The sequence below is a fragment of the Photobacterium sp. AWH4_225 genome (genome assembly GCF_056158405.1).
Map to the genome: position 1 here is coordinate 519,043 of NZ_JBSWTF010000004.1, position 115,343 is coordinate 634,385.

At 44.5% G+C, this 115,343-nt stretch carries 93 protein-coding genes, 1 tRNA gene and 3 pseudogenes (1 of these 97 running past the window's edge); 41 read left to right on the forward strand and 56 right to left on the reverse strand.

Annotated features, from left to right (window positions below; all coding sequences use genetic code 11):
* Positions 1-308: the beginning of a DEAD/DEAH box helicase gene (locus ACXAD4_RS19775; RefSeq protein WP_475243606.1), read on the reverse strand. The gene continues 1,582 nt to the left of window position 1, outside the view; 308 of the gene's 1,890 nt are visible here — the first part of the coding sequence; the start codon lies at positions 306-308; the stop codon falls past the left edge of the window.
* 291 nt (positions 309-599) lie between these two features.
* Positions 600-2,360, reverse strand: a complete 1,761-nt coding sequence (locus tag ACXAD4_RS19780; RefSeq protein ID WP_475243608.1) for a sensor domain-containing diguanylate cyclase — start codon at positions 2,358-2,360, stop codon at positions 600-602.
* A 310-nt stretch (positions 2,361-2,670) separates the two neighbouring features.
* Between ACXAD4_RS19780 and ACXAD4_RS19785 the strand changes: the two genes are divergently transcribed.
* The 3 genes from ACXAD4_RS19785 (at position 2,671) to ACXAD4_RS19795 (ending at position 6,845) form a co-directional block, all read left to right on the forward strand.
* Complete coding sequence (locus ACXAD4_RS19785; RefSeq protein WP_475243609.1) at positions 2,671-4,674, forward strand: exoribonuclease II; 2,004 nt, start codon at positions 2,671-2,673, stop codon at positions 4,672-4,674.
* A 141-nt stretch (positions 4,675-4,815) separates the two neighbouring features.
* Complete coding sequence (locus tag ACXAD4_RS19790) at positions 4,816-5,370, forward strand: DUF1415 domain-containing protein (RefSeq protein WP_475243611.1); 555 nt, start codon at positions 4,816-4,818, stop codon at positions 5,368-5,370.
* 311 nt (positions 5,371-5,681) lie between these two features.
* Positions 5,682-6,845, forward strand: a complete 1,164-nt coding sequence (locus tag ACXAD4_RS19795) for a GGDEF domain-containing protein (protein WP_475243613.1) — start codon at positions 5,682-5,684, stop codon at positions 6,843-6,845.
* Between the two features lie 512 nt (positions 6,846-7,357).
* Here ACXAD4_RS19795 and ACXAD4_RS19800 read toward each other — a convergent pair.
* From ACXAD4_RS19800 to malE (ACXAD4_RS19815), 4 genes are all read right to left on the reverse strand, one after another.
* Positions 7,358-7,561 carry a hypothetical protein gene (locus tag ACXAD4_RS19800; protein ID WP_317523128.1) on the reverse strand — a complete coding sequence of 68 codons (204 nt, stop codon included), beginning with the start codon at positions 7,559-7,561 and terminating at the stop codon, positions 7,358-7,360.
* 233 nt (positions 7,562-7,794) lie between these two features.
* The gene (malG, locus tag ACXAD4_RS19805; protein ID WP_107297074.1) at positions 7,795-8,685 is read right to left on the reverse strand and encodes a maltose ABC transporter permease MalG; all 891 of its coding nucleotides are present in this window, start codon (positions 8,683-8,685) and stop codon (positions 7,795-7,797) included.
* An 11-nt stretch (positions 8,686-8,696) separates the two neighbouring features.
* Positions 8,697-10,280: a maltose ABC transporter permease MalF gene (gene malF / locus ACXAD4_RS19810; protein ID WP_475243615.1), complete on the reverse strand. Its 1,584-nt coding sequence runs from the start codon at positions 10,278-10,280 to the stop codon at positions 8,697-8,699.
* Positions 10,281-10,345: 65 nt separating this feature from the next.
* Positions 10,346-11,527, reverse strand: a complete 1,182-nt coding sequence (gene malE, locus ACXAD4_RS19815; protein ID WP_475243616.1) for a maltose/maltodextrin ABC transporter substrate-binding protein MalE — start codon at positions 11,525-11,527, stop codon at positions 10,346-10,348.
* A gap of 607 nt (positions 11,528-12,134) precedes the next feature.
* Between malE (ACXAD4_RS19815) and malK the strand changes: the two genes are divergently transcribed.
* From malK to ACXAD4_RS19830, 3 genes are all read left to right on the forward strand, one after another.
* Positions 12,135-13,244, forward strand: coding sequence for a maltose/maltodextrin ABC transporter ATP-binding protein MalK (gene malK, locus ACXAD4_RS19820; protein WP_475243617.1), 1,110 nt, complete (start codon positions 12,135-12,137; stop codon positions 13,242-13,244).
* Positions 13,245-13,356: 112 nt separating this feature from the next.
* Positions 13,357-14,220, forward strand: a complete 864-nt coding sequence (locus tag ACXAD4_RS19825) for an alpha/beta hydrolase (protein WP_475243618.1) — start codon at positions 13,357-13,359, stop codon at positions 14,218-14,220.
* 200 nt (positions 14,221-14,420) lie between these two features.
* Positions 14,421-14,603: a hypothetical protein gene (locus tag ACXAD4_RS19830; RefSeq protein WP_475243619.1), complete on the forward strand. Its 183-nt coding sequence runs from the start codon at positions 14,421-14,423 to the stop codon at positions 14,601-14,603.
* A 96-nt stretch (positions 14,604-14,699) separates the two neighbouring features.
* Here the strand turns inward: ACXAD4_RS19830 and ACXAD4_RS19835 are convergent, their stop codons facing one another.
* From ACXAD4_RS19835 to ACXAD4_RS19860, 6 genes are all read right to left on the reverse strand, one after another.
* A complete protein-coding gene (locus tag ACXAD4_RS19835; protein ID WP_475243620.1) occupies positions 14,700-17,519 on the reverse strand; it encodes an amylo-alpha-1,6-glucosidase in 2,820 nt (939 codons plus the stop codon).
* A gap of 110 nt (positions 17,520-17,629) precedes the next feature.
* Complete coding sequence (gene malE / locus ACXAD4_RS19840; protein WP_475243621.1) at positions 17,630-18,811, reverse strand: maltose/maltodextrin ABC transporter substrate-binding protein MalE; 1,182 nt, start codon at positions 18,809-18,811, stop codon at positions 17,630-17,632.
* A 254-nt stretch (positions 18,812-19,065) separates the two neighbouring features.
* On the reverse strand, positions 19,066-20,253 hold the full coding sequence (locus tag ACXAD4_RS19845; RefSeq protein WP_475243622.1) for a potassium/proton antiporter: 1,188 nt from the start codon (positions 20,251-20,253) through the stop codon (positions 19,066-19,068).
* Positions 20,254-20,498: 245 nt separating this feature from the next.
* Positions 20,499-22,319 carry an alpha-amylase family glycosyl hydrolase gene (locus ACXAD4_RS19850; RefSeq protein WP_475243623.1) on the reverse strand — a complete coding sequence of 607 codons (1,821 nt, stop codon included), beginning with the start codon at positions 22,317-22,319 and terminating at the stop codon, positions 20,499-20,501.
* Positions 22,320-22,467: 148 nt separating this feature from the next.
* Positions 22,468-23,391 (reverse strand): MalM family protein, encoded by a 924-nt coding sequence (locus ACXAD4_RS19855; protein ID WP_475243625.1) that lies wholly within the window; start codon positions 23,389-23,391, stop codon positions 22,468-22,470.
* Between the two features lie 148 nt (positions 23,392-23,539).
* Positions 23,540-24,862 carry a carbohydrate porin gene (locus ACXAD4_RS19860; RefSeq protein ID WP_475243626.1) on the reverse strand — a complete coding sequence of 441 codons (1,323 nt, stop codon included), beginning with the start codon at positions 24,860-24,862 and terminating at the stop codon, positions 23,540-23,542.
* 370 nt (positions 24,863-25,232) lie between these two features.
* Here ACXAD4_RS19860 and glgX point away from each other — a divergent pair, with 370 nt between their 5' ends.
* The gene (gene glgX / locus ACXAD4_RS19865) at positions 25,233-27,182 is read left to right on the forward strand and encodes a glycogen debranching protein GlgX (RefSeq protein ID WP_475243628.1); all 1,950 of its coding nucleotides are present in this window, start codon (positions 25,233-25,235) and stop codon (positions 27,180-27,182) included.
* A gap of 84 nt (positions 27,183-27,266) precedes the next feature.
* Here the strand turns inward: glgX and ACXAD4_RS19870 are convergent, their stop codons facing one another.
* Both ACXAD4_RS19870 and ACXAD4_RS19875 read right to left on the reverse strand, forming a co-directional pair.
* Positions 27,267-28,346, reverse strand: a complete 1,080-nt coding sequence (locus ACXAD4_RS19870) for a tyrosine-protein phosphatase (RefSeq protein WP_475243630.1) — start codon at positions 28,344-28,346, stop codon at positions 27,267-27,269.
* Positions 28,347-28,486: 140 nt separating this feature from the next.
* A complete protein-coding gene (locus ACXAD4_RS19875) occupies positions 28,487-30,130 on the reverse strand; it encodes a glycoside hydrolase family 13 protein (protein WP_475245596.1) in 1,644 nt (547 codons plus the stop codon).
* A gap of 261 nt (positions 30,131-30,391) precedes the next feature.
* On the opposite strand from ACXAD4_RS19875, the gene ACXAD4_RS19880 reads away from it, so the two are divergent.
* Together ACXAD4_RS19880 and ACXAD4_RS19885 are read left to right on the forward strand one after the other, a co-directional pair.
* Positions 30,392-31,291: a LysR family transcriptional regulator gene (locus ACXAD4_RS19880; RefSeq protein WP_475243631.1), complete on the forward strand. Its 900-nt coding sequence runs from the start codon at positions 30,392-30,394 to the stop codon at positions 31,289-31,291.
* A 171-nt stretch (positions 31,292-31,462) separates the two neighbouring features.
* Positions 31,463-32,719: a maltoporin gene (locus tag ACXAD4_RS19885; RefSeq protein WP_475243633.1), complete on the forward strand. Its 1,257-nt coding sequence runs from the start codon at positions 31,463-31,465 to the stop codon at positions 32,717-32,719.
* 137 nt (positions 32,720-32,856) lie between these two features.
* Here the strand turns inward: ACXAD4_RS19885 and ACXAD4_RS19890 are convergent, their stop codons facing one another.
* The 7 genes and pseudogenes from ACXAD4_RS19890 to ACXAD4_RS19920 all read right to left on the reverse strand — a co-directional run bounded on the left by ACXAD4_RS19890 (position 32,857) and on the right by ACXAD4_RS19920 (position 40,992).
* Positions 32,857-34,005, reverse strand: a complete 1,149-nt coding sequence (locus ACXAD4_RS19890; RefSeq protein WP_475243634.1) for a carbohydrate porin — start codon at positions 34,003-34,005, stop codon at positions 32,857-32,859.
* Positions 34,006-34,418: 413 nt separating this feature from the next.
* Positions 34,419-35,435 carry a LacI family DNA-binding transcriptional regulator gene (locus ACXAD4_RS19895; protein ID WP_475243635.1) on the reverse strand — a complete coding sequence of 339 codons (1,017 nt, stop codon included), beginning with the start codon at positions 35,433-35,435 and terminating at the stop codon, positions 34,419-34,421.
* A gap of 106 nt (positions 35,436-35,541) precedes the next feature.
* Complete coding sequence (locus ACXAD4_RS19900; RefSeq protein ID WP_475243636.1) at positions 35,542-36,072, reverse strand: MltR family transcriptional regulator; 531 nt, start codon at positions 36,070-36,072, stop codon at positions 35,542-35,544.
* 98 nt (positions 36,073-36,170) lie between these two features.
* A pseudogene (locus tag ACXAD4_RS19905) lies at positions 36,171-37,229 on the reverse strand (PTS mannitol transporter subunit IICBA); the annotation flags it as partial.
* 111 nt (positions 37,230-37,340) lie between these two features.
* Entirely contained in the window at positions 37,341-37,697 is a 357-nt protein-coding gene (locus ACXAD4_RS19910; protein ID WP_475243638.1) for a hypothetical protein, read from the reverse strand.
* Positions 37,698-37,780: 83 nt separating this feature from the next.
* Positions 37,781-38,926 carry a mannitol-1-phosphate 5-dehydrogenase gene (locus ACXAD4_RS19915; protein WP_475243639.1) on the reverse strand — a complete coding sequence of 382 codons (1,146 nt, stop codon included), beginning with the start codon at positions 38,924-38,926 and terminating at the stop codon, positions 37,781-37,783.
* A 98-nt stretch (positions 38,927-39,024) separates the two neighbouring features.
* Positions 39,025-40,992 carry a PTS mannitol transporter subunit IICBA gene (locus ACXAD4_RS19920; RefSeq protein ID WP_475243640.1) on the reverse strand — a complete coding sequence of 656 codons (1,968 nt, stop codon included), beginning with the start codon at positions 40,990-40,992 and terminating at the stop codon, positions 39,025-39,027.
* A 567-nt stretch (positions 40,993-41,559) separates the two neighbouring features.
* Here ACXAD4_RS19920 and ACXAD4_RS19925 point away from each other — a divergent pair.
* Positions 41,560-42,291: a GntR family transcriptional regulator gene (locus ACXAD4_RS19925; RefSeq protein ID WP_475243642.1), complete on the forward strand. Its 732-nt coding sequence runs from the start codon at positions 41,560-41,562 to the stop codon at positions 42,289-42,291.
* 121 nt (positions 42,292-42,412) lie between these two features.
* Here the strand turns inward: ACXAD4_RS19925 and ACXAD4_RS19930 are convergent, their stop codons facing one another.
* From ACXAD4_RS19930 to hppD, 3 genes are all read right to left on the reverse strand, one after another.
* Positions 42,413-43,870, reverse strand: a complete 1,458-nt coding sequence (locus ACXAD4_RS19930; protein ID WP_475243643.1) for a glycoside hydrolase family 32 protein — start codon at positions 43,868-43,870, stop codon at positions 42,413-42,415.
* The gene (locus ACXAD4_RS19935) at positions 43,870-45,357 is read right to left on the reverse strand and encodes a PTS transporter subunit EIIC (protein ID WP_475243644.1); all 1,488 of its coding nucleotides are present in this window, start codon (positions 45,355-45,357) and stop codon (positions 43,870-43,872) included. Before ACXAD4_RS19935 ends, ACXAD4_RS19930 begins: the two co-directional genes overlap by 1 nt.
* Positions 45,358-45,579: 222 nt before the next feature.
* Complete coding sequence (gene hppD, locus ACXAD4_RS19940) at positions 45,580-46,650, reverse strand: 4-hydroxyphenylpyruvate dioxygenase (protein ID WP_475245597.1); 1,071 nt, start codon at positions 46,648-46,650, stop codon at positions 45,580-45,582.
* Positions 46,651-46,936: 286 nt separating this feature from the next.
* On the opposite strand from hppD, the gene ACXAD4_RS19945 reads away from it, so the two are divergent.
* Positions 46,937-47,908, forward strand: a complete 972-nt coding sequence (locus ACXAD4_RS19945) for a CHAD domain-containing protein (protein WP_475243645.1) — start codon at positions 46,937-46,939, stop codon at positions 47,906-47,908.
* 60 nt (positions 47,909-47,968) lie between these two features.
* Here ACXAD4_RS19945 and ACXAD4_RS19950 read toward each other — a convergent pair whose 3' ends face one another.
* Positions 47,969-48,451: a glutathione peroxidase gene (locus tag ACXAD4_RS19950; RefSeq protein WP_475243646.1), complete on the reverse strand. Its 483-nt coding sequence runs from the start codon at positions 48,449-48,451 to the stop codon at positions 47,969-47,971.
* A 121-nt stretch (positions 48,452-48,572) separates the two neighbouring features.
* Between ACXAD4_RS19950 and ACXAD4_RS19955 the strand changes: the two genes are divergently transcribed.
* Positions 48,573-49,133, forward strand: a complete 561-nt coding sequence (locus ACXAD4_RS19955) for a hypothetical protein (RefSeq protein ID WP_475243647.1) — start codon at positions 48,573-48,575, stop codon at positions 49,131-49,133.
* A 290-nt stretch (positions 49,134-49,423) separates the two neighbouring features.
* Here the strand turns inward: ACXAD4_RS19955 and ACXAD4_RS19960 are convergent, their stop codons facing one another.
* The 5 genes from ACXAD4_RS19960 to ACXAD4_RS19980 all read right to left on the reverse strand — a co-directional run bounded on the left by ACXAD4_RS19960 (position 49,424) and on the right by ACXAD4_RS19980 (position 54,123).
* On the reverse strand, positions 49,424-50,443 hold the full coding sequence (locus ACXAD4_RS19960) for an adenosine deaminase (protein ID WP_475243648.1): 1,020 nt from the start codon (positions 50,441-50,443) through the stop codon (positions 49,424-49,426).
* Positions 50,444-50,549: 106 nt separating this feature from the next.
* Positions 50,550-50,828 (reverse strand): hypothetical protein, encoded by a 279-nt coding sequence (locus ACXAD4_RS19965; protein ID WP_475243650.1) that lies wholly within the window; start codon positions 50,826-50,828, stop codon positions 50,550-50,552.
* 259 nt (positions 50,829-51,087) lie between these two features.
* Positions 51,088-51,834, reverse strand: a complete 747-nt coding sequence (gene befA / locus ACXAD4_RS19970) for a beta cell expansion factor BefA (RefSeq protein WP_475245598.1) — start codon at positions 51,832-51,834, stop codon at positions 51,088-51,090.
* Between the two features lie 176 nt (positions 51,835-52,010).
* Positions 52,011-52,544 carry a molybdopterin adenylyltransferase gene (gene mog, locus ACXAD4_RS19975; RefSeq protein ID WP_475243651.1) on the reverse strand — a complete coding sequence of 178 codons (534 nt, stop codon included), beginning with the start codon at positions 52,542-52,544 and terminating at the stop codon, positions 52,011-52,013.
* Positions 52,545-52,674: 130 nt separating this feature from the next.
* A complete protein-coding gene (locus ACXAD4_RS19980; protein WP_475243652.1) occupies positions 52,675-54,123 on the reverse strand; it encodes an NAD-dependent succinate-semialdehyde dehydrogenase in 1,449 nt (482 codons plus the stop codon).
* Between the two features lie 250 nt (positions 54,124-54,373).
* Here ACXAD4_RS19980 and ACXAD4_RS19985 point away from each other — a divergent pair, with 250 nt between their 5' ends.
* The 4 genes from ACXAD4_RS19985 (at position 54,374) to ACXAD4_RS20000 (ending at position 60,519) form a co-directional block, all read left to right on the forward strand.
* Positions 54,374-55,297, forward strand: coding sequence for a M14 family metallopeptidase (locus ACXAD4_RS19985; protein WP_475243653.1), 924 nt, complete (start codon positions 54,374-54,376; stop codon positions 55,295-55,297).
* 229 nt (positions 55,298-55,526) lie between these two features.
* On the forward strand, positions 55,527-57,002 hold the full coding sequence (locus ACXAD4_RS19990; RefSeq protein ID WP_475243654.1) for a hypothetical protein: 1,476 nt from the start codon (positions 55,527-55,529) through the stop codon (positions 57,000-57,002).
* A 142-nt stretch (positions 57,003-57,144) separates the two neighbouring features.
* Positions 57,145-58,434 (forward strand): alpha/beta fold hydrolase, encoded by a 1,290-nt coding sequence (locus tag ACXAD4_RS19995; RefSeq protein WP_475243656.1) that lies wholly within the window; start codon positions 57,145-57,147, stop codon positions 58,432-58,434.
* Between the two features lie 216 nt (positions 58,435-58,650).
* The gene (locus ACXAD4_RS20000) at positions 58,651-60,519 is read left to right on the forward strand and encodes a putative ATP-dependent zinc protease (RefSeq protein ID WP_475243657.1); all 1,869 of its coding nucleotides are present in this window, start codon (positions 58,651-58,653) and stop codon (positions 60,517-60,519) included.
* Positions 60,520-60,589: 70 nt separating this feature from the next.
* On the opposite strand, the gene ACXAD4_RS20005 is transcribed toward ACXAD4_RS20000, so the two are convergent.
* Positions 60,590-61,855, reverse strand: coding sequence for a CHRD domain-containing protein (locus tag ACXAD4_RS20005; protein WP_475243658.1), 1,266 nt, complete (start codon positions 61,853-61,855; stop codon positions 60,590-60,592).
* Positions 61,856-62,314: 459 nt separating this feature from the next.
* Positions 62,315-62,905, reverse strand: coding sequence for a sugar O-acetyltransferase (locus tag ACXAD4_RS20010; protein WP_475243659.1), 591 nt, complete (start codon positions 62,903-62,905; stop codon positions 62,315-62,317).
* 679 nt (positions 62,906-63,584) lie between these two features.
* On the opposite strand from ACXAD4_RS20010, the gene ACXAD4_RS20015 reads away from it, so the two are divergent.
* Positions 63,585-64,910, forward strand: coding sequence for an SLC5/6 family protein (locus tag ACXAD4_RS20015; RefSeq protein ID WP_475243660.1), 1,326 nt, complete (start codon positions 63,585-63,587; stop codon positions 64,908-64,910).
* Positions 64,911-65,416: 506 nt separating this feature from the next.
* Positions 65,417-66,844: pseudogene (locus tag ACXAD4_RS20020) on the forward strand (chitinase); the annotation flags it as partial.
* Between the two features lie 128 nt (positions 66,845-66,972).
* Here the strand turns inward: ACXAD4_RS20020 and ACXAD4_RS20025 are convergent.
* Positions 66,973-67,350, reverse strand: a complete 378-nt coding sequence (locus ACXAD4_RS20025; RefSeq protein ID WP_107297117.1) for a RidA family protein — start codon at positions 67,348-67,350, stop codon at positions 66,973-66,975.
* Between the two features lie 213 nt (positions 67,351-67,563).
* On the reverse strand, positions 67,564-68,460 hold the full coding sequence (locus tag ACXAD4_RS20030; RefSeq protein ID WP_475243661.1) for a LysR substrate-binding domain-containing protein: 897 nt from the start codon (positions 68,458-68,460) through the stop codon (positions 67,564-67,566).
* Between the two features lie 185 nt (positions 68,461-68,645).
* Between ACXAD4_RS20030 and ACXAD4_RS20035 the strand changes: the two genes are divergently transcribed.
* Positions 68,646-69,560 (forward strand): DMT family transporter, encoded by a 915-nt coding sequence (locus ACXAD4_RS20035; protein ID WP_475243663.1) that lies wholly within the window; start codon positions 68,646-68,648, stop codon positions 69,558-69,560.
* Positions 69,561-69,655: 95 nt separating this feature from the next.
* On the opposite strand, the gene ACXAD4_RS20040 is transcribed toward ACXAD4_RS20035, so the two are convergent.
* Both ACXAD4_RS20040 and hisC read right to left on the reverse strand, forming a co-directional pair.
* The gene (locus ACXAD4_RS20040; protein ID WP_475245599.1) at positions 69,656-70,411 is read right to left on the reverse strand and encodes an ABC transporter substrate-binding protein; all 756 of its coding nucleotides are present in this window, start codon (positions 70,409-70,411) and stop codon (positions 69,656-69,658) included.
* Positions 70,412-70,453: 42 nt separating this feature from the next.
* Complete coding sequence (hisC, locus tag ACXAD4_RS20045; RefSeq protein WP_475243664.1) at positions 70,454-71,542, reverse strand: histidinol-phosphate transaminase; 1,089 nt, start codon at positions 71,540-71,542, stop codon at positions 70,454-70,456.
* 168 nt (positions 71,543-71,710) lie between these two features.
* Between hisC and ACXAD4_RS20050 the strand changes: the two genes are divergently transcribed.
* Entirely contained in the window at positions 71,711-72,583 is an 873-nt protein-coding gene (locus tag ACXAD4_RS20050; RefSeq protein ID WP_475243665.1) for a LysR substrate-binding domain-containing protein, read from the forward strand.
* A gap of 50 nt (positions 72,584-72,633) precedes the next feature.
* Here the strand turns inward: ACXAD4_RS20050 and ACXAD4_RS20055 are convergent, their stop codons facing one another.
* A complete protein-coding gene (locus tag ACXAD4_RS20055; protein ID WP_475243666.1) occupies positions 72,634-73,650 on the reverse strand; it encodes a bile acid:sodium symporter family protein in 1,017 nt (338 codons plus the stop codon).
* A 229-nt stretch (positions 73,651-73,879) separates the two neighbouring features.
* Between ACXAD4_RS20055 and ACXAD4_RS20060 the strand changes: the two genes are divergently transcribed.
* From ACXAD4_RS20060 to ACXAD4_RS20070, 3 genes are all read left to right on the forward strand, one after another.
* A complete protein-coding gene (locus ACXAD4_RS20060) occupies positions 73,880-74,704 on the forward strand; it encodes an AraC family transcriptional regulator (RefSeq protein WP_475243667.1) in 825 nt (274 codons plus the stop codon).
* Between the two features lie 78 nt (positions 74,705-74,782).
* Entirely contained in the window at positions 74,783-75,283 is a 501-nt protein-coding gene (locus tag ACXAD4_RS20065) for an SRPBCC domain-containing protein (RefSeq protein WP_475243668.1), read from the forward strand.
* Between the two features lie 198 nt (positions 75,284-75,481).
* Positions 75,482-76,135 carry a DsbA family oxidoreductase gene (locus tag ACXAD4_RS20070; RefSeq protein WP_475243669.1) on the forward strand — a complete coding sequence of 218 codons (654 nt, stop codon included), beginning with the start codon at positions 75,482-75,484 and terminating at the stop codon, positions 76,133-76,135.
* Between the two features lie 40 nt (positions 76,136-76,175).
* Here ACXAD4_RS20070 and ACXAD4_RS20075 read toward each other — a convergent pair whose 3' ends face one another.
* Positions 76,176-77,081, reverse strand: coding sequence for a LysR family transcriptional regulator (locus ACXAD4_RS20075; protein WP_475243670.1), 906 nt, complete (start codon positions 77,079-77,081; stop codon positions 76,176-76,178).
* A gap of 130 nt (positions 77,082-77,211) precedes the next feature.
* Here ACXAD4_RS20075 and ACXAD4_RS20080 point away from each other — a divergent pair, with 130 nt between their 5' ends.
* Positions 77,212-77,520, forward strand: coding sequence for a monooxygenase (locus ACXAD4_RS20080; RefSeq protein WP_475243671.1), 309 nt, complete (start codon positions 77,212-77,214; stop codon positions 77,518-77,520).
* 7 nt (positions 77,521-77,527) lie between these two features.
* Positions 77,528-77,899 (forward strand): hypothetical protein, encoded by a 372-nt coding sequence (locus ACXAD4_RS20085; protein WP_475243672.1) that lies wholly within the window; start codon positions 77,528-77,530, stop codon positions 77,897-77,899.
* A gap of 70 nt (positions 77,900-77,969) precedes the next feature.
* Here the strand turns inward: ACXAD4_RS20085 and yghU are convergent, their stop codons facing one another.
* The 3 genes from yghU to ACXAD4_RS20100 all read right to left on the reverse strand — a co-directional run bounded on the left by yghU (position 77,970) and on the right by ACXAD4_RS20100 (position 80,171).
* Positions 77,970-78,827, reverse strand: a complete 858-nt coding sequence (yghU, locus tag ACXAD4_RS20090) for a glutathione-dependent disulfide-bond oxidoreductase (protein WP_475243674.1) — start codon at positions 78,825-78,827, stop codon at positions 77,970-77,972.
* Between the two features lie 161 nt (positions 78,828-78,988).
* Positions 78,989-79,636, reverse strand: coding sequence for a DUF3379 family protein (locus ACXAD4_RS20095; RefSeq protein WP_475243676.1), 648 nt, complete (start codon positions 79,634-79,636; stop codon positions 78,989-78,991).
* Positions 79,626-80,171, reverse strand: coding sequence for a sigma-70 family RNA polymerase sigma factor (locus tag ACXAD4_RS20100; RefSeq protein ID WP_475243677.1), 546 nt, complete (start codon positions 80,169-80,171; stop codon positions 79,626-79,628). Before ACXAD4_RS20100 ends, ACXAD4_RS20095 begins: the two co-directional genes overlap by 11 nt.
* A 305-nt stretch (positions 80,172-80,476) precedes the next feature.
* Here ACXAD4_RS20100 and ACXAD4_RS20105 point away from each other — a divergent pair, with 305 nt between their 5' ends.
* From ACXAD4_RS20105 to ACXAD4_RS20120, 4 genes are all read left to right on the forward strand, one after another.
* Positions 80,477-80,773 carry a hypothetical protein gene (locus ACXAD4_RS20105; RefSeq protein WP_475243679.1) on the forward strand — a complete coding sequence of 99 codons (297 nt, stop codon included), beginning with the start codon at positions 80,477-80,479 and terminating at the stop codon, positions 80,771-80,773.
* Between the two features lie 44 nt (positions 80,774-80,817).
* Positions 80,818-81,243, forward strand: a complete 426-nt coding sequence (locus tag ACXAD4_RS20110; RefSeq protein ID WP_475243680.1) for a hypothetical protein — start codon at positions 80,818-80,820, stop codon at positions 81,241-81,243.
* A 279-nt stretch (positions 81,244-81,522) separates the two neighbouring features.
* Complete coding sequence (locus ACXAD4_RS20115; RefSeq protein ID WP_475243682.1) at positions 81,523-82,401, forward strand: 5'-methylthioadenosine/S-adenosylhomocysteine nucleosidase; 879 nt, start codon at positions 81,523-81,525, stop codon at positions 82,399-82,401.
* Between the two features lie 190 nt (positions 82,402-82,591).
* Entirely contained in the window at positions 82,592-84,799 is a 2,208-nt protein-coding gene (locus ACXAD4_RS20120) for a hypothetical protein (RefSeq protein ID WP_475243683.1), read from the forward strand.
* Between the two features lie 74 nt (positions 84,800-84,873).
* Here ACXAD4_RS20120 and manA read toward each other — a convergent pair whose 3' ends face one another.
* The 3 genes from manA to mngA all read right to left on the reverse strand — a co-directional run bounded on the left by manA (position 84,874) and on the right by mngA (position 90,887).
* Entirely contained in the window at positions 84,874-86,061 is a 1,188-nt protein-coding gene (gene manA / locus ACXAD4_RS20125; RefSeq protein ID WP_475243684.1) for a mannose-6-phosphate isomerase, class I, read from the reverse strand.
* Positions 86,062-86,189: 128 nt separating this feature from the next.
* Positions 86,190-88,832 carry a mannosylglycerate hydrolase gene (gene mngB, locus ACXAD4_RS20130; protein WP_475243685.1) on the reverse strand — a complete coding sequence of 881 codons (2,643 nt, stop codon included), beginning with the start codon at positions 88,830-88,832 and terminating at the stop codon, positions 86,190-86,192.
* A 117-nt stretch (positions 88,833-88,949) separates the two neighbouring features.
* Positions 88,950-90,887 (reverse strand): PTS 2-O-a-mannosyl-D-glycerate transporter subunit IIABC, encoded by a 1,938-nt coding sequence (gene mngA, locus ACXAD4_RS20135; protein ID WP_475243686.1) that lies wholly within the window; start codon positions 90,885-90,887, stop codon positions 88,950-88,952.
* A gap of 294 nt (positions 90,888-91,181) precedes the next feature.
* Here mngA and ACXAD4_RS20140 point away from each other — a divergent pair, with 294 nt between their 5' ends.
* The 6 genes from ACXAD4_RS20140 (at position 91,182) to ACXAD4_RS20165 (ending at position 97,451) form a co-directional block, all read left to right on the forward strand.
* Positions 91,182-91,904: a GntR family transcriptional regulator gene (locus ACXAD4_RS20140; protein WP_475243687.1), complete on the forward strand. Its 723-nt coding sequence runs from the start codon at positions 91,182-91,184 to the stop codon at positions 91,902-91,904.
* 200 nt (positions 91,905-92,104) lie between these two features.
* The gene (locus ACXAD4_RS20145) at positions 92,105-92,749 is read left to right on the forward strand and encodes a LuxR C-terminal-related transcriptional regulator (RefSeq protein WP_475243688.1); all 645 of its coding nucleotides are present in this window, start codon (positions 92,105-92,107) and stop codon (positions 92,747-92,749) included.
* A gap of 107 nt (positions 92,750-92,856) precedes the next feature.
* A complete protein-coding gene (locus ACXAD4_RS20150) occupies positions 92,857-93,456 on the forward strand; it encodes a hypothetical protein (RefSeq protein WP_475243690.1) in 600 nt (199 codons plus the stop codon).
* A gap of 53 nt (positions 93,457-93,509) precedes the next feature.
* Positions 93,510-94,205 (forward strand): fimbrial biogenesis chaperone, encoded by a 696-nt coding sequence (locus tag ACXAD4_RS20155; RefSeq protein WP_475243691.1) that lies wholly within the window; start codon positions 93,510-93,512, stop codon positions 94,203-94,205.
* A gap of 5 nt (positions 94,206-94,210) precedes the next feature.
* Entirely contained in the window at positions 94,211-96,586 is a 2,376-nt protein-coding gene (locus tag ACXAD4_RS20160) for a fimbria/pilus outer membrane usher protein (protein ID WP_475243692.1), read from the forward strand.
* A complete protein-coding gene (locus ACXAD4_RS20165; protein ID WP_475243694.1) occupies positions 96,579-97,451 on the forward strand; it encodes a hypothetical protein in 873 nt (290 codons plus the stop codon). The genes ACXAD4_RS20160 and ACXAD4_RS20165 overlap by 8 nt, the downstream gene beginning before the upstream one ends.
* A gap of 40 nt (positions 97,452-97,491) precedes the next feature.
* On the opposite strand, the gene ACXAD4_RS20170 is transcribed toward ACXAD4_RS20165, so the two are convergent.
* Both ACXAD4_RS20170 and ACXAD4_RS20175 read right to left on the reverse strand, forming a co-directional pair.
* Entirely contained in the window at positions 97,492-98,304 is an 813-nt protein-coding gene (locus tag ACXAD4_RS20170) for a helix-turn-helix domain-containing protein (RefSeq protein WP_475243696.1), read from the reverse strand.
* Positions 98,305-98,312: 8 nt separating this feature from the next.
* Positions 98,313-99,254, reverse strand: coding sequence for a LysR family transcriptional regulator (locus ACXAD4_RS20175; protein ID WP_475243698.1), 942 nt, complete (start codon positions 99,252-99,254; stop codon positions 98,313-98,315).
* A 250-nt stretch (positions 99,255-99,504) separates the two neighbouring features.
* On the opposite strand from ACXAD4_RS20175, the pseudogene ACXAD4_RS20180 reads away from it, so the two are divergent.
* Positions 99,505-100,119, forward strand: a pseudogene (locus tag ACXAD4_RS20180) (GntR family transcriptional regulator); the annotation flags it as partial.
* A gap of 377 nt (positions 100,120-100,496) precedes the next feature.
* Here the strand turns inward: ACXAD4_RS20180 and ACXAD4_RS20185 are convergent.
* The 6 genes from ACXAD4_RS20185 to ACXAD4_RS20210 all read right to left on the reverse strand — a co-directional run bounded on the left by ACXAD4_RS20185 (position 100,497) and on the right by ACXAD4_RS20210 (position 107,311).
* Positions 100,497-101,363 (reverse strand): hypothetical protein, encoded by an 867-nt coding sequence (locus ACXAD4_RS20185; protein WP_475243699.1) that lies wholly within the window; start codon positions 101,361-101,363, stop codon positions 100,497-100,499.
* A gap of 34 nt (positions 101,364-101,397) precedes the next feature.
* On the reverse strand, positions 101,398-104,178 hold the full coding sequence (locus ACXAD4_RS20190) for a fimbria/pilus outer membrane usher protein (protein WP_475243700.1): 2,781 nt from the start codon (positions 104,176-104,178) through the stop codon (positions 101,398-101,400).
* A gap of 7 nt (positions 104,179-104,185) precedes the next feature.
* The gene (locus ACXAD4_RS20195) at positions 104,186-104,893 is read right to left on the reverse strand and encodes a fimbrial biogenesis chaperone (RefSeq protein WP_475243701.1); all 708 of its coding nucleotides are present in this window, start codon (positions 104,891-104,893) and stop codon (positions 104,186-104,188) included.
* A gap of 50 nt (positions 104,894-104,943) precedes the next feature.
* Positions 104,944-105,507 (reverse strand): hypothetical protein, encoded by a 564-nt coding sequence (locus ACXAD4_RS20200; RefSeq protein ID WP_475243703.1) that lies wholly within the window; start codon positions 105,505-105,507, stop codon positions 104,944-104,946.
* Between the two features lie 520 nt (positions 105,508-106,027).
* Complete coding sequence (gene tnpA, locus ACXAD4_RS20205) at positions 106,028-106,324, reverse strand: IS66 family insertion sequence element accessory protein TnpA (RefSeq protein ID WP_475243705.1); 297 nt, start codon at positions 106,322-106,324, stop codon at positions 106,028-106,030.
* A gap of 318 nt (positions 106,325-106,642) precedes the next feature.
* A complete protein-coding gene (locus ACXAD4_RS20210) occupies positions 106,643-107,311 on the reverse strand; it encodes a helix-turn-helix transcriptional regulator (protein ID WP_475243707.1) in 669 nt (222 codons plus the stop codon).
* Between the two features lie 518 nt (positions 107,312-107,829).
* Between ACXAD4_RS20210 and ACXAD4_RS20215 the strand changes: the two genes are divergently transcribed.
* Together ACXAD4_RS20215 and ACXAD4_RS20220 are read left to right on the forward strand one after the other, a co-directional pair.
* A complete protein-coding gene (locus ACXAD4_RS20215; RefSeq protein ID WP_475243708.1) occupies positions 107,830-109,143 on the forward strand; it encodes a DASH family cryptochrome in 1,314 nt (437 codons plus the stop codon).
* A 545-nt stretch (positions 109,144-109,688) separates the two neighbouring features.
* Entirely contained in the window at positions 109,689-109,874 is a 186-nt protein-coding gene (locus ACXAD4_RS20220) for a hypothetical protein (RefSeq protein WP_475243710.1), read from the forward strand.
* A gap of 129 nt (positions 109,875-110,003) precedes the next feature.
* On the opposite strand, the gene ACXAD4_RS20225 is transcribed toward ACXAD4_RS20220, so the two are convergent.
* Together ACXAD4_RS20225 and ACXAD4_RS20230 are read right to left on the reverse strand one after the other, a co-directional pair.
* Entirely contained in the window at positions 110,004-110,402 is a 399-nt protein-coding gene (locus ACXAD4_RS20225) for a hypothetical protein (protein ID WP_475243712.1), read from the reverse strand.
* Positions 110,403-110,462: 60 nt separating this feature from the next.
* Entirely contained in the window at positions 110,463-111,491 is a 1,029-nt protein-coding gene (locus tag ACXAD4_RS20230; protein ID WP_475243714.1) for a GlxA family transcriptional regulator, read from the reverse strand.
* A 143-nt stretch (positions 111,492-111,634) separates the two neighbouring features.
* On the opposite strand from ACXAD4_RS20230, the gene ACXAD4_RS20235 reads away from it, so the two are divergent.
* From ACXAD4_RS20235 to ACXAD4_RS20245, 3 genes are all read left to right on the forward strand, one after another.
* Entirely contained in the window at positions 111,635-112,243 is a 609-nt protein-coding gene (locus ACXAD4_RS20235) for a LysE family translocator (protein WP_475243715.1), read from the forward strand.
* 179 nt (positions 112,244-112,422) lie between these two features.
* Positions 112,423-113,271 carry a hypothetical protein gene (locus tag ACXAD4_RS20240; protein ID WP_475243716.1) on the forward strand — a complete coding sequence of 283 codons (849 nt, stop codon included), beginning with the start codon at positions 112,423-112,425 and terminating at the stop codon, positions 113,269-113,271.
* A 255-nt stretch (positions 113,272-113,526) separates the two neighbouring features.
* Complete coding sequence (locus ACXAD4_RS20245; RefSeq protein ID WP_475243717.1) at positions 113,527-114,552, forward strand: sensor domain-containing diguanylate cyclase; 1,026 nt, start codon at positions 113,527-113,529, stop codon at positions 114,550-114,552.
* A 46-nt stretch (positions 114,553-114,598) separates the two neighbouring features.
* Here the strand turns inward: ACXAD4_RS20245 and ACXAD4_RS20250 are convergent, their stop codons facing one another.
* Both ACXAD4_RS20250 and ACXAD4_RS20255 read right to left on the reverse strand, forming a co-directional pair.
* On the reverse strand, positions 114,599-114,922 hold the full coding sequence (locus ACXAD4_RS20250; RefSeq protein ID WP_475243718.1) for a hypothetical protein: 324 nt from the start codon (positions 114,920-114,922) through the stop codon (positions 114,599-114,601).
* Positions 114,923-115,165: 243 nt separating this feature from the next.
* Positions 115,166-115,256 (reverse strand) — tRNA-Ser (locus ACXAD4_RS20255).
* Positions 115,257-115,343 lie beyond the last annotated feature (87 nt).

The following is a 115,343-nucleotide window of genomic DNA, read 5'->3' on the forward strand; positions in this document are numbered from 1 at the left end:
CCTTTAACGTTCTGACCTAGTGTTTTGATCTCAGCTGCAACCTGAATCGCTAGTTCGCGAGTCGGAGCCATAACAATAGCCTGTGGCTTGTGCTGGCCAAGATCCAGTTTGTTTAGTAGAGGCAGTGAGAATGCCGCTGTTTTACCTGTACCTGTCTGCGCTTTACCTAGTGCATCAGTACCAGTAAGTAGTAGAGGAATAGACGCCGCCTGAATAGGAGTCGGCGCAACGAAGCCCATTGAGTCTAGTGCGGATAGTAGTGTGTCGGCCAGTTCTAACTGACGAAATTCTGTAACAGATTCTTGCATTGGGATCCCAATAAATGATCTAACGGAAACGGGGCCCCTTTGGCTATAAAACGGTTCTGCAACAGCAACCACAAGCATGGGCCTCGACTATAGAGGCGCGCATTGTGCGCCAATACAAGATAAAAAGCCAGAAAAAATTGAGCACTGTCACAAATTACTCTTCAAACACCTATTATTTATACAAACCGGTTATTTAGGTAACCCATTTCATACAACTTACCTGAGCTTTCTCTATTTTTGCTTAAGAAAAACAGTCGCTTTCAAAGAGAAAATAGTGAAATCTATTGGGATTCATGCCGATAACATATTGAAGTCGATGATACAGGCCTGATTTCTTCCTGCTTTTTTAGCCTGATACAAAGCCATATCGGCTTTGTTCATCAACAAGCTCGATTCTGGGCCATGCATTACAGCAGATTGCCCGAGCTCCCCTGAGCGGTCTTCCTCACTATTTGTGACAGCATTCAGAGGCAGTTTAGGTGGCATCATATAGCAACCACCAGCCGTGAGGGTTATCACGCCATATGGGCTTTTTTCATGGGTTAATTGCAACCCTCTTGCCCCAGTAACCATGCTGTTGGCGAATTCTTCAAGTTGTCGCTGGCTACAACGAGGGAAAATACAGGCAAACTCCTCCCCTCCGAACCGTGAAAGAACAGCCCCATCATGTTCCTCTGTCATTACTTTCAACATATTGGCTATTTGCTTTAGACATTGATCACCCTGCAAATGGCCATAATAGTCATTGAATGCTTTAAAGTGGTCAATATCTAGCATAATGACCCCAACAGGGGTACCAGCTTCAATAGCCTCCAACCAAGCCCGCCGATAACTGGCATCAAAAAAACGCCGGTTCGAAACCTGGGTAAGCCCATCTTGCATCGACCAACGCTCCAACTTTTGATTGGCCGCTTCTAATGCAGCATTAGTAGACATTAGCTCCTTAGTCCTGCGGGCGACGCGCTCCTCCAACTCAAAGTTCAGCTGCCTTAGCTCTTCATATTGTTGGTGGATAACAATTTGCTGAGCAAGAGACGCACCGAACAGTTTCAATATTTGTTTTAGATGCTCCGTGATAGGTTGACGCTTAAGTAGATTATCTGCCGCAATCCACCCTATACAGCGATCACCGTTCCACATTGCTATCATTGCGTTCCAGCCGGTACCTACTTGCTCGGTTCCGTAATATAGAGGGGCATTCTCTTTTACAACAACATGATCCTTTCGGCTCAAGGCTTCATTCACCAAAGGATGGTCTGGTACAGCACTACAGAATGAGCGCCTGCAAACTAACTGCCCGTCGGGGTCTGTACCATAAGTCCCCCGCATTTCATTTTTATTAAAATCAATGAGAAAAACAGCCATTCGATCAATATCTAGCTTTTCTCGTCCCAGTTGTACCGCTGTTTTGAATAGCTCATCATTGCTACTGACCTTTGACAACGCCAGAGTTAACTCATGCAGGTTCTTCAGTAGCCTCAGATATTGGTTGAGTGATTTATTCCGGACAGCCAGCTCCGCTTCCGCCGTTTGCCGACTCTGATGCTGCGAGTCCAGCTCCTTCAACAACACCCGGGCACTTACGTCAGAAGCAATGACAGCAAAGAATTGTTCTACTTCCTTTATTCTTGCTTCAAAGTATTCTGGCTTGTTGGTTTCTGCGTAAATATACCCCACAGGCCTTTCGTGCATAATGATAGGTAAAACTAACTGACACCAATCGCCGCAGTTATCGAACCAAATTGCTTTATAAGGTCTATTTACATACGTCCTGACAAACTGACCACTGTCACGGGCAAATTGTATTGGCCCCAGAGGCACCCCGTTATATTCATCTAGCCGCAAGGCAGGCGAGTAATACTGGAATGTTTCACCCACACAACTGGCAACAACCATGATTTCATGATCTTGTTCAATCATGAAAGTCATATTATTTAAGTGGAAATCATCCTTGAGTGTCCCTAGTAGCGCTTGACACCACTGCCCCATATTAGCCTGCCGTACAAGTTGATCGACAAGTTTATCCAGCTCTCTGCTCGCTTCTTTACCCATTTCTATACCTAGCAATGTTGTAGCAGCTATACAGCTTTATGTATCGGTAGCAAAGCTTGATGCTTAAAATGCAACCTTTTGTTATTCCACTTATATCTTATTATGTCCGTGTTGACTCCAGGTTTATTTATGGAATGCTACCGATGTTATAAATTTAACTGAACGTATGTACGTTTTTTCGACCGCGCCTTGGTATGAGTAGGTTTGCTGCATGCGGGAGTAAGACAATTTGGTGACATTTTGTCTTGAGCTTGGTTTTATGGGCTGAAAACTTTATAGTGTGGCTGTTAACAACCTGAGACCGGGCATAATGTTTCAAGATAATCCTTTATTAGCACAGCTTAAAAAACAAATTCAGGAAACACTTCCTAAGAAAGAAGGCAGCATCAAGGCAACTGATCGTGGCTTTGGCTTTCTAGAAGTCGACAATAAAGAAAGCTTCTTCATTCCACCTAACTATATGAAAAACGTTATGCACGGTGACCGTGTTATGGCAGTTATTCGTACAGAAAAGGAACGCGAAGTTGCTGAACCACAGGAACTGATCGAGCAATTCATTACTCGCTTCATTGGCCGAGTAAAGCTTATCCGTGATCGTCTGCATGTTGTTCCCGACCACCCTCAGCTAAAAGATGCTATTAAAGCTCGCCCTGTCAAAGGTCTAAACCCAGAGTTGCTTAAAGAAGGCGACTGGGTTGTTGCCAATATGACACGCCACCCGTTGGTCGGTGACAACAAGACATTCTTCTGTGAAATCAAAGAAAAGATCACTGACAGCAATGACAAGATTGCGCCGTGGTGGGTAACACTTGCTCGTCACGACCTGCCAAATGCCGAGCCAGCACCACAAGAAAGCTGGTCGATGCTTGAAGAAGGCTTGGAGCGTGAAGATCTAACCGAGCTTCCATTCATCACTATCGACGGTGAATCAACCAAAGATATGGATGACGCGATTTACACTGTTGCCAAAGAAGACGGCGGCTTTGAAATCACGATCGCTATTGCGGATCCAACATCATACATCGAAGTGGGTGACAAGATGGACAAAGAAGCGCGCGAGCGAGGCTTCACCATCTACCTACCAGGCCGAAACATCCCAATGTTGCCTCGTGAACTGAGTGACGAGCTTTGCTCACTGCTAGAAGACGAGAAACGTCCAACATTATGTTGCCGCGTGAGCATCGATAAAGAGGGTGTTATCCAAGACGATATTCACTTCTTTGCTGCATGGATCAAGTCGCAAGGCCGTTTGGCTTACGACAACGTATCTGATTTGCTTGAAAACGGCACATGCGAAAACTGGACACCAAACGACACTATTCTGGAGCAGATCAAAGCCCTTCACGGTTTTGCTAATGCGCGCAGCGCGTGGCGTGCCGCCAATGCAGTCGTGTTCCCAGATCGTCCAGACTACCGTTTCGAACTGAGCGAAGATAACGATGTAATCGCTATCCACACCGATCCGCGCCGTACCGCAAACCGCATGATCGAAGAAGCGATGATCACTGCAAACATCTGTGCTGGTCGCGTGCTGCAGGACAAATTCGGTTTAGGTGTGTATAACTACCACAACGGATTCAACCCTGAGAAGTTGGATACAGCGATGGACTTCCTGACCGCAGCCGAAGCACCATTTGATAAAGAGCAACTGCTAACCCTAGATGGTTTCAGTGCCCTTCGCCGCTGGCTGAACGCACAAGACTCGACTTACTTGGACAACCGCCTTCGCAAGTTCCAAGCGTACAGTGAAGTAGGTAACAAGCCAGCAGCGCACTACGCGATGGGCTTGGATGTCTACGCAACATGGACATCACCTATTCGTAAGTATGGCGATATGATCAACCACCGCCTGCTTAAAGCGGTTATCTCTGGTCAGGAGCCAAGCCAAACGCCGGATGACAGCGTGGGTGAAGAAATAGCGACACACCGCCGTAACCACCGTATGGCTGAGCGCGACGTTGCTGATTGGCTATACGTGCGCCTGCTAAAAGACGCGGTGAAAGAAGCTACGGTATTTACAGCTGAAATCTTCGATATCAACCGTGCAGGCATGCGTGTTCGTTTGCTTGAAAACGGTGCTGCCGCGTTCATTCCTGCGCCTTTGATCCTCGATAACAAAGAGCGTATCGAGTGCAACGGCGAGCTAGGTATTGTGAACATCGACAAGGTGAAAGAATACCAACTTGGTGATCAGCTTGAAGTGAACATTGCTGAGGTGCGCACTGCGACACGCCAGCTAGTTGCCAAGCCTGTTAAGCAGTTCCCAGCGCCAGAAGCAGAGAATGCACCTGCTGAAGAATCTGCTGAAGCTTAATAAACGCAAAACTAACAATACTAAAGGGCCAGCGCTTGCTGGCCCTTTTTATATAATTATACCCAAGTAACTTCAGATGCTCGGGTATATCACAATAAGTCTATAAGCCACATTGCTCAGTGGCCCAACAATAAGTCAGCTATGAAAAATCAAACTAACGAACACATTCACCAGCAAGTCCAGCAGTGGCTTGAAAATGTCGTCATCGGGCTAAACCTCTGTCCGTTTGCGGCCAAGCCTAACCGTAACAAGCAGATTCAGATCTTCATCTCTGAAGCCAACAGTGAAGATGCACTGCTAGAAGAAATTTACCAGCAACTACAGAAACTTGATACCACACCGGTTGATGAGTTGGAAACCACTTTAGTGGTGACCCCTCACCTTTTCGATGATTTTGGCGACTACAACCAATATCTAGACCTCATAGACGCCCTGGTTTTTCAAATGGGCTACCAAGGAACCTACCAGATTGCCAGCTTCCACCCAGACTACTGCTTCCACGGTACCCATCCAGAGGATGCCGAGAACCTAACTAACCGTTCGCCCTACCCGATTTTCCACTTGATCCGCGAAGAAAGTATGGAAAAAGTCCTTAAGCACTATCCCGATCCGGAGGGGATCCCAGAACGAAACATCGAGCGGGTTGAAAGTTTATCTGCAGAAGAAGTGAAAAAGCTCTTCCCATTTATTAAGTAACCAATCCTCATTCGATAAGCACTAGGCTTGAGCGAGCCTAGTGTCATTTTTTTGGCACTTTATACCTAGCTCTCATTTTAAGCTTATTCCCAATAAACATTAATAAATCAGTGCTATAAATTGTAAATGATAAGAACGCCCGCACCTATGCATACTGACGCACTATGTATATAATCAACAAGAGGTAATTGCTGTTCTCGTTTAATGATTCGACGTATCCAACTGAGCAAAGGTATCATCAGTAAGCAATGCAGTTATTTTCAATTCCACTCTGCCGACATGCTTTTTTCCGATTTGGATCCCCGGTCCTATTGGCATTTGTTGTGCTGGCAGGTTTGCATCATGCTTCACCTTTTTCCCCTACAAATCAAGTACTCATCAAGTTTCTACCCTATATACTGCTTCCTGTTGCCGTCTTCCTAGGGGAGTTGTTCAATCAGTCGCGCACCTCATTGGCAGCAATCTTATTACTGTTTAGCTATCACATAATACAGACCTGGCTACAATCACCTCTAACCATTCCATCCACTAGACTCGCATACACATTGCTTTCAGTGGCACTGCCTCTGAATCTGCTCATCATTCATCGGCTTCCTGAGCGCCGTTTGCTGACCCGATCCAATGTCTATTTTCTTGGCGCTGTACTTTTACAGTTTATCGGTGCGGCAGTTCTCGTAAACGTCTTAGCTAGCTTTGATTTAACCCTAGTCTGGCAACATTATCTAATCAGTTTTCCACTCATCTCAAGACTGCCGGTTGCCATTATCTTAGTGTTTATTGCCTCACTGACCCTTCACGCCATGCTGGTGTTCAAACGTAATCACCCCCATGATCACGCATTATTCATCGGTACACTTTTTTCAGCACTGACACTCACCTTCTTTCACTTCACCATGATTTCGAGTGTTGCCTACTCCGTATTATCTCTTCTGCTATTAACAAATCTGATCAGCTGTAGCCATGAGCTTGCATACATCGATCAATTAACCGGGATACCTGGAAGGCGCTCGCTGGATACGGAACTAAAACATCTAGGGCGGACTTATTCGATTGCGATGCTCGACATAGACCACTTTAAGGCGTTCAACGATACTTATGGACATAATACTGGCGATGATGTGCTGCGCCTTGTCGCCAGTATCCTAGCCAAACAGTCAAATAATGCCAAAGTCTATCGTTATGGTGGGGAAGAGTTCACGATTATCTTCAAGGGAAGGACGCAAGATGATAGCTTGAGATATTTAGAACAGGTGAGGAAGCAAATTGCAGCCTACCCGCTAAAAGTCCAAGATCATCCCAAAGATGACCTTTCAAGTCATACTGATTCTGTCTCCACTAATATCACAGTCAGTATTGGAGTTTCTGATAACCACAAAATGGATAACCCATATTCCGTATTGAAAGCCGCTGATAAGGCCCTATACCGAGCCAAATCCAATGGCAGGAATCAGGTTTGCCAACGACTCCATGTTTAGCCGACTTGCCAGCAATAATCTCGCTACAACAATACAAACTATCTGAAAAACAACCGGATACAAAAAAACCCGAGCAGATAGGTCGGGTTTTGGTTACCAATAAAACTTACTCTTTTTGCAAAGGTAAGCCCAGCTATGCAGCAACGCCAATGATATATGGAGCCTAGCTTATCCTAACAGATCGGCGGCCAAACCATTGTTAGGCACTAAACTCGGGAGTCGCTTGCCTAAGTGAAAACAAGCGTGTTGTTGTTATTTCATGAGGTACTTTTTATACCCCACTAGAATGATTCTATCAGCCCCCACCGAAATGTGAAACAAATAAGATGGCGTAAATGACTAAAATTCATCATTTATTCAAGATTTATGTTTTTGATTAAATTGACAATATAAAATCAAATATCAACGCGATAATGCATGAAAAAACAACCGAGTAGTTTGATAATTACTTTTAGTTTTATAAATAAAAAAGTGACCATAATGATGATCACTTTTATAAAAATGAGGCCGTATTACTTATTCGCGCCTTCCTTCATCTCTTTTTTTAACTTAGTACATTCATAGATAGGAATAGCGGTTACACCAAGTATCTTCCCTTCATACATGCATATGATTTGTGGCGCAGTTACTGTACTGCCACCACCATGGCCGGATGAAGAATTAGCGAAAGTAAATCCAGAAAAAGCAAGCATCATAAGAACAAGCAATTTTTTCATTAGAAGCCTCCACGTATTTGGGTTTATTCACAACGTAAACCAACTTCTAAAGCGTAGCAGGTATTACCTGAAGTAAAAGCAACGTGCTACTTGCAGTGCATTGTATCACTTGTCACGTATTACAAATGAGAAACCACTTTCCAGCCTTCACGAAAAACACATTCATGTGAGGTATAAAAAAACCGGATGTGTGAGCACCCGGTTTGTTTTTCTTTCGGTATCAGTGGAAAGAATTAACCTTTCACACCACCAGCAGTCAGGCCACCGACCAAGAACTTCTGTGCCAGCAGGAACACGGTTGTAATTGGAATTGCTGATAGTACCGCGGCCGCTGCAAAATCACCCCATAGGTAGTTCTGTGGGTACAGGTACTGCTGCATACCAACAGCCAGAGTATAATTACTAACATCCGTCAATAGCAGTGATGCTACCGGCACTTCAGTTACCACACCGATGAACGACAAGATAAATACTACCGCAAGGATTGGCACAGAAAGTGGCAACAGTACTAGGCGGAATGCTTGCCATGGTGTTGCACCATCCAATGCTGCCGCTTCTTCCAGCGAGCCATCAATCGTTTCAAAGTAACCCTTGATTGTCCAAACGTGCAGGGCAATACCGCCAAGGTAAGAGAAAATCAGACCACCGTGCGTGTTTAGCCCCAAGAATGGGATGTACTGGCCCAAACGGTCAAACAAGGCGTACAATGCAACCAGTGCAAGTACCGCAGGGAACATCTGGAAAATCATCATCCCTTTCAGGATAGTGCTCTTGCCTTTGAAGCGCATGCGAGCAAACGCATAAGCACTGGTTGTTGATAGCGCAACGATGATAATAGAAGTAATACCTGCCACTTTCACCGTGTTCCATAGCCACAGTAGAACTGGGAATGGAGGCGGTGTCACGCTACCATCGCTGTTAGTCACCGAGAAACCAAGCGCTAATCGCCAGTGATCTAGGGTTGGGTTACTTGGGATCAGCTCACCACTTGCAAAGTTACCTTCACGCAGGGAGATAGCAACAATCATTAGGAGCGGGAAAATCGTTGCCGCCAAGAACAAACACAATCCAATGTGTGTTGCCCATACCCGATATTTTAATGACTTAGGTTGAACCATTGGCATGACGTCTCTCCTTAGTCCTGCTCAAGCTTAGTGTTGGTAAATTTCAGGTTAAGTAGTGCCATACCACCTACCAATAGGAAGATAACTGTTGCAATTGCACCGGCTAGACCGAAGTCCTGGCCACCGCCACCTTCAAACGCGATACGGTAGGTGTAACTTACTAGCAAGTCAGTGTAACCTGCAGGCTCTGAAGTACCGACCATGTTCGGACCACCAGAGGTCAATAGCTGAATCATTACAAAGTTGTTGAAGTTAAACGCGAAACTTGCAATCAGTAGCGGTGTTAACGGTTTAATCAACATTGGTAGCGTAATAGTAAAGAAGTTCTGGATAGGGCCTGCACCATCAATGGCAGACGCTTCGTACAAATCTTCAGGAATCGACTTCAACAGACCCATACATAGGATCATCATGTAAGGGAAACCAAGCCAGGTGTTAACCATCACGACCATCACTCGAGCCATTACTGGGTCTGAGAACCAAGATGGCTTAATCCCAAACATAGCTTCAAGCAGCATGTTTATTTCACCAAAGCTCTGGTTGAACAGACCCTTGAAGATCAAAATCGAGATAAATGACGGCACCGCATATGGAAGTATAAGCAATACACGGTAAACGCCACTGAATTTTAGTGGTTCCCACTGTACGATAACAGCCAGGATCATGCCCAGAGCCAGTGTCAGGGCTACGGCCAAGAAAGCAAAGACAACTGTCCAAACGAAGATACCTAGGAATGGTTCTTTGATTCCGTCATCTGTAAGCACACGCTCAAAGTTTGCACCACCAACGCCAACCACGAATCCAGGTGAAATTGGTTTTTCGATGAATTCGCCATTGGCGTTAACAGGCTGGTAGAAGCCAATCTCATAGTTTGGCTTAAACAGCTGGTTCGTTTGATTGTTAAATAATGACTCGCCATCTTCCTGAAGAGTGAACAACTGAGTCTCAGCCGCGAACTTACGCAAGCCACTCATGCGGATGTGTTCACCACTCGGCATTTCCAGCTCAACCTTATTCAGGTTCGAGCGGTTTTGCACGATAGTACGGATTACTTCTTTCTCACCCTGAACCGCGTCAACTTCACGCAGGTTCATATGCTCTTCAGCTGGCGGGTTAGAAATTTCGAATACGTCTGAGGCTAATAGGTCACCATCAGCTTTAATGATTAGCTGGTGTCCGTTCTCAACCTTGTACAGATCGAAACCGTAGCTTTCCCCTGACAAGAAAGACCGTTGCTGCAGGACATTCTGCGCACGCTCTAGAGACAACTGGTTGGAGGCACTGTAGTTAGTAAAGGCCAATCCGACCGTATAAATCAGTGGGAAAATAACGAAAATAATCATCCCGGCAACGCCAGGATAAATGTAGCGATGGGCGTAGGTTTTCTTACTACCAAAGATATAAAGAGCAAGAGCTGTTAGAACAACGGTAAGAAGCGCGAAGGGAATCTCACCCTGTGCGTACATTAAGACAGTAGCATAACCGTTAACCGTACCGATCATGCCTAGCAGTGACCATTTCAGCCACTTACGATAATTTAATTTCGAACTTTCCTGAGGTGAATCGAGAAGTTCTGCACCTTGAACTGACTGCATCTCAGCTCCTTGCTAGCAAAATGACAAATAAAGATGGGGAGAGTTACCCCTCCCCGTAAAACGTATTACTTAAGAATGTGACCCGCTGCTGCGTCTAGAGCGTCATCAACACCCTGGCGACCGTCAACAACGTTCTGGATTGCGTTACCTTGTGCGTACCAGAAAGCAGTCATCTGAGGAACGTTTGGCATGATTTCACCGTTCATTGCGTTGTCCATTGTCGCTGCAATACGGGTATCTTTATCAAGTTTCTGCTGGAAAGACTTAAGTGCTACAGCACCTAGAGGCTTGTCAGCGTCAACCTTCGCCAGACCTTCGTTAGTTAGTAGGTAGTTTTCAATAAACTCAACAGCCAAGTCTTTGTTAGGAGAAACTGCGCTGATGCCTGCAGTTAGTACACCAACAAAAGGTTTAGACGGGTTGCCGTTCAGTTTAGGAAGTAGCGTTACACCGTAGTCGATACCAGACTTCTCAATGTTGCCCCAAGACCATGGGCCATTGATTGTCATTGCAACGTTACCTTTGTTGAATTCTGCTTCAGAGATGCTGTAGTCCATGTCTGGAGAGATAACCTTCTTATCAACCAGAGACTTGATGAAGTTCATGCCATACTTCGCACCCGCGTTGTTCACACCTACGTCTTTAACGTCGTAGCCGTTCGCAGTGAATTTGAAGGCATAACCACCGTCAGCAGTTAGGATTGGCCATGTGAAGAACGGTTCTTTCAGGTTCCACATGATCGCTTTCTTGCCATCTTTTTGAAGCTTCTTGTCTAGCGCTTCGATGTCTTCCCAGTTCTTAGGTGGGTTTGGAACAAGATCCTTGTTGTAAATCAGAGAAAGAGCTTCTACAGCAACAGGGTAACCAACATATTTGCCATCGTATGAAACCGCATCCCAAGTAAAGTCGATGATCTTATCTTTCATCTCTTGAGTTGGGTTGATTTCAGCTAGTAGGCCAGCTTTTGCGTAGCCACCGAAACGGTCGTGAGCCCAGAAAACGATATCAGGGCCATCACCGGCTGCAGCTACCTGTGGGAAACGCTCTGCAAGGTTATCAGGGAAAGCGACAGTAACTTTTACGCCAGTGTCTTCTTCAAACTGTTTACCTACTTCTGCCAAGCCGTTGTAACCTTTGTCACCATTAATCCAAATGGTAAGTTGACCTTCTTCAATCGCTGCATGCGCAGATACTGAACCAAGAGCAGCAAGGGTACATAATGCGACTGTGCTGAGGACTTTCTTCATTATTAACATCCTTCATGATTGTTATTGGTTGTACTGCAGAGGCCTCTCTGCGATACAAATTTCAGTCTGTATCTTCCAACAGTATCAAGCACTCGGCATCATCCTGTGTCCTACGCCCCCACCCCCTAAGTGTGAAAAGCGTGATCTCCGTCGTTTCGCTTAGTGATGCAGATCTAATAACGACGTTTGATTGTGATACAGCGCACATACTATAGGGAATAAAACAGTCCTTCAGCCCTTTGAATAACAAAGTGTGATCTAAACACTCCTCCCCCCCTCATCCCCCTTTTTATTTATTGATAAGGAGGATGTTTCCGCGTGTTTTCTCGGCAAGAATACAACCATACCCACTGGGTAGTTGAAGACACTGTTCTTTTTCTTAGGTAATGCACTTTTGCACTAACCACTCTTTTATAAAGACGACAGCACCATTTTATTTCTTGGGGAAGTAGATAATTTGGATTTTGTCAGGGTAGACGTTGATTCCTTAGTGAATCGCGCTCTACCCGATTTTTCTTCAATTACACGGAAAAATTCTTTACCTGCAAGGCCACGCCCTACTAAGATGAGGTCTTGCTGGCAACAACAACTTAGAGGAATAGGCTCGATGGCGAGTGTTACTTTACGAAATGTATGTAAAGCATATGGAGATAACCTGATTTCCAAAAACGTTGATCTCGATATTGCTGAAGGTGAGTTCGTTGTCTTCGTAGGTCCATCAGGCTGTGGTAAGTCAACACTTCTACGTTGTATCGCAGGCCTGGAAGACATTACTTCAGGTGATTTGTACATCGGCGAAGAACGCATGAACGACGTACCACCGTCAGAGCGTGGTGTGGGCATGGTATTCCAGTCTTATGCACTTTACCCTCACCTTAATCTGTTCGATAACATGTCTTTTGGCATGAAGCTGGCAAAAGCCGACAAGGATGAGACCAAGCGCCGAGTTGACCACGCAGCGGAAATCCTTCAACTAGGTCACCTTCTTGAGCGTAAGCCAAAGGCACTATCAGGTGGTCAGCGCCAGCGTGTGGCTATCGGTCGTACCTTGGTATCGCAACCTAACGTTTTCCTACTGGACGAACCGCTTTCTAACCTCGATGCTGCACTTCGCGTTCAGATGCGTATCGAGATTGCCAAGCTTCACAAGCAACTTGGCTGTACCATGATCTACGTAACCCACGATCAGATCGAAGCGATGACCATGGCACAGAAAATCGTTGTGCTGGACGGTGGTTATGTTTCTCAGGTTGGTAAACCACTTGAGCTATACCACTACCCTCAGAACCGCTTCGTTGCTGGCTTCATCGGTTCACCGAAGATGAACTTCATGAGTGTATTCATTGAGCAGGTTGAAGAAGACCGCGTGATGGTACAAATGGCAAATGGAAAAGCATTCTGGATCCCTGTTGATGGTACAACAGTGACCAAAGGCGACCGTATGTCTCTGGGTGTTCGCCCTGAGCACCTACTACCAGAAGGTGAAGGTGATGCCACCATCGACGGTACTGTGCAGGTTGTTGAGAAACTAGGTTACGAAACACAAGCTTACCTGCGTCTTGAGCACATGGATGCTGATTTCATCTACCGCCGCCCAGATACCATTAACGTTGATGCTGGCGATTCATTCAAAGTTGATATCCCTGCGCACCGCTGTCACCTGTTCCACAGCGATGGCAAAGCATGCCGCCGCCTGTACAAAGAGCCAGGTGTATAAGAAAACGAGTTCCCCCTCGAATAATCAAGTGGGTTGAAATCACTTGAAAACATGCAAGCGCTGTTGATTAAAACCAACAGCGCTTTTTTTATGCTTCGTCAACGGAAGATCTATGACTCTTGACCCAACACAAAAAAACTATGACCCCGCTCGAATGATTGTCCATGAGGATATGGATATCCCGCAATTAAATCGCCAGCGCCATGTCCGTGTATATCTGCCAGAAGACTATAAGAGCAGCACACGACACTATCCTGTTATTTATATGCATGACGGCCAAAACGTCTTTGAGCCCAAGCTATGCATTGCCGGCGCTAGCTGGCAAGTTGCAGAACAATTAGATGAACTTCAGGCCAAAGGACAGTCAAACGGCTTCATAGTGGTCGCAATAGATTGCAGCCAACGCCGTGGCCACCTCGGCCGGCGGGATGAATACTCGCCCTGGGCATTCGCCCCACCAGCAGCTCTGGCCAGCTGGGAGCAAGCAATTGAACCGCAAGGAGGCGAAGGAGAGGCTTACTGCGATTTTATTGTCCAATCCCTCAAGCCTTTCATTGACCATCATTACCGTACTCAACCAGAGCGTGAGTCTACCTCCATTGCAGGCAGCTCAATGGGTGGCTTTCTCAGCCTCTATGCAGTTTTGAAATACCAAGATACCTTTTCCAAAGCTGGCGTGTTCTCGCCAGCCTTCTGGTTTGCACCAGAGGCCATGAAAGCCTACCTCGAGCAAACACCCATCGAGCATCCTATCGATATCTATATAGATATCGGCACCAATGAAACCAGTGACCCGTCTATTGAAGCATTCCCGGCGCTTTACCATGATCTTGCCGTTGAGTTTGCAGAACTCCTCTGCCTCAAATCTCCCCAGATAACTTGTCAGTTCAATGTTGATCATGGTGGTATTCACAGTGAAACGGCCTGGGCACGGCGATTCACTAACCTAATATGCCCAAGCTACCCTGAATCTTGAGGTAACTTGGGTATATATATTTAAAGCAAAAGTGATCCAAATCGTCCTTAGTGGAGTTATCAGGTGGAACAGGAGTCAAAGCGCTCCTACACTGAAAATGAAACGGCAAGTAGGTTGTACCACTTCTTTCCTTGGGCAAGCACTGAACCGCGCACGTGTTTTGCCTAAGCGGGTATGGCTTTCGAATGGAGGATCATGACATGAGCAGCCATGATAGGATCGAAGATATCGAACAACGCATCCACCTAGCTTATCAAGAGGGTAACTATCAAGAGGCAAAAGCCCTTGAAGCCAAAATACAAAAGCTTAGAGGACAGCGCAATTTATATGATGACAACGAGCCCTACTCCTTAGAGGGGCGTACATATATGGATTACGACTAACAATCATGCTGCTCCTTTAGCTGACCAACCGACGACCAAATAAAAAGCGCTGCATTTCTGCAGCGCTTTCTTTTTTCCCATCAAAACCTAGCGAAATTAGTCTGTCGCTTGAGCAAGATTAGCACTCTCAACTTGCTGTTGAAGCACATGCTGGCCCTGTAGCACTGGGAAAACCAAAGAATGATCTGGCTTGGCAAAGGCAAGATCACCAATCACAGGGACAAAGCTTGGCTGAATTTGACTAAGATCGCGAGCCTGGCCATTCACGGCAACTGATGCATCAACCGGATCAAACTCGATCACCGCGGGTAGTTCATCAGCTTCCAGCACTAGCTGATACTTCGCCTTATCAGATGCCATCAAGTGAAGCTCAAGCTGTACAGAATCACTTTCCATATAGGTGAGCTCGAATCGCTGTAAGCCTGACTCAATGTGCTGGTAACCTACCGATAGGGTATTAGATTGGCCAAAACGAAGCTCGGCATCAAACTGCCCCCAGCTAGAAGGCAAACATGGCGCCAAAATGACTTTGCCCGATAACAAATCCGGCTTGAAGCCAATGTAGTCCTGATAGCCATTACGAGTAAACTCAGACACCGACCACGCTTGGGCATAGGTACCGGTTGTGGTTAGCCCACCCTGCTCATTCAAGAATGCATCGAGGTTTTCGCTCATAGCCCCACGGTGGCCGAGGTACAAGATCTGATCGGACAGGTTCTTGGTTAACTGATAAGCAAAATCGGCGTAGCCATATTCAATCAGGCTTGAAACCGTGAAACCCGCATTCCACCCCCAAATGGTACCGTTATGGTAGGCGGCATCTTTGTGGAATTCCTCGCGGTTGGCATGGTAAGGGTGGAAAATCGGATCGTACTGCGACAAAGAGGTTATCCCCCAAGGGAACAACAACTCGCTGACCGCATTTTTCACCACTTTGGCACCAATCGTTTTGTCCAGCAGCCCGTTATCAAACGGTACTGTTACTGTCATCAACTGGTTAGTTCGCACCTGAAGATCACGCTGATTATCACTATGTAAGCGATCTGCCAGTTTTTGCTGGTCTTGATCCCAGAACAACTTCTGGAAACTTTCACTTACCCTCCCAGCCATCTGCTGATAATGCTCAACGCCCTGCTCATCACCCGTAAGCTTCGCCAGTTCAACGGCCACCAACAGGCTGGTATACCAAAGCGCTTGGATATCGTTTGCACGAGTACCACGAGCCGACCAAGGTAGTTTGCCCTCAAGTTTGGCGTCCATCCAGGTATCTGGATCACGGTGGGTCATCAGCCCATGATCATCCAGGTAATGCTTTTCGATACCTGCAATGTAGGTCTGCACCACTGGATAGATAGACTTGGCGTAGTCTTTATCGCCGCTATAGCGCAAGTAATCCCACACCTCACGTACCATCCACGGGGTACCGTCAGTCGTGTTGTAGATAATATTGGTTAGGCTGGTGACACGATTAGGAATGCGGCCAAAATTCACATTGGTTTCATCTGCCAACTGCATCGACGCGAAATTATCAATAATGGTCTTGGCATCGTCAAAATCACCATTGACCAAGGTAATGCCAGGTACAGCGATAAAGGAATCACGCCCCCAACAATCCTTGAACCATGGAAGGCCAGCCCAAATGCCCTTGCCAAACTCAGTAGAAACAAACACTTTGCCAGCAGCCTTCGCCCACATCAAAGCTCGGTTATATTCGCGATCTGACGTCCAGACATAGGAATGGGTCAGCATGTCGTAAACCTGCTGCAGGTGAACACTCACCCCATCCTGCTCGACCAATGAACGAGCATGAGCGACCGCTTCTGCTTCCGTTTCCGCAAAAGCCAGATACACAGTCATCTCAGTTTGAGGGGCTGATGACGTTAGCAACGGCTTCACATGATGGCCACTCAAGTGCACCTTGTCCTTGAGTGCTGGCGTTTCACCAAAATTCGTTTCACTGAACGAAAAAGACTGATCAGCACAAAGGGCAATAAACGATGGCGTACCTGCTTGTCGAAGCTCTTCTGACAGCGCATACACCACCCCGCCCTCAATGGATGTCACTGATGAGCTATCCATCGCTAAGTTAAGCTGGGGCGATATCGACAAAATAGCTGGCTCTTCCGACTTCACCGTAATAGCAGCGCTTCGCTGGCGGCTTTCTTGGCCGGAAAACAACATAAAGGTTTCTTCGATGTCTTTTCCAGTTCCAGTTTTAAAGCTATGGGTCACTCCATACGGGTAGATGCGGGCTTCTTTGGCGATGGTTTTGTCATTTAACGCCCCATCAATAAATGAGGCCATAGCGCCGAGATACCAACCTTGCTTGTGGCGGTACTTACCTGCCGCAACATAACCGTGGGTCACACCATCAAAATAACCGTCGATGTTGTCACCAAATACAAATGGAGCACTCTGTTCAACAGTAATAGCAAGCTCATCAAACAACGGCTCAGGGCTGAGCACCTTGTTTCCCTTACCGATCACTTTCCCTGTCTCGGCATTAACCGAGAACGTTGCGTTGAACAGTGCACGATTCGGCTCACTATCGAGGTTTTCACCACCCGCCTCAATCACCATTTCAACTTTCTCATCGGAAACAGTAACAGAGAGGGTATATAAACCCGTGTCTGGTGCCATAAAGGTAAGGTCATTGCCGATCCCCTTGGCTGGGATCAGCGTCTGTGGCTGCTTCAGCTGACAAGCAACTGCTTTGTATTTATCGGCTGCAAAGCTCAGTGCCTCTGAGCCTTGTTGATCAGATATTTTGAAATTATGAAGATCGGCAGAAAAGCAAACTACAGCTTGGTAACAGCCTTCACCAATATAAGCCATTGGTGTATCGTCACCCCAGCCATTGAATGTCCCTTTAACGTATAACTGCTCTTTAAAAGGCGCTTGTTCAATTATGCTCACGTGTTTTCCTTGGGTCATCTTAAATGACAAAAAGCGCAGTCTCATCAAGATGAGCTGCGCGTAATTTAGATGTCTATTGGTTTCCAGACATGTATCGGTATTCGGTTAGATTAACGGATCTGAGAAGCTGCCGTATCCAATGCTTCCTGAACAGTCTGACGACCTAGAAGCGCATTCTCGATTGCTGCACCTTCAGCGAACCAGTATGCCGTCATTTCAGGGATGTTCGGCATGATTTCACCATTTTCAGCATTGGTCATTGTGGCTGCAATACGGCTGTCTTTAGAAAGTTCCTGCTGGAAAGATTTCAGCGTCACAGCGCCCAGTGGCTTGTCGTCGTTCACTTTCGCCAGACCTTCATCTGTGATCAGGTAATTCTCTAGGAACTCAACAGCCAAGTCAGTATTTGGGCTAGCTGAGTTAATACCCGCACTCAGTACACCAACGAATGGGTTTGATTTACCGCCGTCAAGTGTTGGGAATACTGCAACACCGTAGTTGATATTTGACTTCTCAAGATTACCCCAAGACCAAGGACCATTGATGGTCATTGCTACGTTGCCTTTGTTGAATTCAGATTCAGATACCGCGTAGTCCATATCCGCAGAGACAACACCTTTCTTAGATAGATCAACCAAGAAGCTCAGGCCAGCAACACCGGCTTCGTTGTTAATACCGATCTGCTTGCCGTCAAAACCTGTTTCCGTTTTCTTAAAGGCATAACCACCATTTGCAGAGATCATCGGCCATGTGAAGTACGCATTTTTCACATCCCACATGATGGCTTTCTTGCCCTTGACTGCCATTTGTTTTTCGATCTCGTACAACTCTTCCCAAGTCTTAGGTGGCTCAGGTAGAAGATCTTTATTGTAGATAAGTGACGGTGATTCTAGTGCGATTGGGTAGCCCACCAACTTGCCTTCATAAGTTACCGCATCCCAGCTGAAATCAACCAGCTTGTCTTTGAATTCTTGTGACGGTTTGATCTCTGTTAGCAAACCCGATTTGGCATAACCTCCGAAACGGTCATGAGCCCAGAAGATGATGTCAGGACCGCCGCCTGTAGGCGCAACTTGTTGGAACTTGGCTTCCAGTGATTCAGGGTACTGAACGTTAACTTTGACACCTGTGTCTTCTTCAAACTGGCGGCCAACTTCAGCGAGGCCTTCATAGCCTTTGTCACCGTTGATCCAAATTAGAATTTCACCTTCCTGCATGGCAGAAGCCGCCATTGGAAATGCAAGAGCAGCAGTCAGAGAGCACAGAGCGAACGATTTCATCACACGTTTCATAGTTGTTTCCAAAATATAGTTATTTCCAAAATTATTTTTATTCGACCCGAGCATTCTGCTACTCCCACTACTGATGAGCATCCTCCCCCGGCCTACGCCCCCCTATACTTAACTCAACACTGTGAAACTGAACACATTTTGTAGATATTCATATCTTAAGGTAGCGGAGTTAGTCGCAGAGGAAAGATAGAGAGATCCATAAAAAAACAGCCACAAGAACTGTGGCTGTTTATTTGAGGAGAGTCAGGAGTCGATTACTTATCCACTAACCCCAACTTGTTCGATAAGGGTTCGATAGCCCAGCCTTGCAACACGACTGAGATAAGCACAATAAAGAACACCATATGCACCATTTCTTGCGAGCCTGCAACGCCCGCAGAGGCCGGGATCAAAGCAAATACAATTGGCGTTGCCCCTTTCAGACCAATGGCTGAGATAAAGAACTTCTTCTTAAACGAGACTTTTCTAAACGGTAGATAACTCAAGAAGACGGCCAGCGGCCTTGCAATGAATATCAAGGCGATTGCCGGCAAGATAGCAGCCCAGATATCAGCAAATAGCTCTTTCGGGAAGAACTGCAGACCAAGGATAATAAACATTAGCGATTGGGCAAGCCACGATAGGCTATTGAAGAAGTGCTTACTTACTTCGCGGCCTCGCTTGAGCTCATTACCGATAAACACCCCGGCAACATACGAAGCGACAAGGATATTACCCCCTAGCAAATCGCTACCATAAGCGGCAATGAAGAAACAAGCCAGGATAAAGACCGGGATCAAACCGTACTCTTCAAGCTTGATTTTGTTCAGTAGCCATACGCAGCACCAACCAATCAAATAACCTGCACCGAGGCCGACGATGATTTGCTGAACCAGTTCAATGCCAATCGAAAGACCGCTAATTTGCTGGTTAGTATTAACCAACATCTCGGTAAGTATTGCCACCAGCAACAGTGCTACTGGGTCATTGGTTGCTGACTCGAACTCCAAAATAGTGTCTGTCGACTCTTTGAGCTTGAGCTTTTTTGATTCAAGAATAGAAAAGACGGCGGCAGCATCTGTCGATGAGACAACAGCAGCAAATAACAGACAAGTTAAGATATTGAAGTCAGTGATAAAATAAAGCAGCCCACCGAAAATAGCGGTCGTGAAGAGCACCCCTATGGTTGAAAGCACTCCACCCTCTTTGTAAGCCACTTTTATGCTGGCTTTAGAGGTGTTTAAGCCACCGACAAAAACAATCACATTCAGGGCTAACGAGCCAATGAATGAGGTTAACGCCAAATCGTCATAAACAAAATTAAGCTCACCATTGCCAAACAATAACCCGACGCCGATAAAGATCAACAATGAAGGCAGACCTAAGGTTTTTGATGGCTGATGAAGTAGTATACCAATGGCAATCAACGCGGCCATGCCCAGCAAAATTAACTCTGTAGTCAATAGACTTCTCCCAACAAAACGATGAATAACAATCTGCTAACCCAAATTGTACCATGCGCCCTGTTGCTTGGAGGCTAATGTTTGCTGACAAACTGAATTTATTACAGAAATTGATGTAACTAAACGTTAACTCATTTTGTGATCCAGCTAGAATTTTCAGTTATGGCAGCGTAAAAAAACGGCTTGTACTGCACACTGTACAAGCCGTTTCATTCATGACTGAACAAGCAAAGCTATGCTAAGGCTTAATTTGATGCCAACACCAGACAATCCAACGCACCAACATCAAGAGTGATCTGCCCATGGCCATTTTCAACCACCAACTTGGCTTTCGCCGTGCCGTATAACTTCTCCTGCAACTCAAACTCACCACTTTCAAGCTGCCACTCATCAATTAAGGAAGCAGGCACTGACAACACCACCTCGCCTTTGCTTTCATCGGCAAAGTTCGCCAACACGATGAGCTTTTGGTTTTCATCAAAGCGACTGAAGATAAACATTTGCTCGTCATAACCAACACCGTGGTTTCGGTTATGGGTATGCAATTCACGATATTCTGCCATTAGCGCCGGACTAGATAGCGAGAAGTTCATCAAACGCTGGTAGAAATCACGCAGTTCACGCTCTTGCTCAGAGAGTTGACCACCGTCGAATTCTCCGTTGTTCATCCAACGTTGATGATTGGGTACACCGAAATAGTCAAATATCGTAGTACGTGATGATAGACCAAATCCAGCATCTTCAGCCCCAGCCTCTCCCACTTCCTGACCAAAGTAAATCATGGTCGGTGACGTACTCAACAAGGTGGATACCAGCATGGCTGGCTTGCCTTTATTGGCATCTCCAGCAAATTCCGGGCTGGCAACCCGCTGCTCGTCGTGGTTATCCAAGAAGTGCAGCATATGATGCTCAATATCCATCAATTGCTCTTGGACACCCACGATATCATCGGTTGACCCCTTGCCCTGCATCACCAACTTGAGGGTATCGTACAAATCGACCTTATCGTATAGATAGTCCATTTTTCCGAGGTGGATATAATCGCGGTAGAGATCTGGCTGGTAAACCTCAGCCATCAGGAAAGCATCAGGATTGACCTGCTTGATGGAAGAGTTCATATAACTCCAAAACTCTACCGGCACCATTTCAGCCATGTCATAACGGAAACCATCAACGCCCAATGCCAGCCAGTATAAAGCGATGTCTCGGAACTTCACCCAAGAGTCAGGCACTTCCTTGTCTTGCCAAAACGCAAAATGCGCAGCGTGATCTTGCTTGTCGAAACCAGCAGGCAGCTCATCGAAATCTTTTTTGCCATCAGGGCGAATACCATAGTTCACTTTGACGGTTTCATACCAATCATCAAATTCTGGTTGTGCCAATCGCGAACCATTGCCCGTCCATTTGGCTGGGTTTTCCTCAAAAGGCATCGCTAGCGAAGGATGTTGCTCTCCTCCGAGCGGCAGATAGTCACCTTTGGCTTCAGGTACCGAGAAACGCTCACCGGGTATGTAATAAAAGTTGTTGTCCTTGTGGTATGCAACACTGGTGTCATCAGATGCACCGAAATCTTCCACGCCTTCTGGGTTAGTCAGGCTCTGGTAACGTCTTGCGACATGGTTCGGCACAATATCAATAATGACTTTCAGGCCCTGCTTATGCGAACGCTCGATAAGCGCTTTGAACTCTTCCAGTCGATTGGCAGGATCAATGGCAAGATCAGGGTTCACGTTATAGTAGTCTTTGACTGCATAGGGAGATCCCGCTCGGCCTTTTACCACACTGGGATGATCATCTTCGATACCATACTTGGAGTAATCACGTACCAAGGCATGGTGAGGAACGCCGGTGTACCAAATGTGAGTTACCCCCAAGTCCCTAATTTCGCTTAATGCCTTGTCAGTAAAATCAGCAAACTTGCCAATACCATTTTCTTCCAACGTCCCCCAAGGCTTATTGGTGGTATTGGTATTACCAAACAAGCGAGTAAATACTTGGTAAACCACTTCTTTGTTCTGCTTTGTCGTTCGCTGTTGAGTAGCGGTTGAATGCGTAGAATCTGTCATGAAATTAACTCAATACAAGCAAATAGAATTGATATAGATAATAGATAAGAGAACGGGCAGACGATTGCCTGCCCGACATACCCAATGCCATCAAGGAGAGGATTCGAAAAACACCTTGCGCTTGTGGGTATTGTTTAAATCAATAGCCTTACTTTTTAATCAGCTCCAGGAAAGTCGCTTCCGCAGTAGTGGAACCTGCACGCTTGGCTTCTTCCATCAAAGTCAGGGCTTTTTTCATATTATTGCTCTCTACCGCCGCTTTGATCTGGCTATTATAGAAAGCTTCGCTCTCAGGCAGCATCTTAGCGGATGAAGACGATGCCACACTTGCCGCTGTCGCTGTGGTTATCGCAGCAGATGCAGCAACAGGAGCCGCCGCTGCTACTGCAGGTTTTGGCTGAGTGATAACTGGAGCTGCAACTGTCTCTCTTGGCGCTTCACTCGCTCGGTATGAACGAAGGGCCGTTGGCTTCATATCCAGTTCAAGCGAGCCGAACTTCTGGTGCTGGATAATAGGATCGGTCACCATCGGGCGGGCCAAGCCGAGCTCTTCCGCTCGTACCCTTTCCGGGTGAGGAATTTGGATTTCACCTTCGCGGTACTCCAGTGGAGAGTACACCACCATATAAGGTGTTTCTGTCTGGCTCAGCTCGAATCGCTTTTCATATCGCGACAAGCGGAACATATCAGATGGCTTAACTTCAAACTCATTAAGCTCGATGGAATCGACTACCTCGAAAGTCGGGCTAAGTAGAAGTACCTTAGGTGCAAACACGCCATTGGCACGCATCCAGCTCTTTAGGTCAACGCGCATACGTTCTACATTTTCAGGCAGGACAAAACCCGCAAAGTAACTTTTGCCCTCTGCAAAGTTACCGATTTGCGAATACTGATCAACGGCAAAATCTATGCTGTCGCCGTTCATTGGGATCCAGGCAAACTGGCTGAAGGTTTCACAGCAAGCCTGCTCTGTAACAGTGATGTCTTTGATTGTTTCTGTTGAAGGGGAAGATGCACAGCCAACAAGCGAAGCTGTCAGCAGTGCTGCTAATGTCAGTTTCATTATTTTCATTTTATCTCCTACACCCATACTACCGATTTCTATATATCTATTTGGGTATATATCTATTTGCTTTCACTCTACTTAAAAAAGCGAATAGTTATAGAGCCAATCGTGACTTAAAAAGGCAGCCCGAGGGCTGCCTTAACAATTTTGTGATTTAGAACCAGATTTCAGCGTGAACACCGAATACAAATTGGTCTTTCTCACCTGACTCAGTGATGCCGATTGCACCAGCTGCAGCTTCGTCGCTTGTACCAACCCAGGTTACGTATGGCTTGATTTGTGGACGGCCGAAGTAGTCAGCGTTAACAGTAAATACTGATGCTGCTTCAAGGGTGTAGAAGTCTGTAGACTTGTCTTTACGACCCCACTGACCACCGTTAACTTCTTCAACAGCGTAAGAACCTGTGAATTCCCAACGGAAGTTATCATTCACTTTGTAAGTTGGGCGAGCAGCGAAGATGTAACGAGTCACTTCATCAGTTGCGTTACCTGTTGCGCCCCAGTCCATGTTCTCTGGTGCCCAGTAAGTCAATTCAGTACCAAGCTGCCAGTTGTTGTTGATGTTTAGCACACCGTAAGACGTGATGAATAGAGACTTAGAATCTTCTAGCCAATCACCGCTCCAGCCACCAAAGTTTACACCGCGGTTAGAACCTAGACCTTCACCGTAGGCAATTGCAGTCTGAGTCCAGCCATCAAAGCCGTAGTAGTCACGGTTATAAGTTACAGACACACCGAAGCCATCATCAGCAGAATCTACACGCGGTAGTGCTTCATCGGCACGTGTCATGAATTTCGCGTCGAAGTCGAAGCTACCACCTAGTGCCTGAACACCGTAGTAGTAAAGATCTAGAGATGAAACTGTTGTACGCTTACCATCTTCAGGACGCTCTTCCAAACCTGCTTCTGGGTCAGCAGAAACAACTGCAATACCTGTTTTGTGACCAGAGCTCAAGTTAGTTTCAAAACCTGCACCCATACCAGAAGACTGTTTCCAGAACTCACCAGAAAGGATACCCGCGGCACGGTTCAAGAAGCGGCGACCAGCCCAGATTTCAGTACCATCACCTAGGTAAGGTAGGTTACCCAAAGCAACATATGCTTCTTTAACTTCTAGTTGAGCGACAGTGTTTGTTTTCTCAGCACCAGAAGAGGTGTAGTAGAAAGAGTCACCGTTACCATATTCAGTACGAGTAACAAAATCACTGTATACGCCGTTAGCAAACTCTGTGTGTTTTTTTAGAACAAATTCAATCTGGTTAGCGCTCTTACCAGAGGTACCTGCGGTGCGGTAGTCAGGCTTACCTAACTCTGAATCAAAAGACTGTAGGTCTTCGTTGAAACGGAAGTTCATAGAACCATAGCCATGTACTTCCCAGCCATCCGTTAGGATATCAGTGGCAGATTCAGCGGCTACATTGTGTGAAGCTAGCGCGGTAAGTAATGCCGCTGCTACAGGTACTAACTTGTGTTTCATAGGAATGTCCCTTCTTATATTTTTATCGTGACTGCTATCTAGCAATCTTTTCGGGACTCATATTCAGTCTTGATACAGTTTTCTACATCCTCCTGAAACAGGGAGGAGGAGGGAGGATGAGAGGGGCGTAGGAAATGGGGTGGAGAGGTGTTCCGTGATAAGCCTCACGAAGGATAGGCGTAAAACTGAAAGAAAATTACAGAACAAGCGAGAAAAACAAGAAGCCAGTCACTTTTATTTAATATTATTGAAATTATCGGTAACTGAATTTTTTTTAATTTTTTAATAAAAAAAAACTTCCCTTGACTGACGAATTTTTCTCGCTTAAATAGCACTATAGATTTGTAAAATTAGTAAAGAGACGTAAAGGATGTTCGCTAAATTAGCTCAGCCATTTCCACTTGGGGCTACATTATGTGATCAGGGTTGTAATTTTTCTATTCATTGCCCAGACAACAAAGAGATCCAACTGGTTTTATTTGATAAAAACAACAAAAAAACCTTAATTGAATTAGAAAATCAGCACTTAGATATACATTACACCTTCGTAAAAGGCATTATTAAAGGTCAGGTATACGGTTACCAAATAAAAGATAAAAACGAAACCCGACTGATTTTAGACCCTTATGCCCAAGCCTTAAATAAAGTGCCTTATTATATTGAGCCCTTTACTGCCGACAGAAGCTGGCATTTTGCCAAATCCGTTGTAGTTGATCACAGCTTTGACTGGCAAGGTACTACCCTGCCCCAAGTTCCTCTTGAAGAAACCATAATTTTCGAAACCCATGTAAAAGGCTTTACCAAACAGCACCCTGAGATTGAAGAGAAGTATCAAGGCACCTACTTAGGCCTCTGCCAGCCAGCCATGATCAAGTACTTCAAGGAGCAAGGTGTCACTAGCCTGCAGTTACTGCCTGTTACCTCATGTATGTCCGAACCCCATTTATTGAAAATGGACAAGGTAAACTTCTGGGGATACAACAGCCTATGCTTTATGGCGCCAGAGCCACGCTATGCCACCGAAGACCCAGTCAACGAAATGAAAACCATGGTTAGGGAGCTACACCGCCACGGCATCGAAGTGATCATGGATATCGTCTTCAACCACACGGCGGAAGGGGGAGAAGGAGGTCCGAAGTTCCATTTTAAATGTCTGGATAAGAACTACTACCTCCAAGACACAGACAAGAATTACAAGAACCATACCGGTTGCGGTAACACCTTTGATCTCACTTACCAGCCAAGCTTGAATATCGTTCTCGATAGCTTACGCAACTGGGTAACACAATACAAAATCGATGGCTTCCGCTTCGACTTGGCAGCCACTCTTGGCCGAAATGGCGACCGATTTAATACCCAAAACGCCTTCTTCAAGGCTATTGCCCAAGATCCTGTCCTGCGCCAAGTAAAACTCATTGCCGAGCCATGGGATATTGGTCCTGACGGCTACCAGCTTGGCTACTTCCCTCGCGGCTGGAACGAGTGTAACGACAAGTTCCGCGACACAGTAAAAAGCTACTGGCTATGTCAGGAAAACAATGTCAAAGAGTTCGCCACCCGCATTATGGGCTCTCGTGACTTATTCAGTGCCGGGTGCTGGCCAGATAAGTTGCCCGTCAACTTTGTCTCTTACCATGATGGTTTTACCTTGCAGGATCTCGTTTCCTACAACCAAAAGCACAATCATGCCAACGGTGAAAACAACCGTGACGGTCATGGCGACAACCGCTCGAACAACCATGGTGTTGAAGGTGAGACCACTAACTACGCCGTACTGAGCCGCAGGGAACGCCAAAAGCGCAACTTGATGACAACCTTGCTGTTTAGCTTCGGTATCCCTCATATCCTAGCGGTGGATGCCCTATCTCATACGCAAGGAGGCAATAACAACGCTTATTGCCAAGACAACGAAATCAGCTGGGCAGATTGGTCACCGTGTAAGGATAAATCTGAGTTTAGCCAATGGTTGGCAACTATGCTTGAGCGGCGAAAAACGTACATGTCGCCGTTTCTACGCGCTTTCAGTGGAAGAAACCGGGGCCATCACCGTATCCATTGGAACCGTTCAAACGGGCAGCCAATGAATGCCGATGATTGGCAAGGACTAGAAGCTTTCTCCTTGTATCTCGGCTTATTCGATACTGGTAAGGAACTGCTGTTTTTAGTTAACAGTTCAAAAATCCCAACCCGATACCGCTTGCCGGAAGGCAGTAAATGGCGGGTGATATGTGACACCTCTGAAGCGACACTGGGCTCACGGCAAGTCCAGACAACCTATATGCAAGGCGCCCACTCGCTGACAGTTTTATACCGCGATTAAACCCTTAGAGCATTAACGAGCTCCCCTAAACACAACAGCCCAACTGAGTCGATTCAGTTGGGCTGATTTTCTTCTATCGTAACTTCAATAAAGATGTTTTTTGACTTTCTCAATCATTGAAATTGGCAAGCCCAAGCTTAGAAGGTATTTCCGCACCTTCTTTTCACCATCGACAAAACAATCATCACCCACCGCAGCTTGTAGCGCCCTTTCCAGCAACCTAAAGCTCCGATATTCGCCAATACCAAGTTGGTTCGTCTCTAGGTAATTGCCTGCGATATCCTGTTTCGAGGCACCCATCATCAGCTGAAGGAAGGCGCAAATCACCCCAGTTCGATCTGAACCCAGCCGACAATGAACTAAATATGGCCCAGACGTATTGGCTATTGTCTCTATCAAGCCACGGATACCATCCTCAAAACCCAGCTCATCGTCATTTAACGGTTTATTTCTGTCCGACATGAAATAAACCGTTTCGTACGAAACTGGAATGCTATTCACCCGTCCTTTTTGCCAGCAGTACTTGTAGTAGCTCTCAGGGAGCTTAGTCATCAATTGTTTAAGTTTGTCTTTTGTATCCGACAGGTTAATCACATTTTCGATTTGATGTTGTTCCATCAGGGCAAGCACCTTGGCCTGCCTAACTGGCTCAATGTGCTTTAGCTCAGGATGATTTTCCCTGGATGCTACCACCGGATGATAACTACGATAAATCCAATCTGGCTTTATCTTTCCGCCAGTGACACCGCGAAAATTAGCTAACTGTGACTCAGTGCAAAACTGCTTGATTTGGTTTTTTATATGGAAAGATTGTCGAGAGGCATCTGAAATCTCTTTTAAACGTTCTTGATTGGGAGGTTGTAAAAATAAAAGTTGGTTAAATCCACCATTACACTGGTTATTAAAATAATGCCCGTCCTGCTCTAAATCTATTTCAATAGCAATTTGAGCATTATCGTCCCATATGACATATTCTATAAATCCGGAGTTCCCTATTTTATTGACATCATCAAGTTGTTTAATTAAGCGGCATCCCTCTGGGCTATTTTCAAACCGGAAATCTTCATCAATCATCCAATTTGTAAATGTCCCTTTTAAATATAAACTTTCACTCTGACAGGAAACAGTGAATACAATCTGATTATCTTTGACTTTATAATGCATAATTTTGCATCCATCTGAAATCTTTCACCTCAACGCTTGCAAGCACAACCTGAGGCTATAAATAAAAAAGGCTCTACTTCAACCAAGAAATAGAGCCAAGCCTAACAACAATAATTGACAATTAACTGCAGTTACGGATATTAACGATTTTCTGGCAGCAGTACGGCAAATGACTCATACGGTTTCAGTGTCATCGTCGCTGGCAGTGATTGATGATGCTCGTAGTTCGCAATCACACATTCAACTTGCTGAGCCTGAAGATGCGCAGGTAGATCAGCGCTGATCTCTTCTGCGGTAAAGTTGTTGAGCACAAACAAACGCTGATTTGCATCTGAACGAACGTAGCCAAAAATCTTGTCATGCTCTTCAAACACTGGCTCAAACTCACCGTAGACGATAACAGGCAGCGACTTACGCAGCTCAATCAACTTCTGGTAGTGATAGAACACGGAATTTTGGTCATCCAGTGCTGCACTAACATTCACTTCAGGGTAATTCGGGTTCGACTTGATCCAAGGCTCAACTGACGAGAAACCACCGTTGACACTGTCATTCCACTGCATTGGGGTACGGCCGTTATCACGGCTGTTCTCATGAACCGCTGCCAACATAGTTTCTGGTGCCACACCATTTTCGGTACGCTCTTTGTAGAAGTTCAGCGTCTCGATATCACGGTATTCATCAATACTCTCAAAGGCGACATTAGTCATACCGATCTCTTCACCTTGATAGATGTAAGGTGTGCCTTTCATCATATGTAGCGTTGTCGCCAGCATTTTTGCTGATTCAACTCGGTACTGGCCATCACAGCCATATTTCGACACCACACGAGGAAGATCATGGTTATTCCAGAACAAGGAGTTCCAGCCTTCGTCAGCTAACTCTACTTGCCATTTGGTCAATACCTTCTTGAAGGTTGGGAGATCCAATGGGATTGGCTGCCACTTATCCCCATGTTTCCACGTCAAGCTAATGTGCTCAAATTGGAACACCATGGAAAACTCTTCGCGAGCAGGATCGCTGTACAGCTTGGCAATCTCAGGTGTCGCATCCCAAGTTTCACCCACAGTCAAAAGATCTTTATCACCAAAAGTGGCGCGGTTCATCTGTTGGATAAGCGGGTGCAGGCGTGGGCCGTTGCCGGTAATTTTCTTATCGATTTCCTTACCAATAAGATCGATAACGTCCAAACGGAAGCCACCAATACCCTTATCAATCCACCAGTTCATCATATTATGAACTTCTTCTTGAACCTTAGGGTTCTCCCAGTTCAAGTCAGGCTGACGTTTGGAGAAAATATGCAGGAAGTACTCGCCGGTTTGCTCGTCGAATTCCCAACCGCTACCACCAAAAACTGACCCCATTTCATCAGGTACACCGCCGTCTTCGGCAGGTTGGCGCCAAACATAGTAATCACGGTATGGGTTATCTTTCGACTTACGCGCTTCAACAAACCATGGATGTTCATCAGAGGTATGGTTTACAACCAGATCCATGATAATGCGAATGTCACGTTGCTTAGCTTCTGCCAGCAACTGATCCATATCTTCCATGGTGCCAAATTCTGGTGCGATATCCTGATAATCAGAAATATCATAACCATTGTCATCCATTGGTGATTTATACACCGGTGACAACCACAGGACATTCACGCCCAAAGTTTTCAGATAATCCAGTTTACTGATAATACCTTGCAGATCACCCATACCATCGTTGTTGCTGTCGCAAAAACTGCGTGGATAGATTTGGTATACGACGGCATCGTGCCACCATTTAGGCGTCATGTTCATGGCAAAACCTCAAAAAAATGCCCTTAAGGAGCTCAACTGTAATCTAGGTTGATTTCTAGGAAAGAAATCGAAGTTGCCGATATCTTATGACGCCGCTTTCAATATGAAAAATACATCACCACACTAGTGATATAGTTTTTTTCTATATCATTAAGAATATTGCCGACAGAGATCACAAGTTAGATTCCTTTTTCTTTGTGATGGATTTCAAAAAATGTGAGACTGCTTGCAAAGATATTTTCACTGGTTTTATCGATGGACAAGCACTACCGCCAATTTCTCGCGATAGCCGAATTAGGCAATATCAGCTCGGCAGCACAGCAACTACACCTTAGCCAGCCGACACTGACCAATAACATGAAAAAACTGGAGAGCAGCTTGGGCGTTTCCCTGTTCACGCGCCGCTCTAAAGGTGTCGAACTCACCGAGTACGGCAAGCTTTTCCAAGAACAAATCCAAGACCTCAGTCGACGCCATGACGCCATGCTGGACAAGCTCGCCGATCTCAAAGCGCGAAAAACCGAAAAGATCAAAATGGGAACCGGTGATGCCTGGTGGGAAGTCTTTGTCAAAGATGCCCTTCATACCTATTGCGGCCAGCACCCTGGTATTTCTATTCAGCTTGAGTTTGGCAATCACCTCAAGCTGATGGACATGCTTATCCATGGTCATATTGACCTTTTTATTGGCCATGAAATTCAGGGACTCTCCAGGCGCTGCAATGTAAAATTCACGCCTATTCTGCAAGATACTGAAGCGCAATTTGTTCATCGCTCCCACCCTCTTCTCATTGCCAGTGATATTGAAAAAGACTATGACATTTACCCTTTACTGCAAGTCACCCCTGATCAGGACAACTACCAACACCTAATTGAAAACCCGCAGCCAAAACAGCAAGAAAAAGAGAGAAAAAAACTAAACGAAAGAATTAGTTATGAAATAAATTCACTCAGTGCCAGCATCGATTTTCTTGTCAGCTCCAAAGCCATCATGCCCTACACCAAAAGTATGGCTGACTACTTTGCCCAATTTGACATTTTACCCCTGCCAGAGACCCAAACTCCGCAAACAGGCATTGTAGGTATTTACCATCTCAATGAATCCCTGCCAACGCATATATCTGATATTAAAGAAATTTTACTAGATTTCGCGTAATTTCCCCATCTTCAGGGGTGTAAGGATAATGTGAACCGACTCACGCGATGGGAACATTCCCATTTACGTAGTCACACTTCCCTGCCATTATCTGCCACCAAGAAATGGGAACATTCCCACAAAATAATTCCAATATTTATTACCAATACATTTCCATTAAAGGGATGAAAAATGATGAAAATGAACCTTACCGCGCTGGCTGTTTCTGCGTCTCTACTTGCCCCAACAGCATTTGCCGATGACAGCTTTGTCTTCCACGGTTATGCCCGCTCAGGTGTTGGTATCAGTGGTGACAATGGTCAGAATGTTGAATTTAACAAACAGCAACTCGGCCGCCTGGGTAACGAAGCCGATACGTTTGCAGAGTTTGGTCTCGGCAAAGAGATCTACAACGAAGAGGGTGCACGTTTTTACTTTGATTCTATGCTGGCTGTGGGCAGTGATGGCTCTAACATTTTTGAATCACTCAAAGATGACGAAGAAAACGGCTTCATAGATTTCCGCCAGTTAAACGTACAGGCAACTGGCATTTTAAAATTTGCCCCTGAAGCCACACTGTGGGCTGGTAAACGCTACTACCAACGCCATGATGTTCACATTACCGATTTTTACTACTGGAACACTTCTGGCGCAGGTGCCGGTATCGAGAATCTAGACCTAGGTGATGGCCGCTTTTCATTTGCGGTTATTCGTAACGACGATAACGATATAACTGACACAGGTAACCGCGGTGAGGGGCTTAACGTCAATGTTATTGACATGCGTTATGCCGGTATTGAACTGTGGAACAATGCGGACTTGGAACTGGGTATCAACTACGCTATCACCAACCCTTCTGATGATGCCCCGCAAGAAGCGAAAGACAGCAAAGACGGCGTGATGGCAACTGCACAGATCACCCAAAACCTAGACAGTGGTTTTAACAAAACCGTGCTTCAATACGGCACCGAAGGTTACGCCACCGAACTCGCAACATTCGGCGCGGGTACGACCTATCATGCCAACACCAAGAGTGGTGGTAGTGCATACCGTTTGATTAACTGGGGGGTGGTCAATCTGACCGAAAACATTGAACTTGGTCACCAACTACTCTGGTCTGCGACTATCGATGATATTGAGGCCAATCAAAATGATGACCTGACTTACTTTTCTGCCGTGGTACGTCCTGTCTACAGCTGGGACAAACACCACAAAACCATTTTTGAAGCAGGTTACTTCAACAACCAGGATACCAGTGGCAAAGATCTTTCTGGCCAGAAAGTCACCATTGCCCAGGCTTGGAATGCTGGTGAAGATTTCTTTGCCCGTCCTGAAATCCGCTTATACGGTACCTATTTCTCTAACATCGACAGTATCGACGACAACAATGTGGTCTCTACCGTAGACTCTGAGTTTAACGTCGGTGTTCAGTTCGAAGCTTGGTGGTAAGCGCTTTTCAATCACCCTAGACCAAATAAAAAACGGGAAGTGAAACCCACTTCCCGATAACAAAGGGCAACAGCACAAGCTGTTGCCAAAAAGGACTGAAAAGAACAAAAGATAACAGTATTTAAGAGACGTTTAGCTTAGAAGAAGTACTTGAAGCGTACACGAGCACCTTTGTCGTCTAGCTCACTGAACATTGCACCTTCATTCAAGCGCTTACCTTCTTCATTCAAGCTAGTGTGGAAAGCACCTAGATAGATTGAAAAGTCTTCTACGTCCAGCACGTTTGCAAACTCATAAGATGCGTAGAAAGTATCAATCTTCACTTTGCCGTCGTAGAAATCAGATTTTGCATCGAAGTCATTCACACCATAGATGTAGCCAAGGCCAAAGCCTTTCCATAGAACGTTAAGACCTACAGAGGTATCTTTTTCATTTAGCGCATCAAGATATGCAACGTTGGCATTTACAGATAGGTCATTAATGGAGTAATTCGCGGTAATACCGTAGCCAATACGGTCGCTTAGATCATTACCTGCATCATCAATTACCGCATCTTTAACAAGGTTTGCTTCAATGGCACCGGCAATACGGAAGTCACCCATTTGGTAAGCAACAACTGGACGAACTACGATGGCATCCTTGTTAGAAATGACTTCACGACCGTGGTAAGTTACGCCATCACCTTCGGTGTTTGTACCAAACAAATCTGCACGCTCACCGATTACACTTGCTAGCTCAACATAAAGGTTATCAAAGGTTTGGCTATACATGAGCTGGCCTGCTGATGTTGCACGGCCTCGTGCTTCCTTCATCTGGTATACATAACCTGCACCGTCGCGGTATAGATCATTGGCGGTATCGCCTGAGTATTCTAGGAATGTATCCTGACCAACAGGGAACATATCGTACGCTTCGAAGCGGCCCATACGAAGGTCCCAACCACCTTGCTTACCAAACGAGAAGTAAGCATCATCAAGGTTTACTTCACCATTTGAGTCCATCAAAGGCTGTGCCTTTACTGCTAGGTAGTGGCCATTTTCTGTTTTGCGCTCACCGGCAAATTCAATCAGGACACGACCTGTTTGGTTGTAGTTCGAATCTTTATTTTCGGTATTCAGCGTGTCGGCTTGGTCATTGTCTTGGTAGTTAAAATCAAACTCAACATCACCGCCAATAGAAAAGCTGCCCTGCTCATTATCAACAATGCTGATCCCTGCAGTTGCAGTAAAAGACGTTGCTACTGCTAAAGCAGCTAGGGACAGTTTGAATAGACCACTGCGTTTCATAAAAGATACTCCGGATAATTGTTATATATGCTAATCATTGTGTTCGCTGCGATTATTGCTAAACTGTTTTAGCAGATCGAGAAATATTTGCTAAAACCGTTTAGCTTTGTGATCACCAAAACAATTTGGTGCTTTTTTGTGATCAAGCTATATGTCGGTAAACACACATGGAATGGTCGAATGCTCTACAGTGAGCAAAGAAATTCGTTAGGGAAGATATATTCAGCAGTATGAGAGGAGCAATTTGGTTTACTGGGTTTAGCACGCATTCGTTATTCGCTATTTCGAAAAAGCGATTATGCTGTGACTAATTTCAAATTATTTGTAGTAAATTGATAAAGCCAATAAGTTTATCGTTTTACCCCTGCTAACTTTGTCATTAACAGGGGCTAGAAACTCATCAAGAAAAGTAATTATTCGCTTCGCCAGCGAATGGTGGCATCCAATGCAAAAGCAGTTGAACTGACTTTTTGGCTAGACATCAGTAGCTGGATAAGTTGAAAGCTGCGTCTTGCTAACTCTTCACTATTTTGCGCTATCGAGTCGATGTTCAATGGAAGACAATCAAGAAGGTCATGGTTATCGAAAGTGACCAGACGCATTTCCTTGTTTAGCAATGCATTTAGCAGGTTATGTTCATTAAGGTATCGAAGTACCCCTTCAAGCAAAGTATACGATGCAGTAAACAATGCCTTTGGAAGCCTGCCTAGTTCTTGATGAAGCTGCTCCATCAAAATGTAGCCAGATTCAGTTTGGTAATCACGGTGCCTGATCCAACGCTCATCTAGCTCCAACCCTGCTCGATTCAGACCCAACTTGAAACCAGCCATACGGTGTCGGCTCGGGGATAATTCCAGCTGACCACCGAAATAATAAAACTCATCGACCGACTCAGCCGTTTTGCAAATTAATTCAGCCGTTACCTTGGCAGCGTCGGTGATCACCATAGGCAAAGTGGATTGACCGATATGTCGGTCGAGTTGCAGAACAGGGATTTGTTTTGTTAATGCCTGGTAATCATCATCTACGGTTTGGCTTGAAGCAATGATTAACCCGTCGACTTGGCGTTTTACCAGTCCTTCTACAGCCTGCCGCTCTATATCTGGATTGTCTTCTGAACAGGCGATAAACAACTGTAACCCAGACTCACGGCACAAACGCTCGAGCTCGCGGGAAATCGAAGCAAAACCAAAGTTGGTGAGATCCGGGATCACCAAACCGATGGCATCGGAACGCTTAGCTTGCAGCGACTTAGCATGAACGTTTGGCGAGTAGTTTTGCTCTTTTGCTACTGCAAGAACGCGCTCACGCGTCTCATCCTTGATCCGAAAAGTCGATGCCCTTCCGTTGAGCACCATACTTGCGGTTGTTTTGGAAACCCCTGCCAGTTTGGCAATATCGGCTATCGTTATACGTTTTCTTTTTTCCACAACTAACCCGTTTTAGCTACATCTTGCCTCTCATTATGTGTAGAGTGCGTAAAAATGAAAAGCAAAACAGGCTAAAAGTTAGGGTTAGGGTCAGGAAAGCGAGGATTTAGAAAGGACTTTCTTTGTCTAGCTCGGCACAAATGCCAGAAACTGCCAGAGCCATGGCCGATTTTATCACTTGCTCCTGCCGGGCAAGTTGCATCTGATAAAACGTAATATCAGTATCATCATCAGGCGGCGCGACATCAAGCAAAACAACCCCCATGGTTTGCACCATATGTAACTGTTTGATGGGATCGAGAATAGCGGGTTCGGTAAAGCTATATTCCTTACCTTCTTTATTCAAGAAATCTCTCAGCTTTATAATTGCTTCGATGTCGTGGTACACATTGTCTTCAACAACACCCAAGCCAAACAATAACTTGAGACGAACAGAGAGCTCCCCTAGCGGTCCTGACTGGCTTAGCAAAGGTTCAACAACAGACTTCACGGCAAAGTCATCTTTGCGGAAGATCCGTTGGATTAGGTTTTCAACCGCCTCATCAAACACCTCAACCGAGGTAATAAAAAAACCTCGTACCGTCGGGGCATCATTAAGACGCTCTAAAATGTCAGATTCTTGGTCACTATGTGCCATAAATTAGGTATCTCTGTAACAAAAGGATAGCACTTAGCCTCCTTAACCTGTTGTTATAAAAGTGATTGTATCATCACGACTGGCATAATTTCACTTTATGATGCCTTGCTTGCCGTTTTTTCGTACTTCTCATCCGCTTTCGGCTCTGTTTTCAACAAAATACCAGCCACAGCAAAGGACACTAGTGTTGCTGAAACAATGGACAATACAACGCCAAGCAGTGACGACTTAGGTGTTAACAGTAAAATCGCAAAGATTGAGCCAGGTGAAGCTGGCGACACCATTCCCGCATCAAAGAAAGACAGTACGAAGACCCCAGTCATACCGCCAGCAATGGCAGCAAGGATCAGCCTTGGCTTCATCAAAATATACGGGAAGTAAATTTCATGGATACCGCCAAAGAAATGAATGATCGAGGCACCGCCTGCGGTTTGCTTCGCCATCCCCTGACCAAACACCATATAAGCCAGTAAAATGCCAAGTCCTGGGCCTGGGTTTGCCTCAATCAGGAAGAAGATTGAATCTCCGGCTTCTCGTACCTGCTGTACCCCCAGCGGCGAGAAAATACCATGATTAACGGCATTGTTTAAAAACAGCACTTTGGCCGGTTCTACGAATATAGAAGTCAGAGGCAACAAGCCAATATCTATCATGGCATTCACCCCTGTTGCCAAGGCAACCGCAATGATTTTGACAGCTGGTCCAATCATAAAGAAGGCGATAATGGCACACACCATACCTATAAGGCCGGAGGAGAAATTGTTTACCAGCATCTCAAAGCCACTTTTTACCTTGCCCTCAACGATCTGATCGAACTTTTTAATGATCCAACCGCCCATCGGCCCTAAGATCATCGCTCCCATAAACATTGGAATATCCGTGCCGACAATAGCCCCCATGGTGGTGACAGCACCGACGACTGCGCCCCGCTCACCACCAATAAGTTTACCGCCTGAATAGCCGATAAGCAGGGGCAATAAGTAGATAATCATTGGCTCGACAAGTTGGGCTATGGCCTCGTTGGGCCACCAACCGGTCGGAATAAATAAAGCGGTTAAAAAGCCCCACGCGATAAATGCACCGATATTTGGCAAAACCATATTGGTAAGAAAGCGGCCGAAGCTGTGTATTTTTATTTTTGTTGTTGGTGAAAGCATAAATCATCCCATCATTTTTCTTTCTTTAACCACTATACCCAAGTCGAGCTAAACCACACAATTGCTTATTTCACAGTATTGTTTTCAACCACTTAAATTACCAATTTTGACTTAACAAAATGCAAATCCGGCATAGGAAAACGCCCGCTCACGCCTCGGTAAGGCGAGGCATTGCTGAACAAAGTGCTTAGCACGTGCCGATGAGTGAAGGGAAAGCTCGTTTTCAAATAACTGCATGGTTTCAAACTCTAACCCCAACTCTTGGCAGGATACCCTTAACACACTGTTGGCTCTCAGTGTTTCATCACTCCAGCGTAGTTTGTAGATATAGCCTTCATCTTCAATAAAATGGCAGCTTTCAATCGTACCAATCCAACCGGAGATCTCTTGGCCAAAATCAGGATCTACCATGCCACAGTTAACGATAACCATATCGCCCACTCGGAATTTATTCTTGATCGGGTTCATGACTCTACCCCACTTTCTACTTCGAGATTTATCATTTCATGACAAAAAAGAGGCGCTATTGCGCCCCTTTAATTTAGTAAGACTTAAAGTGCCTGATACAGCGCTTCAATCTGTTTCGCTTCTTCACCTTCCGCATCAAGGCCGGTGTATTTCGCCAGTGTCGGACGCAAACCGATTTCTTTCAGCGACGTTTGCAGCTCAATCGCTTGTGGATCTGTGTCGTTAGTGTATTTGAATGCTGCTGCAATACCTTTTAGCAGCATACCGTTGTCAACACCGTACTCCATGGTACCTAGCAGCGGCTTGATCAGACGATCATTTACACCTAGCTTACGGATTGGCTGACGGCCTACACGGTCGATTTCATCACGTAGATATGGGTTGGCAAAGCGGCTTAGGATCTTATCGATGTAGGCATTGTGCATATCACGATCAAAACCATAACGGCGGATCAGCACCTCACCACTTTCCTGCATAGCAGCTTTAACTTGATCATAGATTTCTTGGTCTTCAATCGCATCGCGAACAGTCTCGTGACCTTTTAAGGCACCAAGATAAGCAGTAACAATATGACCAGTATTGAGAGTAAACAGCTTACGCTCTACAAAGGCCATCAGGTTATCGGTTGTTTCCATGCCTTCAATAGCAGGGATATCACCTTTGAACTGCTGTTTATCGACAATCCATTCGCTAAAGCTTTCTACTGTGACTTCCAATGGATCATCATTAGCGGCTTCCGAAGGAGGTACGATGCGGTCAACTGCTGAATCAACAAAGCCTACCAACTCATCAGCCTGGCTGTGGTAAATGCTATTGAGGTGCTTGTAGACTTCTTCTTTCAGGTGAGTCGTACCACGTACCATGTTTTCACAAGCAATGATGTTTAGTGGTTTGTTGTTACCCGCCTCGAAACGGTGGGTTAGACCAGTGGCAATAGTTTTTGCAATGATATCCAGCACGTTAGGACCAACGGCTGTGGTCACCATATCTGTGTGAATAATCTGATCAATCACGTCCTGGCTTGCTGAGTTAACGGCTGTTACGTGAGTAACCGTATCAATTTTACATTCGCTACCGACCACTTTGACCTTGTATGACTGGTCATGGCTTAGCTGGTCAACCAACGGCTCATCAACGTCGGCAAACGTCACGGCTACATTAGCGTCTGCTAGCAATTTACCAATAAAACCACGACCGATGTTACCTGCACCAAAATGTACTGCTTTCATAATAATTCCTACCTAAAAATGTGTTCTCTATTAACGCGCTAGAGGGGTGAGGCCGGAGGGGGAACACCGGCCTCAATGTTACTCAATGATTGTGTTGATTAAGCGGCTTTCTCACCGGCTAGGATTTCTAGCACTTCGTTGACATCACTGGTCGTGGTCAAGCGCTCAATCGCCTCTGGATCATCAAGTGCATTGGTGATGGTAGTAATTACCTGAATGTGTTCATCATTTTTGGCTGCGATACCGATTACTAGTTTCGCTACATCGTCCTCGTCTTCTGTAAACTGCACACCATCTTGGTATTGGCAGATAATGATGCCGGTTTTCATTACCTTATCTTTGGCTTCCACGGTACCGTGAGGTACTGCAATTGACTCGCCCAAGTAAGTTGGAACCAGTTTTTCACGCTCGAACATGGCATCTACATATTCGTCTTGTGCGTAACCAAGCTTCACTAGCTGCTCACCAGCGTAACGGATTGCTTCTTCTTTACTGTTCGCTTTCAGGCCAAGGTGGATATTCTCAGCTTGAATCTGGAATACCTGTGCTGGTTGCTCTTCAAAGCTGTCATCGTTGGCGGCAATTGGAGACACTTTTACCATCTCGCCATTTACCATCTCATCATCGTTAGCCGCTTCTGGGCTGCCTGCAGCTACAATGCTGGTTACGAGGTCGTTGTACACCTGGCTATCAAGGAAGTTAGTTAGCGAAAGGTGCTGGGCATTAGCGGCGTGCTTACGTGCACGGTCAGTTAAATCTTTATGAGTAATCACGATATCCACCTCTTGCGGCAAGCTATTGATAGCACAGTTGGTCACACTGATATTTAGGCCCGCTTCCTGAACTTTCTTACGAAGCAGGCTGGCACCCATCGCACTGGAGCCCATACCGGCATCACAAGCGACGATGATGTTGCGCACATTGGCTAGATTGAATTCTGATTGAGCAAGAACTGTTGCTGGAGAACCTTTAGACCCTTTTGAAGAAGCTTTCATGCCTTTCATCTTGCTCGTTGCTTCTGCAAGGTCGTCGCCTTCTTCATCTGTCACTTTCTGCGTTTTCATCAGTAGCGCAGCAACACAGAAAGAGACGGACGTTGCAGCGATAACAGAAAGGATTACCCCGACAAATGATGCTTTAGGTGTCATCAGCAAGATTGCGAAGATTGAACCCGGAGATGCTGGAGACACAATGCCTGCATCGAAAACTGTTAGGGTGAACACACCCGCCATACCACCTGCGATAACCGCAAGGATTAGACGTGGGTTCATCAAGATGTACGGGAAGTAAATCTCATGGATACCACCGAAGAAGTGGATGATAGATGCACCGCCAGCAGTTTGTTTAGCCGTACCGCGACCGAACACCATGTAAGCCAGTAGGATGCCTAGGCCAGGACCTGGGTTAGCTTCAATCAGGAAGAAGATTGACTGACCCATCTCGTTTGCCTGCTGGATACCCAGAGGAGAGAAGATGCCGTGGTTAATTGCATTGTTGAGGAACAGGATCTTCGCTGGCTCGACAAAAATTGACGTCAGAGGAAGCAGGCCTGCGCTCACCAGCATGTTTACCCCACCAGCCAAGGCTGATGACAATACCTTCACGAATGGACCAATCATGTAGAAGGCAAGGATAGCACATAGCATACCAACGATACCGGCAGAGAAGTTGTTAACCAACATCTCGAAACCGCTCTTCACTTTGCCATCAACCCAGCGGTCAAAACGCTTGATTGCCCAGCCACCCAGCGGTCCCACCATCATGGCACCCATGAACATCGGGATATCGGTACCGACGATCACACCGATGGTTGTAATGGCACCGACTACGGCACCGCGATCACCACCTACCAATTTACCACCGGTATAACCGATGAGTAGCGGCAGCAAGTAAGTAATCATTGGACCAACCAACTTAGCTAGTTCTTCATTCGGGAACCAACCCGTTGGAATGAAAAGTGCAGTGATGAAGCCCCACGCGATGAATGCGCCAATGTTAGGCATCACCATGTTAGATAAGAAACGACCAAAATTTTGTATCTTGATCTTTGCATCTGGTGATATCATATCGATTCCCCGTCTGATGTTCAGTTATAGATTTTGTGTTAGGTACGGTTCGCCAAAACCGTCCAATTGCTTAGTACCCAATTAATCTAACACAGAATTTTTAAACCGATCTGATGACGGGTTTTTTGTGAGCCACATCCCCGAAATCCCCCTCCCAACCTTTTTCTTCGTGATCTTTATTGCAAAACTGTAATGAAACTTTTCTACAAATAAGCCCAAATCAATTTGTCAATAAAAAACAAACGATCAACATCACAGAACCAGTCAGGACGCTTGTTAATCAGTTGGTGATCACGATCACATAAAGAGCAATTTAGCTCTATTAAGTCGACCTTGATGGTGATGCAGATCACATTCACACAGCCAATACCAGCCCCCTTCAACTTGTCAGCCGTTCCAGTGTTACGTTTTGTAACTCACTTTCAGTTGAAGCAAGCGAAAAGCCATATCTAACCACTTGCTTATAAACATAAAACACACCTGATTTCCCACCACAAAAGGGGTAGTCTCGCTAGCTGATATCCCTTTATCTGTCAGGTATAATTTGGGGGTTCACCAGGAGGGATGATGACGAATTACATTGCGCAGAAACAATCACTGCCGCTCTATGTGCAAATTGCAGACTTTATTAAACAAGAAATTGAACGCGGTAACTTCAAGCCGGGTTCGATATTGCCTTCAGAAAAGCAACTGGTGGAAGATTTCAATGTCAGCCGCGTAACTGTTCGAAAAGCAATTCAGATACTGAATGATGAAGGGCTGACATACAGCGAAAAAGGTAAAGGGACTTTTATTGCCCAGCAGAAACTCAAGCACAGCTTTGTCAATGTGGTGGGTTTAACAGAAGAAAGCCAGTTAGGCGGCCAGAAAGTCAGTAATAAAGTGATTGATTTCGCCATTATTGATGCGTCTGCTGCAGTTGCCCAGAAACTACAGATCGCAGAAAACAGCCCAGTCTACTGCTGCTCCCGTCAACGCCTATTAGACAACCGTGTCGCGTCTTTCGAAACCTTTTATATCCCGGTCAGTTACCTCCCTGAAATGACCGAGCAAGATATGGCAGGCTCCAAGTTCGCTTACCTAGAAGCCAAAGGCTACAGCATTGGCCAGATCACCCAAAAGCTAAAGCCCGCATTGCCAGAAAAACGTATTCAAGGGTATTTCGACATTGATCCTTTGACACCTATTTTGATCAACGAATCGCTCTCATACCTTAAAGACGGCCAGATCTTCGAGCTTTCAACGGTTTATTTCAAAACCAGCGAGTACGATTTCGAGCTTGTTGCTTATAACGAGTAATGTCGCTAACAGCCTATTAATAGATAAAGAAAAGGCGCCCCGAAAGATGGAAGGGGCGCCTAAAACGTTACCCTCCAACACGGGTAACGTTTTATTAAGATACTAAGGCTCGAGGGAAACCTTAGTACAAAGAAATAGCTGACATTTCAGAAATGCTCACTTGTGCAGCACCAGCAAACGCCAAGTTATGGCTCCGGTTAGGGATAAAGAATCGGGATGTCATCACCTCTTCTCCACCATTGATGAAAATCTCAATCACTGAGTTATCTATAAAAATTTCCAGCTGCTGTAAGCTGTCCAACTTCACTATCCGCTCAGAGCCAAAACGCTTCATATCATCGGTTTCAACTGTCTGGCTACGATCAAGCAGTAGGCTTCCATCTTGATGTGTCAGAATGAGTTTGTATTCAGCGTCTTCAAACAAAGTAAGGCTAAATGCTTGGTCAGCAATGCCATCAACTAAAATGTGAGATTGGCTGAGATTACCGTCAATGTCATAGCAGCCAGGCTGCTCTAAAGTAACCAACGGCTGTTTGAGTTGATCGAACTCCACCAATGGACGCTGTATCAGTTTACTGCCTTCCATCACCAACTCACGCGGCATGGTAAGCATGAATTTCCAACCCATTAGCTCCGTCGGAATGCTCAATGAACCATTGCCGCACCAAGCCAACATGATGTTACGCTCACTATCGGTGAAAGTTTGCGGGGCATAGAAATCAAACCCTTTGTCGAGCTCAATCACCTGCTCGGCGTGCATTTCACCTTTCTGGTATTGGCCAATCATCAGTTGGGTACTGAAGATATTGTTGTAACGCTCTGCCTGCGGCTTCAAACCCATTGGCGAGAGGATAAACAAATCTTTGCCATTGGAATGGCTGATATCCGGGCACTCATGCATATATACATCTGCTTGCTGGGCAAGATCCGACTTACCACCGTAGCTAACTTCACCCACTAGTTCCGCTTGGGTCAAGGATGTCATCTTATACAGTAGCGTCGCGCCGTTTTCACCTTCACGCTGGGCGCCCACCACGAACATCAAATCGCCCTCATCGTTGATAAATGGACTTGGGTCACGGAAGTTACCGGTATACCCAGCAGGCGCTTCAGGCACAATATTCCATCTATCAAGTAGCTTACCGTCGGTGGAGTACTTGGCAATATTCTGGTTCTGGGAGAATGTCTCACCATCCTCATTCATCACATTGCCGCTGTAGAAGCAGTAGATGAAACCATCAATACAGATTGCGCCGCCAGAATAGATCCCATGTGTTTCAAACTCATTTTCTGGCGCCAGCACATCCCCTTCTTCAAAGTGGATGAAGTCTTTGGTGATGAGATACTTCCAATGCTTCATGCCATGAAACGGACCAAACGGGAACCACTGGTAAAACAGGTGGTACATTTCACCATCAAATACCATACCGTTCGGATCATTCAAGTGACCTGTTTTCGGTGCAATGTGGTAAGCAGGCAGATAATCCGTATCCTGCGCCAGCATCTGCTGGCGTAGGTTTTCTAGTTCTCCGGGTTTAGCTGTCCCTAGCGCTCGGAATCGATTCGACTTATCAATCATTACGCTGTTTCCACATTACTTTCTGTTACTGACTTCTTTGTTGAAGGCTTATTTCTAGAAGATTTACTTTCAACATCCGCAGGGTAATCTTCCAGCATTTTCTTCGGAATACCCCACAAGCAAACAGCAATGAAGGCAACCACAGAGGTAATGAGCATCAGCGCAGCATAAGATACGAACTGGTGCATATCATAGGTGTAGAACAAGATGCCCGGTAGCATACTGATACCATTGCCCTGAGCCGCCAGCTCAAGTAGCGCCGCTGCCATACCACCGAAGCCACCGACAATCGAAGCCACGACGAAAGGACGAATACCGAAGCGAAGATTCATACCGAAAATAGCCGGCTCTGTAATACCCAGGTAAACCGTGGCACCCGCTGGAATACCCGCCGCACGGATCTTCTTGTTACGTGAACGGTAAGCTAGTGCCAAAGCCGCTGCACCTTGCGCCGCCATTGAAGGCATACCTAGCGCAATAATTGGGTTCATACCGGTCTGGCTAACCAGCATAACTTCAAACATGGTAATGATGTGGTGCATACCGGTAACCACAATCGCTTGCAGGAACAGGCCATAGATAAAGCCACCGATACCAAATGGGATATCAGCAAGGCCCGTCAATACAAAACCAATACCCTGCTCTACAACCTGAAGTGCAGGACCAAGTACGCTCAATGCCAGGAACAAAGTGATAGACACTGACAAGATAGGCACAAGGATCAGCTGTAATACATCCGGTACTACCTTATTCAAGCGCTTCTCGATTTTCGCGCCCATCAAACCAACAACCAGTGAAGGCAACACAGAACCTTGGTAACCTTGCCACGCAATCACATCAAATAGCATGATGGCATTAACATCTGGATTCAGCGCCACTTCCCATGCATTAGGGAAAGCCGGGGAAATCAACATCAAGCCCAGCAGAATACCCAAGGAAGGAGATCCACCAGCCACTCGGTAAGCCGACCAACAAACCAAAGCGGGTAAGAATACAAAGGCAGTTTCAGTTACTGCGGCCAAAAATGCAGTCAGAGGCTGCGGCACACTATCAGGAGACAGCCCCATCATAGCCAAAATGGCTGGGTTGAGCAGAACTGACTTCAAGCCCAAACCCACACCGGTCGCAATAATGGCAGGCAGGAGCGGCACAAAAACATCTGAGAAAAAACGCATCGCACGTTTGTGTGCAGGCTCTCGCTGAATCGCTTCCTGTTTTACTTCGCTAGCCGATTTTGCTGCAAAGCCTTTGTCGGCCAACTGGTCATAAACCTTGTTGACGATACCTGTGCCAAAGATCACCTGATACTGACCCGACGTGAAGAACTGCCCTTTCACCAGATCAATATCAGAAATTTTCTTGTCATCGATAAGATCTTTATTTTTAACGATGATCCGTAGTCGTGTCGCACAATGGGCAATCGACTCGATGTTGTCTTCGCCGATCACCTGAATAAGCTGATCCGCAATCTTGCTGTAGTTTGCCATAACCAATCCCAACTTGTATTAAACATGTATACAGTAATACAGGTGTAATACATGGTGAATTCTTTTCGTATATTTAGTCTATATAACGTGCTGCAACTCACATCTTTTCGAACCTTCGTACACCAGAGTGTAAGCGCTATAGTCAACACCTTACATATTGCAGAAATAAAAAAGGCCAGTGAAAACTGGCCAAACTGGATAGTGCGGAATTAAGAAGGTTAATTAAGTATCAGCTTTGAGTACTCCCCTTCGGATCTGATCAAGCTCGATAGATTCGAACAGTGCCTGGAAGTTACCTTCACCGAATCCTTCATTACCTTTGCGTTGGATGATTTCGAAAAACACGGGGCCGATAACGGTGTCAGTGAAAATCTGAAGTAATATGCCGGTCTCATCACCATCGATCAGGATCTTCAGATCTTGGAGTTTGGCGACATTTTCGTGATGGCCGGGGACACGCTTGTTGATCCCTTCATAATAGGTATTAGGCGTGTCCATGAAGATCAACCCACCTGACTTTAATTTCGATACGGTGGCAAAAATATCATCGGTGCTCATGGCGATATGCTGAATCCCTTCACCATTGTATTGATCGAGGTACTCAGCAATCTGCGATTTGTCGTCGCTGGACTCATTGATCGGAATGCGGATCTTGCCACAAGGTGCTGTCATCGCCCGAGACAGCAAGCCTGTCATTTTGCCTTTAATATCGAAGTGCCTGATCTCCCTGAAGTTAGCAATACGTTCATAGAAGCTGGCCCATAAATCCATATTGCCCTGCTTCACGTTGTGAGTCAGGTGATCAATAACGTGTAAGCCAGCATCAAGCTCTTTCATCCGCACTTGATAGTCAGGATAAAAATCGAAGTCGATATCATAGATATTACTGTCACCATATCGATCAACGAGGTAAATCAGTGATTCACCGATACCATAGATAGCAGGAATATTGAGCTCCATCGGCCCCGCTTGTGGCGGACAAGCCGTAGCCCCTTTCTCGACAGCATAAGCCAGTGCCTTGGCTGAATCGGCGACCCGAAAGGCCATTGCGTTTACGCTGGCACCATGTACGCCAGCAAATCCAGAAGCCTGAGAGTGTAGCTCCCCATTGACGATAAAATTGACATCTCCTTGGCGGTATAACCAAACTGACTTGTGCTTGTGTTTGGCGATTTCTGCAAACCCCATATCGTGAAAGAGTTGTTTGAGGTTTGCGATCCCTTCAGGTGTTGGGGCGGTGTATTCCACAAACTCAAAGCCGTCCGTCCCTAGTGGGTTTTCAATCATCTTCATCATCCTTCTCTGCCACTAAAAATGCGGTCAATTGACCTTACCTTAAGAATTAGCAGTTCTTTGTTTGGATGAGAAATTCGTGCTGCAAACCATGTTGCAAAAATGTAAACACGCAACGTAAACCCATATTGACAATTTGATACATACACTTAGAGCAACTATTGAGTGAGCTATCACAAAAATCATTTTCTTCTTATTGATCAGTGAGATTTTCACTTTCTCATCACCAAAAAGAAAATTTACCCACTAAAGTTAATTGAGGAGGTATGAAGGAGGCAATTGTAGTATGTCAGTCACTAAGCGGGACCAGCTAAAGCTACCAAAACGCAAAAAACCAGCGGTTCTGCTGACACCGGATGTAGAGATTTACCTCCCCACCTACCATTTTCTCGTCAACGAATTTGATCACGCTAGAAGGCACGAACTGGGTATCATCCGCGATGACCACGAGGAGTTTATCCACCAATACCGCGTAGCCCTAAGAAGAAGCCGTGCTTTGATCACCCTACTGAAGCCTCTCTTCCGCAGCAAAGAAAAAGACATTTTAAAAGACACACTAAGACAACTCATGCAGCACACCAACCTAATGCGTGATCTCGATGTGTTCCTCATCAATATGGAGCAATACTTTTCCCTGCTTGAGCATCAACACCATAAAGGCTTGATCCGTTTCTTTGACGATATTCAGTCACAACGCAGGAAGTCACTCAAGATACTCAAAGGGTGGTTAAAGTCTGGTGAATATAAATCGGCTTGTAAACAAGTACTAATCCAGCTTGAGAGTATGCGTGATAACCCGACATCAGAGGGGCAATTAGAGAGCAAAGCCACGGCTCACAGCATGTTATGGCATCAATTCAAACAGATAGAAAGCCAGTGCCACAATATTGATGGCAATACTGATGATGCCATCATTCACCAGCTTAGAATCGACTGTAAGAAATTTCGCTATTTACTTGAATACTTCACTCCGTTGCTATCAAGCAGTGATACCAAAAAACAAATCGCACAGCTAAAAGTACTGCAGGATAAACTTGGAAGCTTCAATGATTCTTCTGTCCAATTAGAGTTTTTCAAGCACTACCTAACTGAGCAAAAGAAGAAAAGCGGCCGTTACCAGGCCATTGAAGAGTTGATTGATATCTACGGGGATTACCATTTGAAAGCGAAAGAGTTGACCGTGGAGCAACTCATTCAGTTCAGGCAGCCTAAAAACCTAGACCTCTACTACACCCTCTATCAAGAACCATCTGATTGAGCCTATTCACTAAAACAAGCCCACACTCTTGCATGGGCTAACACGCTTATACCAAAGAGCTTAGCGATTAAGGGCGCGAACAATATCTTTTTCAATCGCTTCAGGGTTTTTGGTTGGGGCGAAGCGCTTCACCGGCTTGCCATCACGGCCAATCAGAAACTTAGTAAAATTCCATTTGATTTTCTTGCCCATCAAACCCGGTAACGCACTGGTCAGGTATTTGAATACTTCATGGCTATCAGGCCCATTGACATCAACTTTCTCAAACATTGGGAAGCTTACGCCATAGTTAAGTTGGCATACCTGCTCAATTTCATTGTTTTCACCAGGCTCCTGCCCGCCAAACTGATTACACGGGAAACCAAGGATCACTAACCCCTTTTCCTGGTACTTATCAAATAATGCCTGTAGTCCTTTGTACTGAGGAGTGAAACCACACTCACTGGCAGTATTAACCACCAAGACCACCTTTCCTTCAAACTCGTTCATATCAACAGTGTCCCCGTTGATTTTATTAGCTGAAAGCTCGTAAAAGCCTGACATAACCTATCCCTCTGTTTGATTTGAATGTTTTCTATATACCTGATTTATAGTAAATGAATGATTTAGAAAGTGAGCTCTAATTTTGTATACTGGCTAAACTGCACCTTACCCGTAGCCCAGTATGAAACCATTAAAACAACTATTGAATGAATTTGGCTTTGAGCAATTGCCATTTAGTGAAGCCGAGCGCGATTTCGCCGTGAGTTTCGTCGACTTCAGATCTGATTTTTTCCTTAATGTTTGCCAGCAAAAAGCGGACAAGCCCCAACAAGACCTAGCACTTGGGCTATTCACTCACTCGTTCCAACAAATTTTGGATGAGTTTCAGGCTACACAAAGCAAAATCACTGAAATGGATACGTTGTTCCAGCAGCATGTCGGCGAGCAGCACGCTAAAAAGTTTCACACTATGAATGCTTTAGAAGTCAAAGCTATCGCAATGATTTGGTTTCTATGCCAAGGATTCAATGGCATTGATTTCAGCTACTCCAATGATCACGCCACCGAAATTAGCCAACAGCTAGCAAGCAATAGTAATACTTGTGACAACGCCAAAGCAGAATCGTTACGCCAGCAATTCATGCAATCCTATTACATAGGTGTTGATCAGGCTCACAATATGAAGCCAAAAGAAAGCCTGCTATTAACATTACAAAACGCAGTAAAATCACTTTTTAAATGAGTCGCTTAGCCCACATAGCGACTTTAAGGGGACTAACTTAAGTTAACAACCAATATTAACCATTGAAAAATAAAGGTTATAAGGACCTACGCAGACCATAAAAAATAATTTGAATGTTTAGTCTAGGCTAACTCTTTAATCAAAAAAGACTTTAACAAAACAACATACAACTTTTACATCATTGATCGTTGCACGTTTTTTACCCAGATCGTATGATTCTCGCACTTCAAATATGTTGTTCCTTAATCGATTTATTGCTACGCCTATCATGGACTTGATAGGCGTTTTTTTTAAATAATCGGCCGGAACTGAATATCTAAGTAATGCGCTAGTTTGTTTTGCAGCGCCTGCTTCTTCTCATCACTCAAAAAGCTTGCCTTTATGGCATTGTCACTCAACAACGCAACATCCTGTTTGGATAGTTCAAAAGTCTCTGCAACGGCTAAATAATTGTCATTGAGATACCCGCCGAAATAAGCGGGATCATCTGAGTTAATTGTCACCAACACGCCTTGTTGAAACAGCTCAACAATATTGTGATTAGACAGATCATCAAAAACTTTAAGCTTCACATTCGATAACGGGCATACCGTTAAAGGGATCTGGTGCTCGGCCAAATATGCCACCAGCTTTGGATCATCCGTACATCTCACGCCATGATCAATGCGATCCACTTTAAGCACTTCGATCGCTCCCCAGATATATTCAGCGGGTCCTTCTTCACCAGCGTGCGCTACAGTTTTGAAACCTGTATTTCTCGCCATAGCAAAAACACGCTCAAACTTCTCTGGCGGGTTTCCCTGCTCCGATGAATCCAGCCCTACAGCCATAATATCGTCTTTATACGCAATAGCCTGTTTGAGTGTCTCTATGGCGTCCTCTTCGGATAAATCACGTAAGAAACACATGATCAGCCCTGAGGAGATCCCCAGATTGGTTTCTCCATCACGCAAAGCTCGGGTTATTCCTGCAGCTACCGTGTCAAAAGAAACACCTGCCCGAGTATGGATCTGTGGTTCGAAGAACACTTCAGTATGGATAATGTGCTGCTCTTTGCAGCGCAGGAGATAAGCATAGGTAAGGTCATAGAAGTCCTGCTCGGTTCTAAGTACCAAAGCGCCTTGATAATACAAGTTTAGAAAAGCTTGGAGATCGTGAAACTGATAAGCCGCTTTTAACGACTCGACTGAAGAATAGGGAAGTGTAACGTTATTTCGCTGAGCCAGGGCAAACATTAACTCTGGCTCAAGCGTTCCTTCTAGGTGAAGGTGAAGTTCAACCTTGGGCAACCCACTGATAAAGCCTTTCATTACTCTTCCTCCACTAGAAAGGTAGGGCTCCCTACCCTTTGGAGTCTTAGGTGGTATTGAAAGTAGTGTAGTTAAACTTGTGTTGTCCCGCTTAGTAACCTTCCGCTTAGTAGCGTTGCCACTGTCCGCGCATCATGAATCCGCCAATAGCCATCATCACAATACCGCTGCTTAGTAATAGTTGGTATTTGTGCTTCACTTCGCTAGCGGCATGATCGGAGCTGAAGGAATGAAGATAATCTCCTCCACCAGCACTAATAAAGGTGCTCATGTCAGACACTACCTGCGTTTGGCCAATCATTCCGCCGATAGTCACAATACCAAAAATTAAAGAAACACTGCCAATCAGTAGTGAAAGGAAACCCCAAGTTCGTTTGATGTCCATGTCTAGCCTAATCTTTTGTTCTATCGTTTTATGCTAACGTGATTACGTGAAATCATTGTCAACATAACGTAGGAAACTGAAAATATCAGGCGTTATTGATATTTTTATGAACAAGCTTCCAAAAAACACAACATTGGTTACTTTCACTACTGCAATTTCAGGCATAGAGGTTGTAAATAAGCCCAAGCAAATACGCTTTGCTTGGGCTCTTGAGGAATGTTTAGTAAGCATGTTAACGCTAAATGAAAGTATAGCGCTGCTACTCGGTTAAATCGGTATCAACCCAATATTTTGAGCCAGATATGTTAGCGTCAAGCAACAAGCCTTTTTCACCAATCTGGTAAATCGCCATCCCGCCATTATATTTCGCGGTTAACTCGGCGCTGTCGGTACCTGCCACCACGCCCATTTCTGAAGTGGCTTCCCAGCCATCGGTGACAAAGCCATCAAAGGTTTTCTGATCTTCGAACAAGATAACCTGCTGATAGAACTTGCCGCCAAGGCCTACTGCAAGCCCGGCACCAAACATCTTCATGTAAGTGTGCTTTTCTGTTTTACGGTTAACTGCAACGCCAGCCCCTTGGTTGGTATGGAGCATCAATGAAAACTTGCGGGAGTCAAACACCGCATAGCCATAGGCGCTATCAAACAATAATTTGGCTGACGGCTGTTCATTGAATAAACGTACCAATGCGGTATCGGCCATGGTGTTCAGTGCCAGCCGAGCTTCCTCAGGGGTTTCTGGCTCGAGCATTTCATCCAACTTGGCATCCGCGACATCCAGCCATTCCTTGCTTTTCTCTACCGATGCATCGGTCCATTCACCAGCAGTGTTATAGGCATCCTCTCCCCACTCAGAAACGGAATCCCATGTTTCCTTTGAGAAATCCGATACGGAATCCCAAGCTTCTTTGGAGCCTTTGCCAACTTCCTCACCAAGCTTTGAAGCAGCATCTTTTATTTCATCCCAGCCAGCATAAGCCGGAGCAGTTGCTGTTGTTGCCATAGCTGTTGTCGCCAGAGCTATGGCAACTACCAATGAACGTAACTTCACAATCGTCCCTCCTCGCTAGGTTATATACCAAGTTTGATATAAGCCTAGTCCAGCATATAAAAGAAAGGCCAAGCACAAAGCTTAGCCTTATATCCCAATACTCTCTTAATATTGAATTAAGCGAGTCATTACTTCTTCTTAGGGCGGAAAGGCTTCATTACCTCTTCGTTACACTCGAGGTACGGACCTTCCATCAAATCGATGCAGTAAGGAATAGCGGGGAATACCGCATCCAGACATTCGCGGATCGACTTAGGCTTACCCGGCAGGTTAACAATCAGGCAGTCACCACGCAGGCCAGCTGTCTGACGGGACAAGATAGCTGTCGGTACAAACTTCAACGACTCAGCACGCATCAGTTCACCAAAGCCTGGCATCATGCGATCACATACCGCTTCGGTGGCTTCAGGGGTCACATCACGCTTAGCAGGTCCTGTACCGCCTGTAGTCACAATCAGGCTGCAGTCTTGCTCGTCGGCCATTTTGATCAGCGTTGCTTCGATCACATCCTGCTCATCAGGAATGACTTCATACACTGGCTCCCATTCAGAAGTCAGGTAATCATTCAACGTATCGATAATCGCCTGTCCAGAGATATCTTCGTAAACACCTGCGCTAGCGCGGTCGCTGACAGTAACGATGCCGATTTTTGCTTTAGTCATTGGTTATTCCTCAGGCTGAGCCTTGTTATCCATTTCTACTTTCTTGCAAGCAGGAAAGTAATGTTTCTTCATGCATGCAAGTTTAAGAAATTCTCTTGGATTGTTAAACACCTAATGCGGGTAAAGACGATTATAGGCCGCCCATTAAGGTATATTTGGTTTCGAGAAAGTCTTCTAAGCCTTGCCGTGCACCTTCACGCCCCAAACCTGATTCTTTCACGCCACCAAAAGGGGCGACTTCGGTAGAAATCAATCCTTCGTTGATCCCTACCATACCGTACTCCAAAGACTCACTGAATTTAAAGGCGCGAGACAGAGATCTCGTGTAGGCATAAGAGGCAAGGCCCGAGCTGACATGATTAGCCCGGCGGATCACCTCATCGTCATCAGAGAAGCGGAATAAAGCGGCAACCGGGCCGAATGTTTCATCGGAAGCAATCAGCATATCGTCGTTCATTTCGGTCAGTACTTGAGGCGGGAAGAAATGAGTGCCTTCTGGTTGCGGCTCGCCGTAAGCCAGAGTTGCGCCTTTTGCTACCGCATCATCAATATGGCTTTGCACTTTAATAACCGCTGCCGCATTAATTAGAGGCCCAAGGTTTGCTCCTTCTTCAAATCCATCCGCAACTTTGAGAGCTTTGACCTTTTCGACCAATTTCGCCGTAAACTCGTCATAAACATCGTCGTGGACATAAATGCGGTTAGCACAGATACAGGTCTGTCCGGCATTACGGAATTTTGCCACCATCACCCCGTCAATGGCTTTATCGAGATCGGCATCATCACAGACAATAAACGGTGCATTACCACCCAGTTCCAGTGCCAGCTTCTTCACCGTATCAGCAGACTGCGCCATCAAAAGTTTGCCGACCCCAGTAGATCCGGTAAAGGAGATTTTCTTGACAATAGGACTCTCAGTCAAAGTGCTGCCAATCGCCACTGCATCGCCTGAGATCACGCTAAACAGCCCAGCAGGGATCCCTGCTCTATCAGCAAGCTCAGCCAACGCCAGCGCGGTCAGGGGAGTATCCGGCGCAGGTTTGAGCACTACCGCGCATCCAGCTGCGAATGCTGGTCCGCATTTACGGGTGATCATCGCCGCTGGGAAATTCCATGGCGTGATTGCACCTACAACTCCGATCGGCTGCTTAGAAACCAATATCCGGGCGTCCGGCTTGTGGCTCGGGATCATTTCCCCATAAGCACGTTTTGCCTCTTCGGCATACCATTCCACAAAACTGGCCGCATAGGTGATTTCACCTTTTGCTTCTGCCAATGGTTTGCCCTGCTCCAGCGTTAGGATAGTCGCCAAATCTTCGGTATTTTCTACAATCAGCTCATACCATCGGCGCAAAACTGTTGCCCGCTCTTTCGCCGTTCGTGCCGCCCACTCACCCTGAGTCTTCTCGGCTGCATGGATAGCCGAAAGTGTTTCATCACGGCCAAGACTCGGTACTGTTGCAATCAGTTCGCCCGTTGATGGGTTGGTCACTGGGATATAGGCATCATCAATCGCAGTCACCCAGTTACCTGCCACATAGCAGGCTTGTTTCAGTAGTTGGGGATCATGTAGCTTCACGAATTATTCCTCTAAAGGGCATCAGTTTAGCAACCAGCATAATGACTTACGGGAATAGTTTGAAGTTAGCTTGATCGTGTTTTCAGACACTGGTGACATTTTGTGACTAAGTAACCAAGCAATCCGTTACATCCATTCACAAAATAGCAACCGTAGAGACATATTACGGATATCAATACGATTGCGTCAGCTTACACAGTCAATTATTCTGTTTGAATAAAGACAAACACACACAACAAAAGACAATCGAATGAAACGCGAACATAACTACCCAATCGGAACACCAGGCACGCCATGGGGCGACGAAGAAAAAGCACAATGGCTGGCACAAACAACCATTAAGCGCTCGTACCAAGAAGAAGTGGTATCTAAAATCAAAGCACTAGAAACTGACTTCGACCTAGTCCAATACGGCGCGCTTAGCTACGATGTCGAGAAATACCCATTGTTTGCCATCAAAACCCGCAATTGGGACAGCAGCAAACCCGTTGTTCTGGTTACTGGTGGTGTTCACGGTTACGAAACCAGCGGTGTACATGGTGCCTTACAATTTGCCCAAACCAAGGCAGCACAATACAGTGGCCGTTTCAACATTGTGATTGCGCCTTGCGTCAGCCCTTGGGGCTACGAAGTGATCAACCGCTGGAATCCTAATACGGTCGATCCTAACCGCGCATTCTATGCCGACAGCCCTTCAGAAGAAGCGGCCAACCTGATGAAGATGGTTAATGAGCTGGAAGGTGAAGTACTGGTTCATATCGACCTACACGAAACCACCGATACCGATGAGCTGGAATTCCGCCCGGCACGCGAGGCCCGTGACGGCAAGCTATATATTGAAGACGGTGTGCCGGATGGCTTCTACACCGTTGGTGATACCGAGAACCCACAGCCTGATTTCCAAAAAGCGATTATCGACTCTGTTCGCAAAGTGACTCATATCGCGCCACCAGATGCTGATGGCAACATCATCGGTAGCCCTGTACAGCAAGAAGGTGTGATCAACTACCCACTGAAAAAGCTGAGCCTGTGTAACGGCATTACTGATTGTACTTACGGCACAACCACAGAGGTCTACCCGGACAGCGACCGCGCAACACCGCAGCAATGCAATGACGCGCAAGTTGCTGCGATTACTGGAGCGCTGGATTACGTTATCAAGCAATTGGGCTAATTATTCACGGGTAATTATGCCTGGAGGAAAGCAGGAACTATTTTTTCCTGCTTTCTCTCTATTATCTACTTTCTTTATTATTGATTCCTTCCACTCAAACTCCACATGAAAGTTTGAAGGTACTCAACACTAATCACAACTTTCGAAGCACCTCTCGGTTTATCCCGCCACTTAGAGACCAAAACATCTATAATTTAATACTTTCAATGAGTTGTCATTTTAGGTGGATATGCGCTTTTTATTGTTAGTCACATTTACGATTCTATTGGGTGCGTGTGCCACTTCTCATTCAAATATTTATTCCCAAGATCTGCAAGGATGCTTTAACCAACTTGCAGCTTTCAAGCACGAAGTAAACCGTCAACAAGTGAACGATGCTCAGGTAGTTAACCACAAAGCTTTCCCCTACCTCGCTTTTGATCGGTTCAGCCAATCACAACTCAATCGACTATCCACTCAGCGAGACCGCGAGCAATGGCTCGATTATACGGCTCAACTCGCTACCCACCAGCGCCAAGCGGAATATAGCAACCTCATAGTAAACCGGTTTGATTTAGCCGCACTGGATAGCTGTGCTGAAAAGCTAGTGACCGCGGCCAAACTCAACAATACAGTATGGACAGCCATCACTGAGTACCCCATCTCAATTGCTGATAGTTATGAACCTTGGTTGCGTGTATTTGGGCTTTACCCCATCAGTAGCCAAGTCGCCCAATCGTCTATCAATAAGGAAAAAAAGCGAATTTTGGCCGGCTTTAATGAGCTGACAAACGAAACAACTCATTACCAGCTAGCTAAAGAGACGGTTGGAAATCAGAGGCATCTAACCCAGCCACAAATAGCGCAATGGTTCAACGAGGCAATCGATGCATCAACCATGCACTGGCCACAATTAAACGATGATCAGATTTCACAGCTATATCACCATTATTCGCCATTAATTAAACTAGAAACTGTCTCTGATGATGATATACCGGGCACGGTGCACTACGTGGATAGTCAGCAAATGCCAGCCGTTAATGCAGCAAAGCCCGCTATCTATCTGCACCACAGTTATACCCAACTGTATGGCAAAGCCTATCTACAACTGAACTACAGTCTGTGGTTTGCCAACCGCACGGCGACATCTTCTTTAGACCCCTATGCAGGTAAATTTGACGGAGTCTTGCTGCGGCTAACCCTCGACCATCAAGGCCGACCTCTACTGCTCGACTCGATTCATCACTGCGGTTGCTACCATATGGTCTTCAATTTCAGCAAAGAGTTAGCTTTTGCCAATGCAAACCCCGACACTGAGTCGCCTTTGATATTTCAACGTACAGCCCCCAAAGAGTTTGTTGAATCTATACCTGCCTTGTCTATCACCCTATCCCATGGCGAGCATATGATTAAACAGGTTGAGTGGCTAAAAGAGGGAGATTTAGAAGCCGACCTTTCAGTCCTACCTCTTGTCGGCCACAGTTATAATCAGCTACGGCAACTCCCGACGGAAAGGCACCATACAGTTAGTCTCTTTGACCAAGCAGGAATGCTGCCAAGCAGTGAACGGCTGGAAAGTACCTACCTTTGGCCTTTTGGCATTCCGTCTGCGGGAGCGATGCGGCAAGTAGGGCATCATGCTATCGCTTTCATCGGCACCCGTCACTTCGATGAGCCCCGACTGTTTGAGCAAATTCTTCGTCCAGCCACCCAGCCCCAAAACTAAGGCCGCTAAACACAGTGCTACTGGAAGCCGTGTAATACGAGAACGAGCCACACTAGCAAGATGAGAATGAAAAGAAATTAGAATTGGTGTTAGGATACACCTTTGCGATATCAGTTTGTTTTCGCTAGTAAAGGAGCTACCTGTGCAAACCTCATTCATCGACGGCGATTTGCTTTACCGTCAGCATACTTTTGAAGTCCCTCTTGATTACAGCCAGCCACAAGCACAAACCATCTCGGTATTTGCCCGCGAAGTAGTTGATCTTGCAAGGCAAAATGATGACCTACCTTGGCTAGTCTATTTCCAGGGCGGTCCCGGTTTTCCATCTCCTCGCCCCGACAGCCGCTCAGGTTGGTTGAAGCGTGCGCTGCAGCATTACCGAGTGCTACTGTTGGATCAGCGCGGCACCGGCAACAGCACATTGATCAGCCATCAAACGTTGACTCACATGTCAGCCCCTGAACAAGCCGAGTACTTAAGCCACTTCCGCGCAGGCAATATTGTCCGTGATGCCGAAACCATTCGAGAAAAGCTCGGGGTAAAACAATGGGCAACACTAGGCCAAAGTTTTGGTGGCTTCTGCTCGCTAACTTACCTGTCTTTCTACCCGCAAAGCCTGAGCCGCGCATACATCACTGGCGGGGTACCTTCTCTCACTCGGCATGCTGATGAGGTGTATCAGGCGACATATAAGCGAGTACAGGACAAGAACGATGCGTTCTTTGCCCAGTTCCCGTCAGCGCAGTTGCAATGCCAGAAAATCGCCGATTACCTGCTTGATAACGATGTCCGCTTACCAAATGGACAGCGCTTCACCGTAGAGCAATTCCAGATGATTGGTATCAACCTTGGCCGCAGTAATGCCAATGTACCGATGTACTACCTACTCGAAGACGCCTTTGTGGAAGTTAATGGCCAAGAAACCCTGAGCTACGCTTTCCTTAACGCTATGCTGGCTGAGCAAAGCTACCAGACTAACCCTATCTATGCGATTTTGCATGAGTCCATTTATTGCCAGCACTCGGCATCGAATTGGTCTGCCCACCGGGTACGTAACAGCTTCCCACAGTTCAACTACCAGAAAGGGGATACTTTCCAGTTTACAGGGGAAATGGTCTACCCTTGGATGTTTGAGCAGTTTGAGTGCCTCAAACCATTGCAGGAAGCCGCTAACCTACTGGCAGAGCGTACTGATTGGGCAGATTTATATGACGTACAAGCGCTAGCTAACAATACCGTTCCAGTTGCTTGCGCGGTTTACGCTGAAGATATGTATGTAGAGATGCAGTACTCGCTAGAGACCCTGAAAGGTGTACCAAACAGCAAAGCCTGGATCACCAATGAGTATGAACACAACGGCCTACGCGCCGACGGTGAGCGTATTTTGGATAAGCTGATCCAAATGGCTGATGGTGTGGCGAACTTGCCATAGTGCGTATAAATTTATCCCCTTTTAGCAAGGCTCTATTTGGGGATAAATTTCCCAGTTCATTAATTGAAAAGCCTTTACCACCAAAGTTTTGCAAGAGTTCTGTCAGATTTACTGAATCTCTGCTGAATTACAGCCAATAAGCCACATTCACGCTACCTTTAAACAGTACACTTAACCCAATTGAATCTCCCTTCGCTGAATTGATACAGGAAACTTATGACTTCCCTACGACTGTTGACCACCTTGTGCTTGGCAGCCTTTGCCGCCTCACCCGCCATGGCGCAAAACACCCAGTATGAAAGCATTATCGAAAGCCGCAGCCAGATTGACGATAAAGTCGTCTTAGGTCGAACAGAGCTCGTTTATTTTCCTGCTATTGATTCACTCGACAATATTGGTATTCCAGCCAAAATTGATACCGGAGCAGATTCAACCTCTATCCATGCCGAAAATATCGTCATTACCACTAATGAATCGGTCTTTAAAGGTTTAGAAGGTGACGAGTTGCTTGATGCTATCGCCGTTGAATACGACGCCCTTGGTAGTACTCAACTACGAGATCGGAAAGACAAAACCAATATCATGGTGAGCTTTGATATCAGGCATCCTTATACCGGTGAGCTGATCCGTCTTGAGAAACCGCTTTTCCGCCTAGCCATGATAAAAAGCCGGGGAGATGGCCATTTGGCCCGCCCAGTGGTTGAGCTCGATCTGACTATCGCAGGTCAAACAGTGAGTACCGAGGTTAACCTCACTAACCGTGATCGCTTCTCGTACCCCATTCTGATTGGTAAAACGTTCCTGCGTAATACTGCCTGGGTCGATGCCGGATTTGATTACCTTCAGGCGCAGCCTGATGCGCGCATTATTGGCCGCAAAGAAAAAGCATCTATTGAGGCACTACCGCTTGAAGTCAGCACCTCGTTCGATAGCCGTTACAGTATTCTCCATGCCCTCGATATCAAGGTCGATGAAGAAAATAAGTCTGTCACCTTTACACTGGAAGGCCGGGACAAAACCCGCAAGACAATGACCAAACCGCTAAGCCGCATGCTACGTTTCAGCAATGCCCAAAGGCCAATGGTTTATCTACCAGTAAAACTTGGCGACTCGGAGCAATACATTCAGGTATACCTTAAAGACCGATCAAAGAATCACAGCCAACTTCGTCTCGGAACAGAAGCCCTGAACCAATTCTTTGTGGTCAACCTAGGAGCGAGCTATTTGGGTAAATCGGATTTAGCACCTATCTCTAACATGGCCAAAGACGATTCTATTTTGATGATCAGCGGTGAAGAAACCGTCAAAATTGACGGAGTAAGCATCAATGCAGGGCCTTCAGGGATCATCAAAACGCCTCTGCTAAAGGTCTCACAAATTGATGAGCAGCGAACTGAATATGGCCGGATGATCCAATACACTATCAAGGATGCCAATGGCAACAACCACCGTTTGGACAAGCCATTAAAGAGAAAGATCCGTGTTGGTGATCAGGTACGCCCAATCGTGGGTACGGAAATTTCACTGCCTTCTTCACTGCTGCTTCGCGATATAGCCCTTGAGACACGTCAACAAGACGACAGCCCATACAGCCAACTAGAGATCAGCCCAGATCTGATCCCTGGTGACTTGCTTGTTAATACTCGCACAACACAACTACTTGATAAGCATGCACCCAAACATGCGGGTTATATCGAGCAGCTGAAAATGGATAACATGCAGTTCCCGGTAAAACTGGACACTGGCGCAGACGTCAGCTCCATGCATGCTACCGATATCCAGGCCTTCAAGGAAAACGGCAAGGAGATGGTCACTTTCACCTATAGCAACCACCAGGGTGATGAAAAAACCTACACCCGAGAAGTCGTAAAAACCATGCGTATTAAAGCACGCGCCGGGGAGAAGCCGAGTTCGCGCTATGTGGTGAAGATGAAAGTGAACCTGGATGGCATGGAAAAAGAAATCAACGTTAACCTGCGTGACCGTAGCCGGTTCGAGTACAGCATGATTCTGGGCAAGAACTTCCTCAAGCACAATATCGTGGTCAGCAGTGACGACCAGTTCATCCTAACCAAGAAGAAATAACTTTTTCTCTGCCCTATCAAAAAACAAAGGAGCTTTTCAGCTCCTTTGTTTTTATATACCCACCAGAGTTCTACTCTATCTGCCCTCGAACTTCACCACTTGGCACATCCGGTGTATGAACATTGAGATAATGACCTGCCGCCAGTAATTTCTCTGCGGTTGCTTCGTCAATCTCAACTTCACCAGGACTGCGCCAAGTTGACACGCCATCTAGCTCCAGATCGACAATGACCCCACCGTTAGTGCCTGCTTCACCTTCGTGAACATGGGCTGCAACAGCATCATCTAAGTCAGTTGTATAGATCAGCACCGAGAGCAAATTAGTTTGCGAATCAAACCAGACGTAGCCATCACCGGAGCCATCTGTTTCTACCGGAGGCACTTCCTGCTGCCCATCAAGCCCAAAGGCAAACAGCGTTACCGTGCTTGGGAAGATCTGTCCTCTCAGCTCCCCACTTGGCACATCGGGAGTATGAACATTGACATAGTGTCCCCCGTCAAGCAGCTGTTCAATCACATCGACTTCAAGCGTCGCGCCATCAGGTGTTTGCCACACGCTCGGATCATCGGCACTTTGTTCAAGGAAGACCACTACACCGCCATTTTCCCCGACTTCCCCTTCGTGAATATGGGCGGCAACGGCATCTTCTACACCCGTCGTAACCACTTTTAAGTTCACGGCATTGGTTTCGGTATTTACCGTTGCATATCCATTACCCGTAGCTTCAGTATCTACTGCAGGGACTTCTTGGCGACCACTCAGTACAAAAGCCAATATTTCTGTGTCGCCACCTACAATCTGCCCTCTTACTTCACCAGATGGTGTCTGCTCAGTATGTACATTGATATACCACTCATCATTTTGCAGCATGACGGCTTGCTCTGCGGTGATCTCAACTTCCTCTACCGACATCGTACCATCACCATTATCGACAAACTCGAACGCTACAGGGCCATTTTCACCTATTGCCCCTTGATGAATATGGGCTGCAAGCACACCCTCAACCTCGCTGACATCGATATTTGCCGACAATAGGAAACGTTCCTCATCGCCCGCCCCATCATCGTCGTCATCATCTTTATATGTACTATCTTCATCACCTCTCTTATTGGGCTGATCACCTGCCGATACTTCATTGATAGTCACATTTACAAAACCATCATCATGACTCTTTTCAATCAATAACGTTACTTCGCCAGAAGCCATCGCTTCGGTCTTCACTGGTGGTACTTCTTGAGCGCCAGACATAGTCACTTCAAATGTTATTTCTTCATCATGACAACCGACCAATGAACTAACGGCTATTAGCAATAACCAAATCAAGTGTTTACCCATACCCCCTCCAACACCAACAACTGACTCGTGTCGCAAAGTGTAGTTGTCTGTTACTGCCTCAAAAACCATACACTGACTCACGAGTGAGACAGCTCGCTCAAGGGTAAGAAAAGTCCTAATCTGCTAGTACTAGTAAGGGATGCAATTGACTATGGGAACAACAGAAAATGATTCTAGTAAAGAGAGTGTTGCGTATAGAGGAGCGGTCGCGAAAGTAAATCATTGTCAAAGAGCAGGACTTTTTGCGTCGATTAATTACAATTAATAAGTTAATGAATACTTTCTTAGGGAATGAGTATGAACACTCAGAAGCTTGTTTTGTCTGTTGCAGGGATGCTAATTACCTTCCCAACGCTTGCCGTTGGTGTCTCTGAATGGCTCCACTGCCCAATCATTGAATTGATGTACTAAGCCTGTACTTAGCGTTATCAACCGGACAGCAGAACCTATTCAAGGTTATCAAGACCCAATCAATGCAGATTTTTTGTCTTCAATAGTCAGAGTACGGATAGGTTTTGCTGGCGAGCCCACACATACCGTATTGGCTGGCAAATCTTTCGTTACCACACTTCCTGCACCAACTACCACGTTGTCACCAATAGTCACCCCCGGGCAGACGGTCACATTGGCTCCAAACCAAACGTCGTTGCCGATGGTGATCTCTTTTGCAAATTCTTCACCGGAAGCACGCTCGACGGGATCTAACGGATGACCAGCAGTGGCAATCACTACGCCCGGAGCCAGTAAGCAGTTATCACCAATATTGATCGGTGCACAATCTAGGATGGTACAACCGTGGTTAGCATAAAAGCCCTTACCCACTTTTAGATTGTAGCCATAATCGCAATTAAACGGTGACTCGATCCATGCATCAGTTTCTTTGCCCAACAACTCATTGATTAATGCCTGACGGGCATCTTTTTCTGTAGGGCATGTTTGGTTTAGCGCGAAGCAAAGCTTCTTTGCTTTTTGGCGGTCTGCGACAAGCTCTTCATCCCAAGCTTGATACATTTCACCCGTGATCATCTTCTGTTTTTCGGTTAAAGCCATGTTGGATCTGCACCTTATCAATCCGGCAACGCCAGTAAAAAAGAAGCCAATATTATTCCCTAGGGATATTCCTTTTGCTGCTTTTACGCTGTTTTACGTTGCTAAAAACTCGTGCAGATCACATTCGGCGTTAACGCTTGGGAAAGTTCCCATTCCATGTAAAAGCTAGGTAAATATTCAATAACCGTCCATTCACCGAGCAACTAAATCTTTCCTTACTGATAACTAGCACAAACTTGCCTCTACAACCCAAAGTAAACTCCACACCATCCCCTAAACCAACCCTCTAACCAAGAGTAACCCGTGGTTTTGTATTGATAACCTAGTTAGAAATATCGAAGAACGTGAAGTAAGGCATGTTTTATCGCGAGTAAATCCACAATGAAATCGCTGACATTTTATTGGAATTTTGAAGCATGCCTAGTTTTATTGACATTTTGCATGACAAATATCAAAGCCCGAAAAATCATTTCTGCATTCTTCAAAAGAAGATAAAAAGATGCTCGTTTTTCTTTATTTAAGCGAAAAGTGAGAATGTTTTTCTCCAGCAGCTAGCACTATTATGCCTGCACAAAGTTTCCAACTATTAGGTACTTGGTGCTGCATTTCAATTTTGATTTCAAATACATCAAGCACTTAAGCCACAAAGTAATAATAATAAACCCTACATGGAGTAGCTATGAGCACGCAAACAGAAACCCTTATCGATACCCCCGAACATCTCCCTCCGCATATAAAAGCAGGCATGACCGAATCGGAATGGAAACAAGCCATCAAGTTCGACAGTGTGGATATCGGCTGGGTCGTCATGAGTATCGGTATGGCCATCGGCGCAGGGATTGTATTCTTGCCCGTACAGGTCGGTATCATGGGCATTTGGGTATTTCTCCTCTCTTCTATCATTGGCTATCCAGCCATGTACCTGTTCCAAAAACTCTTTATTAATACCCTTGCCGAATCAAAAGAATGTACCGACTATCCGGCTATCATTTCTGGTTACCTCGGAAAGAACTGGGGCATTGCCCTCGGGGTACTTTACTTCATCATGCTGGTGATTTGGGTGCTAGTCTATTCGCTGGCCGTCACTAACGACAGCTCTTCCTACCTTCACTCCTTCGGTGTCACCGAGGGCTATCTGAATGAAAATGTCTTCTACGGGTTGGGCTTGATCTGCGCACTGTCATTCATAGGCAGTAAAGGTGAGAAACTACTGTTCAAACTATCCGGTTTTATGGCTGTCACCGTACTATCGCTAGTTGCGGTAATGGGTTTGCTACTGGTCGCTCGCTGGGACTTCAACAATATCCCTGCTGTCGGCGAGTTTCTGCCAATGCTCAAAGATGCCATCATCACACTGCCATTCACCCTAACCTCAATCCTGTTTATCCAGTCTTTGAGCCCGATGGTGATCTCATACCGCTCGCATGAGAAGTCCATCGAGGTAGCGCGCTACAAAGCAACCCGAGCCATGAAAGTTGCCTTCAGCATTCTATTTGTAATTGTGTTCTTCTTCGCTATCTCGTTCACCTTTGCCATCAGCCAAGATCAAGCGATGGATGCAATGAACAAGAACGTCTCTGCACTGGCTATCATCGCTCATTACTACTCAGGCAGTTGGGCGACAGTGGCTGGTATCGTGATAAACATCTTTGCAGTAGTGACGTCATTCTTCGGGGTGTTCCTTGCTTTCCGAGAAGCATGTAAAGGCTTGGCAATGAACGTTTTGCTTCGTAAGTACAAAGAAGAAGAAATCAACAAGGAATGGGTAAACAAAGGTGTTATCACCTTCATTATCCTACTGGCATGGTCAGCGATTGCCCTGAATGCACCTATTCTGTCGTTCACTTCTATCTGTAGCCCAGTATTCGGCTTGGTTGGGTGCTTGATCCCGGCATACCTTGTGTACAAAGTACCATCGCTGCACAAGTACAAAGGCCCAGCAACATATATGATTATCGCGACAGGTATCTTGCTGTGTATCTCACCAATCTTGGCTTTCATCTGATTTAACTTATCTTATTTTCACAAACCCACAAGCCCACAACTGCTAACACGCATTGTGGGCTTCTATTTGCCTCCTGCCCAATCTCGACACAGCATCCAAAATTACAAGCACGTTTTCACCGCCTAACAAAAACAAGCTGAGGTGACTCGCACAACGCAAATTTGCTCATTTTTCACACAGGCAGATATAGCATCTACCGCAAAGGATGAAAAACAGCTTTACCAGACAATTCCTTCACACTTCCCGCCTCAGGTAGACTGTTTAACCATTAACCCCCATGAATTTAGTTATTCAAACCACTCCAGCAGACCTAACCCATCCCCAAAGATCACTTTATAGTTAGTGAGTTACACAGTTTGTGCTCGCAAATGGGACAACTCATACCTATGACGCTCATGCACACTCCTAAGTCATGTTGAGCGATACCGTCAACATCAGAAGTCACACAGGACCGGCATGGAATAGCACAACACAGAGACTGAAATCTGGATAAAAGGAATAATGACATGTTGAAAAAGCAATCTCTCGTTGCCTTGATCGGGTGCGCAATAACAACTAGCAGTTTTGCAATGACCATCCAACCAGACCCCGACACGCCAGGAGGCTATCTCGTATTGCGCGCCGATGTGTTAGCGGCTGAGCAAGCTAAAACCGCTGATCCTATGTACGCGGTATGGGCTGATGCCCTCCGAACCTTATCGAATAACAAGGTAGAAGCGATACAACCGGGCCTGGCAAGCAACCCAGCTAACGTCATTCGTGCTGAAAAAGTGTTCCCCGAATCTGAATGGAACTATCTCACGCAGATGGCTGCGCCCGAATACACCTACACCCGCTTCCTAAGAGCGATTGGTAAGTTCCCAGCGTTCTGTGGCGAGTACACAGACGGAAGAGATGCCGACGCTATCTGCAAGAAATCAATCATTACGGCCTTTGCCCATTTTGCGCAAGAAACCGGTGGCCATATTGCGGTTGATAACACTTGGGATAATCCGAAAGGTTTAGAAGAGTGGCAACAGGCACTGGTACATGTTCGCGAAATGGGATGGTCTGAAGGTCAGCCTGGCTACACTACAGGGTGTGGTCAAAACGATTGGCAAAATAAGAAGTGGCCATGTGCAGCTGGCCAAGGCTATTTTGGTCGCGGTGCCAAACAGCTTTCTTATCATTTCAACTATGGTGCTTTCTCGGAAGTGATGTTTGATGGTGATGCCACGGTTCTATTGAATAACCCAGGACTGGTTGCCGATTCATGGTTGAACTTGGCCTCGGCTATTTGGTTTTTCCTGACGCCGCAGGCACCTAAACCCGCAATGCTCCATGTGATAGACCGAACATGGAGCCCATCGCAGCTGGAAAAAGATGCCGGTATTGGTTATGGCTTTGGTACGACAATCAATATCATCAATGGCGGTATTGAGTGCGGTGAACACAACAAGGACAAAGGTCAACCGGTCAACCGTATCCGCTACTGGGAAGGGTTATCTAGCTTTTACCAAATCCCAATCCCGAGCGACGAGAAAAACACCTGCTGGCAGCAAACCCCTTATGGCAGCCTAAACCTACAAGGTGCGGCCGATGTCCTGTACACCAACTGGGACGGCGATTGGTCATATCATGCTGACCGGCCTGGAGGCGTGTCGTTTGAATGTAAACTGGTTGGTTACCAAACGGCATATTCGGCCTTGGTAGAGGATGATTACGAGAAATGTGTTGCCAACCTCTATGAATCACACGCTAGCTGGCCGAAAGTCAAAGTGGTTGATACCTTGGGCCCGATAGATCCGCCCACCGAACCGCCAGTGGGTGGTGCTCACCCTGCTTGGGATGCATCTAAAGTCTATTTAGCAGGAGATAAAGTTAGCTATAAAGGTGCAAGCTATGAAGCTAAATGGTGGTCACAAGGCAACGAGCCGACAAAAGGCGATCCCTGGAAAAAGATTTAATCTCTTTCTAAGCTCTAGCGAAGTTTGACCGAAGAATTATTAAATAAGCAAACGCCCACCTTTATGAAATCACTTCAAAATGGTGGGCGCTCTAATTCAAGCTACTGCTGAGTGAATTAGCCTTTTACCGCAATCACTTCGATTTCAACCTTGGCATCAAGCGGTAAGCGCGCCACTTCCACACAGCTGCGAGCCGGACAGTTGTCACCAAAGAATGCCGCATAGACTTCATTCACTGTGGCAAAGTCATTCAAATCTTTGACAAATACGGTCGCCTTTACGATATCTGCTTTTGTCATGCCGGCTTCGTTCACAATCGCTTCTACATTAGCCAATGATTGCTTCGCCTGCTCTGCCACGTCTTCAGGCATAGTATTTGTTTCTGGGTTCAACGGAAGCTGGCCTGATGTGATCAGCATATTGCCGAAGTGCTTACCTTGTACATACGGGCCGACTGCTGCAGGGGCATTCACGGTATTGATTGTTTGAGTCATTGTTTATTTCCTTGTTTACGGTATCGAGCTTATCAGCAATATCATTTCCAATTCTGATAACCCCTCAATCTTGAATAGAAATATACACGGCAATAAGGAGAAATTATTTTCTATGTTTTCTGCAATTACCCGTAATGATGGAATAATTTTCTCTGTGGCTTGCAAAGTACTAGCAATATTTGAGTATGAGTATCCATATAAAACGACTAACCGCTAGTCGGCACTAAACTGGGCTCGAAACCAGTTTCTCAATGCTAGTACACTTTCCTCTTTGAGCTTTTCCGGCAGGCAGACAAAATAGAATTCCTGATATGGGTTCAATACTGGCTCTCCAACCTGTACCAACATATTGTGCTTGATATCATCCCTAACAAACTGCTTGTGGGTAATGAGCACCCCCAACCTTCTTATCGTTGCCTGAACAGCTTGCACCGATGCGGTAAAGGTTAAGTTTTTCTGTTGGCTCGGCACCGCTAGATGGTAATGATCGCACCATACTTGCCAGTCATTTTGCCGTCGTGGATTGGTCGCAAAAATCGCTGGATACTTTGACAATAACTGCTGAGGTGTCGCCTGTTGGTTTCCTTCCAGTAGGTGCGGACTGCACACCATAATAAGTTCATCATCGCCGAGCTTTTCACAGTAATAATCCTGCCACTCATCGGTCTTACCATGCAGTAAAGCCACATCAACGCCCTCTCTCTCCAAATCAAAGGCATGAATGATATTGGAGATACGGATATCGATATTAGGGGCGTATTCGTTGAAGTCCGGAACACGGGGAATCCACCAGTGCAAGGCCAAGGAATTAACCATGTTCAACGTAATACGGTTACTTGGCTTCTTGCGGGCTATCGCCTCACTGGCTTCAACGATTTGAGCCAAAGCCGGAGCAACCTTGCGGTAGTACTTGCGGCCAACCGGATTCAATTCAACCCGACGTCCTACCCTACGGAATAAACTGACATCAAGCTGGGATTCCAATGCCTTGATCGCTTGACTGACAGCCGAGTGGCTAACGCTTAACACCTCGGCAGCATCTGTCATGCTGCCGGTTTTCGCGACGGCAACAAAAGCATAAATTGACTTAAGTGGGACCAGCTTTCTCATATGTAAGTTTTTCTAACAGTTTTGGTCAGTATTACTCGCTTTTTTCCTCGATACAAGCAACCTAAAATCAAACCATACAAAACTCTAGTGTCTTCATCACTCTCAAAGACATTCAGAGCATTTAACCCCAGCCGCAGTAAATATCTCTGCAAACCCATGCCTTCACCAAATAGGAGTTCACATTCATGCCGACAGACCTCAGGCCCGTAATTTTTATGCTTATCTCCACTTTCAGCCTGTCGTTTAATGGCCTTATGGGAAAATTACTGACAGAGAGTTTCAGTACCGAAGTACTCGGTTTCTTGAGATTCTTTCTGCCTGCTAGCATTATGTTACTCATGCTAAAAAGTTCTGGCTGGGTAATACCAAATAAGCACAACAGCCGACCAATTATCATCCGAGCCTTATGCGTTGTCGGCAGCCAGCTCTGTTTTCTCATCGCATTAAATGAACTGACCTTGGTCGAAAGCGTGGTGCTATTCAGCACCGGGCCATTGTTCATTCCTGTGTTAGAAAAACTGATGTACCGGACGCCGATTCAAGGCCTCACTCTCGCCTGCCTAGCCATGACTTTTTGTGGAGTATTGCTACAAGCAGGTAACCCTGCAGGCATCGAAATAAGGCCTGAGCTGCTCATTGGTTTAGCTGCCGGCGGGTTCAATGCCCTCTCACAAGTCACTTTGTTTAAGGGAGCAAAGTCTGATCTACCACCAGCGGCCCTAAATGGATGGTGCTTTATGTTGGCTGCAATCATCATATTTCCTGTCGCGACGGTGAGAGTTTTCACAACTGACAGTTTGCTGATTGCCTCCAATCCTTTTGATACCAATATGCTTCTGGTACTACTCATTACACTGGCTATAAGCATCGTCAGCACCCAAATGTTCCGCGCAAAAGCCTATAAATTGGTATCAACAGGCTCTCAGCTGGCCCCTTTGATTTTTACCAATTTACTGTTTGCGCTGATTTGGCAAGTCAGCTTTTTCAATGAAACATTGGAGACCAATAAAGTCATCGGGATCAGTCTTATCGTACTCGCGACCATCATCAATACCTTTGGACCTAAGTGGATACATCAACAAAGTGCGGCAGCACATTAACCCCCGATTACCTCTCCATTACTCCCAAAAAAAGAAAATCCCCGATTGGGGATTTTCTTTTTTTGCTATGTCTAGGGGCTATACCTCAACGGCATCTACTCACCATAGATATCGAAGCTGAAGTATTTTGCGGCAATCTTGTCGTATGTGCCATTGGCTCTAATCGTCGCAATCGCCTGGTTAAACTTCTCAGCAAGCGCCTTGTCATTCTTGCGCAGCGCTAAAGCGGTACCTTCACCAATGTAAGAAGGATCAGTAACTGCCTCTCCCACAAACTCAAAACCTTGGCCCTGCTCTTTTTCTAAGAATGCCAAAGCAAGCTGATCCGAGTTACCAAATACCGCATCCAAACGACCGCTCTGCAGATCAAGATACACTTCATCCTGCCCGTTATAGCGGCGGATATTAGCCACATCGCCAAATTTATCGGTGACATAGCGATCATGGATAGTCCCCAGCTGAACACCAATTCTCTTACCCTCTAAGCCTTGTTCGCTAATAGTGATACCTGCATCAGAACCTGCTACGAAACGGGCTGGGGTTTGATAGTACTTATCGGTAAACAGCACGCGTTGCTTACGTTCATCAGTAATACGCATTGAAGCCATGATCACATCTGACTTTCGTGCCAGCAGTGATGGGATCAGTCCATCCCAACTCTGTGATACCCACTCACAGTTCAGTTTTGCTTCTGCACAAAGCGCATCGGCAATCTCGATATCAAACCCTTTCGGCGTCCCCGATGCATCTTTGTAATTGAATGGTGGGTAAGTGAAATCCGAAGCCAGCCGAACAGGCTTTTGCGCTGCTAGTGCTGAACCCGATACGATTCCCGAGACCAGAGAAGCCATTACTAGAGCCAATGTCATTGTTTTCTTCATCATAAGTTCCTTTTATATTTTCTCTGCTTCCATCTCTTTTAGGGCAAGAAGCGTTTCACTCATACTGTCTTTAGAGCCAATAGTGATCCTTACACAGTTGGACAATGCTGGCTCATGTACCTGATTTCGGGTAATGATCCCCTTGCTGCAAAGGTATTGATACATACAAGTGGGAGTATTGAACTTCACCAACACGAAGTTAGTTGATGAGCAAAAGACCTGTTCAACAATCTCAAGCTGATTGAGCTCGCCTGCAAACCATTCCCTTACCGTAATTAGCTCATCCGTTTGGGCATTCATCTGCTTGATGCCTTTCTCCGTCAATGCGGAAAGTGCGACTTCAGCGGTTGGATCGGCTATAGGATAAGGGGCAATTAACCGCGTCACCAAATCCATCACACTCTCATCGGCCAGCAAGAAGCCACACCGTATTGAAGCAAGGCCAAATGCTTTTGACAGGGTTCTTATTACCACCAGATTAGGGTACTGATTGATAAGCCCAACAACTGTCGATTGCGGCGCAAACTCAATATAGGCCTCATCAACCACAACCAGTGCTTTATCTTTCGCGGATTCCAATAATGAAATGATATCAGCCTGAGAAATGATATTACCCGTTGGGTTATTGGGCGAGCACAAGAACAAGATATTCACATCATCTAGCTGTGCATTTATCGCCGCCATGTCTAGCTGAAAACTAGGCAGAAGAGGCACCTTGATAGTTTCAGCAGCAATGGAGTCGGCACAGAATTCATACATCGCGTAGGTCGGAGGGCACACCATGATTTTATCAACACCTGGCTGGCAGAATGTTCTTACCAACAGATCGATAGCCTCGTCCGCCCCTCGAACGGCAACAGCATTGCACCCAATGGCTTCGGTATGAGTTTGGCAATATTCCAAATACGCACTGGCTAGCTGATCGGGCAAAAAATCGGGATAACGCTGGTAATCACCTTGCTGTCCTTCATACCGACAACTGGATTCCAGCTCGTTGGCATTCAACCACAAATGACCGTTCCCCCCAATTCGCCGTGCCGATTGGTAGGGTATGAGCTTTTTTATAGCGTCAGGCGCAATTTTGTCGGCCAGTGATTTCATCTAATGACTCCATTCATGAAAATGCTTCAATAAATTCAACCAAAGAAGCATAAATAATCATAATTTTAGAATTTAAAATCATTATATGCAGTTTCTTCTTGATAAAGGAATCGATAAATCGGCATACTAGCCATGAAAAAACCTCATAGCTTAAAAAGGATTTAGCCAATGAAGGATTTACCTACAACCAAAGAGCTGACGGCTTTTCTGGTGACTTCCAAAACGCTCAGCTTCACCAGAGCTGCCGAGGAGCTCAATCTCACCCAAGGCGCTATCAGCCGGCAGATCATAGCGTTGGAGAATAGGCTGCAGATCCCTTTATTCCAACGCCAAGCTAGGGGGTTAGCACTTACCGACAAGGGAAAGGAATTTCTCCCTCTCATTGAAAAAGCGGTCAATCAAATCCAGCATGCGGTGACAAAAGTCCGTGCCGATGAGAACCTGATAAAGTTAAAAGCACCAAGCTGCATCACAACTTGGCTGTTACCCAAACTGATGGCCTTTCAACAAGCCCACCCCGAGATTGATGTCGAACTGACATCCGCCATCAACCACAGTGTAAATTTCTCGACTGAGCCCTTTAATGCCGCCATATGCTACGGACACGCACCCCATTCTGCAGAACTGACTTCTAACTTATTGTTCGAGGAAATCCTCGCGCCCATGTGTTCATCAAAGATGATTACGGGTAATGAAGAGGAGATGTCTGCCGATGCAATGAGCCAATACACTTGGCTGCATGCAACACCAGATAGAAGCGATTGGAAGTTATGGCTAAACAAAACAGATAATGCCCATTCATCGCTTGCCAGCCAGAACCAGCACTTTGCCACACTCGATCTGGCCGTTAGCGCATCTTTACAAGGGTTCGGTATTGCAATCGGTGATGTCACCCTCGCAAAACCAGATTTAGACAGCCAGCGTCTGGTGATGCCCAATACGAAAACAGTCGCTTCAGGTAAAGGCTATTACTTGGTGTATCCGGATAACCAGCAATCAGCGGCAATGAAGCTATTGATAATGTGGCTGATTGAACAATAAAAAACAGCCACATGCAGTGGCTGTTTTAAGCATTTGAGCAATGCTTGGAACTAGGCGGTTTGCTTAACGGGTACCTGCTTTTCTTGATCGCCTTCTTTGGCATAACGGTTAGCCAAAATAGCGCAGTAGAAGATCTGGATCTGGTGGTAGAACATAATCGGTAGCAGCATCATGCCCAGCATAGGGTTTGCACCGAAAATTACTTTTGCCATCGGTACACCAGCTGCCAGCGTTTTCTTGGTTCCGCAAAATACTGCGGCAATTTCATCTTCACGGCTGAAGCCTGCCTTGCGGGCGATCCACTGCATACTGTGTACTACCACAAGCAGAATGACTGTCGTAGCAAATAAGGTCATCGCCAAGGTGCTGAGGGCAAAATCAGTCCAGATACCATCTTTAACCGAATCACTGAAAGCATTAAATACAATCAACAGGATCACCCACTTGTCGATTTTGTTGATAATGGACTTACGTTTTTCCAGCAACTTGAGCAGCACGGGCCTCAGCAGTTGGCCGACAACCATAGGTAGCAGCAACATGGAAGAGATTGAAACCACCGTATCGATAATGTCCATCTCGACACCATCCATGCCCATGAACCATTGGATCAACAGCGGAGTAATCAGTACGCCGAGCACACTGGACAGAGACGCATTGAAAATCGCTCCCGGTACATTGCCCTTGGCCGCACTGGTCATTGCCACTGATGATGAAATAGTACTTGGCAACACAAACAGATAGCAAAAACCAAAAGCCAGCGCTGCAGGCATCATGGCATGGAACACATTACCAAAAATCAGCCAGAGCAAAGGGTAGGCAATAAACGTCGCGCTCTGGACAAAAATATGCAGTTTCCAGTTGGTGATACCCGCTTTTATCGCTTGCGGCGATAAGCCAATGCCGTGGAGGAAGAAAATAATGGCAATACCAATAGCAGTCACTTGATCCAAATGCAGCAAACCACCTGACTGACCGACAGAGGGCATTAGTGCAGCCAACGCAACTGCTGACAACATCCCCGTAAGGAACCATTCTTTCTTGAAGTAATTTATGACTTTTTTGAACACTATTTTCACCTTCATATACCCATCTTATGCCCCATCAAGTTAAAAATGAGGGCAGGCAGCTACCATCCATTGGCAATCTAGGTCTATTAGGATACGCTGGTCTTGATTTCCTGCTATCGCAAGGAAGATAACTTTTATCGATAACAGGACAAACTAGCCCACTATTTTCCCGTATAAAAGCGGTAGCCCTAACATCGAATCATTTATGGGACCGTAAAGGCAGCCAAACATGAACAAGCAAGTCGGCATGAACAAGCAGGTAAGCAAAGTCAACCAAAGGCAACATCGGCATGTACCTTCCTTGTCAGTGCTGCCCCGCCCCGTTTATGCCCGTGTCGAAAACTGGCAACAGTCCGGCAGTCAAACCCACTGGCATACCCATAACTGGGGGCAGTGGTCTTATGCGGTAGAAGGGATGCTTATTGTCCATACCCGCCAGGGCCAGTATGTCGCCCCGCCACAGTTTGCAATTTGGATTCCCGAAGGCGTCGAACACAAGGTGATTTCAAACGGCGCGGCACAAATGCGCAGCCTGTATATAGAAACCAGCGCTCTATCACACACTCCATGGGCAGAACCAAGAGTTTGCAGCATTACCCCATTGGTGCGTGAGCTAACCCTGCAATTTTGTGCGCTTCCAGCCGACTACAATTGTGATAGCGCTGATGGCCGTTTGGCTCAGGTTCTCATTGATCAGATTGCCTGCTTACCTACGGCCTCTACCCAGTTGACTATGCCGAGCGATAAGCGCCTTGTGGCCATTGCAGAGCTTCTCCAACATCATCCTGATGAGCAAAGGGATATCGAGCAACTGGGTGAGTTGGTTGGGCTATCTGGCCGAAGCGTTAGCCGGCTTTTCAAACAACAAACCGGGCTAACCTTCCAGCAATGGCGGCAGCGGGCCAGGTTACTCGAAGCATTAAATAGGCTTGAATCTGGCTGTCCAGTAACCCAAGTCTCGATTGAGTGCGGTTACGATTCTGTTTCTGCTTTTGTTTCCATTTTCAAAAAGCAGTTTGGTGATACACCGGGGAAATACTTGCGCAAGGAGTAGCCCCCTCAACACCACCAACTAGTGAAATCCAGCTATCCGTATTAGTCTTTATAGACCTTATTGTAAAAGGCGTACGTGATGACAACCAGCAAGGAAATCCATTGGCCTGAGTATTACCACCCCAAGAATGCTCAGCTTCATGTCAGAAACGAAACGCTGATCCCTGCGCAAGCCGATGCCATCTGGTCTAGTCTCACCCACGCTCCTTGTTGGCCGCAGTGGGGACGTGCCCAGACTTCAGTGCAAATCCTCAATGGTGATGGTGTTGAATTGCATAAAGGCAGCATCTTCCGCTGGAGAGCAAGAACACTCCATTTTGATTGCACCGTGGTTGAATTTATCCCCCATGAGAGGCTAGCCTGGAAAGGAAAATGCGGTGATGTCGACATGTACCACGCATGGCTCATTGAACCCACCGATGAAGGCTGCCTTATCCTCACCGAATCAACCCAGCGCGGCGGCATGACATGGCTCACCAAATATTTCACCAGCAGGAACATCCAATCCTACCACCGGCGGTGGCTTGCCGAGCTGAAGAAACAGCCAGAATGTAAAAAACAACAAAAGCCTTCGTCTTAGTCTTAACCTTCTTGAACGATCACTCAAAATAAATTTGAACAATCATTCAAAGCCACTTATATTAAAAACCAAATAAACGGCAACCTGCCGCGATTTCGTTAGAGAGACCACCATGACTGCATCTACTATCCATATAGCTAAAGCACCTCTCGATGGTGATTTCGAGCCATTCGCTTGGCAGAAAAAGTGAGACTAAACATGGCAGAGAAAATTAAACTCGACATTATTTCCGACGTGGTTTGCCCCTGGTGCCTTGTCGGCTACAAACATCTTGAGGCAGCCATCAATGAGCTGGGTCTTCAAGACCGCATCGACATTGAATGGCAACCGTTTGAACTTAACCCGGATATGCCGCCTGAAGGTGAAAACCTCCGTGAACACGTTGCGCGGAAGTACGGCTCAACAGCGGAGGACAGCCAAAGAGCACGTGAAAGAATTGCCAAGCTGGGTGCTGAGCACGGATTCATTTTCAACTACTTTGATGAAATGAAAATGGTCAACACCTTGGATGCCCACATCATGCTGGAATTTGCCAAGGAATATGACAAGCAGACAGAGCTGAAAATGCGTTTGTTCAACGCCTTTTTCAGTGAGAAAAAAGATATTTCAGACAGGCAGGTATTGCTTGAAGAGGTAGCAACCGTTGGCTTGGACAAACAAGCTGCTCAATTAAGGCTGGAAGATACAGCATACCGTGATGAAATCCGTTCGGTAGAAGTAGAGTGGCAGCAACTGGGCGTCACCGCAGTACCAACGGTTGTCTTCAACCGTAGCAGCGCATTAACCGGAGCCCAAGAGGTCGAAACCTATAAGCAGGTGCTACTTGAATTGGTTAACGAACAAGCTACATAGAAAAAGATTTTGCACAGAGCTGGATTGGATATAAATCATATCATTTCAGCTCTATCCTACTCCTTGCCGTATTTAACAACAGCTCATAGAAATATCTTGCTGCCGGTCCGGTTTTCACACCTTTGGGCAGTGTCAGGTGCAGTGGAACTTGGTAACGTTCAGCGTTTTCGATAGAGAGAACTTTAATGCGTTCATCCGCTCGGCTTTTCACAATGTGTTCTGGTAAGCGACAGAACCCTACTCCCTGCTCTACAGCCAAAAAGGCATGGTCAAAATTATCGACAGTAATCCGCTGCCGCGACTTTAGCCAACCTATATCTTGCTTAGTGTTCTTGTCGCTTTCCCCGCCCAGATCACGGATAACTATCTGGCTCGTAGAAGCCAACTCGCTAAAGCAAAGAGACTCTCTTTGTGACAAAGGGTGATGAGCAGCAACCACCGGGACCATGGTCGTCATCCCAAAAGCCTCAGCCGGATAGTTGGTAATCGGGATATTAATAATGGCAATATCTGCTTGCTCTCCAGTGACCATTTGCTTTGTTTTCGACAATGAAGTTTCAACAACCTGAATCGATGTCGTACTGTTCTGTGCCAAGAATGCGGCCATAGGTTGATAGAGCCAGGTCGGGTCACAAAGGTGGTCAATCGCAATAGTTATTTCAGATTCGATGCCCCTTGAAAGTTGCTCGCTCATTTCTTCCAGCTCACGGGCCTGCTCTAACATGGCATTGGCCCTACGTAGCAGCGACTTACCTTCTTCGGTCAGAACCGCTCTTCGTTTTTGCACTTCAAGCAATGATACCCCGAGCTGTTGCTCAAGCTTTTTTACTGCGTAAATCAGCGTGGTGTGGCTTTTGTTCATGCTTGTGGCCGCAGCTTGTATGCTGCCAGCACGTTCAATTTCCAACAGTGTCTGCCATTGATCAAGGGTGGTCTTTAATCTCATTGGTCTAAATATTCCACAGTAAACCGCAACATTATGAACTTTTCTGTTTATTTTATATAGACAAGAATAGGCCCATACCAAACAGACAAGCCAAATTTTGTTGCTTCCTATAATGAGTGTGGAGAAAACCATGGCGAAATTACTACAGGTTGATTTTGAGTTTAAAGGCCCGTTCGGTGATGAAATGGCAACAGCCTTGGTAGGGCTTGCCGAGTCGATTAACCAAGAACCGGGGATGATCTGGAAAATCTGGACCGAAAGTGAAAAAGACCAATTAGGAGGTGGTATCTATCTGTTCGAAGACGAAGCAAGTGCACAGTCTTACCTTGAGATGCACACGGCACGTTTGCAGCAAATGGGAATAGCAGAGGTTCGTGGGCAGATTTTTGATATCAACCAACCGCTCACCTCAATCAATAAAGGCCCGGTCAATCAGTGAGGCAGCCATGAGCAACAAAACGTTTTTAACCCTACACGGTGCTATCTACTTAATTTTTGCCTTAGCACTGTTCTTTGTACCTAGCCAGATTTGGCCAATGTACGGCGTAGAGATCAATGACCAATATGCGTATTTCCTCTCTCAGCATACGAGCATCTTCCTTGGTGGTATCGCCGCAGTAAGTCTTCTGTTGAGGGATATTGAACCCGGTAATATCGCCAGGAAGCTATTTAGCGCTTTGCTGGTCAACAACGTCCTTGGCGTCATTATCACGGTTTATGCTGGTGTCTCGGGGATATTCGTTGGCTTTGGCTGGAGTGATCCAGCCTTCTTTGCCTTGCTTTCAGTACTAAGTTACTTGCAACTGAAAAAACAGTAATAGTTTTTACGGTATCTACAATACTTAACCCCAGCGATAAGTACTCACTTTATCGCTGGGGCTACATAGACTAAGGTTTAAGCTTTAGCACCTCATCAATATCAATAACATTGTGTCGCTCAGGGACTTGCTCCCACTCTTCGCCCCAGGTTCGGTTGACTATTTTACCTCGCTGTACTGCTGCACGGGCATCAATCTCTTTGGCCCAGCGCAATAAGTGGGTGTATTGCTCAACCTGCAAGAACTCCGCAGCATCATAAAGCTTACCCAGCACCAGGTTGCCGTACCACGGCCAGATAGCCATATCAGCAATGGTATATTCGTCGCCGGCAATGAAGGCGTTTTTGGCCAGCTGTTTATCGAGTACATCAAGCTGACGCTTGGCTTCCATGGTGAAACGATCAATCGGGTATTCAAACTTTGCCGGGGCGTAAGCATAGAAATGACCAAAGCCACCGCCCAAATAAGGTGCTGAGCCCTGCAGCCAGAACAGCCAGTTCATAACCTGGGTCTTGGCAACAGCATCTTGGGGAATAAAATGACCAAACTTCTCGGCAAGGTAAAGCAAGATGCCACCAGATTCGAAGACGTTAATTGGCTTTTCTAACGAGTAGTCAACCAATACGGGAATTTTTGAGTTTGGATTCACCTCAACGAAGCCTGAAGAAAACTGGTCACCCTCACCAATTCTGATCAAATGGGCATCATACTCCGCTTCTGATACTCCAGCAGCCAGCAACTCTTCTAGCATAATTGTCACTTTCTGGCCGTTGGGTGTGCCCATCGAATATAACTGCAAAGGGTGATCACCAACAGGTAAAGCTTGTTCATGCCTTGCACCGGAATCAGGCCGGTTGATGCTCGCCCACTCGCCACCGTTTTCACTGTCGTAAGTCCAAACTTTTGGTGGGGTATATTCTGTACCCATTTGCCGTTCCTCGCTTGATTTACTAACCCGTCTTGTTCATGGCTTGCTATTAAGCATCACACCATGAACAATCGTTCAAAATTAAACATTAGCTAATAAACCAGCTTAGCGCAAGATTTTTGAACACTTGTTCATAATTTCATCCATTTTCCCTTTTCAGACTAGATCGAGTGCCACTCAATCGCCGCTTTCATTTTGTCTGACATTGCCCGCGCCTCTTGTTCATCCTCTCCTAGTACGACCAAACTCGCATGATTAACAGGTACTTGCACCCCACTCATATTGCCACGGTCTAGCATGTCTTCATCAGAAGAAGACTGCGGCACAATATACACGCTGACCTTCTGCCCTTGCGCGTTAGCCAAAACCATCTGGAACACCGTCTTTTTACCAAACTGGCAGTGATTAACGTAATAAACATGGCCTGGCAAATGGGCCAACTTCGAACCAAATGGCTGCAGCTTCATATTCACCTGCTGCAAAGAAACGGCTTCATCAATCCCTTGAATAAAGGCTTGTTGGGAGCCGGCATGAGCCATGGCATCTTGGATCAGGCTACCAGACGTAATTAAATTCGACTGCTCAAGCATTGGGTACATGCCATAACCTGTCAGCGCCATCAACAAGGCAGCAACAACACCTAACCACGGGCGAGAGCGCTTGCTTCCAGAGTTATTCCGCTCAGGGATCTGCAATAAGCGTCGCTCCAACCCTTCGGGCATATCAACTGACATCACCGTCTGTAATTGGATCTCCTCTTTTTCCTTTTTGTTGCGAAAGGCTGAAATAGATGTGATTTTACACGCCATACCTCGTCCTTAGGTCATTCGTATCCGTATCATTATCAAACAGTTGCTTCTTACCTCTTGAAAGCCTTGTAAGAACAGTATTTAGGTTCAATGCAGTGATCTTCGAAATTTCATCAGCGGTGAAACCCATTACGATTTGTAGTAGTAGTGGCTCTCGGTAGATATCAGGCAGTGCAATAATCTTTGCTCTTAACGTCGCATCGAGATCAGGCCTCTCGTCGTGATAAAGAAAATCACAATCTTCAATATTCACATGTTCTACTGGCTGTCCTCTAAACCGACGAGCATTTTCCCGACGTAATATGGTGATAAGCCATGGCTTGGCCAATTCATCATCTTTGAGGTTATCAAGAAAGCGCCACGCGCGAAGATAGGTTTCCTGAACCAGATCCTCCGCATCATGAGGGTGATGGCAAAGCCAATATGCATATCGGTATAAGTCTTGGCTATATTCCGCGACCAACTTCTCGTATCGTTTTTTCTTACTACGTTGACCGAACATATCAACGGTCGACTTAATTATATTGGTGATCATCCTGAACTCATTCTAGCCATCAATAGAAATGAGTTAGTGCAGAAAAAGCAGGAATAATTCATCGAGTCTATCATTTTAGATGTATCAGAATATGAAATATCAATAGATACAATGAATTATTATCAAATAAAGCTCACTGGATATTCCTATCTTATTTCCCACAAAATTAACAAGGATTAGATGCGTTAATTTGTTGATGTTTTATCTATTAAAAAATTTTTTACCGGGAAGGAAATAATCTAATTGATATGGGGGTCTTTATGCTCAGGACGTCCAAACCAATATTTATAACTCTAGGAAATCACATGAAAAAGCCCATTTTTTTCAGCTTTATCCTTGGTGCTTCGATCACCTTTAGCCCATTAAGCATGGCGTCTTTGCTTCAGCACCACCTCTCAACGACTAACGATAAAAATGCCCAATCAAGCATAGAGTTCAATATTAGCAATGTATTGGAAGAGGTTAACACGTTAGAGCAGCACTTATCCTCAGCGGGAGATAAAGTATCATCAACCAGCATTACAAGGGTCGTTGGCCAACCAAAAAGCCAAGAAAGCGATATTTATCAAGACCTGATTAAATTCCATATCGAAAACCTATAAACAGCCTATATATATTAAAAGCTATCAACAACGGAAGTCTAAACATGCCTGTAAAATTACAGAAAAACCTATCAATTAGCCTATTAACGCTGCGACTGGGTATATTCCTTGTCTTCTTTATGTGGGGATTAGATAAAATCATTGCGACCGATCATGCAGTCAAAGTCTTCTCTGGCTTTTACGGACTTAACCTATCACCTACTGTGATGGTTATGTTGGGACTATTGCAAATGGTGTTCTTAGTTGCCTTTGTACTAGGGATATGGCGCGATAAGACTTACTTGGCTATTTTGGTTTTACACTTCGCCTCTACTCTTTCGTCCTTTGCCAAGTACCTAGATCCTATGAACAACCTCTTGTTCTTTGCTGCATGGCCTATGCTTGCGGCTTGTTTGGCTCTTTATCTACTTAGGGACTACGACACCATTACGTTTGGTTTTAAGGCTAAAGCTCAAACGGTACCGAGTTAACCGTAGTTCGAAGCATCCTATCTCCAGAATCACAAAAGGAAGCCAACTTAAATTAGTTGGCTCCCTTTTTAACCAGCCCCTGAATATAACCTCTACTTATGTAACCATTTCATTCTATTTCTCTCCCACTAATCCATTCACTCAAACGGTTCATTTATTAGTGCTTTATTTCCTGTTGAAACATTTAGTTACAATCACCACTAGTGACGCAAACGATTGCGCGGTGTATATTCCGTGCCGCACGCATTAAGCGCTTAAGCTAAATACAAGGATCACCCCATGCTATCGCAAACCAAAAAAGTGTTTTTCGTCATCGGAGCACTACTTCTATCCACCGTTGCAACAGCTTCTACTGTAAAGAGCGTTACTGTTCCAGCCAACACTGCTCCTAAGCAGCCGATCCTGATCCAGGGTCCAATGCCAATCGAAGCGGAGTACTTCGCTGATTTGCTTGAAAATGTTCGCATCGAGCACAGCGGTAACTTTACCTTTTACATTGGTACTTTGAACGATTATCCGATTGTTGTAACCAAAACCAGCAAGGGTGTTGAAAACACAGCTGCAGCAACTGCGATTGCAATCGAGCGTTATAAGCCACGTGCCATCATCAATCAGGGTACATCTGGCGGCCACGACAAATCTCTTAATGTCGGCGATATCGTTCTAGGTAAGCGTTCATTCAATGCAGGTAACTTCAAGACCCCTGTACTGGCAGAAGGTGAAGGTTCAAACCCAATGAACTGGATCCCAATGGATGTGATGGCGTCTGAAGGCAGCGCTGGTGAAGGCGACGGCGCTGTTGATGCAGAAAAAGTGCGTTACTACGAAGGTAACCCAGAGCTACTGGCTTCTGCACATGCAGTAAAAGAAACGCACAAGCGCGGTAAAGTTGTTGAAGGGACTATCGGTTCTGCCAACTTCTGGAACAACGAAATCGACCGCATGAACTGGTTGAACAAGCACTTTGGCTCTAGCGTGGAAGAAATGGAAACGGCATCAGCAGCTATGATGGCTGAAGCTTACGGTATCCCTTTCCTAGGCATCCGTATCCTGTCGAACAACCTAACTAATGGTGGCAAGTACGACCCATCAACAGCAACGGACAACCAGAAGTTCGTTAAGAATGTAGTACTGCACTACATCTCGACTCTGAAGTAATTCATCGTTAAAAATCAACAAAGAGCCTCATTTTGAGGCTCTTTTTGTTTTTAACTCTAACGTTAACTCGCTCACAGGATCTTAGGATGTGGGATACCTGTGTGATTAATCGTGACGATTTCAGCTAAACCTGCATGCCAAGATAGCGACCAACGTGAACAAAACGACAACAACAAGACATGAGGTCAATATGAAACCTACATCTTTGGCAGTAGTGCTCTCAGGTATCCTTTTAGGCGGTGTTGCTAACGCTAGTGAAGGCAATGTGATTCATAACCCTGGCTTTGAAGATAAAGGCTTGGGCTGGAGTTATTGGTTTTCAAATATTCGCAGTGATGGCGCTTACGAAGGCACCTACCGTGGCCGTATAGCGATTGGTGCCGACCACCACATCAGCCAAGTCATTACCGTTCCAGAAACGGCTTATTATGATTTGTCAGCTTTCATCAAGAACGACAAGCAAGGCGGTCAGTTTGGTTTAAAGAACTTGAACGGAGAGGTGCTGCTATCAAAACAGGTTGGGGCTAATAAACAATACTCTCTGAACAAAATCAAAAATATCGCCCTGGAACAAGGTGAGATCCTATCGGTATTTTTCTCGGGATCAGATAAAAGTGCAGTCAGCATTGATAACGTTTCACTGACCAAGTCGAAGAAAGGCAAACAACCGAAATTCAATCAGATTGTCCAGTTTAACGTGGCGGAACAATCTGGCACTACCACAATCAACCGCAACAAACAGCGGATCGAATTTACCGTCCCTTTTGCCACGGATCTTAGCCAGCTCACTATCAGCAACTTACTGGCTTCGCCAGAGAGCCAAACCAGCATACGGCAAGGTGATATTGTTGACTTCACCAAGCCAGTTTCTGTGCATGTCATCAATGAAAAAGGCAAAGCAGAAAAGTGGACAGTCACCGCGATTGAAAGTGAGAAAGAAGTCACTATCGCTTCATCTAACGCAGCACTGGAAGATTCCTTTAATTGGGCCATTGATAAGACCAAGCAGTTTGTCATGACCGGTCAAAGCGGCCTCGTTAACCGAGATGAAAACAACAACGACGGTAGCGGCACCGCAGGCTATATTCCCTCTTACTGGGCAGGATATTTCGACCGTACCGCCTTCTATTCACGAGATTTTCTTCACCAAGCAAGCGGTGGCTGGCTAGCAGGTTTAGGTGCAGAGAATCTATCGATGTTCCAGACCTTTGCCCGCCACTCTACCGAGCCGCGCAAGTGGTATACCTTGTGGGCGATCAACTTCGATGGTACGCCGCACACTATCGATTACCACCACGACGACTATTTTGTTCGTGAAGTTCCAGCCCAATTCGAATTTGTCGAAAAAGCCCTCGAACAATACCGCTGGACTGGTGATGATCGCTATATCTACGATCCTGATCTTTGGCAGTTCTACACCAAGGTACTGACTGACTATATCGCGCTTCATGATGACCAAGAGCCAAATGGGATCGCAGAAGGCTATGGCGGGATTTTTGAAGGCTCAGCCACCTATAACGAGCGCGGTGAGTTCCCAATCGAAGCGGGTGACGGCATTGGCTCACAATACCAAGCAACAGTCGCATACGCTGAAATGCTCCGTGCCCGTGGCGAAGATGCCCTTGCTGACGAATGGCAAGAAAAAGCCATCGAGCTCAAACGCTTCTTCAACGAAGAATGGAGCATTAAAGATCCGGCTAACCCAATGGATAATTACGTCAATATCATCCAGAAAGATGGCCTGCGTCTGAACGATTTCGGTAAGGAAAACAGCTGGTTTATGCCGATGAAACTCATTACTGAGCCGGGTGAGCGCAACAACAAATACCTCGACTTCATTTCAGCTAACCTGGGTGAAGGCATTGGCTCAACCCCTGAAGCGCCACACAATATCGAGGCCTATACCTATATTCCAGAAACCTACTTCCCATATAACCAAAATGAAGAAGCCTGGAAATGGATGAACTACATCATAAACAAAAAGGATCTGCCTCATGAGCGCCCAACCCAAGGCACCAATGGCGATTACCCTGAAATTTCCTTCACCTTCATATCCAACACCATTGAAGGCCTGATGGGGATTGAGCCCAATGCACCTGAAAACCGCGTGGTTACTGCCTCCCACCTACCGCAAGACGTAGAATGGTTGGAAGTTGATTACCTACCTATGGGTGAGCACGAGCTGGCTATCCGCCATGACGGGCTAAAAGAAACAAGCTTGACCAATACGTCTGATCTGCCTCTTGAGTGGGAAGCGCGCTTCTACGGCAAACATGACGCTATCACCGTAAACGGTACGGCAATGAAAGCGAAGAAGAAGAAAGTTAATGGTGTGAAGCTAAGCTACGTGGTTATCGAGGTACCAGCTAACGGCGAAGCGATAGCATCCATTCAATAACCTAATCATCAAAACAAAAACAAACGCCACCCAAAGAGGTGGCGTTTGCCCTATTCAAATCACAAACGAAAAAGCTAGTTAAACGTCCTAACCACTTTACCCATACCTTTGTAACTGTACTGTCGGCTGCTGTAAGGGATAAACGCCGATTCACCCGCAATCAGGTTAATCTCTTGGCCTTCGCTTTCCAGCGTCAACTTACCCTGCAAGCACATAATGATTTCAGCACTGCGAACAAACTCAGTCTGTGGTTTATCGGTCAAAGTAATCACTTCAACTTTGAAATCGTCAACCGGTACGTTGTAGCTAACCTTGTTGTCTTTTACCTGCCCTTTCAGTCTTAGGTGGTGAGCCGGGATTGGCTCAAACCGGGTATTTTTCAGCAGTTCTTCAACGTCCATGAACTTAGGTGTCAAGCCAGCACGAAGCACGTTATCCGAACTAGCCATAACTTCAATACCCGTGCCTTCTAAGTAGGCATGCGGTGTTTCGGCATCAAGGTACATAGCCTCGCCCGCCTCTAACTCAATGACATTGAGCATCAAAGGGGCAAACAAACCAACATCATTTGGATACTCAACGGCAAAACCTGCGATCAACTCAAAAATAGCTTTTGCATCGGTCGACAGACCTTTCGAGCCGATGTTTTCCATCAGCTCTGCAATTGCAGACTGCTTTTTCTCGCCCGTTAGGGAAATCACCTCACGGAAAAACGCCGCCAATTGAATCGGCGTTGGGTTAGCTTTCAGCGCCTGAACATCTTCTGCCAACGTTGGGCAATTGGCTTGCTCGAACAGCTCAACCATCTCGTTAATCACGCGGAAACCGTTCATTGCCTTGTAGTTGGTCAGAGCGTAAACCATCTCTGGTTTGTGGTTTGGATCTTTATAGTTACGTTCGGCGGCATTGAGAGGAATACCGGCAAGGTTCTCTCGATGGTAACCTTCTTCGGCTGCTGATTTCTTCGGATGCACCTGAATAGACAGTGGCTTAGCGGCTGACAGAACTTTAACCAAATATGGCAACTCACCAAATTTATCATGGGTGTAACGGCCCAATACTGTTTCAGGTGACTGCTCAATTACATCTGAAAGGAGATGGCTTTCACCATCACAAACAATACGGGAGCAGCCATTTGGGTGAGCCCCCATCCACAGTTCTGCTTGTGGTTGGTCATCTGGGTTACTGATGCCAAACAAGGCTGTCATCGCGGTTTTGCTGCCCCATGCATAGTTTTGAATTACATTACCTAGCTTATACATATCATCGTTATCCGGATAAAAAGCTGCCGGGCAAGCCCGGCAGAAAATTGGAAATATTCACGTAGAAAAAACAACTAATTCTCAGCGCTGACAGGGTTCATCACGCCCTGCCAGCGTATTGCATGAGATTAGAAACGCACTCGGAACGTTTTTGCCTGACAAGGGCGCAGTTCGCCGAATTGACCGGCTTCGTAGCCTTGCTTTTCCAATACCACTTCGTCCATACGGGTTTCTACCCACTCAGTGATAGGACGGCTGAAGCGGATACCATCAGTAATGGTTTCTGTTTCAGATGGGTTGTAAACACGCACGATGAGCGCATTTTCATCTTCCGCTTTCTTCAGAACGCTCAGCACTGCGCCTTCCGTGCCTTTCTCAAGTAGCGAGAAAGTCAGCGGCTGGTTTTGCTCACCCACATTCAGCTTCATCGCGTTGTATGGGATCTTGTTGTAGCACTGGATAGGCGTCACATTGTCACGTGCCATTGCCATGACATTAGCTTCAATGTGGTTGCCCGCAAAGCCACTCAAGGTGAAGTTACATACGATCTTACCGCGCACCTGTGAATCAGGCGTTGGGATCTTGATACCCGATGGACGGCCAGGACGCAGAAGAAGTTCTTCTTTACCCAATACACCCACACCGCGAAGCAGCGTTAACGCAAAGGTATCTTTTTCTTCGTTGCCTTTAGAAGAAATTACCTCGAACTCACGTAGGCCGTTGCTCATGATAGCCATACCTGCTTGACCACTCTCCAGCGCTGCAAAGTTCATCAGCTGGTAAACAGGTACTGGCGCTTCTTTCCAACCGTCTTTTTCCCAGTTTGCCATTTCTGGGTCGTTAACTGGACGGGTGATCAAACCAAATTGGTTATCGGCGACTACAGTCTCAGACACGAACGGGGTTGGAACCAATACACGTACACGATGATCGTCAGCTTGGTTGTCCAACTCCATGCGTACTTCAATACGGCGAGAGCCAGCTTTTAGCACCACTTGGCAATCAACATCCACATAACCATCTTGGTTAGTACGCTCTTCACGGGCTTGCAGGTTGTCAGGCACATCCATACGTAGCTTGATGCTGGCAACTGACTGGAAACCTTCATGTTTAATGTTGGTTTCAACTTTGAACTCATCAGAGTACAGTAGCCACTCTTTACGAGATGGTGAGTAGTCGTACTCGTCACCATCATCAGAACCATCTTCTAAGCGAAGCACCTGATCGAAAGTCTGCTCTGTTTCTTTGTCGAAGATGGTTAGCGTACCGTTGTCATTGACATTGATACGGTAGAACTCATTCTCCATCAGGTATTCTTTCTGCTCGGCAACCTTCACTTTGCCTTTGGTATTACCTTCAATGTGAAGTGTGGTAAAGCCCATTGCCGGTACGATGTGCTTGATTTGAATATCGTATTCTACGAATGGGTCGTAGTTTCCGTAGTGAACGATCTGGCGGTCAATCTTACCTGGATCAATCACACGCTGATCTTGGATGTAGTACTCGACTTCATGGCCGTGCTCATCGAAGATCTTGAACTCTTGCGCACGAATAGTGATGGTCGTGTTAATCACTTCCTCACGGTCGTATGGCGATAGGTTGAACATTGCTAGCTTGTCACAACCTTCACGGGCTGGCATGTGGTCAACAATCTTACGTTTGTAGAAGTTGATCAGGTTAGTTGCCATGTCATCGGCAAGGATGTAACGATTTAGGATCTCGGCATGTACTTTATCCGAGCAGCAGCAACCAATTGAGTCGTGGGCATGGTTCTTCATGCTCTCTTTCCACATTTTCTCAATCAGGCCGTGGTGGTAATCAAAGCCCAGCGTCCAGGCAATCGATGCCAACGGTTCTAGGATGTTTACAATCTTGTTCTCTACTTCCGCGTGGATCAATTTGATATCCATACGGGTAGAAGAAATCGTACGGTGAACACGCATGTATTTACCGTCGTTGAACTCGCCTTTGACAGTATCAAGTTGGTCACGAACTTGTTCGATACGCTCAAACACTTCTTCAAAGCGGCTCATCTTGAATTCGCGGTCAGGATAGATTTCACGTAGGTTATCCATCACTTCGAAGATATCTTTTTGGATCGGCATCTGGTCATGGCCGTTAGGAAGCAGGATATCTTTGGTTACCGATGGTTTTTCCAATACTGGGAAGTATTTGTCCAAACGGGCACGCAGGCCTTCTTCGTCTTGTGGCAGGTATTTACCAATTGCGTAACCCAGCGGAAGTACCTGTGCAGTCACTTCGCTGCCGTCGTTACTCTGCCACACAAATTCTGTTTTGTTGGTGCCGTGACGCTCAGAACAACCACGCCAGAACATTGCGCGGTCAATACCAAAACCGTTGTAGATCATTGGCAGCTGTGAGCTCATTGAGAATGAGTCTGGCAGGTAACCGATTTTCATGGCTTCGCCAAAGTTCATGCAGTCACGAATACCGTACATCATGTTACGAACGATAGATTCACCCGCAACCTGCATGGTGTCGGTTTGTGAGTACCATGGACCGATAATAAGTTTGCCCGCTTGTACTTGTTTGCGTACGCGCTCTTCGTTTTCAGGCATGATAGCAAAGTAATCTTCCAGAACCGCGGTCTGGCCATCAAGTACATAGAATTTGTATTCAGGATCTGACTCTAGGCGAGTCAGGATTTCTTCCATGTTGTTTACTAGCAGAATTCGTGATTCTTCTGTAGTGAAATACCATTCACGGTCCCAGTGCATGTGAGGAGTAATATGAACGCGGGAAGTAGCCATAATAATGTACCTGATATTTTTTCTTTAATGTCGGGCGCAGGTTCCCTGCACCCGATTATTTAGAGTGTTGTCAATAATGTGACGTAAGTTATTCGTTGCTTGATGTAAAAAGCGGGGTTAAGCGTCAGCGGTCACTTTAAATGTGCCCTTTTTTGTCGCATGTGCCCTCCAGCTCACCAGCATCACGGTAGAGATAGCAGCACCAATTAGGGCAGCACCCAACCAGATACCAGCGGCCATGAAGCTACCTATACCCGCATCGTGAAGTAGGAACATTGAGAAGATACCTGCACCCGGAGTTGATAGACCAATACCTGCCGCGCCTACGATGGCACCTGTCACCATTGAGCCCGCAAGGAATGAGCCGATAACACGGATTGGGTCTTCAATCGCCATTGGAATCGCACCTTCAGTGATACCCGCTAGGCCAAGTAGCCAAGTCGATTTACCCGTTTCGATTTCAAAGTCTTTGAATAGACGTGGTGCCATCATAGTTGAAGCCGTTACAGTAAAGGCAGAAACCATCTTCACCGAACCGAAGATTGCGTATGGGCCGTATACGCCGTTAGCCATTGCACCTAGGCAGAATGCGTATGCTGCTTTGTTTACCGGGCCACCAAGGTCAAACGATACGAAGATACCGATGATTGCGCCAAGTAGTAGTGCGTTAGAGCCAGACAGGCCGTTTAGCCAATCAGTCAAACCTTGGTTCAGCATGGCTACCGGCTTACCGATAACAAACAGCATCAAACTACCAACAACTAACGTACCGATCACAGGGTACAGGTAGAAAGTCAGGAAGCCGTTGAATGCAGGGCTTAGACGAATATTCTCTTTCACCCAGCGCATCACGTAACCGGCGATTAAGCCACCGACAACACCACCAAGGAAGCCGGAACCAATCATGTTTGCCGCTAAACCAGCCGCGAAACCTGGGCCCAATGCCGGCTTATCGGCGAGGGAGTATGCGGTGTAAGCTGCAAGTACCGGTACCATCAAGGTGCCAAGCAGGCCGCCACCCAGTTTGCGGTACATGTACAGCCATGAGTTTTCTGTTGCGTAGAGCTCTTGCAGGTTAAAAATTTGCGCAATCAAAACGGCAACCGCGAGAACCGTACCACCCGCAACAATAAGAGGAACTGCAAAAGAGATACCGCTTAGCAATGCTTGCTTAAGCTCGGTCTTGAATGGCAGTTTCTTCGGTTTGTCACTCGTGGCAGCAACGCGCTCTTCACTTGTCCCCTGCTTCGCCGCTTCCATTGCATCATTCAAGATACGCTCAGCATGGCGGATAGGCTCGGCGACTGGTGTTTCTACACGTGGGATACCATTAAATCGCTCAATTTCTTTAATCGCGACTTCAGCAGCAAAGACAACAGCATCAGCTTTGTTTAGTTGTTCTGCCGTCAAGCGACCTTCAATACCGTTGGCACCTTGTTTCTCGACATGGACATTGATGCCCATTTTCTTGCCGGCTTTCTCAAGGTACTCTGCCGCCATATAAGTGTGGGCAATACCTGCAGGACAAGCTGTAACACAAACAATCGTTGGGTTGTTTTCATTTGTATTAAGGTTGTCTTGTTCTTCCTCTTCACCCGCACCATCAAGCAGAGTCATCAGTTCTTCTGCACTTTGCGCATTCAGTACCGCTTCACGAACATCATCATCAACTAGTGTCGTGGTTAGCTCAGTCAACAGGTGCATGTGGGTTGAACCGGCTTCAGCATTTGGAATGGCAATCAGGAAGACAAGGTTTACATCTTCATCTTCGTCTTCATCAATACCTTTCCATTTAAGATCTTGTTTTAGCGTCGCAACTGCAAAACCGGCTTCTTTAACCGCGTCAGTCTTGCCGTGTGGGACAGCTAGGCCTTCACCTAGCGCTGTAGGGCCTTGCTCTTCACGGGCAAAAACTGCATCAAGGTAAGCTTGCTTATCATGCAATTTGCCTTGTTGATCCAGTTTGTCTGCCAGAGCATGGATCGCTGCTTCACGACTTTCAAATGTCGTTTGGATTGAAATCAGCGACTTATTGGTAAGGGTAGTCAGTTTCATCGTCGTCCTCTGTACCGTCATCCAGGCGGGCGTGTATCGCCCTTAGTTGTATTAATACAAATATGATACGTATTCTGACGATGTGTTCTGTGATCTCATTCACACAACCTTACAAATAGGTATTATTGTTGTATTAAATTTAGGTTCAGCTTGTATATGACAACTTTGAATGACGCGATAAATACAGGTAAAATACAGGCATTAGCTAACTATAAGCGTTTAGGACTAACTTGAAGCCCTAATCAAGCAACTATAAGCGGTAATTAAGAAACTTGCCTTCCAGAGGAGAACGATGTGGCACGCCTTCCTATGTATCGTCAGATCGCTGACGCAATAAAGGAAAAGATCCAGTCCGGTGAATACAAGCCGGGTGAGGCCTTGCCGACTGAAGCACAACTGCGAGAAGCCTTCTCCGTGAGCCGGGTGACGGTTCGCCAAGCTTTAAAACTACTCGTAGAACAAAATGTGCTGGAAAGCATCCAAGGAAGTGGGACCTATGTGAAAGAGAACAAGGTCAATTACGACATGTATGAGTACTCAAGCTTCTATGAAAAGCTGAGCCACTTGGATGTCAAAACACACAGTGAAATCCTTGCCTTTGAAATCACCACACCCGCTCCTGCGATTGCAGAGGCGTTGCAGATTAATGAAGAGGATCGGATCTTTTACGTCAAGCGCGTCCGTTTTCTTGATGAGAACCCAGTCACGCTTGAAGAGACTTGGATGCCGCTTTCACTATTTCCCGATCTCACTTATGAAGTGATGCAGGGCTCGAAATACGAGTTCATCGAGGGAACCAAGAAGATGGTGATAGACCGAAGTGAGCAGGAAATTATCCCGGTATTGCCGCCGCAAGAGGTCGTAAACCAGCTAGGTATTCCGGCTGATCAGCCAATCATTGAAAAAGTGACTAGAGGCTACTTGGTCGATGGCACGGTTTTCGAGTATAGCCGTAACTATTTCAAATCGTCAGACTACAAGTTCACCTTAGTGGCGAAACGAAATCATCATTATTGATTTACAAACAGGCTCAACTGAGCCTGTTATTCTTGCCCCTATCCATAGCTCTCAAAAATATGAGCTAGCGCAAAAATTACTAGACAAATAGATATATTTATTCCATTGCCGAGTGAAATCATTTGTGTGATATAGATGTTTACTCATTAACTCTGTGATACTAATTCCAAAAGATATGTAAAACGGAGAGGGTGGATAAAATGCAAAAGCAAAAAAAATACCAGTTCTGTTTGATTAGTCATGATCTTCAACAGGCTGCAATTATCAAGAATATTGTAAATGAACTGTACCCAGAAAATAATGAATTCTTTGTCATTGGTGATACTTCATCCATAGACAACATAAAAAACCATGTATTCTTTGTAGATTACAAGACAATAGTTACTCAAGAAGTAACTGAAATAGACACTTCAGTTAACAATAATGCTTGGTTTGTTATCAACATCGATAAATCTTGCCTCCTTTCATCGGCATTTTGGATTGATAATGGCTTCTGTGGAGTATTATACGAAAAACATACCATTGTAAATTTGGCAAGTGCGATCAAATGCTTTTTGGATAGAAGTGAATATTGGTATACGCGAAAAGAACTCACTGATGCAGTAAAAAATCACAACCATCAGGATATCCCCCACAGTACAATAGCAGAGCTAATTACTATCCAATATAATTTAACTCATAAAGAAAAAGATATATTACTTCACATGCTTGATGGTTATAGCAATCAGCAAATAGCCCAAAAACATTTCATCAGTGTACATACGGTTAAAAATCATGTTGCACATATCATGTCTAAGATGGGGGTCACATCTAGGAAGGAGTTACTTGCAGTTAACTTTTGCTAAATAGTACCTAATGAAAGATGAAATGGTTAGTTTTGGCTGATTCATAAATTCAGGATTATTCATAGGATTAGATTGCACCTTGGATAAATAACAAAAGGAAATCTACTATGAAAAAGTTAGTTTTGGCAACATTAATCACTTCTTTCATCGCTGGTTCTGCGCTGGCAGCAAATACTGCAAACTTGAGCAATAGTGCGGCTAAAAACTTGGTACTGGGTGGAGATACAATTACTCTTGAACTCGCAGGGAATATCGAAAAAATCTGTAAAATGCAATTTTACGATGGCACCATTAGGGGGGCATCAGAAAATGCTACAGTGCAGTTTAAGGAAGAAGAACAGAATATTGCTGACGTTGTAGTATGGTGTAATGACGGTTCTGGTAAAGCCGATATTACTGTTGATGCTACAAATGGATTTTTCAAAAGCCGAAATGTTAATGGTGGTGGGTATAGTAAGATTGAATACTTATTCCGTTTTCATGAAAATACAAGTCTCGGAGATAAACTCTTTAACCTAAGTAAACGACAAAAAATTGTTGAAGATATCTGGACAAGTACCGACGGACAGGCATTTGATCCTGAAGCAATCGCCAAAACACCTGAAATTAAGAAACTATACGTTAAGCCAGTTAATATTAAAGGCTGGGAGCGTTCTGGTGATTATGATGAATCAATTACCTTAACAATTTCTCCTATCATGTTGTGATAATAATTAGGGGAGGTTTCCTCCCCTAATCTTATATCACCAAGGATGTTGATATGAAAAAAATGTTAATAACATTATTATTAGTAACAAGCGCTCAAGCAATGGAAGTTACACCTTTTCTTGCATATATCGACAATTTCGGAAAAAATTCATCAGCCCTATTCATTGTGAAAAACGATAATCATAAAGCAATGGCTATTGAAACAATAGTAAAACAAATTGAATTAGATGAGAATAATAGAGAGCAGGCAGAAGATAGCGTAGAAGATTTCTTTATTATGCCACCGCAGTCATTAATACAACCAGGTGAGAGTCAAACATTTAGAGTTAAATTTATAGGAGCATTTGAAAGCAGTGTATCTAAAGTGTATAGATTAAATTTCAACCAACTGCCTCTGGAGCAAAATATAGAATCAGAAGGCGCGACAGTTAGAATGTTGTTTAATTTTAGCTCCTTGGTTTTTGTCTCTCCAGTAAATAGTAATCCTGTACCTAGAATAAGTATTCTAAATATTAACAATGGCACTAATATCTCTATCGGAAATACAGGTGATAAAGTTCTTGATCTATCTAGCGTAAAAGTCACGCTTGTTGGTACAAAGTCGAAAAAAGTGTTGTCTTGGTTAGAGGTTCACCACATGACAGGGTTTCAATTCGTCCTGCCACTAAGAGAAAGGGAGTTCTTCGTCAGCTCCAATCAATTACCAAGTGAGATCGGAGATTTAATAACTATAAACATAGAAGTGTAGTTGTTATGGCTAAAAGTTATCTTATCATTATTGTTTTGTGTATTTTTTCATCTAAAACAATGGCAAAGTCATGGCCTATTGATATCCCAATCAGTTATGACAACCAATACATTGGCTCAATTATTGCAAGAAGCAATGGTTTCAAAATTGATAGTATAGAAGTGACTAGTCTAACAAAAGCACTAGAAAGCCATGTAAAAAAAGAGACACTACAGTTAATTGTAAATGATAATACTAATATGGTGACTACTGAGAAGATTGGTAACTATGGGGTTTATCTTAAGTATCTACCAAGCAAAGTAGAATTGGAACTTACCCTAGACAGTGACATATTATTAAATAAAAATATCTTTCTTAGCGATGGCTACAAACTTCCTGTTTACGATAAAGCATCCAATTACACAATTCAAAGTACGTTTAATACCAAAGCCAACTACTCTACTTCTGAAAGGAGCGCAACCTATGGCCTTGAGACCTATGGGGCAGCTAATTTTGGTGGTGTATACGGTGCAAATGTAGTTTGGAGCGGCAATATAGACTACTCTGAAAACTCTGGCACAGAGTCACAAAGAGGCCCTATCCAACTATTTTTTGAAAGACCTGACATTCCGTTAATCCTCTCACTAGGTAACCTCAACACACCAAGTTCCACTTATACATCATCAGTAGAAGTAAGTGGTATCGGGATATCACGTTCCCGATCACAGTTAAGGCCAACAGAGCGAGTAAGCGCAACACCAAACGATGAGTTTCTCTTGCTCGAAAGCGCCCAGGTTACAATTTTACTGAACGGCTACTTTTATCAACGAATTTCCCTACCAGCAGGCCGCTATACACTTCAAGACTTGCCAATAAGTAGCGGTGCTAACGATGTAACACTCCAGATTAACTATATATCTGGACGGTATGAGGAGTTTCAGATAAGTAACTTCTATGATGCAACAATATTGGCACAAGGTTTTGATGACTTTAACCTTGCGATAGGTTTTCCCGTAGACTATAGCGATAAATTTATAGGTGATCATGATTCGCACGTCGTTTTAGCAGGCGACTATAAATACGGCTTAACAGATTACCTCACACTAGGTACATCTATGTTCTATCACCCAGATGGAAGTATTTTAGGGGCTAGCAGTGCATTGAGTACAAGTTTAGGCAGTTTCTCTATCAATGGCAATTACTCAACTACCACCCTAGATAGCTATGACAATAAAAGTGGTACTGCTATAGGGCTTACTTACTCATATGCTTTTTTAACAACAGATCAAAACTTGAACACATCAATCCGGATAAACTCAGAATTCCTCGATACATACATCTACTCACCATGGGAAGACAGTGATTATAATTCAAGTTTTGATGCTTACAGATTATCTTTGAACCAAGATATCATTGAAAATATCAATATAGATTTAACGGCAAGCTATATTGATTATCTTGATAAAAAAAAGGAATATAATCATGATTTGGCTGTGAATTACTACTACAAAAATTTTAACTTTAGATTAGGATACCAATATGAGGAACAAGATAACAATCCTGATGAAAAAGTTTACTTTGAAATGAGGTATAGCGCACCTACATCATTAGATGAAATTAGATTGAATGCAAGTTATAAATCTATAGAAAATAACACTAGACTGGAGGTATCTAAAGGACAAAACTCAACCATTGGTAGCTATGGAGGATATCTTTCATACGAGTATGATGACAACTATCAGCAACTAGAATTAGATACGGATTATTTAACCAAAAGAACAAAAGTCAGAAGTAACATAAGCTCTACTTCTTATGATGAGGAGAATAGCACTAATATATCAGGATCTGTAAGCACAACACTTGCTGTTGTTGATGGGCAATTTTCCGTCAGTAGCCAGCCCCTTGGTGCGATTGCTCTTTTCTCTCCATATGAAGATTTACACAATGATATTCTGATTAACCCAGTTTCTAATAGTGAATATGATGTGATATCAAATAGTTATTTGTATGGCCACTACACATTAATTCCTCATTTAGATAACAAAATTTTCTACGATGTCCCAGATGCAGAAGTTGGTTATAATATTGGTGAAGGTGTTTTAAATATCACACCCGGTAGTTACACAGGGCATATTATTTATATTGGTTCAAAATTTTCCAAAACAGTGTTAGGAAAACTGATAGACACAAATGGAAATACATTACAGCTTGTCACGGGTCATGCTTATAATAATGAACATTCAGTCAATTTCTTTACCAATAGTGCTGGTCGATTCGTTTTAGAGGGAGTAACGCATGGTGAATATCATATCGAGATGAGTAATGGATTAAAGTCTAGCATTGTAATTCCAAAGGATAAAGGATCAATCATTAATATAAATAAGGTAATTGCTCATGAATAGGCTCTTATTGGTAAAAACAATATTATTTATTTATTTATTTCACCATACTGATGTTCAGTCAGCACAAGAGAAATGTTCCAATATAAAGTTGACGGCAAAGAGCAACAGTAATAAATTAACTGAATATAAGAACAACAGGTTCTTACTGCCTGTAGAAATCAAGTTTAATCAAATCATTCAGCCTCAATGTTTTGATCAACTTACCATTGATGGAAAGCAAATTAAAGAGTTCAGAAGTTCAAATAATAGATTCAGTTCACAATTTTATGATGAAAATATTCAGCCTCTAGTTATGAAAGATAATAATCAAGTTTTTGCACAGATAAATAAACCTATCAAATCATACACTATATGGCTATCAGTTCCTAAACCAATAAATGTATCACCTGGTAGTTACACTGCAGATATACAATTATCATTAGCAAGTAATTATAGAAAGAAAATAGTGAAAAATGAAGAAAAACTTACCCATATAATAAGGTACGATGTTGATCCTATAGCAAAAATTAGCTTCTCTGATATCAAAAAAAAAATAAAATCCATACGATTTGATCCATTTATAGAAGGTACAACAGTCAAAGTACCACTTTCTATTGAGTCTAATAGTCGGTACAACTTGGAAATAGAATCTGAAAATGGTGCTTTAACTCATACATCAAAAAAAGATAACCAAGTTCATTATTCAATTAAAATGAAAAATAAAACATTTCACCCAAATAAACATGATAAAGTGGCAACATTTAACAATTTCAGAGGAAGAGATAAAAATCAGACGATAAAAATTAGTATTGAAGATGACACCTCATTCAAACTATCAGGTCAATATAAAGATATAATAACAATCTCGATTAGTCCAAAATTATGAAGAAATGTCAGTAATAACTATATTACTGACATTTTATACATTATGCATTTTCAATATTATTTTGGTAACTTAGTAATATAAAATCTTGCTTTTTTAAAAAAAGCGCTTTTATATAAGGATTAGAAAAAAAGTCAACATCACTGAATCTAAACGTAGTCATCGAACCAGTTTGGGACAAAATAATGCCATAAATTGATGAGAGAAGGTGCTTAACTACAGGGATTGTTGCATGCATCTCAATGACAGGTACCTGACATAGATTTCGAAGATCCTTTAGGACAGTGCTATGTATATCTGAATTCATCCCTGCAGCACAAATATAATAGAAAACATTATCTACCAAACTGTACATAATATGGCCAACAAACATATCATCATAATAATAACATTTGACTCTCGCATGCAATAACCTTTTCCTTTCAAGAAAGTCTTCTAAACTGTCTTTATGCCTTATAAAGAAAGCATGCCGAATTTGTACTTTCGTTTTTTCATCTAAAACCTCCCAATCCATCTCTTTTGTTCTATTAATTTTAAGAGGATAGATTGTTAAGTGAGGGTCATAAAACATTTCGTTCTTTAATGAACGTTTAAGTACATTTAATTCAGAGTTAGAATATTCATAATCAACATTAAAAAAGGTTGCAACCCCTACTCGCCTAGTCAAAGAGGGAATATTTCTACCTTGTTCCCAGTGGCTAATCATTGGCTGAGTTAAATTCTCGAATAATCTATGACTTTTTGATAACGACATAGATAAATCATGCTGAGATAGTTTACTGCTAGTTCTCAACTCTCTAAGTAAATTATGAAAATTGACGCATGACAAATTTATTTTTCTCTCTTTAATTGTCATAACTTACATCACTCTTTGTTAATCAAATTATCAATCAGCTTCTTTAGCCAAATTATTTTTTCATTTTTTTTATTACTTTGTTGATAAAATAATGATGTATATACCCTATCTCCTTCAAAGTATTTTGAATACTCTTCAACATCTATATTTATCTGCCTAATTTTATTAGAGTCCTGCTCAATAAAGTTACGTGTTCCAATTAATATCGAATTTGTATTCAAAATTATTTTCTTTAGTAATTCAATGTTATCAGATCTATGCTTTACTTTTAAGTCATAACCTAAAGTTTTTACAATATCTATAGCAAGAGGTTTACTGTCGTTAAACCCATTTAGAATGGATACGCAAAAGTCATATTTGAAAACATCATTTAGAGAATAATTATGCTTATTGAATATTGGGTGTTCATTTCTAACTAAAAGGTAAAACCTGTCCTTTTGAACTCTTTCTAAGTAGATATCTTTAGGAGTTGTTACATACGAGTAATTTACACCTATATCTATAAATTTAGAGGAAATTTCAGACAACGTTTTATCATCCCAAGTCAAAAAATTTAGCTTTGCGTTGGGAGCTTGTGTAGATATTATTTCAGATAGATTATAGGCAAAGTCATTTTGAAAAACGGGTGATAAGGCAATTGATATTTCGCCATTATATAAGCTTGGATCAAAGGTTAAGTTGTCTGTTTTTACTGAAATGATTGAATCTAAAATAGTAGGTGCGATTTTAGATAGGTTATTTGCTAAAGGTGTTGGGGATAAGCCATTCTTTGAGCGAATAAAAATTGCATCATTGTAATAGGTTCTTAACTTTTGCAGCGATCTGCTTACCTGGGATTGACTGATGTCCAGTTTTTTAGCCGCTAAAGATGTATTTTTAGTTATATAGACAACTTGAAAAATCCTTAAAACATTAAGGTCAATCGAATTATCTCTTCTATCTTTTTCCATGTGTAAATCACTTTGTTTTTTGAAAAGACTAATTGCATATAATCACCTTGTCTACCACTATTCGATTTTTGAATATTTCATATCCAGATAATGTCTGCTTAAGCCCTTAACGCTAGCAAAAATATACTTGCTAAGTGCATATTAAATACAGCTTACTTATTTATTAATTAAATACCATTATAAAACCATGCGCATATAATATTTCTATTGCATAATATACATGAAATCATTCCAACTCAGACAACCAGGTGAAGCCTTCTCCGTGAGCCGTGTGACGGTTCGCCAAGCCTTAAAACTACTCGTAGAGCAAAATGTGCTGGAAAGCATCCAAGGCAGTTGGACCTATGTGAAAGAGAACAAGGTCAACTACGACATGTATGAGTACTCGAGCTTTTATGAAAAGCTGAGCCACTTAGATGTCAAAACTCACAGTGAAATCCTTGCCTTCGAGATCACCACACCCGCCCCTGCGATTGCCGAGGCACTGGAAATCAGTGAAGAAGATAAGATTTTTTACGTTAAACGCGTCCGTTTTCTTGATGAGAACCCAGTCACGCTTGAAGAGACTTGGATGCCGCTTTCACTATTTCCCGATCTCACTTATGAAGTGATGCAGGGCTCGAAATACGAGTTCATCGAGGGAACCAAGAAGATGGTGATAGACCGCAGTGAGCAGGAAATTATCCCGGTATTGCCGCCGCAAGAGGTCGTAAACCAGCTCGGTATTCCGGCTGATCAGCCAATCATTGAAAAAGTGACTAGAGGCTACTTGGTCGATGGCACGGTTTTCGAGTATAGCCGTAACTATTTCAAATCGTCAGACTACAAGTTCACCTTAGTGGCGAAACGTAATCATCATTATTGATTATTATGCAGTCACCACTATGACCGAATTCGAAAAAAGCTGAAAGGTTGGATTTCAACGATGAAGATCCAGAGCTCCTGGCTATCAGAGCCAATGCCTACCAATTGAAAATGGCCATCAACCAACACTGGTGATGCCCCCGCGATCTGCTGACCCGACTTTTCGCGTCATTCGGCGAAGACAGCCATGTCATGCCGCCCTTTCTCTGCGAGTTCGGCAAAACTATCCATGTCGGCTCCCACACGTTTATTAACATGGGAGCGACAATGCCACGGTAACCAAGGATGTACCCCCCGACACCTTGGTTGGGGGCTCACCGGCAGCAGTAATCAAGACGCTCAATAGCAACCGATAGAAATAACTATCCTGTGTGCGGTTTATGGCTTGGCAATAACAGATATCGTTAGAACATCTCGATAGCTACCAGCAACCGCATTCTTGGTATTACCCACTTCTACACCAAACGCGATGATACTGGGCGTTCGCGCCGACATTCTGCCAAGTTCAAATCGTAAAGGCTGTTTTGATGCTTTAACCCTTTGCCGATCTACCCATAAATAGTAGGGGATACTTCCTTGTGAATAAGTATGAAGCAAAGCGCCATTCTCAGGCTCTACTTTCAAAACAACATGAGCATTACTCAATACTTCAAAATCAAATTGCCGCTTGCTGCCCGTTTTCAAGTGCCCGAGCATCAATTGATAATGTGAACCGGCATTATTCATCCAAGGGTAACGTGTACTATCCAACCTAATACTTGCGAAGGGCGTGACAAAATAGTCAATATTCTTAGTCTGAGTAGATATAGCCTTTGTGCTCTTTCCGGAAAATAGCTGCACGTCTATAGACGCACTATACATACCAGCAGAAAGGAATTCCCCCTGTGGAATTTTCAGCCAAAAATATGTAATTTTCGTAGGGTCTAATTTCAGCCTAACACTTTGACTATCCACTAATGGCAAAGGGATTAGATGTTTGTTGAAAAATTGCAGTGCAACCTTGCCTTGCGGCCCCTTTAGCCAGAATTGCGGTTCAGCTCTGGTCGATATCACGGCAGAATTGGCACACTGATATAAGGAAGGTCCCAACTCAATGTAGGCTTGGATCCATGTCGACTCACCTAATCTAGGCTTAGTCACCGGGTCATCCTCAATAAACCTTACAGCCCAAGTTCCTGCACACTCATCGCTTGCATGAGAAATTAGCGGCCAACACAAAAAAAATATCCATAACCACCTTTTCATGTTCATTCTCCACTGTGAAATTACAAATCAATAATTAGAGTGAAATTCGCATCGCTTTCTCATAATCAATTACAAAGCTACTCAAATCAGGAATCCATATTTCTTGCTCTGGATGAATGATATTGCCATCCATCAAATCATTGACACTTACAACATGATCACTCAACGAAAGAGTAAGTCGGTATTTTTCAGCCTTTGAAAAATCAAACCCGTACAATTGTCTAGTTCTTCTGATTTCATCAAAGGTATATCGCCAGATGGAATCACCTGGTTGTACACGTATGACTTTTCCTACGGGTTGTATTTCATCGTGAATTCTGGCGTTTCTGCTCTGTTCGCGCGCTTCAATTTCGATGACCTCGGGATCGGGCAAGACGATAGGCTCCAGGTAAACTAGTGGGTTTTCAGTCTCTTCGACACTGAAAGATGCCCGTACTGAAGGGTCCTCTTTATGGTGTATCAAGTAGTTACCCGGTTTAATACCCTCCACGACAAACCGACCGTTGCGATTGGTAAAGGTTGAATATCGACCGTTTTCACCTATGATAACGAAACTTTTTAGGGATACGGGCGATTGGGAGCTGTCAAGCAACCGTCCGATGACAGTATAGACAGCATCAGAACCAATATGAATGGCATACCCCGTTAAGCTACCAGGGACAACAGAGTACCAAGGGTTACCGTAGTCTAAACCAGGAGGGGCATCAGGTATATCAACGCTGACAGTATTATTGGTAAATGCACGATTAAACGTCACGATAGCAGGAAGCTCATTGGTTGCAATCGCACTTGGATTATTGCCTTCGTACCCGTTAACTTCAATATCTAACCCATCTAGGGTCTGATGGGCCGAAACAACCGCAAATGGACCGACGGGGTCACTACCTACGCCAAACCGTCCACCGGTATAGCCAACGGTTGTCGATAGATAAACAGAAGCAGCTAATTCATCGCCGTAATAGCTTGACCCATATCTAGAAATATTGGCATTGCCTCGCCACCTGTTTGCAACATAATTAATATTTCCACTATGCCTATCATAATTATCATGATACTCAGTCGAGACTCTATAGCCCAACCCACCGACACCATAATCACTGGTACGTGAAAAGTCTCCCGCTGCAAGATTACCATCTGTATCATATCTTAAAGATGACGAATACTTTCTGCTTTCGGATAACCAATTCCAACTTACATTCAAATTGACAGAGTATTCATCATCATCGGTGATAGATGCAGAGCTATACTCACCTCGTACACCAACTCTAAAACGGTTTGTACGATCGCCGAAATTATAATTAGCGTATAGATAGTAAGACTGGTAGCGACCGGTATCATCATAATCACTAGAACGAGCACCTAATGAAAAGTCAAAAGACTCTAAAGGATATGCTGAATAATCAATATAAGTACTATAACCATCTTGCTGATTACCAATCAACCACGGAACTGATGAAAACCTATTTTGATATTCATAGCCTATTCTTAAATTTGCAGAACTGCTAATACCACTTCCGATTACTGATTGTTCGTAATCAACAGAACCGATATAACCGTGACTATAAGTATCGTCACTGTAATAGCCATATGTTAATCTGAGTGAAAAATTCCCCAAAAAATTACCCGTTACAGCAGATATACCGAGAAGACCGCCACCATCAGAGACTAACCCGCTGGAACCAAGTGTTAATTCCTCTGTCAATCCATAATTATAATAACCTGAAGCCACATATTCATCTGAATAGCTTATATCTCTTTTATCAAATTCTGATAGAGCACCCAATGACAAACCAAAGTCACTTAACCCAGACTTAAGTAAAGTTGCGTTATAATAACGGGAAAAATAGAGTGTGTCAGTTCGGCCTGACAAATAGTTTATCTCTAAACGAATATCATTATTACCTGAAGATAACGGAAGGTTATTAATATTATACCTTCCTGGTTCTAGCCTATAACGCGTAACATAAATATCATTCACGAAAAAACTTACTTCGGCACTTTCGTTGAGTTGAAAAAATTGACTCCCTGTATTTTGAATATTTCGATCAGGTTGTAAATCGGAAAAGTTTCTATAAACCGAAAATCCACCTAATTCATAATTTGGTAAATGACCAAATGAGGGGCTGGAAACATCGCCTAGAGAATATCGTGCGGGTTGACGGTAACGATCATGGAAAAGAACAATTGGCCCTCTTACAGCATCCCAATCATCCTTGTTCTTATCGTCATCATATGAGTACGCCAAAGAAGTATTAGTCGTCAAATTAACACCGTCAAAGCCTCCCCAATTAAAGCCACCCAACCATTGTAAATAGTAAGAATCTGATGAACGAGATGAATCGCTGTAATCATACTCCAGACTGAAACTTGATATCGCAGAAAAAAATTCACCTTGGGAAGGAGTAGCTCCCACATAGTTTTCTTCATTATTCAAATTTCGTATTCTTTCATTACCACTTTCAATTATAAATGATATTGAAAAGGAGTTGGGAACAAAATTTAAAATTAAGCCATGCTCTTTTAAATCATCTAACGTTATGTCATTTTTATTATATGAACGAGCCCAGGTTATAGCTGTTTCGCCAATAAAAGGCGCAATCACATAAAACAAGCTGTTTTTGTCAAATGAACAAATTTCATCACCATTCGTTTTTGTTAGCACTTCACCTAATTCACGTTCATGATAATATAAAGGTAACGGCATCTCAAATGAAGCATTTGAGCAAGAAGGTACAGATGCAATAGAAAAAGAATGACTAAAATAAATAAAAAACACTGATACTATTAAACAAACACAGCTTCTTACCGTCCTCATAACACACCTACTTGGCCACTAACGAGTTCAGGTAAACCTTATTTTCCACGGCACTTTCAATCCCTTCCATTTTGAATTCATTAATAATCAATGCTGAATTTGGCATTAAATAACGCTGATTAAATGTATTTTCCATTTCTAACCAGCTGTATATTCTCTTATTGCTATTTACATTGAAATTGAACTTCCAGTCAGCAAGATCAAGCACTCCATCACCCGCATTTTTTATTTTAACCACTTGTTTGCCAGAGACATTATCATTTGAAATCACCGGTAAAGCCTTCGTATTAGGCGTATTGACTATGACTATTGTAGAAAACCTCATCATGAATTCGACATGACTTTGATTACTATCATCAATGTCTAAAGGAAGCTGATCAAAAACAACACGATAGGCTGTGCTTTCTTTCATTTCTGTATTTGGCAAGTACCTTAACCTAAAGGTTTGACTTGATTTAGGTTTTATTATTGATTGAGGCGGCAAAATCAAAAAGTCATCATCCGCAGGTATCAGGCTTTCGTTAACTTCATCAATAAATTCAATTCTATATACTGATATTTCTATTGTAGTTTCAACATCATTATCATTGGTCAAAAGGTATGTGCCATAGCTACCACGTCCAGTCATATCCACTTCTTGTAACATTGGCTGTACTTGGTAAGCATAAATAGATGAACAGAATAACATCAATAATAAATAATTAAATAAACGCATTCTATACCCTCCGATAAGTTGAGGTGGGCTAACCCACCTCATAGTTACAATTACAAGAAACTTGACTCAACATCTATGCGGAACTTGGCATTATAAATACCATGAGTCTTTGGCTGTCTATCCACTTTGATATAAAGATCTTTCTTGAAGTCATAATCCCAAATCTTATATGCCTTCAAATCTTTATATCCATCTGTCCAGCCATAGCGTTGATCAAAACTCAAGTCATACCTTGTATCTGAGACATACTTCGAGTTTGGATTTTTGAATTTGCCGTCAGTCAATGGAGATACAGTAACGACAGTTTTTGGTAGATTACATTCAACTTTTAACTGCCCCAACTTTTGTGGCTCTTTTGAGGTTAATTCGACGTAAGTTGCGCCACCATGATACTTAGTAAGGCGGCGCTCAGCATAAAATTTCGCTTCACACTTACGAGGAATAAAACCAAGTAACTCGACTTCTTTTTCATATTCAAAGTTAGGGTCTACGACATAGCTTTTCTTCGACCAGTAATCACCCCCACCTTGACCACCACCACCTTGACCTTTCGCAAATGTGCCCATACTACATGTTAAGGCTATTACTGATAATGCAATTATTGACTTTTTCATAATCAAGCTCCCTATGCGTTTATCATTAGTACTGCGTTAATTGTGTTTGTATTTCTTACTGCCTTGTTCATTGTTAGAATATGATATTTAGTCAAGCAAAACATCAGCTAAAAGGTTGAAAGATCCTCTTATAAAATTTAATTACGATTGATAACAGGGTGAAAGCTAAATTCCGCACGCAGGTATAAACTAGTACACTGCGGATAAATAAACTTAACTTATACATTCATTAATAAAGCCTCTTTCTCTGATGTAAACCGATAGAAATAACTGGAAAATAAAAACCTATAGCATGTAGATTACTTTGGTGGATGGTTTTATTATTTGAGGTATTAGAAGATGAAGAGTTTCTCCAACTTTATCTACTCTGATGGAGATCATTTGCGGTCACCGCTCGCCAGCTAGACCCCAACGTTTTAGATCTGCAGTCAGAAAGTCAACCACATACTGGTGAACGGTTACCATAGATAGACGTGCGCAACTCTGTAACACCCGAGATGAGATAATAACGCCACTAGGTTCATTGCAGCACCTGCAACCAAGTTTTGATTTGTTCCGAGGTTAAATTGGCAGGCAGTTCCGCCTTAATACCATTAGGTAAATGCAAAGCGACAGTATCAGTATCTACATCATCATTAATCAGGATGGTGAGCGCGTCTTGCGATTCGTCGCTTTGTTTTATTAGTTTCTTCCGCCAGTAATGAAACGACGTGTAGCAAATCTCATTCGCCTTGCAAAAAGCAGGAATAGTCAATCCGCTCATTGTTTGTTGTTCAATGACGCCCGCCCAGTATTGCCGTTTTTCTGATTGTTTCATAGATCCTCCTTTGTTGTTGAGAAAACTATGAACAAGATTTAGCGATTAGGGTATATTTGTTCAATTCGACACTTATTTACCTACACATCATCTAAAAAATATTCGCAGTTAAGTCATTGTTATTTTTGAGAGTAATCTTAAAATTTAATTAATGCATCATCATATAGATTGAATTTAAATTGAGATATTTAATGTTTTGGCTGATAAAGGCATGAAAGCAGTAACATGCAATCAATTTATAGTTGCTGCTTAATTTATGAAGGTAGATCGGGAAGGTTTGATCAGCAAGCAGCCTCGTAGTCAGGCTGCTATGAATGACTAGTTTTCATATTCATTTTCTTTATAGTCACTGATAATCAAACTCAACAGTTCAGAACGTGAACTGACAGACAGCTTTGAAAGGATATTATGTACATGGCTTTTAACTGTGTGAATGCTGATGTTTTTCTCACACGCAATTTGCTTATTATTCAGGCCATTTAACACCAACCTACATATATCTTGCTCCTTAGCTGTCATCTGAGATGCAGAAAATAACTCATTGATTTTACGGTTTTTATTAATATACTTTTCTTGATAGAACTGTATTACAAAACGGGTATGACTCTTTGGAAAGCACATTTGTCCATGTTGTACAGCATTGATTATATGAGCAAAATTATTGATCAACTCAAGTATTGAAAGTACACCAACGAAGCCTTTATCAATCCAATGAATTGTATCTGAAGTTTTGGCATCATCGATATTGACTAAGATCCAAGTTCTTCTGTCACCTTGAATGTGAAAAATAAACTTCTCGATTTCAGTTAAACTCTTATAATCAACAATATAGATATTATCACTAGCCTCTGCAGGCTCTGAATTATGCATTTCATAGAGAGAGTCATATATTTGCCCATTATAGTCATGGGGTAAATAGTATATTAATTGATTTACAGCCTCCCTTAATTCTTTATTTTTCGTGTAGAGCTTTATTGCAGGTATCATAGCGTCTTCCTTTGTATGCTAGTCAAGCCATTAATAAATTATGCATGCCATGAATATATATTATGTGATATTGATCCCAGTATCTAGTTGTTGCAATATGTAACAAGACGTATCAACACCAAGAGCAACGTTGGTGTGAAAATTTCCACTCAAAAAATCTATTATTCTGAATGTTTTGTATAGTTATCTATACAACTCAAGGTTAAATTAGGAATAAAAGACAAACTTGATAAATATAATTAATATATAAAAATTATCCCAATATCTATCCATTAACATTTACAACATGGCGCTAGTGCTGATTAATCCCATTTAGACTGAGAATGTTAATATTTGTAACCCTACTGATACTTTTACATTTCTATCAATTACAGACACCTCTTTAAAAAGGTAATATTAATTTAATCTGAATATGTTGACTCTTTTATCAATCCCTCACGCTATTTCTATTGAAACGAACAATTATTTCGATTTTACGCCTATAGTTAAGCTAGCACCTTGGCTTAGAGGGATCTTCAATGGCAACAGGTTTGTTTCTTTTCCAAAATGATTTAAGGCTGCACGACAACTCCGCACTGGCATTGGCAACACAAGAGGCGGATCATCTCATTTGTGTTTACTGCTTACCGGTTGACTGTGCAAACCGCTACCCTTACCACATCGGTAAACTTGGCACTTATAGAAAGCAGTTTCTTTTACAGTCACTCAACAACCTCGCAGAGCAACTCAGTCAACGCGGACAATCGTTGCATGTCATGCTAGAACACCCGCTCAACGTTTTGCCCGAACTGATCAGCCAGTACAACATCTCGATGATCTACACCAGTGAACATGCTGGCGTGTATGAGCAACGCAATTGGCACACGTTAAAAGGGCGGTATCCGTATATTACCTTCCGCAAAGTTGCGACCCATACCTTGTTTGACAGAACCGAACTCCCCTTTGACGTGAAAGACGAGTTGCCAGACACTTTTAGTCAGTTTCGCAAGCTGGTTGATGATATTGAGATTAGGCCACCATTGACAGCGATCATTAAGATGCCCTCTCCACCGGGTAGGTTGAAGGCTTTCGATGTTATTAGCTCTATGATCAACCCAAAACTTTTAGTCGATTTTGAAGGTGGTGAGAAAGCGGCGTTGAAACACTTAGAGAAATATTTTTCTTCTGATGCTCCAAGTCGCTATAAGCAGACACGCAACGAACTCGATGGCTGGGAGAATTCAACCAAGTTTTCACCTTGGTTAGCCTTGGGCTGCTTATCTACCAATATGCTCATCAAGCATCTAAGCAAGTATGAAAAAGATGTCGAATGCAACGAATCTACCCAGTGGATTAAATTTGAGTTGCTCTGGCGAGAATACTTCCAATGGTACGCACACCATTACAGTGAAAGGTTGTTTTCTTACTCTGGGATCAAGAAGAAAAGCCCTCATACCGCTTTTTACCCTGAGCGTTTCCGCCGCTGGACTGAAGGTAATACCCCCTACCCCATTGTAAACGCCTTGATGAACCAATTACGCCAGACAGGCTACATGTCTAACCGTGGTAGGCAGATCGTCGCCAGTTGCCTTGTCAATGAACTTAGTGTCGATTGGCGTTATGGTGCCGCGTATTTCGAGGAACATTTAATAGACTACGATACAGCATCCAACTGGGGTAACTGGCAGTACCTTGCTGGTGTAGGTGCTGACCCTAAAGATAGCCGTCATTTCAATTTAGTTAAGCAAACCGAAATCTATGATCCTAAAGGTGTATTTATCCGTAAATGGGGAGGTAACAAACACGACGGCAGCATAGACTCTATTGACGCTGCGGATTGGCCGATTTATTAGTAATAGTTCCTCAGGAAAACAAATCATTCATACAGGTTGAGCCACCGCGGTCAGCCTGATGATTTTCGGTGTAAAAAAATGAAAAAGTTAATTTTAACATCAACCAACATTTCAAAATATTATTTTTAATAGCATTTTACCACTAACAGAGTTTACACTTTATTACACATTGAAAATCAAGCTTACTAAGCTTGTAATAATTTAATCATCTTTTTGTGAATCAAAAATATGATATGGATTATTAAATATTAATGGGACGATGATCACATTTTATGCCTGATAATATGTATAGGATGTCGCCAAAATCGTTCATGGAAAGGATATTTGTATGAAGTGCTGCAACAACCCCTCTGCTTATCAAGTAAAAAGAAATGCTATCCAAAAGATTTTTTATAGTGCGATTTACAAATGTAGAAACTGTGGAAGCACAATTAAGCTATAATAAATAGTAATTATTTACTGTCAACCTCAAACAGCTTTTATAACAAAAAATCCAATACAACTATGTATTATTGACATAAAAGCTGAACTGGATTTTGTCAAACATGTTTTTTGAATACTTAACAAAAACTCCTCATATGAAAGAAGCTCACTTTTACAATGAGTTAGGCCAAGCAGCAACAGGTGCATTTCAATCACCTAAAACTGTACGCCGCCAAAGTTACCGTACTTCACTTTCCTGCACTCGTAGCCAAATTAAGTTAAAACAACCAATCGAACTGCTTGTATAACTTGTGCGTTAATTTTATCAATGACTCTCAGAGTGTATTGCTAACAAAAAGGATGAAAGGCCAGCACCCTTCATCCTTTTACAAATAACAGATTTACAACATTTTAGAACTGCTGTTGTACCTAGTAAATTATAAAACCACAGGTTCCGAATTCACTTGTCGATTCTGCTGTCGGCGCTTCACAACCAATAGTACACCGGCACACAGCATACCTGCCGAAGAGACCAACAGGCCAATACCAAAGATCATTTGGTAAGCCTCAATCTTATCAAAAGTATCAATGATCCAACCGTTAAGTGCGTATGCCCAGAACACAGACGCGTAAGTTGCAAACGAACCAACACTCATTGCTGCGCCACTGCACTGGTCGGGAACACCCGCTTCCGCAACTGGGGCAAGGATAATGCCTTTTGCTAAGAAGATAGAGAATGAGAAACACATCAGCACCTTGGTCGATGACTTGAATAGGAAATCAGACAATGAACCCGCGACAAGCCCCATAGCACCAGTATTGATGATCCCGAACATCGCTTCTTGGAGCGTAGCGTGTTTTCAGGGATAAAGAGGCATTCACGCCATAATGCTCAATTAATCGCCGGGATTATTCTTCAATTGCGAAGGCCGGTATCCAAAATGCTTTTTGAACACTTTACAAAAATAACTCACGTCAGAGAAACTCACTTCATTGGCAATATCAGACAGGCTATTGAAGGAGTTTTGCAAGCGCCAATGGGCATGCGACATCCTCATGGCTGCCCAGTACTCGCGAGGGCTAACCGACAGCTCCGTTTTAAACACCCTATCGAGTTGCCGACGACTTAACCCTAATTGAAGCGCCAGTTCCTCAACACTCAAAGGCACTGATAAATTCTGGCGCATCAGAGAAATCGCCCGTGACACATGACGATTATGTTGACGCACACCATTTTTATCATCACCTAATGACTTTAAATAGTGCTGCCGGTTTCGTGTTTCATCCACCAGCATATCGGCGAGGCCCTTCAACGCCCTTTCACGTCCAGACATACGCGCCAATAACTCAATGGCCAATTCAATAACTGCCGTTCCTCCGGCACAACTTATTCGCTTATCGTCAATACAGTAGAGTTGATCTGAGCTTGCTTTCAGCGTTGGGTAGTCAGTCTCAAACTCTTGTAAGTGTCGCCAGTGAACCGCTACTTCACAGCCATCAAACAGTCCAAGTTCGGCGAATGTAAAACATGCATTGTCTACCGTAACTAAGCTAAGGCCTTTTGCCGCCGCCTTTTTGAGAAAAGGCCTATACAATGGTGCTATCACCTTCATATCGTTGGCACTACGGCCGCCAAATACAACGATGTAGTCATACTTCGATAGTTCTACTTGCTCAAAGGTATGTTGCACCGAAAGATGCACCCCACTACTTGATATAACTTCCCCCTGAGCCAGTCCTGCAACATCCCACGAGCAGTACCTCTGCTGACTATAGTCCTCATCGTCAGCAGAAAATCGTAATTTATCGAGGAAACTACCAAAAGGTAACATGTTGAATGTCGGCAATGGTACGAGAAGAAACCTCACATCAGGTTGAGAGTCTGAGGACATTGGGATGCCTTGAGCAAATTGCATGTTTTTCATTACGTATAAGCTTTTGATTGAGTTTAAGCGGATTTCACTCTCTATGTCCAAATATTACCTTAAGTGGTCCTAAAAATACCAAATCAATTGATTGGTATGCTCATATACTGCCAACCACTAACTTCACTTTTTAAGGTAACTTCATGGCATTGGAAACTTGGCTGCTATATTTGGTTGCAGTGACCGGTTTGGCTTTCGCGCCTGGCCCAAACGGCCTACTGGCATTAAGCCACGGCGCGTTATATGGCCGTAAAAAAACACTCTCAACCATCCTTGGCGGGGTAACAGGTTTTGTTGGTGTTATCGCACTCTCTATGTTTGGAATCGGCTCGCTGATGATGGCATCAGCAAACGTTCTTTATTGGCTAAAGTGGCTTGGGGGCGCTTACCTCGTCTATCTCGGCATTCAGTTATGGCGTTCGCCAGCCGTTACTCTTGAGAGAGCCTCGGCTGCCAACCTTGGCCACACGGCTAGATTCAGACAAGGACTATTAGCCGCTATTGCGAACCCGAAAGTGATACTGTTTTTTGGTGCTTTCCTACCGCAATTTATGACACCGGATGCTTCACTCATTTTGCAGTTTGCGATCTTGGCCACGACATTTGCTGTTGTTGAATTCAGTGTGGAGTTCTTTGTTGCCTGTATCGCTCACCAACTGCGACCATGGCTACAAAAGAGTGGCCAGCGCTTCAACCGTGGGTGCGGAACGGTATTTGCACTCTTAGGAGCAAGCCTGCCACTGAGCCAATAACCCTCGTTATTCCTAGCACCTTATCTAGCAATAGGGTGCTTTCTCACAGACATTCTCAGCAGTTCGTATCAAATCCGATATACTTAAAACCATGCTATTTTTGTGACACATGTAACATTTTGTATTCTTGTATAGTGTTGCTGCTTTGTCGCGTGGTTGGCGTAGGAGGTAGATGCGTGATGTATTCATTGACTCGAAAACTCTTCCCTTTTTCCCTCATCATTCCCTTGCTAATCAGTGGCTGTAGTTCCGACCCAGACACCGTAAGGCGTACCGGGGAGTATAGCTTCTATGACTCAACCCAAAGCTATATTGCCTTAACTGATTCTCGCCGAAATGGTGCCGTTGTCGATAAGGGTGTGTTTTACCCGAAGAATACATTTGCCTATACCTACCGCTACTGTTCCGATAGCCCTAAACAAGCAGCCAACGATATCGCAGAATATCAAGCGTTAGCTAAACGGGTCTGTGACACCAATAGTGGTCAGTTAATCAATCAAGCCAGCGGCACATGGTGCGTTGTCGGCGCGAATACACCCAACGAACAACCGCTTTTCTCAGCCAAAATTACCAGCACTGCTCTGTGGGCTGACTTGTGCCTGGACGGTCCCTTTGTCACATTGCGGCTAAATGAAAATACCCAAGCGAACCAGAGCCAGTGGTTTGAAAGTGCGCAGGTTCTGGGGTATGAGCCCTATTCCCCGCTACGAAAAATGGCACCTGCGGGTGTGACTATGCATGCGATAAACCAACCGTCATCACCGACTACAGCCCCTTGGAGCGATGAAAGCCGGTATATTTATTCCAGTGTAGGGGCAACAGTATGCCTATACGATCACCCGCATCAAACCAATATGGGGCATACATACCGCGGGCAAGTGTTTAGTGTTAATGATGGCTTGGTAAAAGTATCAGTCAAAGACAAGTTCAAAGGGGATATCCGTACCGCCCCAGCGTTAGAAAGAGTGAATTGGCACAGAAGCTCTTATATCACCGCCCCGGCTAACTCTTGGTTTGTTTGTTCATAGATTAGAGATCCGCTTCCAGCACGACAGCGCAATATTTTTCGGGAGAGCAGGATGCTCTCTCTTTATATACTAGTAAGATTAAGCTTCGACATTCTGTATGATATTCAAGGCATTCGTAGTTTAGTTTTGCACATTTTGCGAACCGTTCTCCTTCATACATTCAAAAGTCCCCACCAACATCACAAAACATAACCCTACAAACAATGCTATCAATTTGGCTGAATATACTTACCTTACTCAGCTGGAGGTAACAGAATGTTTGATCGGACTAAATGTTTAGCTTCAAATGAACACCCCGAACTGAACTTGGAAAAATGGCAAAAAACTGTCGATTTGATTTCACAGTTATTCAATTGTGCCTGTGGTGCGATTGTTCAATTGCGTGATGAGGAGTTTTTTACCGTCCGATCAAGCCAAAATAGAGATAATTTTCTCAAACGCTGCGATGCCTGGCCCTATGAAATGAACAGCTTTTGTCGCCATGTTATCGAAAAAGGAGATGCATTATATGTTGCTGATCCAGAAAGTGATCCCGAATGGAGTCAAATCCCCTTTGTGAAAGAAGGGCCAATTCGATCCTACTTTGGCATGCCAATATACTGGCCAGACAATACTGTGTTTGGCACCATATGTGCTATTGATACTAATCCGACTGAGTACAATGACACTCTATATCAACTGCTCGATCAGCTCAGGGAACTCATCACGGCAGATCTTAAACTCATTGATGCGTATGAAAATGTCAAAAACCTCGCCCTGACCGATGAGTTAACCGGCTTATACAATCGCCGAGGGCTATCCTTTATGGCCCAAAAAACACTGCAAAATAAAACCGACCTCAATCGTTCTATCGCCATTGCCTATTTTGACTCCGATAACCTAAAACAAATCAATAACCAGCTTGGTCATGACTGTGGTGATATTGCTATTCAAGCCTTGGCATCTGAAATACGAAAGCTAACCCGCTCTACCGATATTATTGCTCGCGTAGGAGGTGATGAATTTATTCTTGTATTGAACAATATTAGCGAGACTTTATTGAAACAAAGGTGCCGTCAAATCGAAACCAACTATCAAGCCAACCTTGCTAGCCGAAAAGAGTTTGAGCCATTCACCGAAGGCTACGGCGTAAGCTATGGCTGTATATGCGTCGACTTCAATGAAAAACTGGATCTTACCGAGCTATATATCTTGGCGGATAAACTGATGTACACCAATAAAGAAAAGAAAAAAGAAAAGGAATTGCTGAGCAACAATATGGCTCAAGGAACTGGTTGGTAACAGTTCTATTCCACATAACGCCACCCAACAAATCTATACTTTAGCTTTAGTACTTTAGATACAGCATTTTGCGTAGGCTATCGCAGCGCCCTTTATCTAGACGATCGCCTAAGTACTCACCATCTTCAGCGGCCTTTTTCATCAACAATGCTGTGGCACGCTCGTTATCTGGTAATTTTTTATACTCATCATATGTATGAAGCTTAAGAAGCTTGTATTTCGACTGCTGGCTAGACTGCGCCACATTGTCATAGCAATAGATCATCGCTCCCGCATTGGCCCCCACCTTTGCGGCATCTGAAACGGCATAGGCATTACCGATAACAAACAACCAAGCCGTAGCTACGATAAGCGTCATAACTCTTTTCATTTATCCCACCTGCATTTTCAATGTTTATAAAGCCCCTACGCATATGGCATACGAATATGGGAAGCTGCAGCACAAAAATATCAAATACCTAATGACGGTTATTACCATATGACGCCAACCATTAGAGAAAGGGGTTGTATGTGGTGGAGTGCTCTGGGTAAGGTGGATTAACTTCACCCTATCACTTGATTTGCCAAGCTATAGATGTAAAAAAGCCAGCAATTAAGCTGGCTTTTTTGAATGTGGCGGAGAGATAGGGATTTGAACCCTAGATACGCTATTAACGTATGCCGGTTTTCAAGACCGGTGCTTTCAACCACTCAGCCATCTCTCCGTAAGTGCGGCGTATAGTAATGTAGGATTTTCTTGTTGTAAATACCCCACGCAACCAACTGCTCAGAGTATGTACAGTTTCAATTTA

Excerpts from the sequence above, each read along its gene's own strand:
- ACXAD4_RS20230 (WP_475243714.1), bottom strand. The coding sequence starts at position 111,491 with ATGAAAAACATGCAATTTGCTCAAGGCATCCCAATGTCCTCAGACTCT.
- ACXAD4_RS20210 (WP_475243707.1), bottom strand. The coding sequence starts at position 107,311 with ATGATACCTGCAATAAAGCTCTACACGAAAAATAAAGAATTAAGGGAG.
- ACXAD4_RS19825 (WP_475243618.1), top strand. The coding sequence starts at position 13,357 with ATGACTCTTGACCCAACACAAAAAAACTATGACCCCGCTCGAATGATT.
- ACXAD4_RS20025 (WP_107297117.1), bottom strand. The coding sequence starts at position 67,350 with ATGACTCAAACAATCAATACCGTGAATGCCCCTGCAGCAGTCGGCCCG.
- ACXAD4_RS20120 (WP_475243683.1), top strand. The coding sequence starts at position 82,592 with ATGAAACCTACATCTTTGGCAGTAGTGCTCTCAGGTATCCTTTTAGGC.
- mngA (WP_475243686.1), bottom strand. The coding sequence starts at position 90,887 with ATGAAACTGACTACCCTTACCAATAAGTCGCTGATTTCAATCCAAACG.
- ACXAD4_RS19960 (WP_475243648.1), bottom strand. The coding sequence starts at position 50,443 with ATGAAAGGCTTTATCAGTGGGTTGCCCAAGGTTGAACTTCACCTTCAC.
- ACXAD4_RS19985 (WP_475243653.1), top strand. The coding sequence starts at position 54,374 with ATGAAACGCGAACATAACTACCCAATCGGAACACCAGGCACGCCATGG.
- ACXAD4_RS20015 (WP_475243660.1), top strand. The coding sequence starts at position 63,585 with ATGAGCACGCAAACAGAAACCCTTATCGATACCCCCGAACATCTCCCT.
- ACXAD4_RS19885 (WP_475243633.1), top strand. The coding sequence starts at position 31,463 with ATGATGAAAATGAACCTTACCGCGCTGGCTGTTTCTGCGTCTCTACTT.
- ACXAD4_RS20070 (WP_475243669.1), top strand. The coding sequence starts at position 75,482 with ATGGCAGAGAAAATTAAACTCGACATTATTTCCGACGTGGTTTGCCCC.
- ACXAD4_RS20050 (WP_475243665.1), top strand. The coding sequence starts at position 71,711 with ATGAAGGATTTACCTACAACCAAAGAGCTGACGGCTTTTCTGGTGACT.
- ACXAD4_RS20150 (WP_475243690.1), top strand. The coding sequence starts at position 92,857 with ATGAAAAAGTTAGTTTTGGCAACATTAATCACTTCTTTCATCGCTGGT.
- ACXAD4_RS20040 (WP_475245599.1), bottom strand. The coding sequence starts at position 70,411 with ATGGCTTCTCTGGTCTCGGGAATCGTATCGGGTTCAGCACTAGCAGCG.
- ACXAD4_RS19900 (WP_475243636.1), bottom strand. The coding sequence starts at position 36,072 with ATGGCACATAGTGACCAAGAATCTGACATTTTAGAGCGTCTTAATGAT.
- ACXAD4_RS20145 (WP_475243688.1), top strand. The coding sequence starts at position 92,105 with ATGCAAAAGCAAAAAAAATACCAGTTCTGTTTGATTAGTCATGATCTT.
- malG (WP_107297074.1), bottom strand. The coding sequence starts at position 8,685 with ATGCCAATGGTTCAACCTAAGTCATTAAAATATCGGGTATGGGCAACA.
- ACXAD4_RS19925 (WP_475243642.1), top strand. The coding sequence starts at position 41,560 with ATGACGAATTACATTGCGCAGAAACAATCACTGCCGCTCTATGTGCAA.
- ACXAD4_RS20250 (WP_475243718.1), bottom strand. The coding sequence starts at position 114,922 with ATGAAAAGAGTTATGACGCTTATCGTAGCTACGGCTTGGTTGTTTGTT.
- ACXAD4_RS19850 (WP_475243623.1), bottom strand. The coding sequence starts at position 22,319 with ATGACAGATTCTACGCATTCAACCGCTACTCAACAGCGAACGACAAAG.
- malK (WP_475243617.1), top strand. The coding sequence starts at position 12,135 with ATGGCGAGTGTTACTTTACGAAATGTATGTAAAGCATATGGAGATAAC.
- ACXAD4_RS20115 (WP_475243682.1), top strand. The coding sequence starts at position 81,523 with ATGCTATCGCAAACCAAAAAAGTGTTTTTCGTCATCGGAGCACTACTT.
- ACXAD4_RS20200 (WP_475243703.1), bottom strand. The coding sequence starts at position 105,507 with ATGAAAAAGTCAATAATTGCATTATCAGTAATAGCCTTAACATGTAGT.
- ACXAD4_RS19860 (WP_475243626.1), bottom strand. The coding sequence starts at position 24,862 with ATGAAACACAAGTTAGTACCTGTAGCAGCGGCATTACTTACCGCGCTA.
- mngB (WP_475243685.1), bottom strand. The coding sequence starts at position 88,832 with ATGGCTACTTCCCGCGTTCATATTACTCCTCACATGCACTGGGACCGT.
- ACXAD4_RS19830 (WP_475243619.1), top strand. The coding sequence starts at position 14,421 with ATGAGCAGCCATGATAGGATCGAAGATATCGAACAACGCATCCACCTA.
- ACXAD4_RS20160 (WP_475243692.1), top strand. The coding sequence starts at position 94,211 with ATGGCTAAAAGTTATCTTATCATTATTGTTTTGTGTATTTTTTCATCT.
- ACXAD4_RS20005 (WP_475243658.1), bottom strand. The coding sequence starts at position 61,855 with ATGGGTAAACACTTGATTTGGTTATTGCTAATAGCCGTTAGTTCATTG.
- ACXAD4_RS20165 (WP_475243694.1), top strand. The coding sequence starts at position 96,579 with ATGAATAGGCTCTTATTGGTAAAAACAATATTATTTATTTATTTATTT.
- ACXAD4_RS19920 (WP_475243640.1), bottom strand. The coding sequence starts at position 40,992 with ATGATATCACCAGATGCAAAGATCAAGATACAAAATTTTGGTCGTTTC.
- mog (WP_475243651.1), bottom strand. The coding sequence starts at position 52,544 with ATGACTAAAGCAAAAATCGGCATCGTTACTGTCAGCGACCGCGCTAGC.
- ACXAD4_RS19890 (WP_475243634.1), bottom strand. The coding sequence starts at position 34,005 with ATGAAACGCAGTGGTCTATTCAAACTGTCCCTAGCTGCTTTAGCAGTA.
- ACXAD4_RS20220 (WP_475243710.1), top strand. The coding sequence starts at position 109,689 with ATGTTTTTTGAATACTTAACAAAAACTCCTCATATGAAAGAAGCTCAC.
- malF (WP_475243615.1), bottom strand. The coding sequence starts at position 10,280 with ATGCAGTCAGTTCAAGGTGCAGAACTTCTCGATTCACCTCAGGAAAGT.
- ACXAD4_RS19880 (WP_475243631.1), top strand. The coding sequence starts at position 30,392 with ATGGACAAGCACTACCGCCAATTTCTCGCGATAGCCGAATTAGGCAAT.
- ACXAD4_RS19780 (WP_475243608.1), bottom strand. The coding sequence starts at position 2,360 with ATGGGTAAAGAAGCGAGCAGAGAGCTGGATAAACTTGTCGATCAACTT.
- ACXAD4_RS19800 (WP_317523128.1), bottom strand. The coding sequence starts at position 7,561 with ATGAAAAAATTGCTTGTTCTTATGATGCTTGCTTTTTCTGGATTTACT.
- ACXAD4_RS20085 (WP_475243672.1), top strand. The coding sequence starts at position 77,528 with ATGAGCAACAAAACGTTTTTAACCCTACACGGTGCTATCTACTTAATT.
- ACXAD4_RS19950 (WP_475243646.1), bottom strand. The coding sequence starts at position 48,451 with ATGTCAGGCTTTTACGAGCTTTCAGCTAATAAAATCAACGGGGACACT.
- ACXAD4_RS20075 (WP_475243670.1), bottom strand. The coding sequence starts at position 77,081 with ATGAGATTAAAGACCACCCTTGATCAATGGCAGACACTGTTGGAAATT.
- ACXAD4_RS20235 (WP_475243715.1), top strand. The coding sequence starts at position 111,635 with ATGGCATTGGAAACTTGGCTGCTATATTTGGTTGCAGTGACCGGTTTG.
- ACXAD4_RS19935 (WP_475243644.1), bottom strand. The coding sequence starts at position 45,357 with ATGGCAAACTACAGCAAGATTGCGGATCAGCTTATTCAGGTGATCGGC.
- malE (WP_475243621.1), bottom strand. The coding sequence starts at position 18,811 with ATGAAACGTGTGATGAAATCGTTCGCTCTGTGCTCTCTGACTGCTGCT.
- ACXAD4_RS20060 (WP_475243667.1), top strand. The coding sequence starts at position 73,880 with ATGAACAAGCAAGTCGGCATGAACAAGCAGGTAAGCAAAGTCAACCAA.
- ACXAD4_RS20000 (WP_475243657.1), top strand. The coding sequence starts at position 58,651 with ATGACTTCCCTACGACTGTTGACCACCTTGTGCTTGGCAGCCTTTGCC.
- ACXAD4_RS20080 (WP_475243671.1), top strand. The coding sequence starts at position 77,212 with ATGGCGAAATTACTACAGGTTGATTTTGAGTTTAAAGGCCCGTTCGGT.
- ACXAD4_RS20185 (WP_475243699.1), bottom strand. The coding sequence starts at position 101,363 with ATGAAAAGGTGGTTATGGATATTTTTTTTGTGTTGGCCGCTAATTTCT.
- ACXAD4_RS19790 (WP_475243611.1), top strand. The coding sequence starts at position 4,816 with ATGAAAAATCAAACTAACGAACACATTCACCAGCAAGTCCAGCAGTGG.
- malE (WP_475243616.1), bottom strand. The coding sequence starts at position 11,527 with ATGAAGAAAGTCCTCAGCACAGTCGCATTATGTACCCTTGCTGCTCTT.
- manA (WP_475243684.1), bottom strand. The coding sequence starts at position 86,061 with ATGTATAAGCTAGGTAATGTAATTCAAAACTATGCATGGGGCAGCAAA.
- hppD (WP_475245597.1), bottom strand. The coding sequence starts at position 46,650 with ATGAAGATGATTGAAAACCCACTAGGGACGGACGGCTTTGAGTTTGTG.
- ACXAD4_RS19870 (WP_475243630.1), bottom strand. The coding sequence starts at position 28,346 with ATGCATTATAAAGTCAAAGATAATCAGATTGTATTCACTGTTTCCTGT.
- ACXAD4_RS20030 (WP_475243661.1), bottom strand. The coding sequence starts at position 68,460 with ATGAGAAAGCTGGTCCCACTTAAGTCAATTTATGCTTTTGTTGCCGTC.
- ACXAD4_RS19990 (WP_475243654.1), top strand. The coding sequence starts at position 55,527 with ATGCGCTTTTTATTGTTAGTCACATTTACGATTCTATTGGGTGCGTGT.
- ACXAD4_RS19875 (WP_475245596.1), bottom strand. The coding sequence starts at position 30,130 with ATGACGCCTAAATGGTGGCACGATGCCGTCGTATACCAAATCTATCCA.
- ACXAD4_RS20245 (WP_475243717.1), top strand. The coding sequence starts at position 113,527 with ATGTTTGATCGGACTAAATGTTTAGCTTCAAATGAACACCCCGAACTG.
- ACXAD4_RS20105 (WP_475243679.1), top strand. The coding sequence starts at position 80,477 with ATGAAAAAGCCCATTTTTTTCAGCTTTATCCTTGGTGCTTCGATCACC.
- ACXAD4_RS20215 (WP_475243708.1), top strand. The coding sequence starts at position 107,830 with ATGGCAACAGGTTTGTTTCTTTTCCAAAATGATTTAAGGCTGCACGAC.
- ACXAD4_RS20225 (WP_475243712.1), bottom strand. The coding sequence starts at position 110,402 with ATGTTCGGGATCATCAATACTGGTGCTATGGGGCTTGTCGCGGGTTCA.
- ACXAD4_RS19965 (WP_475243650.1), bottom strand. The coding sequence starts at position 50,828 with ATGGACATCAAACGAACTTGGGGTTTCCTTTCACTACTGATTGGCAGT.
- ACXAD4_RS20155 (WP_475243691.1), top strand. The coding sequence starts at position 93,510 with ATGAAAAAAATGTTAATAACATTATTATTAGTAACAAGCGCTCAAGCA.
- ACXAD4_RS20190 (WP_475243700.1), bottom strand. The coding sequence starts at position 104,178 with ATGAGGACGGTAAGAAGCTGTGTTTGTTTAATAGTATCAGTGTTTTTT.
- ACXAD4_RS20035 (WP_475243663.1), top strand. The coding sequence starts at position 68,646 with ATGCCGACAGACCTCAGGCCCGTAATTTTTATGCTTATCTCCACTTTC.
- ACXAD4_RS19855 (WP_475243625.1), bottom strand. The coding sequence starts at position 23,391 with ATGAAAATAATGAAACTGACATTAGCAGCACTGCTGACAGCTTCGCTT.
- ACXAD4_RS20100 (WP_475243677.1), bottom strand. The coding sequence starts at position 80,171 with ATGATCACCAATATAATTAAGTCGACCGTTGATATGTTCGGTCAACGT.
- tnpA (WP_475243705.1), bottom strand. The coding sequence starts at position 106,324 with ATGAAACAATCAGAAAAACGGCAATACTGGGCGGGCGTCATTGAACAA.
- ACXAD4_RS20240 (WP_475243716.1), top strand. The coding sequence starts at position 112,423 with ATGTATTCATTGACTCGAAAACTCTTCCCTTTTTCCCTCATCATTCCC.
- ACXAD4_RS20110 (WP_475243680.1), top strand. The coding sequence starts at position 80,818 with ATGCCTGTAAAATTACAGAAAAACCTATCAATTAGCCTATTAACGCTG.
- ACXAD4_RS20170 (WP_475243696.1), bottom strand. The coding sequence starts at position 98,304 with ATGACAATTAAAGAGAGAAAAATAAATTTGTCATGCGTCAATTTTCAT.
- ACXAD4_RS20195 (WP_475243701.1), bottom strand. The coding sequence starts at position 104,893 with ATGCGTTTATTTAATTATTTATTATTGATGTTATTCTGTTCATCTATT.
- hisC (WP_475243664.1), bottom strand. The coding sequence starts at position 71,542 with ATGAAATCACTGGCCGACAAAATTGCGCCTGACGCTATAAAAAAGCTC.
- ACXAD4_RS19945 (WP_475243645.1), top strand. The coding sequence starts at position 46,937 with ATGTCAGTCACTAAGCGGGACCAGCTAAAGCTACCAAAACGCAAAAAA.
- ACXAD4_RS20095 (WP_475243676.1), bottom strand. The coding sequence starts at position 79,636 with ATGGCGTGTAAAATCACATCTATTTCAGCCTTTCGCAACAAAAAGGAA.
- yghU (WP_475243674.1), bottom strand. The coding sequence starts at position 78,827 with ATGGGTACAGAATATACCCCACCAAAAGTTTGGACTTACGACAGTGAA.
- befA (WP_475245598.1), bottom strand. The coding sequence starts at position 51,834 with ATGGCAACAACAGCAACTGCTCCGGCTTATGCTGGCTGGGATGAAATA.
- ACXAD4_RS20175 (WP_475243698.1), bottom strand. The coding sequence starts at position 99,254 with ATGGAAAAAGATAGAAGAGATAATTCGATTGACCTTAATGTTTTAAGG.
- glgX (WP_475243628.1), top strand. The coding sequence starts at position 25,233 with ATGTTCGCTAAATTAGCTCAGCCATTTCCACTTGGGGCTACATTATGT.
- ACXAD4_RS19785 (WP_475243609.1), top strand. The coding sequence starts at position 2,671 with ATGTTTCAAGATAATCCTTTATTAGCACAGCTTAAAAAACAAATTCAG.
- ACXAD4_RS19955 (WP_475243647.1), top strand. The coding sequence starts at position 48,573 with ATGAAACCATTAAAACAACTATTGAATGAATTTGGCTTTGAGCAATTG.
- ACXAD4_RS20065 (WP_475243668.1), top strand. The coding sequence starts at position 74,783 with ATGACAACCAGCAAGGAAATCCATTGGCCTGAGTATTACCACCCCAAG.
- ACXAD4_RS20010 (WP_475243659.1), bottom strand. The coding sequence starts at position 62,905 with ATGGCTTTAACCGAAAAACAGAAGATGATCACGGGTGAAATGTATCAA.
- ACXAD4_RS19930 (WP_475243643.1), bottom strand. The coding sequence starts at position 43,870 with ATGATTGATAAGTCGAATCGATTCCGAGCGCTAGGGACAGCTAAACCC.
- ACXAD4_RS19915 (WP_475243639.1), bottom strand. The coding sequence starts at position 38,926 with ATGAAAGCAGTACATTTTGGTGCAGGTAACATCGGTCGTGGTTTTATT.
- ACXAD4_RS19910 (WP_475243638.1), bottom strand. The coding sequence starts at position 37,697 with ATGAACCCGATCAAGAATAAATTCCGAGTGGGCGATATGGTTATCGTT.